Raw genomic sequence first — 113,620 nt, forward strand, 5'->3', positions numbered from 1 at the left:
GAACATCGAAGGACGTTCGAAGATGGGCAAGGACGAACTTGTCGAGGCGATCCGGAAGGCCAACGATGCCGCAACCCGGAAGGCGCGGGGGGACTGAACTTACCCTTCCCTGGGGCGAAAGTATGAGGATCCCGACGGCGTGCGCTCCAGCACGCCGAAGTCGATCATGTAGCGGCGCAGCAGCACCACATCGTCGGTGTAGCTCAGCAGCCGTTCATTGACCTTTCGTTCGGAGAGTTCCTCGCCCGGTTCGAAGGTCTCGCCGGCAATCCAGGCCAGAAGCTCCCGCCGTTCCGTCTGGTTGGCCGGATACCTGTCGATCCGGCCGAGGCGCATGAAGCGCGCCACTCCGGTTTTCGGTTGGCGTTTGGGCTGCTGTGTGAGGAGGTCGTGAAAGATGGACTCGGACGCCTCCAACCCATTGCCGGCACTCCGTTCGACCAGGCCGGCGTCGAGCAGGGCGGCGATGGCCCGGTCCCGCCGTTGGCCGGGCAGCCCGGAAGAAAGGTCGTCGGGCATGGTTCCGAGGACAATGTGTGCGTAGGCGGTACGCGCGTCGCGGTTGGCGAGGGCTGCTATGACCCGCCGCCAGTGAGGCCCGCTCTGCCTGGTCTCTCTGCTCACGGAACTTCTCCCTTGTGCTCTGGTGCTTGCAGATTGTGCTCTGGCGCTGCCGGGCCGGTGCCGGGTTAGCGTTGGCGGGTGCAACAGGCAAAATCGTAGTCCGGGGCGGTTCTGGCCGAAAGGCGCCGTCGACCCCGGAGCTGAAGTGGCGCCTAAAGCCTCTGGCGCCTGGCCGTCGTCGTGATGTGGAATGGTGCTGGGATAAACACCGTGAGGATAAATCTCAATGAGCGGGCCTGAAACGGCGGAGAACAACCTGGGCTATTGCGCTGGCCGTGTTGGGCGCATGGCTTTGCAGAAAGTCATACCAATGGTCCAGGTGGCCCGCTCACCCTGAGGGGTGCTCAGCCGCCCGGGTGGGAGGCATACTTGGGATTGCCTGCCCGAGCAACGGAAGATTCTGATGACGACACACCCAGCCATACCGAATGTCACCCTGAACAACGGCGTCAAGGTCCCGCAGCTCGGCTTCGGCGTCTTCCAAGTTCCGCCGGAGGAGACCCAGCGCATTGTCGAGGACGCCCTGGAAGCCGGCTACCGCCACATCGACACGGCCGCGGCGTACCGGAACGAGGCCGCCGTCGGCGCCGCCATCACTGCCTCGGGCATTCCGCGTGAGGACATCTTCCTCACCACCAAGCTGCGCAACGGCGAGCAGGGCGTGGCCCAGGAAGCCTTCCAGAACAGCCGCCAGGCCTTGGGCGTCGACTACATTGACCTGTACCTGATCCACTGGCCGGTGCCATCCCGAAACCTTTTTACCGACGCATGGAAGGCGATGGAGAAGCTGCACGCCAGCGGCGAGATCCGCGCGATCGGTGTGTCCAACTTCCTGGCGGACCATCTGGAAGCACTCCTCCAGAGCGCGGACGTCATTCCGGCGGTCAACCAGTTTGAGCTGCACCCGACGTTCCAGCAGTCTGAACTGGCGGCGAAGAGCCGTTCCCTGGGCATTGCCGTGGAGGCGTACAGCCCGCTGGGCCAGGGCGCTGATCTGGAGGCCGGGGCTGTGACATCCGTTGCCGGCAAGTACGGCGTCACCCCTGCCCAGGTGGTGCTGGCATGGCACCTCGTCCAAGGCACCATCGTCATTCCCAAGTCGGCCAACAGCGGCCGCATGCGGGACAACCTGGCCGCCGTCGGCGTCGTACTGACGCCTGAAGAGATAGCCGACATCACGGGGCTCGAAGCCGGTGCCCGCATCGGTTCTGATCCTGCCGTCGCCGCCCACAGCCAGATGTAAGCCGCCCACAGCCAGATGTAAGGGGACCCGATGAAATCCAATGAACTGTTGCTGGACGCCTTTGGCCGTGTGCGGGAAATCGTGGACGTCACACTCGACGGGCTCGACGACGGAACTCTGGTCCGCCGGTCCGCGGGCAACGGGAACTCCATCGCTTGGCTGATCTGGCACCTCAGCCGGGTAGAGGATACGCAGGTTGCGTCCGCTGCCGGTCTGCCCCAGGTCTGGACCTCGCAGGGCTTTGCCGGCCGTTTTGGGTTGCCGCTTCCCGAACATGACACCGGCTACGGCCATTCGTCAGACAACGTCGACGCCGTTCGGGCCCCGGCGGAGCTGCTCGCCGACTACTACGAGGCGGTCCACCGGCAGACAGTGGAGGTTCTTAACAGCCTTGGCGACGATGACCTTGACCGGGTCGTTGATACCCGCTGGGACCCGCCGGTCACTTTCGGCGTCCGGCTGGTCAGCACGGTTGCCGACTGCCTTCAGCACGTGGGGCAGGCCGCATACGCCAGGGGCCTGAAAGACGGCGGACGGGCCTAGCAGTCCGGGGTCCACGCGGTCCCCTTGCTTGGCGGTGCGGTTCAGAGGAGGATAAGCGGCAAAAACTCCAGGAGGCCGTGATGACCCAGCTTGGCAAGTTTGAGAAGTACCTGATCGAGGAATTTTTCGACGACTACCGTGCCGGGGCCATGAGCCAGCACACCTTCACCCGCCGGGTGGCGTTCATCACCGGCAGCATGGCTGCCGCCTCCGCCGCGATGCTCCTGGTCGGCTGCTCCCCGCAGGAAGTTCCGCGCAGCACCGATCCCATGCCCACTCCCAACCCGACGTCCGGCTCCGCGACAGGCACTGCCTCCGGAGGCGCCGTTCCGGGGGCGAAGAGCCCGCTGTCTGTTCCCGAGGGGACAGCCGGAATTACGACGTCGACAGTGAAGTTCCCGTCCGGCGGCACCGAGATCAGTGGTTACCTCGCCCGGCCCGAAGCCGGGAAGCCCGGCCCCGCCGTCCTGGTCTGCCATGAGAACCGCGGGCTGACTCCCCACATCCAGGACGTGGCCCGGCGCTTCGCTAAGGAAGGGTATGCGGCCCTGGCGATTGACCTGCTGAGCAGGGAAGGCGGCACGCCGAGCCTGGACCGGGATGCCGTTCCGGGAGCCTTGACGCAGGCCGGCGCGCAGCGGCACGTGGCGGACTTTTCGGCGGGATTCGACTACCTGCAGAAGCAGGCCTTCGTGGAACAGGGCCGGATCGCCATGACCGGCTACTGCTTCGGCGGGGGCATCACCTGGCAGTCGGCGGTGGAGATTACGGGACTCAAGGCGACGTCTGCCTTCTACGGTCCGGCGCCCGACCTGGATAAGGTGCCGTCCCTCAAGCCCGCGGTCTTCGGTGTCTACGCTGAACTCGACGACCGGATCACCGGACCCATGCCGCAACTCCGGGATGCCCTGGCGGCCACCAGCGTGCGCAACCAGCTCAAGGTTTATCCCGGCGTCGACCATGCCTTTCACAACGACACAGGCGACCGCTACAACGAGCAGCAGGCTACGGCCGCCTGGAACGACACGCTGGCATGGTTCAAGAAGTACGTCTAGCGGTCGCCTAGCCCACGTCCTGGCCCCCGGCGTCCTGGCCCGCGCTGTCCTGGCCCGCGGCGTTTCCGGCGTCCGGGCCGGAGGCGTCGCCGGCCAGGGTCTTTTGGCGCCGGTACACCTGGATCGCGATGGCTGTCGGAATGACGGCCAGGGCGACGGCCCGCATCCAGGGGCGGTCCAGGACGTGGCCGGTGACGGAGTCGAGGGAGACGCTGCCCGGCCCGCCAATCGTGAAGGATGCCGCCGCAAGTCCCAGGACGGCCGGGTATTCCAGGCCGCCTTCCGTGGCGAAGAAGCCGTTCGGGGCGTGCACGCTGGCCGCAACGCCCATCGTCGTGGCAGCAGCCGCCCCGGCAGCCGGAGTGCCGAGGCCCAGCGCGAGGGCAAGGCCGGCACCCGCTTCGCCGAGTCCGGCCATGACCGCGCTTGGCTTCGCCGGCCGGAACCCCATGGCGTGCATGCCCTTGCTGGTGCCCTCGATCCCGCCACCGCCGAACCAGCCGAATAGCTTCTGGGTGCCGTGGGCAACAAGGACGCTGCCCAGGCCCACGCGGAAAATGGTCTGTGCTGCAGTGGCGGCGACTGGGCTGATCGTGCGGCTCATGTGAATCCTCCTGTAAACGGTTCAGCCGTTCGGCTGCTCTTCAGGCGATCTTGTCCGACGATTCTACGTCCGGGGGAGATGCCCCTGGCGCCCGGCTTCACGCACTAACAGCCGGATGTTTGCGTACAGCACTGCCCGCACCGCGTCGGGCTCCAGCCGCTGCCCGCGCCGGACGCGGGATTCCAGTTCCTTGCAGCACCGCTCCAGCCGCAGGGCTCCGGCCATGGCGGACGTCGCCCTGAGGCTGACGACGGCGTCAGCGGCCATCCGCGCGTCGCCGCTGGCCAGGGCGCGGAGGATCTTTGATGCCCGGTCCGGCAACATCTGCAGGTAGTCATCGATGAAGGCCTCGGCGAAGGCCGGGCCCACCTCGGCGGCAAGGACCTGCAGCGGGCCGGCGTCCAGGACGGGGATGTCTTCTATGCCGGTCACATCGCACCGCCTGCTGTCCGTCGCATGTCAAGCCCATCCGTTCATGCCGCGACCTTGCTGCGCGGCTTACCGGACACTTTCCCGCGGGGACCTCAAGACAGGAGAAACTTTTGCCGATGTTCGGATCAAGAATGCGGGCCGGCTAGCGAGGCCCGCTCGAGCAGCACAATCACTTCGTAGTGCCTGGTTTGCGGGAACATGTCCAGCACCCTTGCCCGTCGTGCGGTGAACGAGGGGAGTGCCGCCAGGTCGCGGGCCAGTGACTGCGCATTGCAGCTGGAGTAGACCACGTGCTTCACAGAGGACGATTCCAGCCAGCCGCACAGTTCCTTGCCGATGCCGCGCCGTGGCGGATTGACGATAACCAGTTCGGGCGCCTGGGCCGCGGCGACGGCAAAGGCCGTGGCATCGCCCGCTTGGAAGTTCATGCGCTCCAGTCCTGCCTCGTCGCGGCTGAGCTTGGCTGACACAATGGCTTCACGGCTGGTTTCAATCCCGGTGACCTCGCGGGAGGGACCAGCGCAGTGCAGGGCAAAACCGCCCACGCCGCAGTACAGGTCCCAGACCGATGCGGGCGCCACTTCGTTGACCCAGTCGCGCCCCTGCCGGTACAGGGCCGCCGCCATGTCGCTGTTCGTCTGGAAGAAGCTCTGCGGCCGGAGGTGGAGGTCGAGGTCATTGACACGCATGCGCAGCGTGGACTGCTCGGTGAGCAGGATCTCGCGGTCGCCTTCCAGGACTGCCTTGTGTTCCGGGTGCAGGTTGACGGAGACAACCTTCACCTGCGGCAGGGAGGCCAGGAGGGTGGGGAGGTGCTCCCGGATGCGCGCCACCAGCTTTTCGGAACGCAGGACCAGGCGCAGCATGATCTCGCCCTCAGGGGACTCGGTGATGATCAGGTGCTTGAGCTCGCCGCTGCGCCGGGGGACATCGTAGGGCGTCAGGTGGGCCCGGCTGATGAACGCCGCCAGGACAGGGAAGCAGGCGAGAAGGCCGGGCGAGCAGACGCCGCACTCGCGCAGGTCCACGCCGCGGCCCTCGGCATCCAGGATCCCGATGGTGGGGTTTTTGGCCGTTCCGCCCACCACCATCTTGGCCTTGTTGCGGAACCCGGACTCACGGCTCCCGACAGGGGGCAGCCACTCTGCGGACGTGTGGTCGGAGAGAAGTGTCTGGCAGTGGAGCTGCTTGCCGGCCAGCTGCTCGTCATAGGGCCGGCCCATGTGGGTGCAGGAGAGGCAGCGGGCGGCATCGAAGTAGGAACATTGCATGTCTGGTTAATTCTACTTTTTCTGCAGGCCACTTCTGGCCGAGGGTCAGGACGGCGGCCGCAGCCGCTTGGGAAGGCTGATCCGGTCCAGATCATTGGCAGGTACGACGACGGTCCTTCCCGACCGTGCCCGGGCCTGCCCGGCCAGAATGTTCACGTCGCCGTACCGGGAGGAAAAGTGCGTGAGGACCAGCGTTCCGGCGCCGCCGTTGGCGGCCAGATCCCCGGCCTGCCCGGCCGTGAGGTGCGCGTACTGTGCCGCCAACGCGGCGTCGTCGTCGCTGAACGTGGACTCCGTGACGAGGAGATCGACGCCGTCGGCCAAGCCCTCGGCTCCCTCGCAAGGGGCGGTGTCCATAATGAAGGCGAAGCCCTGGCCGGCGCGTGGAATGCTGACGTCCGCAAGCCGCACACCCCTTAGGACTCCTTCCCGCTGGAGACGGCCTGCGTCCGGGCCCGTGATGCCCGCGGCTGCCAGCCGTTCCGGCAGCATGGTCCGGCCAGCCGGCTCGGTCAGCCGGTAGCCGTAAGTTTCAATGCGGTGGCGCAAGGGCCGGACTTCCAGCCCCGCGGCGATTTCGCCGGCAGCCGAGTGCGGTTGCAGGCGGAGGTCGATGCCGGGCGAGGCCACGGAGACGAGCGCCCGGACCACGTCCTCTCCGGACGCGGGATAGTGCAGGTGCACCGGGTGCTTTACACCGTCCAGGGCCATGCGGGACAGCACGCCGGGAAGTCCGTAGCAATGGTCACCGTGAACATGGGTCAGGCAGATGCGGGTGATCTGGTTGGCGGAAACACCCGCATGGATCATCTGCCGCTGCGTGCCCTCGCCGGGGTCGAAGAGGAGGCCCTCCCCGTCCCACCGCAGCAGGTATCCGTTGTGGTTGCGCGTCCGCGTCGGGACCTGCGATGCGGTTCCAAGGACGACGAGTTCGCGCATGACACCGAGTGTCTCACAGGCACGGCGGTCAGCAGGCGGGTCGCCGGGAACGGCTGCGCTTGCAGGCGGCAATATCCGGCAACGTTCCACCCATCCACCGGGACGGCGGCAACGAATACAGACTGAACCAAGTGTTCCGGTGCCCCGTGCTGGCCTCGGAATGCAGCCGCTGTAGCCGAACGGCGGTGCCATGCACACGTGCGAAAAGAGCCTACCTGTGGCTGATAAACAGTTTGACCAGTTCCTCATGGAGGCCACTACCTCCGACGACGGCTCCGGATTCACCCTCGGGCCGGACCCCCTGTACGGCTTGTACACGAGTTGGTGTCATGTCACCGGCACCGTGCCAGACCCGGAGGAGGCCTTCTGGGAGGGCATGCAAGGGCGCCTTAACCCCGAACCCAACGGCCTCCGCATGAAAGGGCCGGCAGCTGCGGATTACATCCTCGCCAGCTATCCGGCGTCGGTCTGAACACAGTTCCGGGTCCCTTGCGCCCCAAAACCTGAACGGCAGCAAGGCCAAGTGAGCACCGAGGGTGCCCGCTCACGCGGAAACCCTCGGTGCTCGATACCGATCACTGCGGGCTGTCTACTTGTAGACGCGAACCCAGTCGACCTGCATCCAGGAAGGCGTGGTGCTGGAACCGTCAGGGAACCAGTCGAGCTGCAGCGTCTGGTGCACGCTGCCGGAGGGCTGATGGGCCGGGATGGTGTCGGTGAAGGTCTTGACGCCGTCGATGTAACCGGTGATGCCCGTGGGAGTCCACTCCACCGCGTAGTTGTGCCACTGGGTGGTGTCAACGGCCTTACTGGCGTAGGTCTGCTTGGTGCCGCTGCATGCATAGTGCAGGAAGAACTTGACCAGGGTTGTATCGGCGGTGCTCTCGGCGTAATCAACCTCGTCGCAGGTCGAGGACTTGATGACCGGGTTGAGAATGAGGACCGGGTGGTATTCGGAATCCCGCCGGTTGGTCTTCATGCGGGTTTCCCAGCGGCCGTACTTCTGGTTGGCAAACTTTGCCGACATGCCGCCGGTGGTACCTGCGGAATCGCCGCTGACCGTTGCGACACCGCTTGCGACCGACCAGGCTTGGGGGCTGCGCACGCCCTTGCCGGCATGTCCGGGGCTGTTGTATACGCTCCACTTGGTCCGGTCCGGGGTGCCCGTGTAATTGAATTCGTCGCCTGCGACGACCGAGCCCCAGCCAAGGGTGCTGGCGGCCTGAGTGCCGCTTGCGGGCGTGGTGGCTGCCGCAGCGACAGGGGCCGGAGCAGGCTGGGCGGGAGCCGCCGGCGCCTTCTGCGCAGCGGCTGTGGCGGCAGAAGCGGCGGCAGGAGCGACGACGGCGGGCGCCGCCTTTGCAGGAACGGCAGCAGTAGCGGCTGCCGGCACAGCAACAGCTGCCGGCACAGCGGCGGTTGCCGTCTTGGCCGCTGCCGTCTTGGCTGCCGCTGCCTTTGCGACGGCGGCCGTCGCCGCTGCGGCCTTCGCCGCTGCTGCCTTAGTGGCCGCAGTCTTCGCAGCGGCAGCCTTGGCGGCGTGGGCCGATACGGTCTTGGCGGAAGCCGACTCGGAGGCCTGGCCCGTGGAAGCCGTTCCCACGGCGGCGCCGGCCTGGCCGGCAGCCTGTTCCGCGGAGGGAGCGAGGCCGCATCCGGTCAGCGAAAGTGCGCCGATGCTAATGGCAATGGCTATGTTCTTCTTAAGCAAAAGACCCCTCCGGGCAAACGGCTGCCGCGCAGGAGGCAGCCACAATCTAGGTGGTAAAGAAAAGCACGAAGCGATTCTGGGCCCCGATCGACGGGGCCGGCGCGGCCGAACTGCCGCCCTGCGCATTCGGAGCCCAGCGGGGGCCTCCGACGCCCCAAAAAGGGGCCGTTCCTTAGGGAACAGGGGTCAACGTTACTTGATCGTTACCAAGGCCCGCAAAACGCCGGGAAGGCCGCGGACGGGCCGCGCGTCCGTTTCCCCGAACTGACCTGCGGGAACACTTTTATGACGGGCGCCGGAAACGACGCGTCACCCCCGCAGTAATTAATGACGACCGGGGCCAGGAGACGGGAGGTGGACTGCCCGGCGCCCGGCGGAAAGAATGAGCGGATGAGTGCTGCCGGCGAGTTCGTGGATGACACCTTACAGCGCGAGGCTTCGTGGTACCGGGCCGAGGAATTGCGCCACCGGTTCGGCAGCGGGATGCAGTACTACGGCGCGACGGTGGGCGCGGTGCGCGGAACGGTCCGTGATGCCCTTCGCCGCCATGCCGGACTGACCCACGATGAGATCACCGCCCTCAGTTCCGAACTGTGGGAGGTGCCTGTTTACGAGCGGCGCCTGGCCGCCGTCGTGCTCCTGCAGTCCAAGCTGGAGCTGCTGACCAACTCCGACCTGACGCGCATGGAGGGCTTTGTGCGGGAGGCGCAATTGCCGACGCTCGTCGACCCTCTCACCGTCGACGTCGTTGGTCCGCTGGTGGAGAGGCTCGAGCGCCAGGCGCGCGTGCGTGCGAATGCGGTGCTGGACAGATGGGCGGGTGACCCGGACGTCTGGCTCCGCCGCGCAGCGCTGATGGCGCCCCTGCGGGCACTTCGGTCGGGTGGCGGTGACTGGGACGGATTCGTCCGCCGCGCCAGGATCGCTGCCGAGGCGCTACCGGCGCTGACGACGGCGGACAGGAGCCCTGAGCAAGAGGCCGTCGACGCCGTGCTGGACGCCGTGGCGGAGCGGCGGCCGGAGCTCCGGCTGGCCTTCCGCAGGTAGGACCCGGATCCCGCGGACAGTGGAAGTACTAAGCCGAAGCCGGTGCTGGCTGCAGCTCCTCTGCAGCCTCGGAGGGGTTGCCCGGTGTGGCCCCCGGGCGAACGGCCGGAGCCGCGGCAATGTGCTGGCGGAGCGGGTGGAACTGGCTGTGACCCATGCTGCCGAATTCGTAGGCGCTCTCGGCATGCTCGGAGCGGTCAACGCCGGCAACTTCGGCCTCATGGCTGACGCGGAAGCCGATGGTCTTGTGGATCGCGATACCAATAATTGCGGTCATCAGGCCGGAGAGCGCGAGCGTGATGAGTACGGCAACGGTCTGGGCGACGAGCTGCTGGACGCCACCGCCGTAGAAGAGCCCGCCACCTTCGCCATTGACGGGGAGGGCGATAAAGCCGAGCGCGAGGGTGCCGACCAGGCCGGAGCCCAGGTGCACGCCGACAACGTCCAGCGAGTCGTCAAAGCCATACTTGAACTTCAGTTCGACGAAGAGTGCAGACGCCACGCCCGAAACGAGTCCCAGGCCGATGGCGGCCACTGGGCTGATGTTGGCGCACGACGGCGTGATGGCCACGAGGCCGGCGACGGCACCGGACGCTGCGCCCAGGGAGGTGGGGTGCCCGTGGCGGACCTTCTCCGTGAGGAGCCAGCTCAGCATGGCGGCGCACGGCGTAACCAGGGTGTTGACCCAGATCAGTCCGGCCTGTTCTGCCGTGGTGGCGGCGCCGGCATTGAAGCCGAACCAGCCGAACCAGAGGAGGCCCGCGCCGAGCATGATGAACGGGACGTTGTGCGGGCGGTGCCCGGGGTCCTTTCCGAAACCGTGGCGCTTGCCGACGATCAGGGCCAGCACGAGGGCGGCAACGCCGGAACTGATTTCGACGACGGCGCCGCCGGCGAAGTCGATGACCTGACCGAAGATGGCGGTCACTGCGCCGCCCTGGCTCATGAGGCCGCCGCCCCAGATCATGAAGGCAAGCGGGCAGTAGACGGCCGTGATCCAGATCGGCACGAAAAGAACCCAGGCGGTGAACTTGGCGCGGTCGGCGATCGCGCCGCTGATGAGGGCCACAGTGATGATTGCGAAGGTTCCGGCGAAGCCGGCCTTGATGAGGTCGGGAGTGCCCATGAGGCCACTCAGGCCGAAGCTGGCGAACGGGTTGCCGAACAGGCCCAGGACGCCTTCGCCGGTGCTCATGGAGTAGCCCCACAACACCCAGACGACGCCCACGATGCCGGCTGACACAAAGCTCATCATGATCATGTTGAGGGAGGCCTTGGCGCGGGTCATGCCGCCATAGAAGAGCCCCAGTGCCGGGGTCATGAGCAGCACCAGTGCCGCCGACACCATCATCCAAACGTTCGCCGCAGTGATTTCCACGCGCTTTCCCTTCCCAGGAAACTCATCCTCTCCGCGGACCGCTGATGCCGGCGCCACGCCCCTCATCGATATTCGTGGATTTATGTTTCGGGTCTGGGCGTGGCAAGTTACACGGGCGTTTCAAAAATCGTGTCTACGTAAAGCCGGCGTGACTGTCGTGTTTCGAAATTGTTAACGGCACCTGATGGCCAGGGAGCTTTTTTGCTGACTCTGCCGTCATTTGGCCGGAACTGCGCGTAGAAGCGCGGGCGCCGCGGTGAGGGCTGCCGCTGTAATGCCGCGTTACCAGCACATGAATGAAACATATCCATCCCGGGGCCCGTTGCCGGGCGCCGGATGGTTTCCCTGCCGGACCTGTTGACCGGGTCTGGGCGGTGCAGCCACCATGGGATATGACTGAATCTGCAGCTACCGGCGATGACTACTTCACGGAGAATCCGCACGCGGATGTTGTGGCGGAAGCGGGTGATGCCGCGGCGGGAGCGGACAGCTCCGCTACGGTCGAAGACATCGCCGAGGACGTGCGGGACGAGATCCGGCTCGGCCATGTGGAGGACGAGGTGAGCCACGTGCTTGAGGAACGGCTGGACGAAGCCGGCATCAGCATGCGGCCTGAAGAAGTGGACGACCTCGCCGAAGATATCGAGCGGGACGTCTCCAGCTAGGAACCACCCCCATGAACGACCCGCATAACCTGGAACGGTTCGTCGCCGCCCAGAATGGCGGTGCCACCTACGCTTATGCTCTGGAGGAGCTCCGCGCAGGCAGCAAGCGCAGCCACTGGATGTGGTTCGTTTTTCCCCAAATTGCCGGCCTGGGGCAAAGCGCAACCTCCAGAAGGTACGCCATCGCATCCCTTGATGAAGCCCGGGCCTACCTGCAGCATCCGGTGCTGGGACCGCGGTTGATCGAGTGCGCCACCGCGGTGGACAACGTGGACAACCGCGGCGCAGCAGAGATTTTCGGCGGCATCGACGCCCGGAAGCTCCAGTCCTCCATGACGCTGTTCCTGCGTGCGGCACCGGACGAACCGGTGTTCCGGAGCGTTCTGGAGCACTACTTCGGCGGGAAAGCCGACGCCGCCACCGACGGGCTGCTGGCAAGCCCGCGCATGTAAGTGGTAGCTGCCCTTCACCGGGCTAGTTAGCCGACCTAGACTGGGGGGACGAGCCAGCCTGCAGCCAGCGGGCTGGGCAGACGGAAGGACAGTGACATGGGTCTGGACGACAAGATCGACAATGCAGCGGAAAAGCTTGGCGGCAAGGCCAAGGAAGGGGCCGGCAAGGCCAACGACGACCCGGGCCTGGAGGCTGAGGGTAAAACTGACCAGTCCAAGGCCGATCTGAAACAGGCCGGTGAAAAGGTCAAGGACGCCTTCAAGAAGGACTGACCAAACAGGATCACCACGTCTGGCTCTCCGTCTCCAGCGGAGATTCGAAGGGAGTCCCGCCCGGGAAACCGCGGCAGGACTCCCTTTCCTGTACAGCCACTTAGCGGGCGGCGCTGACCTCCACCAGTTGGACGTCGCCCAGCCTGCCGTTCACGACGACGGCGGTCATGTACGTGCACACAGGTTGCCGGCGGCGGTCGGTGGGAGAGCCGGGGTTGAGCAGGCGCAGGCCGCCGGGCGCCACCGTGTCCCAGGGAATGTGCGAGTGGCCGAAAACCAGCACGTCGGTATCCGGAAAGAGGGCCTCGCAGCGCTGCTCCCGGCCCCTGGCCTGACCGGTCTCGTGGATCATGCTGAACCGGACGCCGTCGAGCGTCACACTGGCCGTCTCGGGCAAACGCCGCCTAAGCTCGTCGCCGTCGTTGTTGCCGTAGACACCGATCAGGCGCCTGCTGCGCTGTTCGAACTCGTCGAGCAAGCCTGCGCTGATCCAGTCACCCGCGTGTAACACCACATCAGCAGCCTCGACGGCGGCCCACACCTGTTCAGGCAGAGCCCGGGCGCGCTTCGGGACGTGGGTGTCGGCAACAAGGACCAGGCGCAGGCTCATCGAAGCATCTTCCCATGAGGCAGACTGGGACGATGGAGAAAATCGTTCCGCCTTCACCCGGTGATCCCCGACGTCCCCTTGGCCCCCGTGACCCGGGCGATGCCTGGGTGGAGGGCGACCGCGGACGGTTCTGGGGGCGCTTCGGATCGGCCGGCCTCCTGGTCCATGATGCGGAGAAGGGCGTCCTGCTGCAGCACCGTGCCACCTGGAGCGACCACGGCGGAACCTGGGGGCTTCCCGGCGGCGCGCTGCACCAGGGCGAGGACGCCGTGACCGGCGCACTGCGTGAGGCCCACGAGGAGGCGGCGGTACCCGAACAGAGCGTCAAAGTGCTGTTCACGTCCGTGTTCGACGTCGGCTACTGGTCCTACACCACCGTGGCAGTGCGGGTGCTGGAGCCCTTCGAGCCGGCCATCAACGATCCCGAAAGCATCGAACTGCTGTGGATTCCCGTCGAAGAGGTCGCCGGCATCAACCTGCATCCTGCCTTTGCCGCCTCCTGGCCGGACCTGCGCGGCAGGCTGCTGGACGGCTCCGGTGTTGAACACTGAGAAGTTCCGGCTGCTGCTGGAAGAGGAACGGGCGAGGAAGCTCGCTCTCCTGCCAGCGCTCAGCGCAGACATCGCCTCTGCCAATGCCGCCCGGCAGAACTCCAACGTCGACGACGAACATGACCCCGAGGGTGCCACCATCGCCTTCGAACTCTCGCAGGCGTCGGCACTCCTGGACCAAAGCAGGTCCGGACTGGCGGACGTGGACAATGCCCTTGAGCGGATCGGCGCCGGCACTTACGGAATATGCACGGTGTGCGGAGAAGAGATCGCCGAAGGGCGGCTGGAGGCCCGGCCCTGGACCCCCTTCTGCATCCGCCACACGGGCGGCCGGGCCTAATCCCAGCCCGGCATCCCAGCCCGGCAGCGGAGGATGCCCCGGGGCTGTTCCGCCGGAGGGGAGAGCATCGTACTCTAGGGCTGGGAGGTGATTGCCATGCAGGCAACACAGGGAGACCGAATCATCATCCGGGGCAGGACAGTGGAGTCCTCGGACCGGCACGGTGAGATTCTGGAGGTCCGGGGCGCCGACGGAGCGCCGCCGTACCATGTCCGTTTTGACGATGGCCACGAGACCATCCTGTACCCGGGCGGCGACTTCACCGTCGAGCACCACACCACCTAGCTGCGCGGATGACCGCACCGCCTAGCGAGGGCACCGCTGCCGGCAGATGGGATCCGATCACGTTCACTTGTCTCGCGCCATCCGAGGAGCCACCGGTGCTAACGTGACGGTCTGGCTGCGGTCCGGCCAAGCGGCAGGGCCGGATCGGGGACAGTCGGATCCGGGACAGCCGGATGCCGGAATGCTTAGGGCGGCGCTGGAAGGTGTGAGCGCTGAGCGGGTGCTGGTCGTCGTCGGGCCCGGCGACCGGATCGATGTCATCCCCGTACAGGACCACACCGCCCCATGACGGAAGACTCCTGCAACCTCAGGAAACGGGCTGCCCCTTGATCGGTGACCGGTCGGCGCCGTATTCGGCCGTCACCAGGATGGGCAGGTGATCCGACTTCCCCCGGGGAAGGGTTTCCACGCTTTCGATGTCCAGGCCCAGTGACGTGGCAAAGTCGAAGTGGCCCTTGAAGACCTTGTAGCGGGTGTAGGTCCTGCGGTTGCTCAGGGACAGGGCGTAGCCGGAGTTCTTCATGTGCGTGTCAAGGCTCTTGGTGAAGAACGGGTAGTTGAAGTCGCCCACCATCAGGGTCATGAGCCCGGTGCCCATGCTCAGCAGCTCGGCATGCGCTGCGTGGATCTGCTTGCGCCGCAGCGAGTTCGACGCCGTGAGCGGGGCGGCGTGGAACGAACCCACCACCAGCTCATGGTCGGTTTCGTTGTCCACCATCCGGGTGCCGATCAGCCGCTCATGGGCCGGTGCCATCACGCGGTCGTGCATGGACTTCTTCAGGGCAAAGGTCTGGGTATCCAGGGCCGTGAACCGGTCAGTCCGGTAGTAGATGGCCAGGCCCAGCCTGTTGCCTTTTGTGTAGTCGGCCAGGTGGAGCGGGCCGAGGGTGTCAGGCAGATCGGATGAGTCACACTCCTGAAGGCAGAGGACGTCTATCCCGAAGTTGCGGGCCAGATTCATCAGTTCGCCGCTCGCCTTGTGCTTGCGGAGGTTGTAGCTAATAACTCGCATCGAACACCTCTTCCGAGGGCTGCTAGAAGGACCAGTCTCCGAGTCTACCCAGATCATCATATGAAGATCCGTACATTAAGCGCGCGTCCGGCGGGGCAAATATGCCGCGCTGGACGTATGCCGGATTCCACCTGGCGCTGTGGCCTCTGGCCTGGATTATCTTCCGCCGGGGCCGTGTCCCTGGGTGTTTTCTCCGGCCGTGAGCGTGCCGCGCTCCGTGGCGCCCTCGAGCGAGCCCTCGCCCAGTCCTGACACCACTTTTGCGGTACCGCCGGTGTACACCGTGTATTGCTTTCCTGCTTCGATGCCCGACTCGGAAAAAATTTGTATGGACCGGGCTTATGCCGGCCGTGAGCCGGGCATTTGAGGAAGCTGTGAAAGCCAACGCGCTCCCGCCACAGGGAATCAATGCGGACAGCCGGGTTGTTGTGGAAGAAGCGAACCTGTCCTGGAGGAGGAAGCACCATGGTCAAAGCGGTCTGGAACGGCGCCGTGATCGCGGAGAGCGAGGTCACCGTGAAGGTGGAGGGGAACCACTACTTCCCCAAGTCGTCAGTGCGCACCGAGTACCTGGAGGACAGCTCCCACTCCACGTACTGCCCCTGGAAGGGGGAGGCAAGCTACTACAGCCTGCGGGTTGACGGCCTGCGTAATGAGAATGCCGCCTGGTACTACCCCGATCCCTCCTCCGAGGCAGCCTGGATCAGGGATCATGTGGCGTTCTGGCACGGCGTGCGGATCGAGGCCTGAGACGGCTCGGCATACCGGAAGCGATAGAGTGAACGGGGATTAACCGATCACGCTTTGAAGGAGTCACCGTTGACTGCTGAACTCCCCGAACTCGCCGGCGGCGACTTCTACTACCAGGACCTGGGCGGCGGCCGTTTCTGCTCCACCATCCACGCCCAGGGGGCCTGGAACGCCCACGAACAGCACATGGCGCCGGCGTCGGGACTCCTGGCCGACCGGCTGGACCGGCACCAACCCCGGGGTGACATGCGGATGGCCAGGCTCAGCTATGAAATCCTGGGACTGATCCCCGGCGGCGAATTTGAAATCGTCACCACGACGCTGCGCCCGGGGCGCACCATCGAGCTGCTTCAGGCTGAGCTGGTGGCGGCCGGGCGTGTGGCTATCAGGGCGACGGCCTGGCGCATGGTCACCAGCGACACTTCCGCTGTGGCCGCCGTCGAGGATGGCACCATCCCCTCGCCGGAGGAATGCAAGCCGTACGACGGCGCGAGCGTGTGGCCGGGAGGATACATCCGCTCCCTCGAAATGCGGGTGGCGGAGGGTCACCGGCCCGGAGCCGGGAAAGTGTGGCTGCGCACGGACCATCCGCTGACGGACCGAAACGACAGCACGGACATGGCAAGGCTCATGGGGCTCGTGGACACCGCCAACGGCATCGCCGCACGGGTGCCTCCGGGCAAGGACAGCTACGCCTTCCCGAACCTGGACCTCCAGATCCACATGTACCGGCGACCGGAGGGCGAGTGGCTGGGACTGGACAACGCCGTGTCCTTCGGTGCTGACGGCATCGGCCTCACCTCGACGGTGCTCCACGACCGGTCCGGCCCGTTCGGCCGGGCGGAACAGATCCTCACCCTGCGGAAGAGCTGACCGCCGGGCTGCCTAGTGGAAGACCAGCCAGCCTGCCAGCGTGGCGAGGCCGGTCAGCAGGGCGCCCCACGCCATGTCCACAACAATGAGCTGCAGCGGCCAGGTCTTGAGCGTCGCGGCGTTGGTGAGGTCGTACGTTGCGTAGGCGAAGGCGCCCAGCGCCGCCCCGTGGCCGACGGCGGTCAGCCAGGTGCCGCCGTCGAGCGCCGGCCGCAGGGCAAAGAAGACGATGCCCGCAATGTAAATCACATAGAACGCCACGGCGTACCCTAGATGGGGCCTGTCGGCCAGCAATTCACCGATATGGCTGCGGTAGAACGGGTTCATGAGCTTGAGCCACACGGCGTCGATGACGGCGAAGGCAGCGGCGACGACCAGAAATTGCAGTACGACCATAAGGGAGCTTAGCAACATGCAGCAGGCCGGGGCTGATTCACGGACTCTGACCCTCGTCCGGCAGGAGCAGTCCCTGGGCGCCGTCCGCGACCTTGATTTCGGGATCGAGCTCCTCGGCAAGGCCAGGTCCGGGGACATTGGATCCACCCTTCGGCTGTACCGGCCCGCACCGACTGTTGCCTTCGGCCAGCGCGACACCCGCCTGCCCGGCTTCGGCGCCGCCGCCCAGGCCTGCCGCGACCTTGGGTTCGAGCCGCTGATCCGCAAGGCGGGAGGTCGCGCGGCCGCGTATCACGAAGGCACGCTGATCATTGACCACGTGGAGCCGCACAGCGATGCGATCGCCGGAGCCAAAGGCCGTTTCGCATTTTTCGGCGAAATGCTGGCGGGGGCGCTCCAGAGCGTTGGCGTGCACGCCGCCGTCGGCGAGATTCCCGGGGAGTACTGTCCGGGCGAATACAGCGTCCACGGCTTCGCACCCGCTGCCCCCGACCACCGGATCAAGCTGGTAGGCACAGCCCAGCGCGTGGTGTCCGGCGCCTGGCTGTTCAGCTCCGTCGTCGTGATTGAGAACTCGGCGCCCATCCGCGAGGTGCTAACGGCCAGCTACGAGGCACTGGGACTGGAGTGGGATCCCGCGACCGCCGGCGCGGCTAACGACCTTGTGCCTGCCCTCGACGTGCAGGCCATCGAGGACGCGGTGGTCCGCACCTACGCAGAGTACGCCACGCTGGGGCATGCGGACTTCAGCAGTCTTCGCGCCTAGCGTGCACCCGGCCGCTGGCTCATTCGGTGGCCGGGGGGATCTGGCAGATCATGAGGACGTTGCCGTCCGGGTCCCGGAAGTTGAACCACTGGTCATCGTTGACTTCGGTGAGTTCCACTCCCCGGGTTTTCATGAAGGCGTGGGCCGCATGGATGTCGGCGGTGTTGAAGTGGAACGCAGGAACCTGGAAGACGGCGCCGGGGGAGTAGATCTTGCTGTCCAGGACGAGGCCGGCCCCCTCCATGGGGAGGATGTACAGATGGTCCAGCAGGACCTTGTCATCGGCGGGCACGCCCAGCATGCCGCAATACCAGTCGCGGGCTTCCTCGATATCGCTGACGGGGACAAAGACGGTGCCGATCTGCGGGGAAACTGGATTCACAGCAATCCTTTGGAATGCGGGAAGGAACTCGAAAGGTAAGGCGCTGGAGTGACCGCCAGGGGCGGGGTTCGCCCGGATTTTTCGTACCCAGACCTGTCGATTTCAAACGCGCAGGAGAGGACGATTAAGGAACAGCCGCTGAAAAAGGAGGTCGGTGATGTGCTATTCATCGCGGGCGGATTTCGGCTGGGACACCCGGAAGGATGCCGTCCGAAAGCCCGAGGCGCACCGGGAACCGGCGCCGCCGGAAGCTGCGCCCGGGAAACCGTTGGACCGCCCGGAACTTCGGGCCCACGCGGACGACACCAGGCTGTGGGCCTTCCTGGCCCGCCGCAAGGAGCCGCGCCGGAAGGAAGCCCATGCTCCCAGGCCGATGCAGGACCGGATCGACGAAAAGGTCTGAATAAGACAGTAAAGGCACCGGAATCCGGTGCCTTTACTGTTGAATCTTGATCGTGGCGTCAGCCCTACGCGGCGAGCCTGCTCTTGACCTCGGCTGCGGACGGGTTCGTTGCAGCGGTGCCGTCCGGGAAGAGGACGGTGGGAACGGTGCGGTTGCCGCCGTTGATCTGCTCCACGAGCTCGGCCGTGCCGTCGACCTCTTCGATGTTGATCTCGGTGTAGCCGATGCCCTGGGCGTCCAGCTGCTTCTTCAGCCGGTTGCAGTAGCCGCACCATGTGGTCGAGAACATGGTGATGGTGCCGTCTTCGGGGGTAAAGTCCACGGGCTCTCCTCGGATTGATATGGTCCTGTCGGTTTCCTTCCCCACAACCGTAACCCGGGCACCGGTATTCCCCAGCCTCTGTTGCAATGGCATGCTGGTGCCATGTGTGGACGTTACGTCATGGCCCGGGCAGTGGGCGATCTGCTGGCCGAATTCGACGCCGAGCTTGAGAACGAAACTGAAATCGCGCCGTCGTGGAACGTTGCACCCACGGACGGCGCGCCCATCGTCCTGGAACGGCTTATCGACGGCGGCAAGGTCCGCCAGCTGCACGTCGCCCGCTGGGGCCTGGTGCCGTCGTGGGCGAAAAGCCCGGGCATCGGCGCGAAGATGATCAACGCCCGGAGCGAATCGGTCCTCGAGAAGCCGGCCTTCCGCAAGGCTGTGCAGTCGAGGCGCTGCGCCGTCCCGGCAGACGGCTACTACGAATGGAAACAGGGCGAGGGCCGAAGCAAACAGCCCTATTACGTCCACCCCCGTGACGAATCCGCCATGGCCTTCGCTGGACTGTACGAGTGGTGGAAGGACCCGTCCGTGCCGCCAGGTGAACCAGCCCAATGGATGCTCTCGATGTCCATCATGACGGCGGACTCGCCGCCGGCGGGATCTGAAGGCACAGTGTTCGCCGAACTGACAGCGCTCCACGACCGCGTCCCGCTGCCCATGAGCGGCGAGACCATGGCGGCCTGGCTTGACCCGCAGGTTGATGACGCTGCCGGCCTGGTGGACCTCGTCCGGTCCGGTGTGAAGGACGTCGCCGCGGGCTGGCGGGTGGATTCCGTGGGCAAGGCAGTGGGCAACGTCCGCAACAACTCCCCGGAGCTCATCGAGCCCGTGGAGGCACTTTTCTGAGCTGCCCTTCTGCGGCTGCAGGTCCCCGACTGGCGGAGCTGACCGGAATCAGAGCCGAGCGTGCAATCAGACGGTGACCTGGCCGCCGTCGTCCACTGTCCACGTGGGGTTGAAGGCAATCTCCCAGCGGAAGCCGTCCGGATCCGCGAAGTATCCGGTGTAGCCGCCCCACGGCTGGGTCTTGGGAGGGGCCACTACAGACGCGCCGGCCGACTCTGCCTGGGCCATCACCTGGGTTACCTGCTCGGCGCTGCCGACGTTGTGGCTGAGCGTAATGCAGGGGACCGCGGCGGGAGCATCAACGGCGGCCTCGGCCCGCATCTGACCGGCATCCCACAGGGAAAGAATCAGGCCGTGATTGGCCTGGATAAAGACCACCTCATCGGGAACCTCACGGTGGACCGGCCAACCCAGGCCCTCCACATAGAAGCGCCGGGAGGCGGCCACGCTGCGCACTCCCAATGAAATAAAATCGACTCTGGGCTGCATGGTTCGATACTGTCATGATCATGCCCACAAATCACGGAGACGAGAAAAACGCCCAGGCTGACCGGGAACAGCTCGCCGCCGTGCGAGTTGCGGTGGACGAGGTGGACGAGCAGATCGTCACGCTGATCGCCCGCCGCGAGCGCCTGATCCGCATCGCGGGAACCCTGAAGGGTGACGATGCCGAAGTGCGGGCGCCGGGACGCGTGGAGCGGGTCATCGAGCATGTGCGCTCGGCCGCCGAGAAAAAAGAAATAGACCCGGACATCGTGGAAAGCACGTACCGGGCCATGATCTCGAAGTTTATTGAGCTGGAGATGAAAATCCACAATGACAACAGCTGAGCTGTTGCTTCTGGCTGCGGACAGGTTCAGTCCGCCAACAGGCGCGCCGAGGTGCGGGGCCGGCTGATCCGGGCTGCTGCCCGGTGCCGCTCGCGGGGGCGCTGACCCTCTAGAGTTTCTCCTCGACAGGCACGCCGGACTGGAATTCCCGCCCGTCGGCCTCGCTGAACGCGGACATAAGGTGGCTCTTGTCCAGCCCCAGTACCGTGCTCATGGGGAAGTTGCCCGTGATGGTGTTGCCCGAGTGCTCGACGCTGCTGAGGTCGAAGTTCTCCTCCGTGCCGTCATGGCTGAAGGAGTAGATCGAGACCGCCTCGCCGTTCATGAACTCGATTCCCAGCCTCCGTTGATGTGAATAATCCGGAGTGGCAGCCACGAGCCCCACAACAAAGGCGCCCGATGCTGGAATGTTGCCGTCGATATCGAACCTGGCCACCAATGTGCTTTCTTTGGCGGCGATGCTTACCTGCTTCAGGAGCGCGTCGTTGGAACTCATGGGACCATCCTGCCCTGTGAGCCGCCGTCCGTCCACACCCATCTAGGTTTTGTCCCCGGCCCGGCGTAGACTGGATTTGTTCGAATACATATTCGAATGCCTGCGTATTTTCTGCAGGATGAGATTGGTATCCGGAGGCACCCATGGGAACGTTCAGCGAGTCTGTTGACGTCGTCTGCGCACCTACCGGTGAGCCGGCGGAGCTTCGCTGGGGCGGCAGGGAATACCGGGTCTGCGCTGAACCCATGCGCTGGTACGAACGCCGCCAGTGGTGGGCCGAAGAACGGCGCGCCCCGCTGGGAAGCGGCCCCGGGCTTGTGGACCATGAGATCTGGCGGGTGCAGGTCCTGCCTGCCGGCCGAAGCAGCCTTCCGGAAACTCCTGCTGCAGAACCCACTGAACCGCTCACCCTTGACCTGGTGCGGCATACCGGCAGCGGACGCTGGCGGCTGCTCCGCATCCACGACGCCCTCCAGCCCAAAGACGCACTCCGGCCCAAATCAGCATGAGCTTCACTCACCTGCACGTTTCCACCGCCTTCAGCGCCCACTACGGTGTCTCCTGGCCAGATGACCTTGCCCAGGCAGCAGCGGCCCAGGGGGCAACCGCCCTTGGGTGCACTGACCGGGACGGCCTCTACGGCACCGTAAAACACCTCAAGGCATGCATGGCTGCAGGGATTGACCCGGTGGTCGGCGTAGATCTGTCAGTGTTCGGCGACGAGGGGGACCACGATGCCATGGTGCCTGGCGAGCGGATGGCTGGCACCCGGGTTACCAAAACCCGGTTTTCGGCGGACCGCGTCACCGGGCGCGTCGTGGTCCTGGCGCATGGCCATAACAACGGTGCGGGGTACAAGGCACTGTGCCGGCTGATCTCCGACGCGCACGCCCGCACCACGGGCAAGGCCGGGGGAGCGGTGCCCGTTGCTGTCACCAGGGCTGAACTCGCCTCACGCGTCCTGGACCCGGAAACCCTGAAGCCTGTGCTTACCGTGCTGCTGGGACCGGATTCCGACGTCGGCCTCGCACTGGGCGGGAGGCGGTACCTCCGGCCCCGCACCCTTTTCAAAGGCTGGCTGGACGCCATGCCCGCCGGAAGCGTCGCGGCAGAGATTGTCACCCACCTCAGCGCACCGGGTGAACCCTTGAGCACTGCCCACGCCGTCCGCATGCTCAAGCTGGCGCAGGAGTACGGCGTGCCGGCCGTGCTCACCAACGCAGTCCGTTACTGCGAGGAGGACGGGGCGGCCACCGCCGACGTCCTGGATTCGGCCCGCACGCTCAAGTCGCTTCCCGAGCTCTCCGCCGAGCCGCTGCTCCAGCCCAATGGGCAGGGCTGGCTGAAAACCCCGGACCAAATGGTGGAGCTGGGCAAGGAAATCATCCATGCCGCCGGTTACGGGGCAGCCGATCTCCAGGTGCTGCTCGCGCAGACAGAGGCGCTCGCGGACCGGTGCCGCATGGATCCCGTGTCCGACATGGGCTGGAAGCAGCCGGTGGTGCCCGAGGCCGCCGTCATCGGCATTGCGGGGGATCCGCTGGCAGAGCTGGCCCAGCGCTGCGAGGCAGGAATTGCGCGGCGATTCCCTGGCATCTCCGGGAAGGCAGAGGCAGACATGCGCACCCGGCTGCAGCATGAGCTGAAGATCATCGCCCGCCTCGGCTTTGCCTCCTACTTCCTCACCGTGGCCGAGGTCTCCCGCATGATCCTGGACATGAATGTGCGGGCGGCAGCCCGGGGATCGGGCGCTTCCAGCCTGGTCAACTACCTGATCGACATCAGCCAGGTGAACCCCCTCCAGCATGACCTGATCTTCGAACGGTTCCTCTCCGGCGACCGGTCCACGCTGCCCGATATCGACATCGATGTGGAAAGCGCGGAGCGGCACAACGTCTACCGGAAGATCTTTGACCGGTTCGGCTCGCAGCGCGTCACACTCATGAGCATGCAGAACGGCTACCGCGCTCGCGGTGCGGTGCGGGACGCCGGGATGGCCTTGGGGATGGACGACGGCGATGTCGGTGAGATTGCCAAACAGCTGTGGCGCTTTTCGGCACGGAAGTTCCGGGAGGCCCTGGAGGAAAAACCGGAACTTCGCGAGTTCGCCGGACGGGTGGAACAGCGGAACTTTTCTGAGAACCAGCAGTTGGACCTGCTGGTGGACCTCACCGAACGGCTGGACCGCCTTCCGCGCCACATCTCCATGCACCCCTGCGGGGTGATCCTCGGTGATGCCACCCTGCTGGACCGGACCCCGGTCCAGCCCAGCGGCCTTGGCCTGCCCATGAGCCAGTTCGACAAACACGACATGGACCCGATGGGCATGCTGAAGCTGGATGTCCTGGGCGTCAGGATGCAAAGCGCCATGGCCTTTGCCGTGCGGGAGATCATCCGGATCCACCCCTCCAAGGCTGAAGTGGTGGCTGCCGGATCCCATCCCGCTGGACCTCGGGGCAACGGGCCGGACTACATCGCCGAGGACGGCCTGATCGACCTCAATGCCGTGCCCCTGGATGATGAGCCGACGTATGAGCTGATCAGAAGCACCCACACGCTGGGGTGCTTCCAGATCGAATCACCCGGCCAGCGGGAGCTGGTGGGCAAAATGGCCCCGCGCGAGTTCAATGACCTCATCATCGACATCTCCCTGTTCCGCCCGGGGCCCATGAAATCGGACATGGTCCGGCCCTTCCTTGAACACCGGCACGGCTTCGCCCCGGAGACCTACCCGCACCCTGACCTGAAGCCGGTACTGCAGGAAACCCATGGAGTGACGGTCTTCCATGAGCAGATCCTGAGGACCTTTGATGTGATGACCGGCTGCGGGCTGGCGAAAGCCGACGAGTTCCGCAGGGCGCTGAGCAACGAGGTCAAGGAAGGCCAGGTGGAGGAGTTTTTCCGCCGCGAGGCAAAGGCCAGGAAGTATTCGCCGGAGACAGTGGACAAGGTCTGGGGCACCGTGAAATCGTTCGCCAGTTTCGGGTTCTGCAAAGCCCACGGCGCCGCCTTTGCCGTACCCACCTACCAGTCCGCCTGGCTGAAGGCCCACCATCCGGAGGCGTTCCTCGCGGGCCTTTGGGAGCACGATCCCGGCATGTACCCCAAGCGTCTCCTTGTGGCCGAGGCACGGCGCATGGGCATCCCCATCCTTCCGCTGGACATCAACCGAAGCAGGGCGGAATACCGGGTGGAGCGTGTCGCTGAGGGCCCTGACCGGGGAAAGCTGGGCATCCGGCTGAGCCTCAATGGCATCTTCGGGCTGTCCGGTTCTGAACTTAAGCGGATCGTTGCAGGCCAGCCCTATGACTCACTGGCGGATCTGCGGGCACGCTCCAGGCTGAGCAAGCCCAGCATCAAGCGGCTCGCCCAACTCGGTGCCTTTGACACTCTGCACCGGGAATCCGGCGGGACAGCCAACCGGGCAGACCTTGTCCACCACCTGCAAAGCCTGCAGAGCAAGCCGGCAAAGAAGGGCGCCGAGGTCATTGAGGGACAACTGGCGCTGCCCCTGGGGGATGTCGAGCTGCGGAACGTCAAGCCCGGGCTGCCTGAGCCCACCACGGTGGAGAACGTCCGGGCGGAACTCGACCTGATGGCGGTCGATGTCAGCGAACACCTGATGTCCAGCCACCGGCCGCTCCTGGACAAGCTTGGTGTCATTACCGCGGACAAGCTGCTGGGGCTGCGCAATGGCACGGAGGTATTGGTGGCCGGGGTGAGGATCGCCACCCAGACCCCGCCCATGCGCGGTGGCAGGCGTGTGGTCTTCATCAGCATCGACGACGGCACCGGATGCGTGGATTCCGTGTTTTTCCACGAGGCCCAGGAGCACGCGGGCCCGCTGCTGTTCGGGACCCGGCTGCTGCTGATCCGGGGAACCACCCGACGGACCGGTCCGCGCGGCATCAGCCTCAGCGCCAGCATGGCCTGGGACCTCAGCCAGGTGGACGCCCTGCCGTTCCCCGAACGGGAAAACGGTGAACGGGGGAGCGCTGACCCGGGAAATCGAGTACCAGGGGACGTTGGACCAGATATACCCGAACAGGACTTCTGGCAGCCGGGGCCCCTGGAAGGCATCGGCAGAAACCTGGCCATCACCGGCCTGGGAAGCTGACCTGCCCCCGTCCTTTCCACTTTTCCGCCGCCTTGTTCCACTTGGCGCCACCGTGGCGCTTTGGCTCGCCACTTCCGCAACAGATAGCATTGACGAGGCTGGCTGTGGTCCCCGTACGCCACAAGCTACGAAGCCTGAACTTTGAATAGGAGACACCCGTGTCAGATGCCCAGCAGATCACCCTCATCGTCGATGGCGAAGAAATGAAGGTGACTACCGGGACCACCGGCGCGGAACTCTTCTTTGAGCGCCGCGACGTCGTTGTGGCCCGGGTCGACGGCGAGCTCAAGGACCTGGACCAGCCCCTTCCCGAGGGTGCCCAGGTTGAAGGCGTCACCATCGATTCCCCCGACGGGCTCAACGTGCTGCGCCACTCCACCGCCCACGTCATGGCCCAGGCCGTGCAGCAGCTGCGTCCGGACGCCAAGCTGGGCATCGGTCCCTACATCACGGACGGGTTCTACTTCGACTTCGACGTCGAGGAGCCCTTCACCCCGGAGGACCTGCGCCAGCTGGAAAAGATGATGCTCAAGATCGTCAACCAGAACCAGAAGTTCGTCCGCCGCGTCGTCTCCGAGGACGAGGCCCGTGAGGCCATGAAGAATGAGCCCTACAAGCTCGAACTGCTGGGCAAGAAGAACGACGCCGCCGACGCCGGCGAAGGCGTCAACGTCGAAGTGGGCGCCGGTGACATCACAATCTACGACAACGTCGACCGCAAGAGCGGGGACAGCGTCTGGTGCGACCTGTGCCGCGGCCCCCACCTGCCCAACACCAAGCTCATCTCGAACGCCTTCGCGCTGACCCGGTCCTCGGCGGCGTACTGGCTGGGCAACCAGAACAACCAGCAGCTGCAGCGAATCTACGGCACCGCGTGGCCCACCAAGGACGCCCTGAAGGCGTACCAGGAACGCATCGCCGAGGCCGAGCGCCGCGACCACCGGAAGCTTGGCGCCGAGCTGGATCTGTTCTCCTTTCCCGACGAGCTGGGATCGGGCCTGCCGGTCTTCCACCCCAAGGGCGGCATCATCCGCAAGGCCATGGAGGACTACTCCCGGCAGCGCCATGTGGACGCCGGCTACGAGTTCGTCTACACCCCGCACATCACCAAGGGGCACCTGTACGAGGTCTCCGGCCACCTGGACTGGTACCGGGACGGCATGTTCCCGGCGATGCACATCGACGCGGAGCACAACGAGGACGGCACCGTCCGCAAGCCCGGCCAGGACTACTACCTGAAGCCGATGAACTGCCCCATGCACAACCTCATCTTCCGCTCGCGCGGCCGGTCCTACCGCGAACTGCCGCTGCGGCTCTTCGAATTCGGCTCCGTCTACCGCTACGAGAAGTCCGGTGTGGTCCACGGCCTGACCCGCGTGCGGGGCATGACACAGGACGACGCCCACATCTACTGCACCCGCGAGCAGATGAAGGACGAGCTCACCACCACACTGAACTTCGTCCTTGGCCTGCTCAAGGACTACGGCCTGGACGACTTCTACCTCGAGCTGTCCACCAAGAACGAGGACAAGTTCGTCGGCGACGACGCCACCTGGGAGGAGGCAACCCGCACCTTGGCCGAAGTGGCCGAGGCGTCCGGGCTGGAGCTCGTTCCGGACCCGGGTGGAGCTGCGTTCTACGGGCCCAAGATTTCGGTTCAGGCGAAGGATGCCCTGGGCCGCACCTGGCAGATGTCCACGATCCAGCTCGACTTCAACCTGCCTGAGCGCTTCGAACTGGAATTCCAGGCCGCCGACGGCACCCGCCAGCGCCCCGTCATGATCCACCGGGCCCTGTTCGGATCGGTGGAGCGGTTCATGGGCGTCCTCACCGAGCACTATGCAGGTGCCTTCCCGGCATGGCTCGCTCCGGTGCAGGTGGTGGGCATCCCGGTGGCGGAGGCCTTCAACGACTACATGTTCGACGTCGTCGACAAGCTCAAGGCTGCCGGCATCCGCGCCGAGGTGGACATCTCCTCGGACCGCTTCCCGAAGAAGATCCGCACAGCCAGCAAGGACAAGATCCCGTTCGTGCTCATCGCCGGCGGTGAGGACGCCGAGGCGGGCGCCGTCTCCTTCCGGTTCCGGGACGGCAGCCAGGACAACGGCGTGCCCGTGGCCGAGGCTGTCCAGCGGATCGTGGACGCCGTCCGCGACCGGACAAGCTAGCCGCGGCGGAGGGGGTACACGTGCAGGAGAACACAGGGTCGGGCTATCCGGGGGACGCGGAGGTGACGGACGATTTTGGCCTCGCCGGCGTTCCGGATGCCTTCCAGCGGCTGTGGACTCCGCACCGCATGGCCTATATCAAGGGCGGGCAGCACCAGTTCAAGAACCAGGACGACTGCCCGTTCTGCATCGCGCCCGCGCGCACCGATGAGGAGTCGCTCATCGTGTACCGCGGACGCACGTGCTACGTGGTGCTCAACCTGTTCCCTTACAACCCCGGCCATCTGCTGGTGTGCCCCTACCGCCACCTCCCCGACTACACGGACCTGACGGTGGAGGAGACCGCCGAATTCGCCGACCTGACGCAGACCGCCATGCGGGTGCTGCGGAAGGTGGCGAATCCCGGCGGCTTCAACCTGGGCATGAACCAGGGTGTTGTGGGCGGGGCCGGCATCGCGGGGCACCTGCACCAGCACATCGTTCCGCGCTGGGGCGGGGACGGAAACTTCTTCCCCATCATCGCCCAAACCAAGGCGATCACGCAGACCCTCGACGAGGTCCGCCAGCAGGTTGCCGACGCCTGGCCTGGGGAGACGCATGCTGAATAGGCATGCCCGCGGGTTCTTCACCGCGCTGTTTACCCCGCTTGCACGCTGGCTTCTGAAAATTGGCGTCTCGCCGGACGCCATCACCATTGTGGGAACGGCCGGCGTGGTCGTCGGCGCCCTGGTGTTCTATCCGCTGGGCCAGCTCTGGTGGGGAACGATCTTTATCACCCTGTTCATCTTCTCCGACGTCATCGACGGCATCATGGCGCGGATGCAGAACCTCGGCGGGCGCTGGGGCAACTTCCTGGACTCCAGCCTGGACCGGCTGGCTGACGGTGCCCTCTTTGCCGGCCTGGCCATCTGGTTTTTCACCGGCGGTGCGGATGCCCCCATAGCCATTGCCGCCGTCGTCTGCCTTGTCCTTGGCATGGTGGTCTCCTATGTCCGGGCGAAGGCCGAATCCCTCGGCTTCCAGGCGAATGTGGGCATTGCCGAACGTGCTGAACGGCTGGTCTCCGTCCTGGTGATCACCGGCCTCACCGGCGTCGGACTGCCGCCCGTTGTGCTGCTGGCGACCCTGGTGCTGCTGGCGGCGGCGAGCCTCGTCACGGTGGTCCAGCGCGTCCTGGCCGTGCGCATCCAGTCGCTGGAAGACTCCGAACAAACCTGATTAAGCCCGGCTACCGCTGGGGGACTAGTATTAGAACTGCCCGGTCAATGGATCCGGTAATCCGGTGTGTGCAAAAACGGCATGTCCGTTCCGCCTGCACTGCCGGCGAAGGTCATCTAGCTACCCATAGGGGTTTTTGTGTCTACACCTGATGTAAGCAACGAAGCCGGCTCGTCCGCCAACAGCGTGACGGGCAGCAACCGCGTCAAGCGCGGCATGGCAGAGATGCTCAAGGGCGGCGTCATCATGGACGTCGTCAACGTCGAACAGGCCCGCATCGCCGAAGACGCCGGTGCCGTTGCCGTCATGGCGCTCGAGCGCGTCCCGGCTGACATCCGCGCCCAGGGCGGCGTGTCCCGTATGTCCGATCCGGACATGATCGACCAGATCATCGATGCCGTGTCCATCCCGGTCATGGCCAAGGCCAGGATCGGTCACTTCGTCGAGGCCCAGGTCCTGCAGTCCCTCGGTGTTGACTACATCGACGAGTCCGAGGTCCTGACCCCGGCCGACTACGTCAACCACATCGACAAGTGGAACTTCAAGGTTCCCTTCGTCTGCGGTTCCACCAACCTCGGTGAGGCGCTGCGCCGCATCAACGAGGGTGCGGCCATGATCCGCTCCAAGGGCGAGGCCGGCACCGGCGACGTCTCCAACGCCACCGGGCACATGCGCCAGATCCGTGCCGAGATCGCCAAGCTCGCGGCGCTGCCCGAGGACGAGCTCTACGTCGCGGCCAAGGAACTGCAGGCCCCGTACGAACTGGTCAAGGAAGTTGCCGCCACCGGCAAGCTCCCGGTGGTGCTTTTCACCGCCGGCGGCATCGCCACCCCGGCCGACGCCGCCATGATGATGCAGCTCGGAGCCGACGGCGTGTTTGTCGGCTCGGGCATCTTCAAGTCCGGCAACCCGGCCCAGCGCGCCGCCGCCGTCGTGAAGGCCACCACGTTCTTCGATGACCCGGACGTTATCGCCAAGGCCTCCCGCGGCCTGGGTGAGGCCATGGTCGGCATCAACGTGGACGAGATCCCGCAGCCGCACCGCCTCGCCGAGCGCGGCTGGTAACAGCACGTAATCATGTACGACGCCGGCCGGTCACCTACCAAGGTGACCGGCCGGCGTCGTTCGCTTTAATTTCCTTGGAGTTTTTGTCCACATAATGGGGGTTTAAGGCCCTCGAAGTCGCGACAAGTGGACAAAAACTCCAATATTACTCGAGGCCGCGGCGCTTGAGGAGGGGCTCGAGGGCGGCGTCGCGGCCGCGCAGGGTGCGGAACGACTCGAGCGGGTCCCGGCTGTTGCCGCGGGAGAGCAGCTCGGCGCGGAACCGGTCGCCGTTGGCCCTGCTGAGACCGCCGTTCTCGGTGAACCAGTCCACGGTCTCGGCGTCCAGCACCTCGCTCCAGATGTAGGAGTAGTAGCCCGCAGAGTAGCCGTCACCCGCGAAGATGTGCTGGAAATAGCCCGTCCGGTAGCGTGGCGGAATCAGCGGATGTGCCACGCCTGCAGCGGCCAGCGCCTTCGCCTCGAATTCCAGGGCGTCCTGCGGAACGCCGTCGGTGTCCAGGACGTGCCAGGCCAGATCCAGCAGCGCCGCACCGAGGTACTCCGTGGTGGCGAACCCCTCGCCCCACAGGCGGGACTCGTTGAGCCGGTCGACGACGTCCTGGGCCAGCGGCTCCCCGGTGGCATGGTGGCGGGCGTAGTTGGATAGCACCTCCGGCCACATGATCCACATTTCGTTGACCTGGGACGGGTACTCCACGAAGTCCCGAGGTACCGACGTCCCGGAGAAGCGGGGATAGGTGACGTTGGAGAACAGGCCGTGCAGGGCGTGGCCGAATTCGTGGAACGCGGTGCGCACCTCGTCGAGAGTGAGCAGGGTGGGCTCACCCGCGGGCGGCTTGGAGATGTTCAGGTTGTTGATGACCACCGGCTTGGTGCCCAGAAGTGCCGACTGGTCCACCAGCGAATTCATCCACGCGCCGCCCCGCTTGGTTTCTCGGGTGTAATAGTCGCCGAGGAACAGCCCCAGCTCTGTTCCGTCAGCGTCGCGGACCTCCCAGATCCGGACATCCTCGTGGTAGCCAGCGAGGTCCTTGCGCTCATGGAAGGTGATGCCGAAGAGCGAGGTCGCGGCGAAGAACACGCCATCGGTCAGTACCCGGTCCAGCTCGAAGTATGGCCTGAGGGCCTGCTCGTCCACGGTGTACCGTTCCTGCCGCACCTTCGTGGAGTAGTAGGCCCAGTCCCAGGCCTCCAGCGGGTGGCCTGCGCTCTCGGCCAGGGCCGCGGCCTCGGCGTCGGCGTTCCGGACGGCCGCGGGTGCCAGCCGGTTCAGCATGGACCGGACAGCTCCGAAATCCGGAGCCGTCTGCCGGTCCACCACCAGCTCGGCATAGTTGGCGAAGCCCAGCAGGGCGGCTTTTTCGGCGCGGAGCCGGACCAGTGATTTCACGAGGTCGAGGACGTCGAGGTCACCGCCGGTGCTGCCGCGGGCCACGGATGCTTCGAAGAGCCGCCGGCGCACGTCCCTGTTGTCCAGTGAGGCCAGGGCCGGCTGATTGCTTGGCTGGATGAGCGTCAGGAGGAACTTGCCGTCATGCCCGGCAACCCGGGCTGCTTCCGCGGCGCTGGCGATCTCATCCGTGGGAAGGCCGGTCAAGTCATCGGCACTGTCCAGCAGCAGGGCGGCAGACTTCATCGCCTCCTTGACGCGCTGCCCGAACTCCGTGCCCAGCCGGGACAGCTCGGCGTTCAGCGAACGGAGCCGGTCCTGGCCTGCGTCGTCCAGCTGGATCCCGGACTGGCGGAACTCCTTGAGGTACTCCTCGACGAGCCTTGCGGCTTCGGCGTCAAGGCCAGCGGTCTCCACGACGGCGAACCGCTCATAGAGTGCCCGGTTCAGGTACACGGCATCCTGATGTGCGGCGAAGCGGGGCGACAGTTCGGTCTCCAGCTTCCTGATGGCCTCGGAGGCGTCGGCCGAAACCAGGGTGAAGAACGAAGCGGCGGCGCGGTCCAGGAGGCGGCCGGACTTCTCCATCGCCAGCACGGTGTTGTCGAACGTGGCGGGCTCGGGGTTGTCCACGATGGCCTGGATCTCGGCCAGGTGGTCGGTGAGCCCGGCGTCAACCGCCTCGGCGTAGTGGTCGTCGCCGATGTCGGCAAACGGCGGCAGGCCGAAGGGCAGGGCGCTGGGGGACAGGAGGGGATTGGCCATGAAGCAACCCTTTCATGCAGCTCTGCGGCGCACAATGTTTTGGCGTGCTTCTACGGGCGGGTTGCCCGCCGTCGGCGTGCCGCGGACTTACGCTGGGGTCATGGGGAACAACAACGTCTTTGGCCGTGCGTTTCAGGCGGCCGCTGCTGCACTGCTGATGGCGGGGCTGGCGTCCTGCGGCGTGGCCGCCGAGCAGGCCCGGCCGCAGCCGGGCAGCCAGTCCGGCGGTGCGGCCGGCAGCCAGCCTGCCAGTGCGGCCGGGCAGCCTTCGAGCCCGGCAACGCAGTCCAGCGCCGGGAGCGCTGCACCCTCAACGCCGACGGCGGACCCCACACCAAGCGCCGCACCCACACCAACCCCGGGTGCCGGTCCCGCGTGCGCATCGGTCCGCTGCACGTCCGTCCTGCTCACGGGTGACATGCTGGTGCACACCCAACTGTGGCAACAGGCCCACGAAGATGCCGTCGCCGGCGGGGTCAAGGGGCTGGACTTCGGCCCGCTGCTGGAAGGGCAGCGGCGCTACATTGAACAGAGCGACCTCGCCATCTGCCACCAGGAAACGCCGGTGGCCCTCCCCGGGGGACCCTTCTCCGCGTATCCTTCCTTCAACGTTCCGCCGCAGATTGCCGCTGCCGCCAAGTCGGTCGGCTACCGCGCCTGCACCACCGCCAGCAACCACACCATCGACCAGGGCACCGAGGGCCTCGTCAGGACCCTGGATGTGCTGGATACAGCAGGGCTGGAGCATACCGGCTCGTACCGGACGCAGGCGGAGTCCAAGGGCATCCTCATCCTGCAGACCGACGCCGCCCGGATTGCCGTCATTGAGGGCACCTATGGACTCAACGGGCAGGTCCCGGAACAGCCGTGGCAGGTGGACATGCTCGACGCGCCCGCCATGATCGCCAAGGCCAAGGAGGCGAGAAAGCTGGGCGCGGACATCGTCCTGGGCGCCATGCACGCGGGGGACGAGTACGCGAGTGCCCCGAACGCCCAGCAGCTGGACGTGGCGCACGCGCTGGCGGACAGCGGCCAGTTCACCATGATCTACGGGCACCACACGCACTCGGTGCTGCCCGTCGAAAAGTACAAGGGAACCTGGATCGCCTACGGCCTGGGCAACGGCGTGACAGAACTGTCCCCGACGTACGTCGTCAACAACGAGGGCCTGCTGCTCCGGGCACAGTTCAGCCAGGACAGTGCCGGCAAGTGGACCGCATCTGACGTCGCCTGGGCACCGTCGGTCATCGTCAGCGCCCCCTACCGCTGGTGCTCTGTGGCCGCTGACGCCCCGCAGGGCGTCTGCGCCAGTCCCGCGGCGGACGCAGACACCCGGCTGCGGACCAAACAGGTGGTGGAGTCCATGGGCGCGGCCCAGGCCGGAGCCCGCGAGCTGCTGGTCACCAAGGAACGCTGAGACCCGTGTGCTGTCCTTGGGGCGGTTGCTCCTAACGCGGCCGGCGGGCCGCGTGCTCGCGGGCCAGGATGGCGTAGCGGTCATCCGCCTCGCCGGGTGCGAAGGTTCCGTACCTGCGTTCGACGGCGGTCCGGATCAGGAAGTCGGCGATGGCCGGGTTCTTGGGCAGCAGGGAACCGTGCAGGTAGCTGGCCACGATGTTGCGGTACCGGGCGCCCTCCTGGCCGTCGCTGCTGTTGTTCCCCGTGCCCTTCGCCACCGTCCCCAGAGGTGCGACGCCGGGGCCAAGGGTGGTCTGGCCGCTGTGGTTCTCGTAGCCCAGGACCTCGCCGAACTCCGCGGTGGTGACCTTGACGTTGCCGATCAGCCGCTCGTCGGTGCCGTGGGTCTCCACGTCCAGAACACCGATGCCGGGAATGACCGGGCCTGAGCGGGTCTTGAAGAAGCGGCCGAACAGCTGGTACAGCCCGCAGATGAGCAGCATGGGCGTGCCGTCCTCGGCCATCCCCTTCAGGAGGCTGGCCCGTGACTGGAGGTCGTCCTGGATGACGAGCTGGCCGCTGTCCTGCCCGCCGCCGCCAAGGATGATGTCCACGCCCTCCGGGAACTCGTCGCCCACGTTGTACTCGAGCAGCTCCGGGGTGTAGCCGTGCCACTTCAGGCGCTGCTGCAGCACCAGGGCATTGCCCCAGTCGCCGTAGATGTTCATCTCCCGCGGGTACAGCTGCAGGACCCGGATGGTTCCCTTTGACGCGGTAGTGCCGGCGGTCGATTCGGGGGTCAAGAGACCACCTCCACTGTGGTGATTTTGGACAGCTCACGGCGGATGGCGAGCATTGCGGTGTAGGTGCAGAAGACGCGCTTCGGCTTGCCTTTGCCCTTGCGGATGAAGTCGGCCAGTGCGGCCGGGATGTCAGTGTCCACCGACCCGATCTGCACTTCGTCGTACTGCAGGCGCAGGGCCATGTCGTACGCCCGGGAGCCGCTGACCTGGTCCACGCCTTCCGCGCGCAGCGAGTCGAAATCGACGTCCCACAGCCAGGACATGTCGCGGCCGTCAGCGTAGTTGTCGTTGATCGCGATCATGGTGGCGTAGCCACCCGAGGGGAACGACTTGAGGCCCAGCCTGAAGCCGCTCGGGTTCTTGACCAGGACCAGATCCAGGGGGAGCCCGTCCACCGTGAGGCTTTCGCCGCGCCCAAAGGCCGGGGCCACCTCGGACAGAGCCTTCAGCAGGGTGCCGTGGTCCGCCGTGGCGGCACCGCTGCCGCAGATGCTGCGGGCCAGGACCAGCGCAGCCGCGGCGTTAAAGATGTTGTACACACCGCGGAGCTTCATCCCGGTGGTGACCGTGACGCCGTCGTACTCAAAGTCTGCGTCATCGGCACCCACGCGGCGGAGAACGACGTCGGCCTGGGGCCTTTGCGGTACCGCAGGTACGGGGCTGCCCGGCCCGGCGCGAAGTTCATCGTCGCTGGGGAAGGTGCCCAGCAGCGAGTCGTCCAGGCCAAAGTAGAGGACCTCGGGGCCCTGCAGCGTACCGGCGATCCGGGCCACCCGCGGATCCTCGCGGTTCAGCACCACTGTCCCCGTTGTCTTGGAGGCGATGTGCTGGAGGAGCTGGGCTGTCTTGTCGATCTCACCGAAGCGGTCCAGCTGGTCGCGGAGCACGTTCAGCAGGAGGCTGTAGCGCGGCGGGACGCGGTTGACGAAGTGCACGGCGTGGGCCTCGTCCAGCTCCAGCACGGCAACATCGGCGTCGAGCCGTCCGCGCCAGTCGACGTCGCCGATCAGGGCGGCCGCCACGCCCCGGGTGAAATTGCTGCCCGTGCGGTTGGTGAACACCTTCAGGCCCTGGCTTTCCAGCAGCTCCACTACCATCTTGGTGGTGGTGGTCTTGCCGTTGGTACCGCTTACTACGGCCACGCCGTGGGGAAGGGTGGACAGGGTCCGCTGCATGAAACCGGGATCGATTTTTTCGACCACCAGGCCGGGGAATGCAGAGCCTCCGCCCCTGAGCCGGGAGACCCGGCGAACGAATTTACCGAGCGGAACGCTGAGGGAAAACATGCTCTGTAATATATCCCAGCAGCGGCATGCAATGTGGCGGGCGCCCGGCGGCCGGAACCGTTGTTTGTGCCCGGGACACTATGCTGTTTAGATGACCAACTCCCTTTCCAGCGCCCTTCCGCGCCCGGCCGGCATGCCCGAAAAGCCGGGATCTGGCTTGCGCATCGGCGTACTGGCGCTGCAGGGCGACTTCCGTGAGCACCTCCGGGCGGTCGAGACCGCGGGCGCCACCGGCGTCAGTGTCCGCCGCCCCGCGGAACTCGACGGACTTGACGGACTCATCATCCCCGGCGGCGAGTCGACGGCCATCGACAAGCTGGCCCGCGCCTTCGACCTCGCCGATCCCCTGCGCCAGCGGATCGCCGACGGACTCCCGGTCTACGGCTCCTGCGCCGGCATGATCCTGCTGGCGCACGACATCGCCGACCCCGCCGCAGACCTCGCCGGCAACCCCCAGCAGACGTTCGGCGGCCTGGACATCACGGTGCGCCGCAACGCATTCGGCCGGCAGCGCGAGTCCTTTGAGACCGACCTCGACTTCAAGGGCCTGGAGTTCAGCGCCACCGAGCAGGGCGTAGCTCCGGTTCACGCGGTGTTCATCCGCGGGCCCTGGGTGGAGCGCGTGGGCCCCGGCGTTGAAGTCCTGGCGCAGGTGGAACCGGCCGACCAGGAGCACGCCTCCCACGCGGCCGATCTGCGGGGGACGGCTAGAATTGTTGCAGTGCGTTCAGGCCAGCTGCTGGCCACCTCCTTCCATCCGGAAGTGACAGGGGAGAAGCGCGTGCATGAACTTTTTATTCGCATGATCAGAGGAGAAGCGTAAAGCATGTCAGGCCACTCCAAATGGGCAACGACCAAGCACAAGAAGGCCATCATTGATAGCCGCCGGGCAAAGTCGTTCGCCAAGCTGATCAAGAACATCGAAGTCGCGGCGCGCATGGGCGGCCCGGACCTCGCGGGCAACCCCGGACTCGAACTGGCCGTCACCAAGGCCAAGAAGACTTCCGTTCCGAACGACAACATCGACCGCGCCATCAAGCGCGGCGCCGGGCTTACCGGCGAGGTCGTGGACTACACCGAGATCATGTACGAATGCCGCGGCCCGCAGGGCTCCGCGCTGCTGATCGAGTGCCTTACCGACAACAAGAACCGCGCGGCATCCGAGGTCCGTCTGGCCATCTCCCGCAACGGCGGGACCATCGCCGACCCCGGCTCGGTCAGCTACCTGTTCACCCGCAAGGGCGTGGTCACCCTGCCCAAGAACGACCTGACCGAGGACGACGTCCTGATGGCCGTGCTGGACGCCGGCGCCGAGGAAGTCAAGGACAACGGGGACACCTTCGAGATCCATTCGGACCCGAAGGACCTGCAGGCTGTCCGCGACGCGCTCAAGGAAGCCGGCATCGACTACGACACCGACGAGGCCGAGTTCGTGCCCTCCATGGAGGTGCCGCTGGACCTTGACGCCGCCAAGAAGTTCATGAAGCTCGTTGACGCCCTCGAGGACCTCGACGACGTCCAGAACGTCTACAGCAACGCTGACCTCAGCGACGAAGTTCAGGCTGCCCTGGAAGCCGAGTGATTTTCCGCGTGGCGGACCGGGGCTGTTGCACGTGACGCTGCGCGTACTGGGCATCGACCCTGGGCTGACCCGCTGCGGCATCGGCGTGGTGGACGTCGAAAGGAACCGCCGGGCCACCATGGTGGCCGTCGGCGTGGTGGGGACGTCCCCCGAGGAAACGCTCGACCAACGGCTGCTGGTGATCGCCTTGGCCATCGACGACTGGCTCGACCGTTACGAGCCACATGTGCTGGCGGTGGAACGAGTTTTCTCGCAGCTCAACGTCAGCACGGTCATGGGCGTGGCCCAGGCCTCCGGCGTCGTCATCGCCGCCGCGGCCCGGCGCGGCATTCCCGTGGCTTTACATACGCCGTCGGAGGTCAAGGCGGCGGTGACGGGAAGCGGATCCTCGAACAAGGAGGCCGTGACCAAGCTGGTCACCAAGATTCTCCGGCTCGACGCTCCGCCGCGTCCCGCAGACGCGGCCGACGCCCTGGCCCTCGCTATCACGCACGCATGGCGAGCGGGCAGCGGCGCCAGCGTAGCCACCACCGGCCCCGGCAGCCAGTCGCTGACGCCCGCCCAGCGCGCCTGGGCCGAGGCGGAGGCCAAGGCGCGCCGTGCACGCTGAATGTCCCCGGCGCTTGCTAGGGTATTCGTAGATATGTTCGGATAGTCGGTTCTTTGCCGGCGCAAGTTCAGGAGCCCCGGCCTTGATTAGTTTTCTCCGCGGAACCGTGGCGCACGTCGGACTGTCCACCGCCGTCATCGACCTCAACGGTGCCGGCATGAGCGTCTACGCGACGCCGCAGACGCTCAGCAACCTGCGGGCCGGCGAGGAGGGGAAGCTTTTCACCTCCCTGATCGTCCGGGAGGATTCCCTGACCCTGTTCGGCTTCGCGAGCGACGACGAACGGGAAGTTTTCGACGTTCTGCTCAGTGTCAGCGGTGTGGGCCCGCGGCTCGCCCTCGCGGTCCTCGCCGTCCACGACCCCGAGGCCATCCGCGTGGCGGCCCACACCGGGGACAGCAAAACGTTCACCAAGGTCCCGGGCATCGGACCCAAGGTTGCCGGGCGCATCGTCCTGGAACTCGCCGGGAAACTGGTTCCGCACGGCACGGCGACGCCCGCGGGAGCGCCGGCCGCGTCATCTGAAGGCGTCTGGAAGCCGCAGGTTGTGGCCGCCATGACCAGCCTGGGCTGGTCCGAGAAGGACGCCACGGGCAGCATCGACAAGGCCCTCGCAGACGCGCCGGAACTTGCCGGCGAAGGCAACGTAGCCGAAATCCTGCGCACCACGCTGCGGTGGCTCGGCCAGGACGGAGCCCGGGCGGGCAACAGGGTAGGCAGCCGTGGCTGAGCCGTCCCTGGTCGCCGGGGGAGAGGAGCCGGAGGAGCGGGCCATCGAGGCGGCGCTCCGGCCCAAGAACCTCGACGACTTCGTGGGCCAGCACAGGGTCCGCAAGCAGCTCTCCCTCGTGTTGCAGGCATCACGGATGCGCGGGCGCAGTGCCGACCACGTCCTTTTTTCCGGTCCTCCCGGCCTCGGCAAGACTACGCTCGCCATGATTGTCGCGTCCGAGATGAATGCGCCGCTGCGGATCAGCAGCGGCCCGGCCATCCAGCACGCCGGCGACCTCGCCGCCATACTTTCCTCACTGTCAGAGGGCGAGGTCCTCTTCCTGGACGAAATCCACCGGATGTCCCGTCCGGCCGAGGAAATGCTCTACATGGCCATGGAAGACTTCCGGGTGGACATCGTGGTGGGCAAGGGGGCCGGTGCCACGGCCATTCCGCTGGAGTTGCCGCCCTTCACGCTTGTGGGTGCCACCACGCGCGCCGGCCTTCTTCCGGGTCCGCTCCGGGACCGGTTCGGGTTCACGGGCCACCTGGAGTTTTATTCGGTGGAGGAGCTTGAGCTAGTGCTGCGCAGGTCCGCCGGCCTCCTCGACCTGAAGGTGAACTCGGCCGGATTTACTGAGATCGCCGGACGGTCACGCGGGACCCCACGCATCGCCAACCGGCTGCTGCGGCGGGTCCGGGACTGGGCGCTGGTCCACGGGATCGAACAGATTGATGCCCGTTCGGCCTCTGCCGCACTGGACATGTATGAAGTGGATAAGCGCGGGCTGGACCGGCTGGACCGGTCAGTGCTGGAGGCGCTGATCACCAAATTCGGCGGCGGCCCGGTGGGCCTTTCAACCTTGGCCATCGCCGTGGGGGAGGAGCCGGAGACCGTGGAGACGGTCGCCGAGCCGTACCTGGTCCGGGAAGGGCTGCTGGGCAGGACGCCGAGGGGCCGGATCGCCATGGCACCGGCCTGGACCCACCTTGGGCTGGCAGTACCGGCAGGGGTCTTCGGGCAGGAAACCCTGGACCTTTTCGGGTCCGGCCCGGGCGATGAAGAATCGTCATCTGAATGGGTTTCCAGCACCCAATAGCAGCACCCTCCCAGCTTTTCCCTCTAGACTGGAAAGACGCTCGGCACGTCCGGGCTTTGTTTCCGTGTCCCGCTTCGGCGGGCCGCCCGCGCCGGTCTCCCGCGTCCGGGCGGGCAGCCCGGTGCAAAGCGGACGTCGCTGTCAACCAGCTACGCAAGTACAGAACGGAACTTCACTTGTTCGGACATATTAGTGCCCAGGCCCAGCCGCAGTCCGGCGGCGGCATCGACATCATGACCATTCTGCTGTTCGTCATGCTCGGCGTTTTCATCTTCATGATGTTCCGCCGCAACAAAAAGACCCAGAAGCAGCAGGCTGAGCTGCAGTCGCAGTTCTCTCCGGGCGTTGAGGTCATGACCAGTTTCGGACTGTTCGGCCGGATCGTGTCGATTGATGACGCAGAGAACAAGGTTGTCCTGGAACTGTCGCCTGGCCACCTGGCCACGGTCCACCGCCAGGCCGTGAACAAGATCGTGGAACCTGCCGCCGAAACCCAGGTTGTCCCGGACGATGCATCGGCACTGACCGCCGAGGACTCGCTGACCCCTGAAGCCAAGGCCGGCACGGCCGACGAAACCCCGGACGAAACCCTCAAGCGCCTCAACGACGAGGGCAAGAAGGACATCTAGTCCGCCGCTTACGCGCAGTACAGCTGTCTACGGCTGCGGAGCCGCCGGGTGCGAAAGGCGCGCTCCGGCGGCCCTCCGCAATTAATAGAAAGATAGGCAATGGCACGAACTGGCCGCAATAAACCATCCCTTCGGGTGCTGGTCTGGCTTGGCGTAATCCTGGCTGCCATGACGGCCGTCCTTGCGGGCGGCACTATGTCCGGGGTTGCCAGCTGGAGCCCGAAGCTGGCCCTGGACCTGGAGGGCGGCACCCAGATGATCCTGGCACCCAAGGTTGAGGGTGGCTCGGACATTAACGAGGAGCAGCTCAACCAGGCGGTGGCCATCATCCGTCAGCGTGTGGACGGCTCGGGTGTTGCCGAGGCTGAGATCAGCACGCAGTCCGGCCGCAACGTGGTGGTGAGCCTGCCCGGCACTCCGTCCTCGCAGACCCGCGCCCTCATCCAGGCCTCAGCTGACATGAACTTCCGCCCGGTCCTCGTCACGGGTGCGGGCGCAGCGGTTCCCGCTGCGCAGCGGACACCTGCCGCCCAGCTGCCGAAGCCGACGGCCAAGCCGACGAACGCCAGCGATACGAACTGGATTACCGCGGACGTCCAGAAGCAGTTCGAGGCCCTTGACTGTGACAACCCGGCCCAGGACAAGCAGCAACGTTCTGACCCGGCCAAGCCGCTGGTCACCTGCGAGCCTGCCACGGACCAGACACCGGCGATCAAGTACATCCTGGGTCCGGTCGAGGTCAAGGGTGTGGAGATCCAGGGCTCGACGTTCCAACTCCAGCAGGGCGCCCAGGGCGCCGTCACCAACGAATGGGCTGTGAATATCCAGTTCAACGCCGAGGGTACGTCCAAGTTCAAGACGGTCACCGAGCGTCTTAACCAGTTCTACGTTGCCGCTGGCGGTGAGACCGGCAGCGATCCCAAGTCGCAGTTCGCCATCGTCCTGGATGACCAGGTCATATCGGCCCCGCGGTCCCAGGCCGTGATCACCGATGGTCGCCCGCAGATCACCGGTGGGTTTACCGAGCAGTCCGCCAAGGCACTGTCCGACCAGCTCCGGTTCGGTGCCCTGCCCATCAGCTTCGACATCCAAAGCGAGCAGCAGATCTCTGCCACCCTCGGCGGTGAGCAGCTCCGGATGGGCCTCCTCGCTGGCCTGATCGGTTTGCTGCTGGTGGTTGTCTACTCGCTGTTCCAGTACCGTGCGCTGGGCTTCGTCACCATCGCGTCGCTGGTGGTGGCGGGTGCGCTCACGTACCTCGCCATTGCCATCCTTGGCTGGACCGAGAATTACCGGCTCTCCCTCGCCGGTGTGGCCGGCATCATCGTGTCTATCGGCCAGACCGCGGACTCATTCATCGTCTACTTCGAACGTATCCGTGATGAGCTCCGCGAAGGCCGCGGCTTGGTGTCGGCTGTGGAGAACGGCTGGAAGCGAGCCAAGCGGACCGTCCTGGCATCCAAGGCCGTCAACCTCCTGGCCGCGCTGGTGCTGTACTTCGTGGCCGTCGGCAACGTGCGGGGCTTTGCCTTCACCCTCGGCCTGACGGCCATCGCCGACCTCATCGTCGTGTTCATGTTCACGCATCCGACGCTGCAGCAGCTGGCCAGGACCCGGTTCTTTGGCGAGGGCCACAAGTTCTCCGGTCTTGACCCCGAGCGCCTCGGCGCGGTGCCGCTCTACCGCGGCGCCGGCAGGCTCCGCAGCCCCGAGGACAAGCCGTCAGTGGTGCGCGCCAAGAACACCGGTGCCGCGGCCGAGGCTGAGCGCCGGATGACCATCGCTGAACGCCGCCGCGCGGAGCAGCAGGAGCAGCTCGCCGGTTCCTCCAAGGGCCCGGCCAAGGAGGGCAAGTAATGTCCAGTTTCGCGAAATTCGGCAACGAGCTCTACACGGGCAAGCGTTCCTACGACTTCGTCGGGTCCAAGAAGATCTGGTTCCTCGTGGCCGCCGCGGCTGTCGCGCTGTCCATCCTTATCCCGTTGGCCAAGGGCGGCTTCAACCTGGGCATCGAGTTCCGTGGCGGTTCTGAATTCACGGTGTCCAACGTCAAGACCACCGAGGCATCCGTAGGCGAGAAGGCTGTCCACGACGTCGTTCCCGGCAGTGTGCCGCGCGTCGCGAACGTCGCCGGAACCACCATGCGGATCCAGACGGACAAACTCTCCGACAACGAGACCCTCAAGATCAAGGAGGGCCTCACCAAGGCCTACGGCGTGACTGACAACGAGGTGACCTCCACCTTCGTCGGCCCCACCTGGGGTGCTGACGTCACCAAGCAGGCCCTGATTGGCCTGGTGGTCTTCGTTGCCCTCGCGACGGTCCTGATGGCCCTTTACTTCCGTACCTGGAAGATGTCCCTCTCGGCGATCGCGGGCATGCTCGTCACGATGTTCATCACGGCCGGCGTGTACGCCCTCAGCGACTTCGAGGTCACGCCGTCGGCGATCATCGGGTTCCTGACGGTGCTCAGCTATTCGCTCTACGACACGGTCGTGGTGTTCGACAAGATCCGTGAAAACACGGCCGACATCGATTCCTCCACGCGCCGGACCTTCGGCGAGGAAGTCAATTTGGCCGTCAACCAGACCCTGGTCCGCTCCATCAACACGATGATGGTCGCCATCCTCCCGGTCGGGGCGATCCTGTTCATCGGGGCCGGCCTGCTCGGTGCCGGAACCCTGCGCGACCTTTCGCTCGCACTGTTCGTCGGGATCCTGATCGGCACCGCCGCGACGATCTTCATCTCCGCGCCGATGTACGCCTGGCTGCGCCAGGGCGAGGCGCCGCTGGTCAAGCAGGCCCAGCGTGTCAAGCAGCGCCGCGCGGACGCCGCTGCCAAGGCTGCAGCCGCCGAGCCCGCAAAAGCCTAGGGCGCCCGCAAGAAACCTGGGGCGCCTGCCACAGGCCTGGAGTACCTGCCCTTAGGCCGGATGTCGTCACCCCGACGGCGTCCGGTCTTTGCGTTATGCGACTCTCTCTAAGCCGCATCGGGCCGGCTGCGTACTCGACTGCGTGCCCGGCTGCGCCGCTGGTGACGGACGCGGTTATCGGTCGGGCCCGGAGCGGGAATACACTGGGATAATTAAACGGGTCGTGAGGGGTACTTCATTGGAAGAAGGTTCGACGTCGGCGCCAACGGCAGCCGGAGGCAACGGTCCGGGCCAGGGACAGCAGACTGGGCTGGTGGCTGCCGGGCGCCCGGCGCCGGGTGTGCCCGTGGACAACTCTGGCGTCCGGCCAACGTTCCCGGGCCGGCGTGAGCGCACAAGGTCCCGCCTGGCACGGCTGACGGGCCGAAGCACCGCGACGTACTCACCCATCCTGGAACCGCTGCTGCGGACCGTCAGGGCGAACAACCCCAAGGAAGACTTCGACCTCATTCAGCGGGCGTTCGTGGTGGCGGAGCAAAGCCACCGCGGGCAGAAGCGCAAGAGCGGCGACCCCTACATCACCCATCCCGTCGCCGTCGCGACGATCCTCGCCGAGCTGGGGCTCAGCGGCACCACCCTTGCGGCTGCGCTGCTCCACGACACGGTGGAGGACACGCCCTACACCCTTGAGGACCTCCGGGCGGACTTCGGCCCCGAAGTCGCCATGCTGGTTGACGGCGTCACCAAGCTGGACAAGGTCAGTTTCGGCGAGGCAGCCCAGTCCGAGACAGTCCGCAAGATGGTCGTGGCCATGGCCAAGGACATCCGCGTCCTGATGATCAAACTTGCGGACAGGCTGCACAACGCGCGTACCTGGCGGTTCGTCTCCGCCGAGTCGTCGGCCCGCAAAGCCCGGGAAACCCTGGAAATCTTTGCGCCGCTGGCGCACCGGCTCGGTATGAACACGATCAAGTGGGAGCTCGAGGACCTGTCCTTCGCGGCGCTTTATCCCAAGGTGTACGAGGAAATCGTCCGCATGGTGGGCGACCGCACGCCGGAGCGCGAAAAGAGCCTCAGCGTGATCCGGAACCAGATCGCGGACGATCTGCGCACCGCCAGGATCAAGGCCACGATCACCGGCCGGCCCAAGCACTATTACTCGATCTACCAAAAGATGATCGTCCGGGACAAGGACTTCGACGACATCAACGACCTCATGGGCGTCCGGGTCCTGGTGGACTCGGTCCGCGACTGTTACGCCGCCCTGGGGACCCTGCATTCGCGCTGGAACCCGCTGCCTGGCCGGTTCAAGGACTACATCGCGATGCCGAAGTTCAACATGTACCAGTCCCTCCACACCACGGTGATCGGACCGGGCGGCAAGCCGGTTGAAATTCAGATCCGGACGCACGAGATGCACCGCCGCGCCGAGTACGGTGTGGCCGCGCACTGGAAGTACAAGGACCAGCCGAACCGGACCGCCACCGGACCCGGCAGCCCGCGAGACGGCGACATGGGCTGGCTCCGCTCCCTCGTGGACTGGCAGCAGGAGACCTCCGACCCCGGCGAATTCCTCGACTCGCTGCGGTTCGAGATCAACGCCCGCGAAGTGTTCGTGTTCACCCCCAAGGGCGAGGTCATGGCGCTGCCCGCCGGGTCCACGCCGGTGGACTTTGCCTATGCCGTGCACACCGAGGTGGGCCACCGCACCATCGGAGCCCGGGTCAACGGCAAACTCGTGCCGCTCAACAGTGAGCTGAACCATGGCGACTGGGTGGAGATCTTCACCTCGAAGGCCGAAGGCGCAGGCCCCAGCCAGGACTGGCAGCACTTCGTCAAGAGCGCCCGGGCACGCAACAAGATCCGGCAGTGGTTCAGCAAGGAACGCCGCGAAGAGGCGATCGACCGCGGCAAGGAGCTGCTGACCCGCGCCATGCGGAAGCAGAACCTTCCCCTGCAGCGCCTCATGACGCACGACGCGCTGGCCGCCGTGGCCGAGGACTTCAAGTACGTCGACATTTCAGGGCTGTACGCCGGAGTTGGCGACGGCCACACCTCCGCGCAGTCCGTCATGGAAAAGCTCGTCGAGAGCCTTGGCGGCAATGAAACACCCGATGACGACCTCACCGAAGTCAGCATTCCCACCCAGGTCAGCAAGGCCCGGTTCTCGGATTCCGGCGTGGTGGTCCGCGGCGTGGGCGACGTCTGGGTGAAACTGGCCCGCTGTTGCACCCCCGTGCCTCCGGATCCGATTCTCGGCTTCGTCACGCGCGGCTCGGGCGTGTCGGTGCACCGCACGGACTGCACCAACGTCGCCGGCCTCAAGGACCAGCCTGACCGGATCGTGGACGTGGACTGGGCGCCGACGCAGTCAAGCGTCTTCCTGGTGGAGATCCAGGTGGAGGCGCTGGACCGGAAGTCGCTCCTCTCCGACGTGACGCGCATACTTTCGGAGAATCACGTGAACATCTTGGCTGCCAGTGTCCACACGTCCACGGACCGCGTGGCCATCTCAAAGTTTGCCTTCGAGATGGGCGACCCGAAGTACCTTAGCCACGTGCTCAGTGCTGTGCGGAGGATCGACGGGGTGTTCGACGTCTACCGGACCACGGGCAACCGCCGGAGAAGCTAACAGCGACAGCTTCTCCAGAGCTGCGTTCTTGTGCGGCAGCCGTGGCATCGCCTCGACCGCCAGGACCAGGAGCCGGAGCCGGACATCAAGTTCCGGCTTCTCCAGGAGCAGCCGCAGGGCAGGAACTGCCCTCTCGGGTTCCACATGCAAGGCGATGTCCAGTGCCGTCCGGAGCGGGCTTGAGACCATCAGGCCGCCCAGGCTGACGACGTCGAACGGTCCGAGACGGACTTCGTGAAGCGTGCAGCCGCGGGTCGAGCGGAGGCTGGAGATGCGGCGTTTGGCGTCCACGAGTAAGGCCAACCGGTCCGGTTCGCGGGCGCACCCGTAGATCCAGGCCGCCGTCATCCGCCCCGCCACCACGCGCCGCCGCACCGGCGCCGGCACCCCGTGGGCAGCGGCACGTGCCCGCAGCTGCGGTGAGGCCGCAGTCCCGGGAACTGTGTAGCCGTGCTGATAGAGCTGCGTGAGCACGCCGTCGGACGCCATGGACTGGAGCTCCGGCCAGGTGAACGGCAGCCCCGGCGAATAGAGCTCCAGCAGCTGTGCGGGGGAGTCCCTGGGCGGGGAATCACCCCGTGTCTGCGAATCAGGGGGCTGGGAGAACTGTGCCATTCCGTTATCCTGCCGGACGGGGCCTTAACGGGTAAGGCCCCGCCCCGGTTATGTGGATAACCGGGGCGGGGCCTGCAATGGCTGTTGCCTAGGAGAGCTCGCTAGCCGAACGCTGAATCTGGTCAAGCCATGCCTGGCGGGCTTCCAAGGCTTCCCGGGCGGCTTTGATCTTGCGCTGGTCGCCCTTCTTCTCTGCCTCGGCCAGGTCATCCTTCAGGCCGGCGATCGCGGATTCGAGCTGGCTCAAGGCGCTGTTGGTGCGGGCCTTGGTCTCCGGGTTGGAGCGCTGCCACTTCTCGTCCTCGGCCTGGCGCACTGCATCCTCGATCCGGCGCAGCCCGGCTTCGATCCGGCCCATGTCCGCACGCGGGACTTTGCCTGCCTCTTCCCAGCGGTCGTGAATGGACTGCAGGGCCTTCTTGGCGGCGGCGATGTCCTTGACCGGAACGATGCCGGATGCCTCCTCGAGGAGCGCCTCCTTGACCGACAGGTTCGCAGCGTATTCCTGGTCGATCTCGTCGTTGGCAGCCTGGCGGGAGCTGAAGAAGACGTCCTGCGCGGCTCGGAACCGGGCCCACAGTGCGTCGTCATCCTTGCGGCTGGCACGCGGCGATGCTTTCCACTCGTCCATCAGCCGGCGGTATTCTCCGGCGGCGAAGCCCCAGTCAGTGGACGTCGAGAGTGCCTCGGCCTCGGCAATCAGCTTCTCCTTGGCCGACTTCGCAGCCGAGTTGTTGCTGTCCAGCTGGGAGAAGTAGGCGCGGCGGTGCCGGTCGAAAACGGTCCTGGCGGCGCGGAAACGCTTCCACAGGGCGTCCTCATTGCTGCGGCCCAGCCGTACCCCGTTCTTCTGCGCGGTCTTCCAGCTTTCGAACAGCTCGTTCATGCGTGCGCTGGACGTCTTCCACTGAACCTGGGCCGGGTCGGTTCCGGAGATGGCCTCGGCCTCGGCCACAATGGCCTCACGGGCGGCCAGCTCGGCGGCGCGGACGGCGTCGTGCTGCGCCTTTTCCGCCTTCTCCAGCTCGGTGATCTGGGTGGACAGGGTGTCCAGCCGGCTCTCAGCGGACCGGATGTCGCCCACCATGTTGCGTTCAGCGAGCTGCTCCCGCAGGTGCGTCACGGTCTTCTGCATGTCAGTGGTGGGGGCCTTCGAGGCCACGCGCTGTTCCAGCAGGACAACCTGGGCGACGATGTCGTCATACTTCCGCGCAAAGTAGGCAAGTGCCTCGTCGTTGCTGACGTCCGGGTACTGACCGACCGGGTGCTCTTCGCCGTCGATGGTCAGGAAGACGTGGCCGTCGCCCTCCACCCGGCCCCAGCGGGCAGCTTCGGCCAGCGACGTGGAAGGCGGTGCCTGCACCGGAGCCGCTGTGGCGGCCGGACCTGTTTTGGGGCGAGCAGCAAACGCGGCGGGCGTCGGCGCGGGCCGGGGTGCCGGCGTCGGACGCGGTGATGGTGCCGGGCTGGCTGCCGGATTTTCCTGCACAGCCTCCGGCTGTGGGCTGGCGGCGTCCTCCGTTGTGGCAGTGGCCTCGGCCGGGGCGGCGTCCTCCGCCGGAGCAGAGGCCTCGGCCGGGGCGGCGTACTCCGCCGGAGCGGTGTCCTCCTGCACAGCCTCGGGCTGCGGGCTTTCCTGCGTGGCGTCGGGCTGTGCCGCATCCCCGGGCTGTACTGCCTCGTCGGCCTGCGTCGCCTGCACGGGCTCGGCCGCTTCCACGGACTGTGCTCCATCCACGGTCTCGGGGGAAGCCTGGACCTCGGTCACTTCGGCTGCTGTTTCGTCGGATTTCTGACTGTCTGTCACCGCTAAAAGTCTTTCGCTTGGAGGAAAATACTCATTCACAAGTCGCCGGTGGCCACTGGCGCCACAAGGTTCCTACTTCAGAGAAAATGAGTCTATCGTGACTGGTTCCGCCGGTGCGCCGTCCGTGTCACTTTCGCCCGTCTTAAGACCTGCCGCCGCAATCTTGGTGACGGTGTCCAGGCCAGAGGTCACCTTGCCCACGATGGTGTAGCCGCCGGCGGAGTCGGCGGGAATGGCCGTGTCCTTGTAGACGATGAAGAACTGAGTGCCGTTGCCGTAGGCGTTGTTGCCCGTACGGGCCACCGCGATGGTGCCGGCGGGATACTGGTTGTCTGCCGGCGTGTTCTCCAGTGGGCCCCAGACGTAGTTGGGGTCGCCCTTGCCATCGCCGGTCTTGGAGCCGCACTGCAGGACGCCGAAGTTGTCGCCAGTGGTGAGGCGGTGGCAGCTGACGCCCTTGTAGTAGCCCTGGTCGGCCAGGGACTTGAATACCGCGGCTGCTTGTGGGGCTTTGGTGCCGTCCAGTTGCACGCCCAGTGTGCCCCTGTTCAGCTTCAGTTCGCCGGTGAACGTCTTGCCGGCCGCCGTCGCGGGCTTGGGGATGTTCGCCGCATTGGTCTGGGACGCCGACGGAGCGGGGGAAGCGGATGCGGACGACGTCGCCAGGTCCGCCTCGGCGGCGGCGAATTCCGCTTCGGTCGGGTTCCCGGCAAACACCGTCAGTTGAAGCACGACGGCGAGTATCACCGCTGCCGCTCCCGCACCTCCCGCTATCAGGTTGTCCCGCTTGCGGCGCTTCTCCTGATCACGGCGAAGCTCGCGTTTGGCCTCCATCTGCTGGATGCGCCTCTTGGCTTCGCGTGTTTCGCGTGGACTGGCCGCCACGGGTCCTCCTCATTGATCGTCACCGCCGGACCGGGCTGCCCCTGAAGGCATCCCCGGCTGCAGATTGCGCTGCAGCAGCCCGCCAATGCCCGGCCCCCGCATTAGAGATGCAGGCGCCGAAAGCATAAACTGACTGCCGCACATAAGTTTATGCAGAACAGGCTGGACTCCCGCCGCTGCCGCCGCCGTTTGGTTCACATGTCGAGCGGAACAAGGCGCAGCGGCTCCGCCTTCGTTACCTGAGGAGAAACTCCACCATGGCACGCACCGCCTCCCTGTCCGGATTCCCCGAGTGGCTTCCTGAGGAGCGGCTGGTGGAGCAGCATGTCCTGGACTCGCTGCGCCGCACCTTTGAACTGCACGGCTTTTCTTCCATTGAGACCCGCGCCGTCGAAACCGTGGGCCAGCTGCTCCGCAAGGGCGAGATCGACAAAGAGGTATACGGGCTGAGCCGGCTCCAGGACGACGAGGGGGAGGAATCGGGGAAGGGCAAGCACGATCCGCACGCCCTGGCACTGCACTTTGACCTCACAGTGCCCTTCGCCCGGTACGTCGTGGAAAACGCCGGCTATTTGGCCTTCCCGTTCCGCCGCTACCAGATCCAGAAGGTCTGGCGCGGGGAACGCCCGCAGGAAGGGCGCGCCCGCGAATTCACCCAGGCGGACATTGACGTGGTGGGCGACGGCGAGCTGCCTTTCCGCTACGACGTCGAGATCGCCCTGGTCATTGCGGAGGCGCTTGGTGCGCTACCGATTCCGGAGTTCCGGCTGCGCATCAACAACAGGAAGCTCGCGGAGGGCTTCTACCGCGGCATCGGCCTGACCGACACCGCCGGAGTGCTGCGCAGCATTGACAAGCTGGAGAAGATCGGCCCGGACAAGGTGGCCGGGCTGCTCAAGTCCGAGCTCGGTGCCACCGACGAACAGGCACAGGCGGCGCTGAATCTTGCCGGCATCAAGACCGAGGACACGTCCTTCGTGGCGCAGGTCCGTTCGCTCGGGGTCAGCAACGACCTCCTTGAGGAGGGCCTGAACGAACTCGAACAGGTGATCGAGGCCGCCGTGAAGCGGGTTCCGGGCAAGGTGGTAGCGGACCTGAGCATCGCCCGCGGACTGGACTACTACACCGGAACCGTTGTGGAGACCGTCCTGGTCGGCCACGAGCAGCTCGGATCGATCTGCTCCGGCGGCCGCTACGACGCCCTGGCGAGCAAGGGAAACCGGAAGTTCCCCGGCGTCGGGCTGTCCATCGGCGTGACCCGGCTCGTCTCACGCATCCTCAGCCAGGACCTGGCCAAGGCCTCCCGTTCCGTGCCCACGGCAGTGTTCGTGGCGCTTACCTCGGACGAGAGCTGGGGCGAAGCGCAGGACGTGGCCACGGAGCTGCGCAGCCGCGGCATCGCTGCCGAGGTTGCCGCCAAGGCCGAGAAGTTCGGCAAGCAGATCAAGTTCGCGGACCGCCGCGGCATCCCCTTCGTCTGGTTCACGGACGAGGACGGCAAGCACCAGGTGAAGGACATCCGGTCCGGCGAGCAGGTTGACGCTGATCCCGCGACGTGGACGCCGTCGGACGAGGACATCCGCGTCCAGGTCGCGGCCGCACCGGCAAGCTGATCACCGCCGCGCCGTCTTCTTGAGCTAGCGTTTCCCGAATCAGCGCAACCGCCGCTTCCGGAACCCTCGCTTCCGGAACGCAAGCACGACGGCGCGCCCGGCGAGTCCGGCGGCCATGACTGCCGCCATGCCAAGCACCGATGCCGCCGGCAGGGTGAAGGCGAGGACGAGGCAGCCGGCCAGCCCTGCGGCGTTGAGCCACTTGGGCGCGTGCCGGGGCCGGTCCCGAAGCGTGAATGCGGCGGCATTCGCCACGGCGTAATACAGCAGGACGCCGAAGCTGGAAAAGCCGACCACCGTCAGCACGTCCATGGTCAACAACAAGAGGACGACGACGGCGGCCACCGCCAGTTCGGCGGTTGCCGGCACCGGATGGCGTCCGCCGACCCTGGCCAGGGGACCGGGGAGGTCGCGTTCGCGGGCCATCGCCATGGCCGTGCGTCCCACGCCGGTGATGAGGGCCAGCAGAGCGCCGAGCGAGGCTGCGGCGGCACCTGCCTGGACCACGGGTGCCCCGGCGGCCAGCCGGGACTGTTCCACGGCGTCGAGCAGCGGCGCCGTCGAGGCGGCAAGTATCTGCACCGGAAGATGCGCCAGGAGCAGGACACCCAACAGCAGGTAGATGGCCAGGGCGGCCGCCAGGGCGCCGAGGACGGCGCGCGGAATGACGCGCTCCGGGTCCTTGACCTCCTCGCCGAGCGTGGCGATGCGGGCGTACCCGGCAAAGGCGAAGAACACCAGGCCAGCGGCGGGCAGAATGCCCCAGCCGTTGCCGGCCTGTCCGGAGACCGCGCCGGAAGCTGTCCCGCCGTCGGCAACATGCGGCCCCACGATGCTCGCCGCGGCCACGAACGCCAGCGTGGCCAGGACGATGGCGAGCAAAATGCGGGTCAGGAGGGCCGTCCGGGTGATGCCCAGCAGGTTTACCCCGGTCAGTGCGGCGACCGCTGCGATGGCCACGGCGGTGGCGTAACCGGGTGCAACGTACTGGCCGAAGGTCAGGGCCATGGCCGCGCAGGAAGCCGACTTGCCCGTCACGAAACCCCAGCCGGCGAGGAAACCGGGCCACTCGCCAAGCTGCTTGCGGCCGTAGATGTAGGTCCCGCCGCTTTGCGGATACCTTGCGGCGAGCTGGGCCGAGGCGACCGCGTTGCAGTACGCCACGGCACCGGCCAGCGCTATGGCCACGAGCAGCAGCCCTCCGGCCAGGCGGGCCGCCGGTGCGAAGACGACAAAAACGCCGGCGCCGAGCATGGATCCGAGCCCGATGGCTGTTGCGTCGGCCACACCCAGTCTTCGTTGCAGCTGCTGGTGCTTGGTCATGGCGGGGCAGGAACCTTTCAAACGGGTAAACTCGGACGGGATCGTTTCCGCAACGATCGTCTTTAAACTTCATTCTGTCTTCCTTCTGAAAGGAATGCTGTGCTGCGCACACATGACCTCGGATCCCTTCGTTCCGAGCACATTGGACAAACCGTAACCCTGGCTGGCTGGGTTGGCCGCCGTCGTGATCACGGTGGTGTCGCATTCGTCGATCTGCGTGACGCCTCCGGCGTGGCGCAGGTGGTGGTCCGTGAGGAAGAGGTCTTCCACGGGCTGCGCAACGAATACGTGCTCCAGGTGACCGGCACGGTCTCCAAGCGCCCGGAAGGCAACGAGAACGCCGCCCTGGCTACGGGCGAGGTGGAGGTCATGGCGGACAAGGTGGTCATCCTCAACACCGCCGACGCGCTGCCCTTCCAGATCGACGAGCACGTGGAAGTGGGGGAGGAGGCCCGGCTCAAGCACCGCTACCTGGACCTGCGCCGCCCCGGTCCCAGCCGCAACATCCGACTCCGGTCCGAGGCCAACCGCGTGGCCCGCGACCTGCTGCACGACGAAGGCTTCGTCGAAATCGAGACGCCCACCCTGACGCGTTCGACGCCGGAAGGCGCCCGTGACTTCCTGGTCCCGGCCCGCCTGGCGCCGGGTTCCTGGTACGCGCTGCCGCAGTCGCCGCAGCTGTTCAAGCAGCTCCTGCAGGTGGGCGGCTTCGAGAAGTACTACCAGATCGCCCGCTGCTACCGCGATGAGGACTTCCGCGCCGACCGCCAGCCCGAGTTCACCCAGCTCGACATCGAGGCCAGCTTCGTCGAGCAGGACGACATCATCCGGCTCGGCGAGAACATCGTGAAGGCCGTCTGGAACCTGATCGACGTCGAGATCCCCACGCCGATCCAGCGCATCACCTACGCGGATGCCATGGCCCGGTTCGGGTCGGACAAGCCCGACCTGCGGTTCGGCCAGGAGCTGACCGAGCTGACCGAGTTCTTCAAGGACACCAACTTCGGCGTCTTCAAGGCTCCCTACGTCGGCGCCGTCGTTATGCCCGGCGGTGCCTCGCAGGCTCGCCGTGCACTCGATGCCTGGCAGGAGTGGGCCAAGCAGCGCGGCGCCAAGGGCCTGGCCTACGTCCTCTACAAGGAGGACGGCGAGCTCGCAGGTCCCGTCGCCAAGAACCTCACGGAGACCGAACGCGCCGGCCTGGCCGACGCCGTTGGCGCCAAGCCCGGCGACTGCATCTTCTTCGCCGCCGGCGAGAAGACGCCGTCCCGTGCGCTGCTGGGCGCTGCCCGCGTTGAAATCGGGCACCGCACCGGCCTGATCGACCCCAGCGCGTGGGCTTTCTGCTGGGTGGTCGACGCTCCCATGTTCGAACCCGCCGCTGCCGCGGTGGCGTCGGGCGATGTGGCCGTCGGTACAGGCAAGTGGACCGCAGTGCACCACGCCTTCACCTCGCCGAAGCCGGAGTTCCTGGACAGCTTTGACCAGGACCCGGAGTCCGCGCTGTCCTACGCCTACGACATCGTGTGCAACGGCAACGAGATCGGCGGCGGATCCATCCGTATCCACGAACGCGAAGTGCAGGAGCGCGTCTTTGAGCTGATGGGCCTGGACAAGGCCGATGCCCAGACGAAGTTCGGCTTCCTGCTGGAGGGCTTCAAGTACGGTGCCCCGCCCCACGGCGGCATCGCCTTTGGCTGGGACCGCGTGGTGGCGCTCCTGGCAGGCGTGGACTCGATCCGCGACGTCATCGCCTTCCCGAAGTCCGGCGGCGGCCACGATCCTTTGACCGACGCCCCGGCGCCCATCACCGGGCAGCAGCGCAAGGAGGCCGGCGTCGACTTCAAGCCCGAGGCCAAGAAGCCCGAAGAGAAGAAGGCCGACTAGCCTCAACAAGCTGGTTGGCTGAACGCAGCAAGAGCTCCCCGGAAACGGGGAGCTCTTGCTCTTTACCGCACAGCTGCTCTTTACTGCACGGTTGCGGCGGATGGAGGATACCCGCGTGGAAGTGTTATCCGGTCTGGAAGCGTTGATGGATGCCGCCTGGCCCGCGCCCGAACGTCACGACACCGGCGAGTGGGTTCTCCGCGCCGCCGGTGGTGTAACGCAGCGGGCGAACTCAGTCTGGCCGCGGCTGGCTGCCGCAGACGACGCCGCCGCTGTCCGGGACGCCGCTTACTGGTACCGGCAGCGGCGGCTACCGGTGATCTACCAGATCTTCGACCACGACGGCGCCGCCCCGCTGAATGCCGTGCTGGACAGCCTGGGCTACACCAGGCAGTCGGAAACACTGGTCATGTCCCGGCCTGCGGAGCCGCAGGACAGTCTTTCGGTTAGTGCCGGCGTCGAAATCTCGGAGCATCCCTCGGCGGAATGGCTGGACCTGTGGTGGTCCGTGGACGGCCGCGGCGGCGCCGCGGAGATGGAGATTGCCCGTGAGATTCTCACCGGCTGCCCGGCGCTGTACGCCCTGGTGAGGGACGACGACGGCGGGCCGGCCGCCGTCGGACGCCTTGCCGTTGTTCACGGCTGGACTGCTGATCCCGGCGGGGCTGCTGGTCCTGGCGCGGCGGGCAGCTGGGGCGGGCTGTACTGCATGGCCACGAAGCCCGACTCCCGGCGCCGCGGCTACGCCACCCGGATCCAGCAGGCCCTGGTCCGTGCGGGTGCGGAGCGGGGACTGGCCGGCTACTGGCTGCTGGTGATGGCCTCGAACACCGCTGCCCGGGAGCTCTACACCCGGGCAGGTTTCCGTGAAGTGTCCCGCTATTACTACCGGCAGGAGCGGCCGCGGCGGGCCCTGACCGGCTGCTGAGCTGCCTCTACCCGCCGATACGACGGTGCCCTGCCCACACGACGTTGCACAACGTCTTGCGGGCAGGGAACCGTCGAAACGGAGCGGACGCTGTGGGCTGTTAGGGGGCTTCGGGCAGGTAGTGCAGGCCCATCCACGGGGCGGTGACCAGTTCGCCGGCCTCGACCGCTTGTGAGGGTGCCGCATGCGCCAGCTCGGAGGCGGACTCATCGGCGCCTTCGTTGTCGTGGGCGTTCATGCCGCGCAGGTTAGCGCACATCGACGGACGGCTGCCGCGGCGGTATTTGCCCTGCTGCTTCGGCCTGCCGCCGGCGAGTGATGCCCGCAAGGTACGGGCCGCCGAGTTCCCCGATGGGCGTGGCGGCAGTCTCCCGGGACCAGAACGCGGATCCGGCGGCAATGAGCATGCAGACGGTGCCGAACACGGCCACGGGCACCCAGCCCCATGCCCCGGGAGCCAGCAGCATCCCGGCGATCATCGGGCCAAAGCCGGCGAGGACCAGGCCGAACTGGTTCCCCAGTGCCATCCCGGAGTACCGGACAGGCGCTGCGAACTGTTCGGCGAAGAACGCCGGCCAGACGCCGTTGAAGCCCGAGTACAGCACCGTCATGTTCAGGAATGCGGCCAGGAACACCAGCACGATGTTGCCGGAGGAGAGCGCAAGGAAGTACAGGAAGATCGTGACGGAGCAGCCGATGGCGGCGGTGAGCAGGAGGGGGCGGCGGCCGATCCGGTCGGACAGCCTGGCCGCCAGCGGCATGGCGAACATGGACAGGCCGATGGCCACGGCGTTGACGGTCAGGATGGACGCCCGGTCGAACCCGGCGCCGGACGTGGCGTAGGCCAGTCCGAAGACCGTGAAGATGGTCTGCATCACGGACATGATGGACATTCCCGCCACGCGCAGCACATCGGGGGCCTGGAAGCGGAGCACTTCCTTGATGGGCATCGGGGCCACCTGGCGGCGTTCCTGGGCCTCCTCGAAGACCGGTGTTTCATCCAGGTGCGTGCGGACCCAGTAGGCGATGGCTAGGACCACGATGGAGAGCCAGAACGGGATGCGCCAGCCCCAGCTCATCATGGCCTCCCGGGGCAGTGACGTGACCGGGATGAAGACCAGGGTGGCCAGCACCATGCCGGACGCGTACCCGGTCATCACGAAGCTGGTGAAGAACCCGCGCCTGCCTTCGGGTGAGTGTTCCAGCGTCAGCGTGGAGGCACCGGCTGATTCCGCACCGGCGGAGAAGCCCTGTGCCAGCCGGCCCGCCACCAGCAGGATGGGGGCCCAGACACCGAGCTGTTCGTAGGTGGGCAGGAAACCGATGCCGAGGGACGCCAGGCCCATGATGCCGAGGGTCAGCAGCAGGATTTTCTTGCGGCCCAGTTTGTCGCCGAAGTGACCCATCACCAGTCCGCCGACTGGCCGCGCCACATATGCGACGCCGAAGGTGGCGAAGGCGCCGATCAGCCCGATGGCCGGGTCCGCGGACGGGAAGAACAGGTGGGGGAACACCAGGGCTGCCGCGGTGCCGTAGATGAAGAAGTCGTAGTACTCGAGGGTGCTGCCGAGGAAGGACGCCAGGGCGGCTTTGCGGGGCGTTTTCCGCGGGGCCTGCAGGGGAACCTGGAGCGGTGCCTGCGGTGCCTGCGGTGATGGGGTGGTGGTCACGGGAATCTCCTTAAGACTGCGTTGTCTCAGTGGGTGCCGGCGGGGTGTCCGGGAGGTGGAAATCCACCGCGAGGATCTGCCGGCTGTTGGGGAACGAGTACGCCTTCAGCGGCTCGTGGAGGGGGTGCGTGTTGTACACGGCGATGTCCTCGACACGTTCAAAGTCGGCCACGATGGCGTAGTCGAAGGAGCGTTCGGTGTTGAGGACGTCCGGCCCGTGGCTGAGGCTGAGCATGCCGGGGATCTTTCCGGCCATGTTGTTGAGCCCGTCAATCCAGGCCTGCCGGTCGGCTGGCGGGAAGTCGGACTTGAACTGGAAGAGCACCGTGTGCCGGATCATCTCAGGCACCCACCAGTTGCGTAGCAGGCTGGTCAGCCGAGCCGTCCTGATCCGTGCTGTCCTCGGGGGACCGGTACTCGGGGGACTGGCCGGCAAGGTTCCGCCCGGCGAGGTAGCCCATGGTCATGATGGGTCCAAGGGTGGCACCGGCTCCGGGGTAACCTGCCGCGTAGGCATTCTCGGTGGTGTTGCCGGCGGCGAACAGGCCCGGGATGGGGCGGTTGTCGACGTCGAGCACGCGGGCTGACCCGTCGGTGGCCACACCGCCATTGGTGCCGAAGGCGCCGTTCACCACCTCCAGTGCGTAGAAGGGCCCGGCCTCGAGCGGACCCAGCGAGGGGTTCGGCCACGGGCAGTCGGCGTCGCCCCAGTACTTGTCGTAGGCGCTTTCGCCGCGGCCGAAGTCGGGGTCCTCGCCCCTGGCCGCGAACCCGTTGAACCGGGCCACGGTGGCTTCCAGGTTTTCGGCCGGAACGTTGATCTTGGCGGCGAGGTCCGCCAAGGTGGGCGCCTCGACCAGGTAGTCCGGCGTCGGCTGGCCGGCGCGGTGGGCCAGGATTCCGTAGCGCTCCAGGTAGCCGTGGTCCACGATCACGTGCGCCGGGGTGTTCAGTGCGCGGTTGGCGGCGGAGTCCCAGGACTGCAGGCTGCGGGCGAGGTCGTTGTAGTTCTGCGACTCGTTGGCGAAGCGGCAGCCGTGCCGGTTCACCATGATGGATCCCGGGCCCTGCCGTTCGAACCGGAGCAGGGTGCCCACCGGCTGGCCGTCACGGGTGTCGCCGGTGACGGACATCGGCGCCCACCAGGCCTCCCGCGTGCCGCGGGTCTGGCCGCCGATGCGCTGCGACATGCGCAGCCCGTCGCCGGTGTTCGAGGGCGGGGAGCACATCGTGTAGAGCCGGGACGCGAGCATGGAGTCGGCCAGGGCCTTGTCCCATTCGAAGCCGCCGGTCGCGAGCACCACGCCGTCGCGGGCATGGAACCTTTCGCCTGTTTCGAGTTCGACGCCAGTCACCCGGCCTGCGTCGCTGAGCAGGCGGTGCCCGCGCGCCCAGGTGGCCAGCGTGGCGTTGTCGCGGACCAGGCTGGCGAGCAACATGGAAACGAGGGCCTGTCCCTTGGCCACGAGGCCGTCGTCCTGTCGGCGAGCCAGGTCGTCCCACGGGAACTTGGTGAAGGCGCCCCACTCCTCGTATTCCTGCATGGTGAACGGCGCACGTCCGTCACTGCGAACATGCTTCCGGAGGCCGCCCAGCGCTTCGGTGCTGTTGAACAGCTCGGGTTCCACGGTGCGGCCGCCTGTCACGGCGCCGGGGAGATCCTGCCGGTAATCGGGAAAGTTGTCGAGGAAGATGAAGCGGACGCCGCACTGCTCCTCGACGAAGCGGAGCATCTGGTCGCCATAGTTCAGCGCCGCGTCCAGCAGTTCCTCCCGGCCCCGGCCGCGGGCCACGGCGCGGACATACTGCGCGGCCGCAGCCTTGGAATCGGTGATTCCGGCCTTCCGTGCGTGGTGGTTATCCGCCACCCAGAGCATGCCGCCGGACACGGCGGAGGTACCGCCCAGGAGGTCACTCTTTTCGAGGACGACGACGGACTTGCCGGCCCGGGCGGCGGTGGCCGCCGCGGTGAGTGCTCCCGCACCGGAACCGACGACGACGACGTCGTAAGTGTCCGCGGAGGTGCCGTTGACGAATTTCATGGGGTGTTGCCTTTCAAAAGGAAGATGATGGGTGCTGCTGCAGTTATGGTGATGCTTAGTGGGGGGGCCGCGTCAGACGGCCGTGTAGCCGCCGTCGATGACGAGCTCTGAACCTGTGGTGAAGCGCGACTCGTCCGAGGCCAGGTAGAGCACGCCGTACGCGATCTCATCCGGTTCGCCCTGGCGGGGCAACGGGTTGGAGCCCACGAGCTGCTTGTAGTAGGCCTCGGGACCGATGTCCGACTGCTCGGCGGAGCGGCGGCTCATCCTGGTGTTCATGGACCCGGGATGAATGGAGTTCACGCGGATGCCGTAGCCGCCATAGGCCGCGGCGTCCGACTTGCTCAGGAGCCGCACGGCCCCCTTGGTGGCGTGGTACAGCGGAACGTTCCGGCCACCGGTGAGGCCGTGGATGGAGGAGAAGTTGACGATGCTGCCGGTGCCTTGTTCGATCATGCCGGGGACCACGTGCTTGGTCATCAGCCAGACGCCCTTGACGTTGACGTTGAAGATCGTGTCGAAGTCGGCCGTCGAAGCAGTGTGGGAGGCTCCTGCCGGGCCGATGATGCCGGCGGCGTTGACCAGGATGTCAGGGGTGCCCAGTTCGTCGCGGACCCGGCCGATAGCTTCGGTAACGCTGGCCTCGCTGGTGACGTCGACGTCGTAGTCTGTGATGTTTGCGTGGGCCGCGGCGGCGGGTATGCCGGCAACGTCCAGGCTGGCAACCTTCGCGCCGTGTTCGGCAAGGAGGGCGGCAGTGGCGCTGCCCAGGTCTCCGCGGCCGCCGGTGACAATGGCGGTCTTTCCGGCCACGCGCTTCTGGATGGGATTCATGTGGTGCTCCTCGTGGTCCTGCAGCCTCGTCGCTGCTTTCCAGCCAGCGTGGCAGGGGACCTGTGAGCGGAACCACACGATTACCGATGAACGGCAAAGACGGCTTTCAGTGGCTTTGCCGGAGCGTCCCCTTCAGTTCGCCCCGCCAGCCCAGGGCGCGGGAGATCCCGCGCGCGGCGGCCATCAGGACGGGCACCCGGGCAGACGCGTTCTCCTCGTTGCGCGGCACCACCACGCTGAGCGCGGCACGGACGGTGTTGTCCGGGCCGAACACCGGTACGGCGATGCCGCTGGATTCCGGCACGATCACCCCGGGCATGGCGGCGAAGCCGCGCTGCCGGATCTCGGCCAGGTGGCGCCGGAGCGCGGCCGGCTCGGTCAGTGTCGTCTCGGTGAACTTCGTCAGTGGCCGGGCCAGAAATGAGTCCTGGTACGCAGCGGGGGAGTGTGCCAGCAGCACCAGTCCCGAGGACGTGGCGTGGACCGGCAGCCTGCCGGCGATCTTGGTGATGTCCACGATGGTCCTGTCCGAGCCGAGCCGCTCGATGTACAGCACCTCGTCGGAGTCGAGGATGCCCAGCGTGGTGGAGTGCTGCACTACGGCCTGGACGTCCTCCATGAAGGGCAGGGCAGCCTCGCGCAGGCCCAGCATCTTGGAGCCCCGGGAAGCCAGTTCCCACATCCGCGTGCCGATGTGGATGTCCCCGCCGGGCTCGCGTTCCAGCAGCCGCTCGAGCAACAGGTCGTTGACCAGCCGGTAGGTGGTCGTCACCGGCAGGCCGGTGCGGCGCCCGAGCTCGGCAACGCTCATGGCGGGGTGCCGGTCATCGAAGGCGCTCACGATCTTGACGAAGCGGCCGATGATCGACTCGCCGGATGCGGAGTTGGCCACGGTACCTCCTGTCGATTCCCGCTCAATGGTAATCCTCCTCCCGGGCGTGCGTGCGCCCGGGTCTACTGGGGGTTTGTCAGTCAACGCCTGCCGCCGCAAAGGAGTGGCCTGCAGGCAGAACGGAGCAGGAACCATGACAGAAACTGCAACTACGGCGGTCTGTGACGTCCTCGTCATTGGATCGGGTGTGGCCGGGATGGCCGCGGCACTGAAGGCCGCTTCGCAGGGATTGAGCGTGATCGTCGCGGAAAAGGAACAGTACTTCGGCGGGACCACCGCCATTTCCGCGGGCTGGGCCTGGGTCCCCGGCAACGAGCACGGCGTTGCGCAGGGCGATACCCGCGAGGACGCCGAGACATATCTGAAGAACCTGGCACCGGAGACGTTCAACGAAGCGGGAGTCCGGAACTTCCTGGACACCGTTCCCGAGGCCATCTCCTTTTTCGAAAACGAAACCGATGTGAAGTTCACCTACCCGGAGAAAGCCCCGGACTACCAGATGGACCTGCCCGGGGCGAGGCTGTCCGGCCGGGCCATCCTGCCGCAGGACGTGGACGCGCGGGTGCTCGGGGACAAGCGGCTCCTGATGCAGCCGTACATGAGCTCCTATACAGTCTTCGGCTACATGCCGCAGGTGGGGCCGGACATCAACGAGTTCTTCCACGTGAACCAGTCGGTCAGGTCCTTCATCTACGTCGCCAAGAAACTGCTGCGCACCTGGGCCGATGCGGCCCGCTACAAACGTCCGGTCCTGCGCTCCAACGGCAACGCCCTGATGACCCGCATGGTCAAGAGTGCGGACGACCTGGGCGTCCGGCTGTGGAAGGGCTCACCGGCACTGTCCCTCACCAGGGACGACGCCGGATCCGTCACCGGCGCGGTTATCGGGGGAGAGCACGCCGTCACCGTCACAGCACGCGCCGGCGTCATCCTCGCCGCCGGCGGATTCTCCGGGAACAGGGAACTGCGGCGGCGCTATTTCCCGCATGACGCCGGCGGCGACGACCACTTCACCCCCACGGTGGGCCACGGCGGGGACGCCGCCACCCTGGCGATGGGCGCCGGCGGCTACATCGACGATTCCGTGTTCAGTGTCGGCTCCTGGGCTCCGGTGACCGTGTTCAGGTACCTCAGCGGCGAACAGCGGCTCTTTCCGCATCTGCGGGCCATCGGCCTGCCCGGGCTGATCGCCGTCGACCGCCACGGCAGGCGCTTCGGCAATGAGGCCCTGAGCTACCACGACTTCGGCGGGGCCATGATCGAGCACAACAAGGACGAGGACAGGACCTTCGGCTACGTGATCGGCGACGCGAAGACGATGCATAAATACGGCATCGGCTATGCCAAGCCCTGGCCGATGCCGCGTGGCTACTTCTACCGGACCGGCTACCTGGTCAAGGGGAACACCCTTGCTGAGCTGGCCGGCAAGCTCGGCATCGATGCCGCGGGCCTTGAAGCCACCGTCGGTGAATTCAACCCGGCGGCTGAGCGCGGCGAGGACCCCGCCTTCGGCCGCGGCTCCACCCAGTACAACCACTTCCGGGGCGACCTCGAGCACAGGCCGAACCCGAACCTCGCGCCTGTGGGCAAGGGCCCGTACTACGCGGCGAAGATCCAAATGGGCGATCTGGGCACCTTCGCCGGCCTCGGCGTCAACGAACACTCCGAAGTGGTCACGGCTGAGGGATCGGTGGTTCCAGGGCTCCTGGCCGTGGGCGCCGCTGCGGTGAGCGTCTTCGGCGGCGGTTACCCGGGCTACGGCTCCCATATCGGCCCGGCTTTGGTGTTCGGTTACCGTGCCGGCCGGGACGTCACCAGGCTTGCCGGGGAGCGGAACGCGTCGCGGCCGGCCAACGTGGCGGGCCGCTAGGCGCCGGGCCGGAGACCGCCATGGCCAACTCTTCTTCGGGGGAATCGGTGATCAGCCGCGTGGTGCGGCTCATGAGCGCCTTCGACCGGGACCTGCCGGCCATGACGCTCTCCGGCCTCGCCCGCCGCGCAGGCCTGCCGCTGACCACCGCGCACCGGCTCGTCGATGACCTGGTCCTCCACGGCCTCATTGAGCGGCTGCCGGACGGGAACCTGTGCTCCGGGATGCGCATGTGGGAGCTCGCTGCCCGGGGCTCCCGTGCACTGAACCTCCGTGAGCTGGCGCTGCCCTTCATGGAGGACGTCCAGGCAGCCGTCCACCAGCACACCACCCTCGCCGTGCTGGACCACGGCACCGTGCTATACGTGGAGCGCCTCTCCTCGCCGCACTCCAGCCTGGATGCCGCCCACATTGCGCAGCGGATGCCCATCCACGCAGCCTCGTCCGGCCTGGTACTGCTGGCATTCTCGCCGCCCGCAGTCCAGGCCGGGGTGCTCGCAAAGCGCCTGAAGGCCGTGACCTCCGAAACCATCACCGATCCTGCCCTCATCCGCAAGCACCTGGCCGAGATCAGGCAGCGCGGCTACGTGGCCCTGCCAGGCATTGGCGTCACCGAGTGGACGGGCATCGCAGTGCCCGTCTTCGGGCCCGGCAACACGATAGCTGCGGCGCTCAACGTCATCGTGCCGAGGCGGGAAGCGGCTGTTCCGCTGATCCTCCCCGCCCTGCTGACCGCTGCGCACGGGATCTCCCGCGCGCTGAAATCCGCCCAGTCGGAAGGGCAGGCGGACTTTCGCAACCGATGAACGGAAGACCTGTGGGGGCGGCCACGGCGCATCCCGCAAGGTGGAGTGAGAGGCGGATCACACCGGATTACGCCGAAGCCAACCGGAAAGAAGGACGATGATGTCTTGCCCGATGACAGCAACACCCCCGGTCTCCACGCACGTCAGCACCGGCGGAAGCGCAGGCGAAGGCACCGCACTGCCTCCCTACTCGCATGAACTGGACTGGCCCGAGGGCATGGCGCCCTTCAAGGTGGTGGACGACGGGACCCAGGGTGATCCCTACCGCCACTACCAGTGGATGCGCGAGAACGCGCCGGTGCTCCGCGCGCATTCACCCGTATCTGATGTCTGGTTCATCTCCCGGTACGACGACGTCCGCCGGGCCATGCGGGCACCGAAAGTCTTCTCCTCGCAGGTAGTGGACCCGGTCCCGCTGACCTTTCTGACGCTGTTCGACGCCCCCAACCACACCCGTCTCCGTCAGGTGGTGGCGCAGGCCTTCATCCCCAAGGCCATCGCCCGCTTCGAGGACCGGGTGCGGGAGAATGCCGAAAAGTATCTGGCACCGATGCTCGCCGCGGGCGGCGGGGACGCCGTGGACGACTACGCCATCCCGCTCAGCATGTCCACCATCAGCGCGCTGCTCGACGTTCCGGCCGAGGACTTCGAGAAGATGAAATTCTGGTCCGACGAGACCTTCAGCTACTTCGGCCGGCTCGCCCGCAATGCCCAGGGCACAGGAACCGACGAGCAGAGCACCCTCGAGTTTTTCGCCTACCTGAAAGACACCATGGAGCGCCTGTACCGCGAGGAGAGCGACAGCGTCGGCGGACACATTGCACGGATGTGGAAGGAAGGCCTGCTCAGCGAGAAGGAAGCCAAGGAACTCTGCGCCTTTGTCTTCGTCGCAGGCCATGACACCACCACCATCCTGCTGGCCAACGCGTTCCGGATCTTCAGCGAACAGCCGGACCTGCTGGAACGGATCCGCCTGAATCCGGACGATGCGGACCTCTTCGTTGAGGAACTGGCCCGCTACCGCGGCACCGTCCAGCGGGCCAGCCGGATCACCACGGAGCAGGTGGAGGTTGCCGGCGTGACGATTCCCGCCGGCGCCATCGTCCGCCTGCTGCCCGCCGCAGCCAACCGGGACAGCAGCAAGTATTCCGACGGCGAGCGCTTCGACATTGACCGCAACACCGACGGCCACCTGGGCTTCGGGCACGGCGTCCACAGCTGCCTCGGCGCGCCCCTTGCCAGGCTTGAGGTCCAGGTCACGGTGAAGCTCCTGGCGGAGAAGCTCGCGTCGCTCACGCTGGACCCGGACAAACCCATCGAATATGTGCGCGGCAACAACCTGACGAACTCGGGCCCGGAGCATCTCCACGTGCTGCTGCAGCAGGTCAGCGCAGGGCAGACCAATGCATAGCGGGACAGGCACCGCTGCACCGGTATCGGCCCAGGACCCGGTGATGATTCAGGACCCGGTGGTCATCGTCGGCTCGGGACACTCCGGCGTCGCTGTCGCCGCAGGGCTCCGCACCCGCGGCTGGGAAGGCGGCATTCTGCTCGTCGACGCGGAGAACGAACTGCCCTATGAGCGGCCGCCGCTGTCCAAGGAACTCCTGAAGGACGGCGCCCCGGATGAGTCAGCCGTGCTCCGCAAGGAGAAGTTCTATGCGGACAAGGGCATCGGCCGGCTCGCCGGGGTCACCGTGGAATCCATCGACAGGAACGGGCGGACAGTGCTGCTGTCCGACGGGACGCGGCAGGCCTACCACCGGCTGGTTATCGCCACAGGCTCACGGGCGCGGCCCCTCACCGTGCCAGGTGCCGGTCTTGTGGGAGTCAGATCCCTGCGGACCCGGGGCGACGCCCTCGAACTCAAGCGGCTGCTGGTTCCGGGAGCCCGCGTGGCCATCATCGGTGCCGGGTACATCGGACTGGAAGTGGCCGCAGCTGCGGCCGCGAAGGGCTGCGAGGTCACAGTGCTCGAATTCCAGGACCGCGTGATGAGCCGGGTAACGTCGGCCCCCGTCTCGCGCCACTTCGAGCAGCTTCACGAGCGGCACGGGGTGCGGTTTGTCTTCGGCGCCGCGGTAACGTCGATCGACGGCAGACAACGGGCCGAACGCGTGACCGTCGCCGACGGCACCGTCTTTCCTGCCGACGTCGTACTCGCCGGCATCGGCGTCCTGCCCAACCAGGAGCTGGCTCAGGATGCCGGCATCGACTGCCGGGACGGCATCCTCGTGGACGGGGACGGCCGGACTTCCGATCCCGCGGTCTACGCCAGCGGGGACGTCACGCGCTTCATTAGTCCCACCGACGGCGTCAGCCGGCGGCTCGAGTGCATCCAGAACGCGCTGGCACAGGCGGACCGGGTCGCCGCGCACATCACCGGCCAGGCGGCCGGTGAACCGGAAATCCCCTGGTTTTGGACCGTCCAGCACGGTGTCCGGCTGCAGACAGCGGGCGTCCGCCAACCGGAGGACCAGGTGATAGTCCGCGGCGAACCCTCCTGCGGCAAATTCTCCGTGGTCTACCTCCGCGACGGGCGTCTCGCCGCCGTCGACACCATCGCCAACCTGGCCGACTTCCGCACGGCCAAACGGCTGATCGCCCAGGGAGCCCGGATCGACCCGGTGCTGGCCGCGGACCCCGGCAGTCCCCTCGCCGAAGCCATTTCCGGCACACCCAACCACTCCGACGCTGACCTTGCAGCAGCACGATCCTAAGGAAACGACATGAGTAACACCAGCATGAGCAGCAATGCACTAACCGTCGTCGACCGCGAAGGCGCCACCCATGACCTTGAATGGGAGCCGGACCAGAGCATGATGGAGGCCCTCCGGGACAACGACCTGCCCGTGCTGGCATCGTGCGGCGGCACCGCCTCCTGCGCCACCTGCCACGTGTTTTTGGAGCAGGAGGTCTTCGACACCCTGGAGGAACGCAGCGAGGACGAACTCGAGCTCCTCGTGGAGGCCGAGGGGTACCGGGAGTGCGGCTCGCGACTCTCCTGCCAGGTGGGCTTTAGCCGCGACCTAAACGGGGTCACCGTGACGCTGGCACCCGAGGAGTAAAGGCAGTCCGCGGCCAGGGTCGGGGGCTAGCTCCCGGGCGGGTCCGTCACTGTTACCCGCACCGCGCAGGCGTCCGCCGCGGCCTTCTTCAGGACGGCGGCGCGGGGATCGGGAACATCAAGGTAGGCCAGGCGCGGCAGGCCGGCCCAAGGCTTCAGGGCAGGCAGTGCCAGGACTTCATCAGCCAGTCCTCGGTCACCGCCGGGGAGGATGTACTCGAAGGCCTGGCCGCCAAAGATCAGCCGCGCCTGTTCCGCCACCGCCTCCAGCATTGCCTCCGCCTGGTTCGCGCGGCGGCGGGCGAACCGCTGCTGGGACTGGCCGCCGGCGGCGGTGCGGGACTGCACATACTTGGTGCCGGTTTTGGCGGCAAGGATGGTCCCCTCGCTGGCCACGGCCACGCCGTATCCTCCGCGGCGTACCAGGACCAGACCGACCGTGCGCGGCTGGGAAGCCAGTGTAGCCAGTCGTTCCACGAGGCCGGATCCCCGCCCCGGCCGCCCGTCGTCGGGCCACGGCGCCACCAGCAGTGCGGTGGCGCCGTCCGCGGCAGCCAGCCGTACGCCGTCGTCGTGGTCCTCATATCCAAGGTCACCGTGGCTGGCGGCGAACCGTTCAACCCAGCCGGCCAACCGCGGACCGGGGACGAACGCGGTCCTGGTGGACGCCGCACGTCCCTGGGTCGGACGGCTGCCTGGCATTCCGAATTCCCTGCTTTCGTGGCCGGATTTTTCCTGCTGATTCTAGAAGTAGCCTATCTATGTGGATGATCTCTTTGATTCGGCGGCACAGGACAGCGACGACGGCGACAACGACGACGCCGCCGAATCGGCCCAGTCCCGTTCCGCCCAGTCCCGGTCCGCGCAGTCCCGGTCCGCGCAGTCCCGTTCAGCCCAGCCGCGCGGCCCGCTGGCTGTCCGGATGCGTCCCCGCACGGTAGACGAGGTGGTGGGCCAGCAGCATCTGCTGGGCCAGGGTTCCCCGTTGCGTCAGTTGGCGGCCGGTGCTGATGCCGCCGGTCCGGCCGGCCCCAGTTCGCTGATCCTGTGGGGGCCGCCGGGCACCGGGAAGACCACGCTTGCCCACGTGATCGCGCGGGGTCCCGGGCGAAAGTTCGTGGAACTGTCCGCCATCACCGCCGGCGTCAAGGATGTCCGCCGCGTCATGGACGACGCCCTGACCGCCCGTGACCTCTACAAGACCACCACCGTCCTGTTCCTCGATGAGATCCACCGCTTCAACAAGGCACAGCAGGATGCGCTGCTGCCCGGCGTCGAAAAGGGCTGGGTGGTGCTGGTAGCGGCAACCACGGAGAACCCGTCGTTTTCGGTGGTGTCGCCGCTGCTGTCCCGCTCCCTGCTCCTGACCCTCAAGCCGCTCACCGACGCGGACATCGAGGGCCTGCTGGTGCGGGCCGTTGAGGATCCCCGCGGGTTGAACAATGACGTCCGGCTCAGCGACCAGGCTTTGGAACACCTCGTCCGGCTTTCCGGCGGGGACGCCCGCCGGGCGCTGACGGCGCTGGAGGCCGCCGCCGGGGTCGCGTTCGGTGACGCGGACGACGTCGGAAGTTCCGGTGCGGGGGAAGGTGACACTGAGCAACCGGTAACCGTTGAACTGCGGCACACCGAGCGTGCCCTGGACGCCGCAGCCGTCCGCTACGACCGCGCCGGGGACCAGCACTATGACGTGGCCAGCGCGTTCATCAAGTCCATCCGCGGGTCCGACGTGGACGCGGCACTGCACTACCTCGCGCGGATGCTGGAGGCGGGGGAGGACCCGCGCTTCGTGGCCCGGCGGATCGTGATCTCGGCCGCGGAGGACGTGGGCATGGCGGATCCGACCGCCCTGCAGACTGCGGTGGCCGCGGCGCAGGCCGTACAGCTCATCGGAATGCCCGAGGGGCGCATCGTCCTCGCCGAGGCGGTCGTCCACCTGGCGACGGCGCCAAAGTCGAACGCGGCTTACATGGGCATCAACAAGGCCATCGCGGACGTGCGGGCGGGACTGGGCAACGGGATCCCGGCGCACCTGCGCGACGCGCACTATCCCGGGTCTAAGCAGCTCGGCCACGGGGTGGGCTACAAGTACGCCCACGATGCGCCGCATTCGGTGGCCGCCCAGCAGTATCCGCCGGACGACCTCGTGGGCCGCGACTACTACGAGCCCACGGCCAACGGCGCGGAGCGGGACATCGCCGTCCGGCTGGAGCGCCTCCGGAAGATCGTCCGGGGCCAGTGAGGTTCTGGTAAGCTTGATCTTTGTCTGGCAAGGCGCGGACGCACAATCCCACCAATTCACGTTGATGGGGTTATGCCCTGCGCCCAGTAGCAAAAGGCAGCGGTTGGCCGATGCTCTCCATCTTGGAGGCCAGTAACACTGACACACCGCAGATATTGGAAGGACACAAGTGGCTAACAACACTCGTGCTCGCCGTACCGCACGCCTCTCGCGTGCACTCGGCATCGCTCTGACCCCCAAGGCCGCCAAGTACATGGAGCGCCGTCCGTACGGCCCCGGCGAGCATGGTCGTGCCCGCAAGAAGCAGGACTCCGACTACGCCGTACGTCTGCGCGAAAAGCAGCGTCTGCGCGCCCAGTACGGCATCCGCGAAGCCCAGATGACCCGTGCCTTCGAAGAAGCACGCCGCACCAAGGGCCTGACCGGTGAAAACCTGATCGAACTGCTCGAAATGCGTCTCGACGCCCTCGTGCTGCGTGCTGGCTTCGCCCGCACCATCGCCCAGGCCCGCCAGCTGGTTGTGCACCGCCACATCCTGGTTGACGGCATCCGCGTTGACCGCCCGTCGTTCCGCGTCGGCGAAGGCCAGCTCATCCACGTGCACAGCCGCAGCGAGACCATGGTCCCGCTTCAGGTTGCAGCAGCCGGCGCACACCGCGACGTCCTGCCCGCCGTTCCGGCTTACCTGGACGTCAAGCTGGACGCCCTGCAGGCCCGCCTGGTTCGCCGCCCGAAGCGCTCCGAGGTCCCCGTGACCTGCGAAGAGCAGCTCGTCGTCGAATTCTACGCACGCTAAATTCCGGCAGCGTATACAAAGAAGCCCGTGGCAAGCGCCGCGGGCTTCTTTGTATGTAAGGTACTTGGGGGACATTTGCGGCTGCAGCAGTTCGGGCGCCGCGCCCCGGTACGGTTCCACGGAGTTTCAAGGAGATGAACGTCTATGTCTGGTGGCGATATTGCCGGCCTGATCGCGGCCGGGGTATTTGCGCTCCTGGTCCTGTTGCTAGCTGTGCCCATCCTCAAGCTGGGGCGGGTGTTCGACGAGGTCCGGACATCCATCCGCTCCATCAGCGATGGCGCCACCCCGCTCATGGACGAGGTCACCGCAACGGTCTCCACCACCAACCAGCAGCTGCAGAAAGTGGACGGCATTGCCTCCAACGTTTCGGACGCCTCGGCCAACATCTCTGCGCTGTCCTCCCTCGTGGCCGCGACCGTCGGTTCGCCGCTGATCAAGGTGGCCGCGTTCAGCTACGGCGTCCGCTCCGCGTTCGCCGCCCGCAAGAAGCCCGCCACCGGCCGCCGCAGCCGCTAAGCCCACCCGGAGAACTGAAATGAAACGACTTGTCTGGATGGGAATCGGCGTGGCCATCGGGGTCATCGCGTTTCGCAAGGTCACTGAGGCGCAGTCCGCGCTCGGTCCCGAAGGCCTGAACCGGGCCGTGGGCCGGCTTGCGGACGGCGTCTACGACTTCGCCGACGCCGTCCGCGCCGGCATGCGCGAACGGGAAACGGACCTGCGCGCCGCGTTGGGTGTTGAATCCCAGGACCTCGTCCGCCGCTAAACGCGCGAGAATTAAAACCTGCAGTGCCGTCCAACACCGGGACTGCCTTTGAATCAAACTGTCACGCGCCAGCATGCGTGAACCAAGAAGGGTAAGTAATCAGCTCATGAAGTCGCAGGAGATCACAAAGCGCTGGGTGGATTTTTTCGTCAGCAAAGGCCACACGGCGGTTTCCTCCGCATCGCTGGTCTCCAGCGACCCCTCCCTGCTGTTCACGGTTGCCGGCATGGTTCCGTTCATCCCGTACCTGACCGCGCGCGAGGAACCGCCCTACTCCCGGGCCACCAGCGTCCAGAAGTGCATCCGCACCGGTGACATTGAGGAAGTGGGCAAGACCGCCCGCCACGGCACCTTCTTCCAGATGTGCGGCAACTTCTCCTTCGGGGACTACTTCAAGGAAGACGCCATCAAGTTCGCCTGGGAGCTGCTCACCACGAGCGTTGCCGACGGCGGGTACGGACTTCCGCCTGAGCTGCTCTGGGTGACCGTCTATGAAGAGGACGACGAAGCCGAGGAACTCTGGCTCAAGAACACGGGAGTCCCCGCCGAGCGCATCCAGCGCATGGGCAAGTCGGACAACTACTGGTCCACCGGCCAGCCGGGCCCGGCCGGGCCCTGCTCGGAGATCTACTACGACCGCGGCCCGGCCTACGGCGCCGAGGGCGGACCCATCGCCGACGAGAACCGCTACGTGGAGATCTGGAACCTCGTGTTCATGCAGTACCAGATCGACAACGTCCGCTCGAAGGTCGAGTTCGACATCATGGGCGAACTGCCCAAGAAGAACATCGACACCGGCCTGGGCATGGAACGCCTCGCCATGATCCTGCAGGACGTCGAGAACATGTACGAGACCGACCAGGTGCGCCCGGTCATTGACATGGCCGCCAAGCTCTCGGGCAGGGAATACACCTCCGCCGAGACCGAGGATGACCCGCACCACACCGATGACGTCCGCATGCGCGTTGTTGCTGACCACATCCGGTCCTCCCTGATGCTCATCGCCGACGGCGTCACGCCCTCCAACGAAGGCCGCGGCTATGTGCTGCGACGCCTCATCCGCCGCGCGGTCCGCTCCATGCGCCTGCTGGGCGTGGAACAGGCCTGCCTGCCGGACCTGCTGCCCGCCTCGCGCGACGCCATGAAGGGCGTGTACCCCATCGTGGACACGGACTTCGACCGCATCAGCCGGATCGCCTACGCCGAAGAGAAGGCGTTCCTGCGCACCATCGCCTCCGGCACCGCCCGCCTTGAGGATGCCGTCAACGTATCCAAGGCTGCCGGGCGTCCCCTCTCCGGCGCCGACGCGTTCGCGCTGCACGACACCTACGGCTTCCCGATCGACCTGACGCTGGAAATGGCCGAGGAAGCCGGCCTGAAGGTGGACGAGCCCGAGTTCCGCAAGCTCATGCTCGAGCAGCGCCAGCGCGCCCAGGCCGACGCCAAGGGCAAGAAGGGCGGCCACGCCGACCTTTCCGCCTTCCAGGAGCTGCTGGCAGAAGGCGAAACCGTCTTCACCGGCTACACCGACCTCGAGGGCGAGTCCCGGGTTCGCGGCATACTCAGCCGCGGCAGCAAGGTGTCCCAGGCAGCCACCGGCGATGAAATCGAACTCGTGCTCGCCGAGACCCCGTTCTACGCCGAGGCCGGCGGCCAGGCAGCCGACACCGGGCTGATCACCGGCGACGGCTTCGTCGTCGAGGTCCTGGACGTCCAGCGTCCGATCAAGGGCCTGAGCGTGCACAAGGCCATCGTCCGCGAGGGCGAGATCGCCTCCGACGCACTGGTCCGTGCCGCGGTGGACCGCGAACGGCGCCACGCTGCAGAGCAGGCACACACCGGAACGCACATCGTGCACGCGGCGCTGCACCAGATCCTCGGCCCGCAGGCCACCCAGCGCGGTTCGTTCAACAAGGCCGGATACCTCCGGTTCGACTTCGCCTGGGGCGAAGGGCTGAGCGCCGCCACCAAGTCCGAGGTCGAGGAAGTCTCCAACCTCGCCATCCGCAACAACTTCCAGGTGGACACCAAGGTCATGGGCCTCGCCGAGGCCAAGGCCCTCGGCGCCATGGCGCTGTTCGGCGAGAACTACGGCAGCGAGGTCCGGGTTGTGGAGATCGACGGCGCGTGGTCCCGCGAGCTGTGCGGCGGCACCCACGTGTCCAACACCTCCCTGATCGGCAGCCTGTCCCTGCTAGGCGAGCAGTCCGTCGGATCCGGAAACCGCCGGGTCGAGGCGTTCGTCGGCATGGACGCCTTCCGGCACCTGGCCGCCGAACGCGCGCTCGTGACCGAACTCACCGAGATGCTCAAGGTGCCCTCCGGGCAGCTGGCGGACCGCATCTCCGCGACCCTTACCAAGCTGAAGGCCACCGAAAAGGAACTCGAGCGGCTCCGCAAGGAACAGCTCGCGGCCGCTGCGGCCCAGCTCGCCGGAACCGCCGTGGACGCCGCCGGCGTCCGGGTCATCGCGCACGACGCCGGCCAGGTCAGCGGTGCCGACGATATCCGCGGCCTCGCCCTGGACCTGCGCAACCGGCTCGGATCCGTTGCCTCCACAGTTGCCGTTGCCGGCGTCAGCAACGACCGCCCGGTCATCCTGGTGGCCACCAACGAAGCCGCCCGTGAAGCCGGAGTCAAGGCCGGCGCGCTGGTCCGGCTCGCTGCCGGGATCCTCGGCGGCGGCGGTGGCGGCAAGGACGACGTGGCCCAAGGCGGCGGCACCGACGCCTCCAAGGTCGGTGCCGCACTGTCCGCCGTCGTCGATGCCATCACCAGGCGCTAACGAACCGTGACTTCTTCTGCTCAGCCGCACGACCACCCCCGGGGCATCAAACTGGGGGTGGACGTGGGGACCGTCCGCGTTGGCGTCGCCATCTGCGACCGGGACGAGATCCTGGCCACACCGCTGAAGACGCTGGACCGCAATCCCAAGAAGAATTTGGACGTCCGGATCATTGCCGCCCTGGCCGCGGACCGGGGAGCCGTGCAGATATTTGTGGGCCTGCCGCGGACCATGAAAGGCGAGGAACACGCCTCAGCCCGCATGGCCACGGAGTACGCACAGTTGCTGGCTGACGCGCTGGAGCGGGCCGGTTCGGACGTCCCGGTACACCTGGTTGACGAGCGGCTCAGCACTGTCACGGCCCATCGCAGCCTTCACGAAGCTGGCATGAGCAGCAAAAATCACCGTAAAGTGGTGGATCAGGTTGCGGCTGCAGGAATCTTGCAGCACGCCATCGACATGCAAAAAGCCAGGGGAACGGATGTGGGGAGCCGTGTGCGCGCGCTTCCCCGTACGGGGCTGCCCGGACACGCCGCCGCAACAGAAACTGCTGCACGGCCGTCTCCGGAAAAGGAAACACGATCTTCAGAGGATGGAAAGCTACAGTGAGCCCGGTCAACAGCGACGACTCCTCCGGCGACCCCTTCGCGGACGCCGGACTGCCCCTGACACGCAAGGAGATCCGCGCCCGCGAGAAGGCCGTCACCGCCGAGTCCGGCGATGCCGTGCCCGAGCAGGCCTACGAGTCCGGTGAAGAGGTGCACGTTGGAGCGGGTTCCGCGCAGCGGACCGGGGCTTCGGCTTCTGACTCTGCTTCCGGTTCGGACGGTGCCCGGACTGCGGCAACAGCGACACCCGTGGCTGTTCCCGCCGCATCCCCTGTCCCGGAAGCCCACATTCCTGACGCACAGGTTCCCCCCGCCCACGCTGTACCGGCCGCCGAGGTTCCCGACGCTCCGCCGGTTCCGCCGACCATCCACGACCCCGCCGAACATGGGGAAGCAGCCGTGCCCACGGGCACTGCCACACATGAAGAAGCGGCATCCGGGGTTCACGGCGTCCAGTCCGAAGACGCGCCGCACTTTGCGGAATTCGCGGATGGCCACCATGGGCCTGAGGAAGGCGTCCATCATGAGGATGGCCACCACTATGACATCCATCATGACGCAGTAGGCCATGACACCTACGAGGACCATGAGCACTACGAGCAACAGGCCGTGGGGCACCAGCTCCTGGCCGGCGCCGAAGACGTAGCCACGGTGGCCCGGCCATCCAAGAAAGTCCGGCGCCGGCGCCGCCTCGTGGCGCTGCTGCTGTCGCTCGCGCTGTTCGTCACCGCCACTGTCGTCGGCGCGCAGTTCCTGAAACCGCTGCTGGGGAACGACAAGCCTGGCGACTTCCCCGGCCCCGGCACCGGCCAGGTCAAGGTGTCGGTCGATCCGGGCGAAGGTCCGGTGTCCGTTGCTGCCAAGCTCGAAGACGCGAAGGTGGTGGCCAACGCCGACACCTTCATGGCAGCCCTGACCGCCTCCGGCGGCACCCTGTCGCCGGGGGAGTACGACTTCAAACAGGAAATGAAGAACTCCGATGCCGTCTCCGTACTTCTCAACGAGGGACAGGCAAAGGTCATGTACTTCGCCCTCAATGCAGGCCTGCGGATCGATGAATCCCTGCAGGCGATCTCTGAGGGCTCCGGTCTTTCGCTGGCGCAGCTGAAGGCGCTCAGCGACGCGCCCAAGCAGTTCGGACTGACGGCGAAGGCAAAGAACCTGGAGGGGTTCCTGGCACCGGGGGAGTACCGTTTCCCGCTGGGAACCACCGCCAGGGAGATCCTCACCAAACTGGTGAAGACCACCCAGGATGAACTGAAGGCACAGGGCGTCACTGACGCCGCCAAGCAGTATGACGCCGTGACCGTTGCCAGCATCGTGCAGGCAGAGGGCGGCCAGGCCGAGTACAAGGACGTGGCCGGCGCCATCTACAACCGGCTGAAGCCCACCAACACTGAAACGAATGGCCTCATCCAGTCGGACGCCACAGTCACGTACGGCCTGGGTAAGAAGACCTTCCACATCGACGAGGCCGAGAAGGCAGACAAGTCCAACCCGTACAACACGTACGCCATCCAGGGCCTGCCCGCCGGGCCCATCGGATCGCCGGGCAAGAATGCCATCGACGCGGCGGCCAAGCCAAACGACAACGATTACCTGTACTGGGTGACCATCAACCTCGACACCAAGGAGACGAAGTTCTCCAAGACGCTGGCCGAGCACAACGGCTACGTCGAGCAGTACAATGCCTGGTGCGAGGCCAACCCGGGCCGCTGCGTATGAGCCTGCGGGCAGCCGTCCTGGGGCACCCCATCGGCCATTCGAAGTCACCGGCGCTCCACCTTGCCGCCTACGCGCGGCTCGGAGCAGACATCGGCTACAGCGCCATCGATGTGACTGAAGAGTCACTGCCGGCGTTCATGGACTCCGTCCGTGCCGAAGCCGGCTGGCGGGGACTGTCCGTCACCATGCCGCTGAAGAAGGCCATGGTCTCCGAGGTGGACGAGGTCCGCGGCGTGGCCCGGGTCCTTGGCGTCATCAACACCGTGGTGTTCGAAGGTGCGGGGGAGGCCGCCCGGCGCATCGGATATAACACCGACGTCGCGGGGATCGTCAACGCCCTCCGCAACGCCGGAGCCAGTGACGCCCCCGCGGGCGTCATTCTAGGCGGCGGCGGAACCGCAGCCGCGGCAGTGGCAGCCCTGCGGGAGCTGGGCGCCGTGTCCGTGGACCTGTACGTCCGGAACACCGCCCGGGCCGAAGAAGCCAAGGCCGCAGCCGCCGGACTCGGCATGGACATCACCGTCCATGCCCTCGAAGGTGCGGTCGAAGCGATGGCCGGTGCCGGCGTCGTAATCTCAACGCTGCCGCCGCGGGCTGCTGACGGGATGGCGGCAGAGTTGGAAGCACTGGGACGGCGCACTGACGGCGTCCTGCTGGACGTCGCCTACGATCCCTGGCCCAGCCGGATTGCCGCCGCCTGGCACGCCGGCGGCGGAACAGTGGTTCCCGGCCTTGAGATGCTGCTCTACCAGGCGGTGGAGCAGGTCCGGCATTTCACCGGCCTGGCAGAGGCCGGCAGTGCCGACGTCATAGATGTGATGTGCGACGCAGTCGGGGCACCCCGGCGGGTGTCCTGACCGCCAGACATGGCAGGATGGTTTTTATGTTGCGTTGGTTGACCGCCGGTGAATCCCATGGCCCGGCACTGGTCGGAATTATTGAAGGCGTCCCCGCAGGTGTTGAACTCACCAGCGGGCAGATCGCCGATGCCCTTGCCCGCCGGCGGCTCGGCTACGGCCGCGGGGCACGGATGAAGTTTGAGCAGGACGTCGTCACGATCCTCGGCGGTGTCCGCCACGGCATCACCCAGGGCGGCCCCGTCGCCATCCAGGTGGGCAACACCGAATGGCCCAAGTGGGAACAGATCATGTCAGCCGATCCCGTGGCTCCCGAGGAACTCGAGGGTCAGGCCCGCAACGCCCCGCTGACCCGGCCGCGCCCGGGACACGCCGACTTCACCGGCATGCAGAAGTACGGCTTCGACGAGGCCCGTCCCGTGCTTGAGCGCGCCAGCGCCCGGGAAACTGCTACGCGTGTTGCCATGGGCACCGTTGCCGCCCAGTTCCTCAAGCACCTCGGCATTGAGCTTGTCAGCCACACTGTCTCCATCGCCAGCGTGACCGTCCCCGAGGGCCGGCCGCTGCCGGTGCCGGGCAACGTGATCGCGCTCGATGCCGATCCGCTGCGCTGCTTCGACCGGGAAACGTCTGACGCCATGGTTGCGGAGGTGGACGCCGCCCACAAGGAAGGCGAAACCCTCGGCGGCGTAGTGGAGGTGCTTGCCTATGGCCTCCCCCCGGGACTCGGCAGCTACGTCCACTGGGACCGCCGCCTCGATTCCCGTCTGGCCGCTGCCCTGATGGGCATCCAGGCCATCAAGGGCGTTGAGGTGGGCGACGGTTTCCTCACCGCCGCGCGCCGCGGGTCCGCCGCCCACGACGAGATCGTCAAGGAAGCTGACGGCAGGATCATCCGCACCAGCAACCGCGCCGGCGGCATCGAAGGCGGCATGAGCATCGGCGACGTCCTGCGCGTCCGCGCGGCCATGAAGCCCATCGCCACCGTGCCGCGCGCCCTGAAAACCATCGACATCAGCACCGGCGAGGCGGCCAAGGCACACCACCAGCGCTCGGACGTCTGTGCGGTTCCGGCTGCCGGCGTGGTGGCGGAGGCCATGGTTGCGCTGGTCCTGGCTGAGGCCGTGACCGAAAAGTTCGGCGGCGACTCCGTGGCCGAGACCGCCCGCAACATCAGGGGCTACCTCGAGAGCATTCCGGCGTCGCTGGATACGATCGGACTCTAGTGCCCCGGAGCAAGACACCCTGCGCCGCAGGGGACCGGCCCATTGTGCTCATTGGGCCCATGGCGGTCGGCAAATCTGCGATCGGACAGCAGCTGGCGCAACAGCTGGACACCCCGTTCGTGGACACCGACGCGGTCATCGTGGAGGGCCACGGTTCCATTGCGGATATCTTCGCCAGCCGCGGCGAGCGAGCCTTCCGGGAGATTGAGGCCCGGACCGTTGCCCGCATCATCGAAGCCGCTGCCGGCACCCCCACGGTGGTTTCCCTCGGCGGCGGCTCGGTCCTGGACTCCGGCACCCAGCAGCTGCTGGACCGGTGCACGGTCGTCTACCTGGAGTGCGATGCCGATACCGTCGCCGCACGGATCGCCAAGAATTCCGGGCGGCCGCTGCTGGCCGGTGACGGCATCCGGCGCTGGAAGGCGCTGTTCGCCACCCGGAAGCCGGTCTATGAACGCCTCGCGGACATCGTTCTGGATGTCCGGCAGGGAACCGTGCCGCAACTGGGCCTGAAGCTGGAGGCGGCCCTGTGCGACTTCGCCGCCGGCAAGTCACCCGGATCCACCACCCGCGAGATCAACAAAACCGCGACGACGGCAGCCAAAGGATGCGCCGCCGCGAAACAGGAAGTTGAAAAGTGAGCGAATCAACCGTCATCAAGGTCACCGGCCAGTCGGCCGGGGACAACTACGACGTCGTAGTTGGCCGCGGCCTGCTCGGCACGCTGCCGGGACTGCTGGGCGAGCGCGTCCGCCGCGTCCTCGTCATCCACCCGCGGGCCCTCCGGCTCACCGGCGACACAGTCCGCGATGAACTGGCCGCTGCCGGCTTCACCGCCGTCACCGCGGAAATCCCGGACGCCGAGGAAGGCAAACACATCCAGGTGGCTGCCTTCTGCTGGCAGGTGCTGGGACAGAACGATTTCACCCGCTCCGATGCCGTGGTCTCCGTCGGCGGCGGCGCCGTCACCGACCTCGCAGGCTTCGTGGCAGCCACCTGGCTGCGCGGCGTCAAGGTCATCCACATGCCCACCAGCCTCCTCGGCATGGTCGATGCGGCCGTGGGCGGCAAGACCGGGATCAACACGGCCGAAGGCAAGAACCTCGTGGGTTCCTTCCACCCGCCCGCCGCCGTCCTCACCGACCTTGACACGCTGAAGACCCTGCCGCGGAACGAGATTATCTCCGGCATGGCCGAGGTCATCAAATGCGGCTTCATCGCCGATCCCGCCATCCTTGACCTCGTAGAAAACGATCCCGAGGCCGTCACGGATCCCGGCTCCGACGCCCTGCGTGAACTCATCGAGCGCGCCATCGCCGTCAAGGCCCGCGTCGTTTCTGAAGACCTCAAGGAGTCCGGGCTCCGCGAAATCCTGAACTACGGCCACACCCTGGGCCACGCGATCGAACTCGTGGAACGCTACTCGTGGCGGCACGGCGCTGCCGTCTCGGTGGGCATGATGTTCGCGGCCGAGCTGTCCCGCAGCGTGGGCCGGCTGAGCGACGCTGACGCCGACCGGCACCGCAGCATCCTCGAATCCCTCGGGCTGCCCGTCACGTACCGCCGGGACCGCTGGCAGGGGCTTCTCGACGGCATGCGCCGCGACAAGAAGTCCCGCGGCGACTTGCTCCGTTTCGTGGTCCTCGACGGGATCGCGAAGCCGGGAATCCTGGACGTGCCCGATACCTCCCTGCTCTTCGCTGCCTACCAGGAGATTGCCTCCTGATGCGCGACGACCAGGGCGGAACGATCGAGTGGCCCGACGGCGGGTTCCCGGGGATCCGGGTCAACCCGGAAACGCTGCTTCCTGAAATCGTCAACGAAGAGGCGTGCGCCGCCGCGTTCGAGGCGTCCACCGACCCCGCCGAAAGGGTCCTGGTGCTGCTCGTGGAGGGGCACGCGGCCGACGCCGCCGAACTGCTGGCAGAGGCCCGCTACAAGGACCCGGAGTCGTTCCGGCTCCGGGCCTACGAGGCGGATGTCCTGCGCGTGGCCCACCGTTACGACCGAGCCATTGAACTCTTCCGGCAGCTCCTCGGAGAGGCGCACGGCACGGCCAACGAGGCCCTTGTCCACCAGTACCTGGGACGGACGCACTTCGTTGCAGGGAACATCGGTGCCGCGGTGGAATCCTTCGCCCGGGCGCTGGACCTGCGCGTTGCCCAGTCCGCCGATGCGGCCCTGATTTATTCCTCAACCGTAGCGCTGCAGCGGGCGCGGGACGTCCTCGAACTGGCCTCCTGACAGGGTCTTCCGGCTGGGCCCGCAGCGGTCCTCCGGCCGTGCCGCCAGGCGGCGCCGAAAACCGTGCCTGCCTTTTCCGCTAGAATAGTTTCTGGATTTTTGATAACTACACGCTGGCGCGCCGTTCGGCATGCCTGCTTGACATAACCAGCTGGCAGCCAGAACCAGTCAGACACAACCAGAGGAAACCAGTGGCAACCACAAACGACATCAAGAACGGAACTGTCCTGAAGCTTGAGGGCCAGCTCTGGAACGTCATCGAGTTCCAGCACGTCAAGCCGGGCAAGGGTGGTGCGTTCGTGCGCACCAAGATGCGGAACGTCATGTCCGGCAAGGTCGTCGACAAGACCTTCAACGCCGGCCTCAAGATCGAGACCGCCACCGTTGACCGCCGCGACTACCAGTACCTGTACCAGGACGGCGCCGACTTCGTCTTCATGGACACCTCGGACTACGACCAGATCACTGTTTCCGGTGCCACGGTGGGCGATGCCACCAACTTCATGCTGGAAAACCAGATGGTCAACATCGCCATCCACGAAGGCAACCCGCTGTACATCGAACTGCCGCCGAGCGTTGTCCTTGAAATCACCTACACCGAGCCGGGCCTGCAGGGCGACCGCTCCTCCGCCGGCACCAAGCCCGCCACCCTGGAGACGGGCTACGAAATCCAGGTGCCCCTGTTCGTCGAGAACAACACCAAGGTCAAGGTCGACACCCGCGACGGCAGCTACCTGGGCCGGGTCAACGACTAGTGAGCGCCCGCGGTAAAGCCCGCAACAGGGCTCTCGAGGTCCTCTTCGAAGCCGAGCAGCGCTCCGTCTCGGCCTTCGACGTGCTGCGTGCACGCCGCGAGAGGACCGACCAGATCGTCAACCCGTACACCCTTGAGATCGTTGAAGGTGTGGTGTCGATGCAGGCCACCATCGACGAATTCCTGGAGACCTACTCGCAGGGCTGGACCCTTGAGCGGATGCCGTCCGTAGACCGAATCATCCTGCGGATTGGCACCTGGGAGCTGCTCTACAACGACGACGTTCCCGACGGCGTCGCCGTCAGCGAAGCTGTCGCTCTGGCCAAGACGCTCTCCACCGACGAGTCGCCGTCGTTCATCAACGGCCTCCTGGGGCGCCTTCAGCAGCTGAAGCCGTCCCTGCTCGCCTGAGCTGAGCTTGAGCTGAGTACTACGCAGAAAGCCCCTGCCGGGTTCCCGGCAGGGGCTTCCTGCGTCCCCGATGCTGTTGGCCCGGACCTTACTGCTGGACTGCGGCCCGAAGTTCGGTCAGGTGGCGCAGCTGCTGCACCTCGTCCTGCTGGTGGGACGGCACATCCCTGCCGCTGAGGATCCGCTGCCGGATGAATGCCAGGCGCGTCGCCGCCTTGACGAACTCCTTCATCTGATCGCCCCGGTTGTAGGACGCCGCCCAGCGCACAGCCTGCCGGCGGCCTCCGGGAGTGGACAGCAGCTCCACCTCGGCCGGCGCGAACCACCCCGCGGCGGCGTATTCCTGGAGGCGCTGCCGGGTGAGGCGTGTTTCCGCCACCCGCAGCACCACGATGCAGGCCACGGCGAGCAGGAAGATTGGGACCTGCACCAACACGTACTGGGCGAGGAAATCCTGTCCCATGCTGTTCCACCTGTTGTGCAGGATCATGGCGGAAACCAGGCCCACGAAGAATGCGAGCAAGGAAACACCGGAATGCCAGCGCCGCGCGGCCAGGCCCATGATCAGGCCCGTGGTCCCGGTGAAGATGGCGTGCGCGAACGGCGACATCACCCCGCGCAGGAAGAAGATCTGGGCAAGGTCGCTGCCGGGCGTGCTGGACTCGGCGATCGCCCGGCCGAAGTACAGGATGTTCTCGGTGAAGGCGAAGCCGCCCGCGATGGTGAAGGCAAACACCACCCCGTCCACAGGGCCGTCAAAGTTGCGGCGGGCGAACAGGAGAAGCAGCAGCAGGCCCAGGGACTTCGCGAATTCCTCCACCACCGGCGCCTGCACGGTGGTCATGAAATCGCGGAAGGACGCCTCATCGGTGGCCGGGGCCGCGAGGGCGAAGACCGGCTGAATGAGCAGTGTCACGGCAATGGACACGGCCGCGCCCCAGGTGAAGGCAAACAGCAGCAGGCGCTTTGGCTCGGGTTCCCAGCGGTCAATGACGGCGACGGCAAACAGCACAGCCGCCAGCGGGATCAGGGAGGCAACAAAACCGATGACGAAGCCGGTGACGCCGGTGCTGGACAGGAGGAACGGCACCACAAGGAAAAGGCTGACGAAGGCAAGGATCCCGCCACCCACCACGAGCCCCAGCGTCCCTGCCCCCGGGCGGGCGGCCACGGTGGACGCGGCCTCCGGGATGACCTGGTACACCGCACCGCCGCGGTGCCCCGGCGCCGGCCGGTAGTTCTGCGGCTGGACGTGGCCCATCCAGCTCGGATTCGCGGGCTCTTCCTGGAACTGCCTCTGCTGCGGGTTCATCGACATAGACAGAGCCTATGTGCCCCGCTGTGGGCAACAAAGCACAGCGCCCCTCGGTGTGACGGACGACGCCTTCTGGCGGGGCAGGGCGCAGGCGCCCGTGTGGTAATTTTGGAAGGCAAATGTTCCTTTTTTAATTCCGTCCCGTGAGGCGGGGAAAGGGGAGACGAGCGATGACTCCTGTCACGCAGGCACCGGTTCCGGCCAGGGTTGTTCTCAACCAGGCGGACATTGACCGTGCCCTCACTCGTATCGCCCATGAAATCCTCGAGGCCAACAAAGGCTCCCAGGATCTGGTGCTGCTGGGCATTCCCCGCCGCGGCTACCCGCTTGCGGTCCGGCTCGCCCAAAAAATCGCCGCCGCCGATCCCGCCGTGGACGCCGCCGCCATCGTCGGCCAGCTTGATGTCACCATGTTCCGGGACGATCTCTCCTCCCAGCCCACCAGGCCGCCGCACCACACGCAGCTGCCGCTGACGGGCATCGACAACAAGGTGGTCGTGCTGATCGACGACGTCCTGTACTCCGGCCGGACCATCCGCGCCGCCCTGGACGCGCTCGTGGACCTCGGCCGGCCGCGCATTGTGCGCCTTGCTGTCCTGATTGACCGGGGCCACCGCGAACTTCCCATCCGCGCGGACCATGTGGGCAAGAACCTGCCCACATCCTCCGCTGAAAAGGTCCGGGTCCGGCTTGAGGAGACCGACGCCGTCGACGGCCAGACGGTCAACGAAGTGGTAATCGAGGGCGGCGCATGAAGCACCTGCTTTCCACCGAAGACCTCAGCCTGGCCAACGCCGTCCGCATCCTCGACACCGCCGAAGAAATGTCGAGCGTGGGGGAGCGCGAGGTCAAGAAGCTCCCCGCCCTGCGCGGACGGACTGTCGTGAACCTCTTCTTCGAGGATTCCACCAGGACCCGCATTTCCTTCGAAGCCGCGGCCAAGCGGCTCTCCGCCGACGTCATCAACTTCGCCGCCAAGGGATCGTCGGTCTCCAAGGGCGAGTCCCTCAAGGACACCGCCCAGACGCTGTCCGCCATGGGGGCTGACGCCGTCGTGATCCGCCACTGGGCCTCCGGCGCACCGCACCGGCTGGCGGCCACGGACTGGATCGACGCCGCAGTCATCAACGCCGGCGACGGCACCCACGAACACCCCACCCAGGCGCTGCTGGACGCGTTCACCATGCGGCGGCACTGGACCAAGCTCTCCGGACTGCCCTCCACAGGGGCGGACCTGCGCGGCATGCGCGTCGCCATTGCCGGCGACGTCCTGCACTCCCGCGTGGCGCGGTCCAACGTCTGGCTCCTGCGCACGCTCGGCGCCGACGTCACCTTGGTGGCGCCGCCCACCCTGCTGCCCATCGGCGTCGAACGCTGGCCCTGCAGCATCAGCTACGACATGGACGAGACCCTCGAAAAGGGCGTAGACGCTGTCATGATGCTCCGCGTCCAGGGCGAGCGGATGAACGCGTCGTTCTTCCCGTCCACCCGTGAATACTCGCGCCGCTGGGGCTTTGACGACAACAGGCTCCGCGCGCTGGACACCCTGGGCTTGAAGGACACCATCATCATGCACCCCGGCCCCATGAACCGGGGCCTGGAAATTTCCGCGGCCGCCGCCGATTCGCCCCGTTCCACCGTGCTCGCGCAGGTGAAGAACGGCGTGTCGATCCGCATGGCCGCCCTGTATTTGCTGCTCTCCGGGGATACCCGTGAACCAGCCGCCACCCTGAAGGAGAGCAACTGATGGCTGAAGAAACCACGTACCTTATCCGCGGCGCCGCGATCCTTGGCGGCGACGCCGAAGACCTGCTCATCCGCGACGGCGTCATCGCGGCACGCGGCACCAACCTGTCGGAGACAGGCACGGAGACAGGCACAGCGGACGGAGCCACGGTTATCGACGCCGAGGGTCTCGTCGCCCTGCCGGGCATGGTGGACGTCCACACGCACCTCCGTGAACCGGGCCGTGAAGACGCCGAAACGGTGGAAACCGGCACGCGCGCCGCAGCGCTCGGCGGCTTCACCGCCGTGCACGCCATGGCCAACAGCACCCCTGTGGCGGACACAGCCGGTGTGGTGGAACAGGTCTACAGCCTGGGCCGGTCCGCCGGCTGGGTGGACGTGCGCCCGGTGGGTGCCGTCACCGTTGGGCTGGCCGGTGAGCAGCTCGCCGAGCTCGGCGCGATGGCCGACTCCCGCGCCCGGGTCCGCATGTTCTCCGACGACGGCATCTGCGTCCACGATCCCGTCCTGATGCGCCGCGCCCTCGAGTACGTCAAGGCGTTCGACGGCGTCGTGGCCCAGCACGCGCAGGAACCGCGCCTCACCGCTGGTGCCCAGATGAACGAAGGCGAAGTGTCCGCTGTCCTCGGCCTGACCGGCTGGCCGGCAGTGGCGGAGGAAAGCATCATCGCCCGCGACGTCCTGCTGGCCCAGCACGTGGGCTCCCGGCTCCACGTCTGCCACGTGTCCACCGCGGGTTCGGTGGAGATCATCCGCTGGGCCAAGAGCCGCGGCATCAACGTCACTGCTGAAGTGACGCCGCACCACCTGCTGCTCACCGATGACCTGGTCCGCAGCTACGACCCCGTCTACAAGGTCAACCCGCCGCTGCGCACCAACGACGACGTCCAGGCCCTGCGCGCGGCCCTCGCCGACGGCACCATCGACGTCGTCGGCACGGACCACGCCCCGCACCCGAGCGAGCACAAGGAATGTGAGTGGGCGCAGGCGGCCATGGGCATGACGGGGCTGGAAACCGCGCTGTCCGTGGTCCAGCACGCCATGATCGAGACCGGCCTGATGACCTGGGCCGACTTTGCCCGGGTCACCTCCACTGCGCCGGCCGGCATCGGGCGCCTCACGGACCAGGGCCGGCCGCTCGAAAAGGGCGAACCTGCCAACATTGTCCTCGTCGATCCCTCCGCACGCTGGACCGTGGATCCTTCCGCCATGGCAACCATGGGACGCAACTCGCCGTTCCGCGGCATGGAACTCCCCGGCAAGGTGGTGGCCACGTTCTTCAAGGGCCACCCCACGGTCCTGGACGGCAAGCTCAACACGCCCTACCGCTATCCCTCGGAAGCGCCGGTTGCCGGCGCAGCAGGTGCCAACTGATGGAAAAAGTCCTTCCCGGACTTGCGATGCTGGCGGTGGTCGCCGTCGTTTTTGTCCTGATCTGGATCGGCTGGCGCAACCGGCTCCGGCGGCAGTCAGACATCGAACAGCTGCCGGCGGTCCCTGCCGGGCTGGGCGAGCCACTGGTTTCGGCGGACGGCCAGTACGTGGCCTCCACCACGGCGGGGGACTGGCTGGACAGGATTGCCGTGCACGGCCTCGGCATCCGCACCAACGCGCAGATCTCCATCCACCCGGAGGGCGTGCTTCTGGACCGCTCCGGCACACGGCCGCTGTTCATCCCGGCGTCCTCGCTGGCCGGTGTTCGGCAGGACAGCGGGATGGCCGGTAAATTCGTGGAAAAGGACGGGCTGCTGATCCTCAGCTGGACGCTCGGAACCCACGCCCTGGACACCGGCTTCCGCACCCGCCGCGCCGCGGACAAGCCGGCCGTCCTCCAACAACTTCAGGAAATGATCTCCCCAGGCCCCCAGGCAGGTCCCCATAGTGGAAAGTAATAAAGTGACGGAAACCGAACTGACAGTAAACGCAGGAACTGCGCCGCAGGCCGCAGCATCCGCCCCCGCCGTCCTGGTGCTCGAAGACGGCCGCATCTTCCGCGGACGCAGCTACGGCGCGCAGGGCACCGCCCTGGGGGAAGCGGTCTTCGCCACCGGCATGACCGGCTACCAGGAGACCATTACCGACCCGTCCTACGCACGCCAGCTGGTGGTGCAGACGGCCCCGCACATCGGCAACACCGGTGTAAACAGTGAGGACGCGGAGTCGCGCCGCATCTGGGTGGCCGGCTACATTGTCCGTGACGCCGCCCGCCGCCCGTCCAACTGGCGGTCTGAGCGATCCCTCGACTCAGAACTCGTCGAGCAGGGCATCGTCGGCATCCAGGGCGTGGACACCCGGGCCATCACCCGCCACCTGCGCGAGCACAAGACCATGCGCGCCGGCATCTTCTCCGGCGAGGCAGCCAACGCCACGGACAAGGAACTCGTCGACGCCGTGCTCGCCAGCGAGCCCATGGAAGGCGCCCGGCTTGCCGAGGAAGTCAGCATCGACGAAGCCTATGTGGTGGAGCCGAAGGACCACGGCTGGGACGGCGACGCACGCTTCAGCATCGCGGCGATCGACCTCGGCATCAAGGCCATGACGCCGGTGCGCTTCGCCGAGCGCGGCGTCCGCGTGCACGTGCTGCCCGCCACCGCCACCATCGACGACGTCAAGGCCGTCAGCCCCGACGGTTTCTTCATGTCCAACGGCCCCGGCGACCCCGCCACCGCCGACAACCAGGTCAAGCTGCTCCGCACCGTCCTGGACGAGAAACTGCCGTACTTCGGCATCTGCTTCGGCAACCAGATCCTGGGCCGCGCCCTCGGCTTCGGCACCTACAAGCTGCGCTACGGCCACCGCGGCATCAACCAGCCCGTCATGGACCGCCGCACGGGCAAGGTGGAAATCACCTCGCAGAACCACGGCTTCGCCGTCGACGCCCCGCTGGACGGCCCCACCAACGCGCCGGAAGAGCGCTACGGACGGGTCGAGGTCAGCCACGTCAGCCTGAACGACGAGGTCGTGGAAGGCCTGGCCTGCCTGGACATCCCGGCTTTCTCTGTCCAGTACCACCCCGAAGCCGCCGCCGGCCCGCACGACGCCGCCTACCTGTTCGACCGTTTCATCGAGCTGATGGAAGGCGCCCGGGACGGCCGCACCGCCAACCTGTCCAAGGAACCGGTGGACGCCCGGCACCCCGCAGAAGCCCAGCAGAACGGTGCCCTCCAGAACCAGGCCGCTGAGCCGACCACGACTGACAACAAGACTGAGGACAAGAAGTAATGCCCAAGAGAACTGACCTTAAGAGCGTCCTGGTCATCGGTTCCGGCCCGATCGTCATCGGCCAGGCCGCCGAATTCGACTACTCCGGCACGCAGGCCCTTCGCGTCCTCAAGGAGGAAGGCCTGCGCGTCATCCTCGTCAACTCCAACCCGGCCACCATCATGACCGACCCGGAGTTCGCCGATGCCACCTACATCGAGCCCATCACCCCCGAGGTGGTGGAGAAGATCATCGCCAAGGAGCGCCCGGACGCCGTGCTGCCCACCCTGGGCGGACAGACGGCACTGAACACCGCCATCGCGCTGGACAAGAACGGTGTGCTGGAGAAGTACAACGTGGAACTGATCGGCGCGAACATCGCCGCGATCGAGCTCGGCGAAGACCGCGAGAAGTTCAAGGGCGTCGTGGAGCGCTGCGGCGCCGAATCCGCCCGCAGCCACATCATCCACACCATGGACGAGGCACTGACGGCAGCCGAGGACCTCGGCTACCCCATGGTGGTCCGCCCCTCCTTCACCATGGGCGGCCTCGGTTCCGGCCTGGCGTACAACGAAGAGGACCTCCGCCGCATCGTCGGCCAGGGCCTGCAGTACAGCCCCACCAGCGAGGTGCTGCTCGAAGAGAGCATCCTGGGCTGGAAGGAATACGAGCTCGAAATGATGCGGGACAAGAACGACAACGTGGTTGTCGTCTGTTCCATCGAGAACTTCGATCCCGTGGGTGTGCACACCGGTGACTCCATCACCGTGGCCCCGGCACTGACCCTCACGGACCGCGAATACCAGCGGCTCCGCGACATCTCCATCGCTGTCATCCGTGAAGTCGGCGTGGACACCGGCGGCTGCAACATCCAGTTCGCCATCGACCCCGCGACCGGCCGCGTGGTGGTCATCGAAATGAACCCGCGCGTGTCCCGCTCCTCGGCGCTGGCGTCCAAGGCCACGGGCTTCGCCATCGCAAAGATCGCCACCAAGCTCTCGCTCGGCTACACCCTGGACGAGATCCCGAACGACATCACGCAGAAGACCCCCGCCTCCTTCGAGCCCACCCTCGACTACGTGGTTGTCAAGGTCCCGCGGTTCGCATTCGAGAAGTTCCCCGCCGCCGACAACACCCTCACCACCACCATGAAGTCGGTGGGCGAGGCCATGGCCATGGGCCGCAACTTCACCGAAGCCCTCCAGAAGGCCCTGCGCTCCCTCGAGCAGAAGGGCTCGCAGCTGGACTTCAGCTCCGTCCCCGAATGGGAAGTCCCGGAGCTCATCGAAAAGGCCAAGCGCCCCACGACGGAACGCCTGCACCAGGTGCAGCGCGCCCTGCTCGGCGGCGCCAGCGTGGAGGACCTCTTCGAGGCCACCAAGATCGACCCCTGGTTCCTTGACCAGCTCCAGCTGCTCAACGAGATCTCCCAGGAGATCCGCCGCTCCGGCGCCCTGACTCAGGACATGCTCCGCAACGCCAAGCGCCACGGCTTCTCCGACGAACAGATCGGCTCACTGACCCACAACTCCGAGGCCGTTGTCCGCGGCGTCCGCCAGGCACTGGGCATCCGCCCGGTCTACAAGACCGTGGACACCTGCGCCGCCGAGTTCGCCGCCTACACGCCGTACCACTACTCGGCCTACGACGAGGAGGACGAGGTTGCGCTGCACTCCAAGCCGTCCATCCTCATCCTCGGCTCCGGACCCAACCGCATCGGCCAGGGCATCGAGTTCGACTACTCCTGCGTCCACGCCTCCATGGCGCTGCGCAAGGCCGGCTACGAGACCGTCATGGTCAACTGCAACCCGGAAACCGTCTCAACCGACTACGACATCTCCACCCGGCTGTACTTCGAGCCGCTGACCCTCGAGGACGTCCTCGAGGTCATCGCGGCCGAGGAACGCACCGGCGGCGTGATGGGCGTCTTCGTGCAGCTCGGCGGGCAGACCCCGCTGAAGCTGGCCCAGCAGCTGGCCGACGCCGGCGTGCCCATCCTGGGTACCTCGCCCGAGGCGATCGACCTCGCCGAGCACCGCGGCGCCTTCGCCCGCGTGCTGGACGAAGCCGGCCTGGTCTCCCCGAAGAACGGCACCGCCGTCTCCTTCGAGGACGCCAAAAAAATCGCCGACGAGATCGGTTACCCGGTCCTGGTCCGCCCGTCCTACGTGCTGGGCGGCCGCGGCATGGAGATCGTCTACGACGAGCCGAACCTGTCCCGGTACATCGCCAACGCCACCGAAATCACCCCCGAGCACCCGGTCCTGATCGACCGCTTCCTCGAGGACGCCGTCGAAATCGACGTCGACGCCCTCTTCGACGGCACCGACATGTACCTGGGCGGCATCATGGAGCACATCGAGGAGGCCGGCATCCACTCCGGGGACTCCGCGTGCGTCCTGCCGCCCATCACCCTGGGCAACAACGTGCTGGAACGCGTCCGCACCGCCACCCGGGCCATTGCCGAGGGCGTGGGCGTCCGCGGCCTCATCAACATCCAGTTCGCGCTGGCCTCCGACGTCCTGTACGTCCTGGAAGCCAACCCCCGCGCGTCCCGGACCGTGCCGTTCGTGTCCAAGGCCACCGGCGTGCAGATGGCCAAGGCCGCAGCCCTGATCGGCACCGGCGTGACCATCAACCAGCTGCGCAGCGCCTACAAGATGCTGCCCGAGACCGGTGACGGCTCCACGCTGCCGCTGGACGCTCCTGTCTCGGTCAAGGAAGCCGTCCTGCCGTTCAGCCGCTTCCGCACGCTCGAAGGCAAGGTAGTGGACTCATTGCTCGGCCCGGAGATGCGTTCCACCGGCGAGGTCATGGGCATCGACAAGCACTTCGACACGGCTTTCGCCAAGAGCCAGGCGGCCGCCAACAACGCGCTGCCCACGGAGGGCAAGATCTTCGTCTCGGTGGCCAACCGCGACAAGCGCTCGGTGATCATGGGCGTCAAGCGGCTCTCCGACCTCGGCTTCGAGATTGTCTCCACCGGCGGCACCGCGGACGTGCTGCGCCGCAACGGCATCCAGGCCACTCCGGTGCGCAAGGTGGCCGAGGGCAGCAGCGCCGAAGGTGAAGGCACCATCGCCGACCTCGTAATCGCCGGCGAAATCGACATGGTGTTCAACACGCCGTCCGGCGGCGAGGCCCGCAGCGACGGGTACGAACTCCGTGCCGCTGCTACGTCCATCGGCATCCCCTGCATCACCACGGTGGCCGAGTTCAACGCAGCCGTCCAGGCCATCGAGGCCCTGCGCACCTACGCCTGGTCGGTGACCAGCCTGCAGGAGCACGCCGCAGCTCTCGCTGCGTCGCAGGAGGCCGCCCTGCAGAAGGCAGCAGCGCAGACCCCGGCAGCGCAGAATGCCTGAGGCGACTCCAGGTACCGGCCGGGAGTCGTTCGGCTCCCGGCTGGGCCGGGCCATGGCGGACCGCGGCCCGCTGTGTGTCGGGATTGATCCCCACCCTGCGCTTCTGGCCAGTTGGGGCCTGAACGACGACGTCGCCGGCCTGAGGCGCTTTTCGCTCACCGCCCTGGAGGCCGTGGCTTCGCTCGCTGCCGCGGTCAAGCCGCAGGTGGCGCTGTACGAACGGCACGGGTCGGCCGGAATGGCAGTCCTCGAAGAGGTGCTCGCCACCGCCCGGGATGAGGGCGTGCTGACCATCGCAGACGCGAAGCGCGGCGACATCGGGTCTACTATGGCCGCGTACGCCGACGCCTGGCTCCGTGACGGCTCTGCCCTCGCCGCGGATTCCGTGACGCTGAGCCCGTACCTGGGTTTTGAATCGCTCCGGCCGGCACTGGATCTCGCTGCCGAGTACGGCCGCGGCGTGTTTGTGCTGGCGCTGACCTCCAACCCGGAGGGAGCTTCGGTGCAGCACGTGGGCGGAAGCGATTCCGTGGCACGCCGGATTGTCCAGGCCGCCGCGGAGGAGAACGATCGCTACTCGGGCGCCATGGGCTCGGTGGGACTCGTGGTGGGAGCCACTGTGGGAACGGCTCTGGCAGATCTGCAGCTTGATCTGGGTACGGTCCGCGGGCCGATCCTGGCCCCGGGCCTGGGCGCGCAGGGGGCCACACCCGCAGATCTGCGAAGGACCTTCGGCTCCGCCTATCCCCAGGTTTTGGGAACGTCCAGCCGGGACATCCTCAAGGCCGGCCCGGGCGTCCGGGAGCTGACCAACGCGGCGGAGCGAACCCTCGCCGGACTCCGCTCCGAATAGTCCATTGATTTCACCGGCCGGCAGGGAGTAGGTTCAGGACAAATCCGTGGCTGCTCCAACGCCGCCGGCCGCGGATCCGTTGGCTGACCCCAGGGGAATTGACCGTGAGCTTGCGACCCTTGTCTCCGCAGGAACGTTCCGACGCACTCAAAAAGGCCGCGGCGGCAAGGGCTGCCAGGGCCTCGGCCAAGGAACGGCTCAAATCCGGAGAGCTGACCGTGGCCCAGATCCTGGACTCCGGCGGCACCGAGGAGGCCATAGCGCGGATGCGCGTTTCGGAACTCCTCGAGGCCCTGCCGGGGATCGGGAAGGTCCGGGCCGCAGCCATCATGGACAGCCTCGGCATCGCCGCGTCCCGCAGGGTCCGGGGCCTGGGCATCCACCAGCGCCGGGCGCTGGTAGATTTTATGAACGAGAAATAGCTTTATCCGAACAGAGTCATCTGTAGACCGTCCAAAGGAATACGTGAGCAACAAACCCGGACTGACAGTCCTCGCTGGTCCTACGGCTGTTGGCAAAGGCACCGTGTCCACCTATATCCGCGACACTTACCCCGAGGTCTGGCTGTCCGTCTCGGCCACCACCCGGGCCCCGCGGCCCGGTGAGATCGACGGCGTGCACTATTACTTCAAGTCCAAGGAAGAGTTCGAGTCCCTCGTGGCCGCCGGCGAATTCCTTGAATGGGCAGTGGTGCACGGCCAGAACACCTACGGGACGCTGAAGAGCACCGTGAACCAGGCCATCGCCGAAGGCCGCTCCGTGCTGCTGGAGATCGACCTGCAGGGCGCACGCCAGGTCAAGCAGGCGCTTCCGGATGCCCAGTTCGTGTTCCTGGCACCGCCCAGCTGGGAAGAACTCGTCCGCCGGCTGGTGGGCCGGGGCACTGAATCGGCCGAAGAACAGCAGCGCCGGCTGGAAACCGGTAAAGTAGAACTTGCTGCTGAACCGGAGTTCGACCACACCGTCATTAATGACGACGTCCGCCGGGCAGCGGACGAGCTTGTTTCACTCATGGGGCTGACCCCGCACCCGCGCCAGACGCAGACGCCGTCAGCCCGTTAGAAATTTGGAGAATTCGTGTCCACGAACCTTGAAGGCATCATCAACCCGCCGATCGATTCGCTGCTCGAGGCGGCTGATTCCAAGTACGGCCTGGTGATCTTCGGTGCCAAGCGTGCACGCCAGATCAACGCGTACTACGCACAGCTGCACGAGGGCCTGTTCGAGTATGTCGGCCCGCTGGTCGACACCAAGCTGAACGAGAAGTCGCTGTCCATCGCACTGCGCGAGATCAACGAGGGCAAGCTGGTTTCCACGCCGATCGAAGCTGCAGAGTAATCTCCGCAGAGTAAACAGACTGCCTGCTGACGGAGTTCACGTGCGCATAGTCCTCGGAGTCGGGGGAGGGATCGCCGCCTACAAGGTGGCATCGCTCCTCCGGCTTTTTACTGAAGCCGGCCATGACGTCACCGTCATCCCCACGGAAGCAGCCACCCGCTTTGTCGGCGTGGCCACCTGGGAGGCGTTGTCCGGGAACCCGGTGACCAACAGCGTCTTCGATGACGTCGACCAGGTGAAGCACGTCCGGCTGGGCCACGAGGCAGACCTGATCGTGGTTGCACCGGCCACGGCCGACCTCCTGGCCCGGGCCGCCACCGGACAGGCCAGTGACCTGCTCACCAACACGCTCCTGATGGCAAGCGGCCCAGTGCTGTTCGCCCCGGCCATGCACACCGAAATGTGGCAGCATGCGGCCACCCAGGCCAATGTCGAAACGCTGCGGAGCCGCGGCGTGACGGTCCTGGAACCCGCCAGCGGGCGGCTGACCGGCAGCGATTCAGGCCCCGGCCGGCTGCCCGAGCCTGAGGCCATTTTCGAAGCCGCCATCGCCCTGATGCAGGACACGGGCGTTCCGGCGCATCTCCCGCTGGCCGGCCGCACCGTGACCATCAGCGCCGGCGGCACCCGGGAGCCCCTGGACCCCGTCCGGTTCCTGGGCAACCGCTCCTCCGGCAAGCAGGGCGTGGCGCTGGCCGCCGCCGCCCGCGACGCCGGAGCCACCGTGCGGCTCGTGGCCGCCCACATGGAGGTGCCCGCCCCGGCGGGCGTCGAACTGATCGCCGTCGAGACTGCCCTGCAGCTCCGCGAAGTCATGCTGGCAGCGGCAGCCGAGTCCGACGTCGTCATCATGGCTGCGGCCGTGGCCGATTTCCGGCCAGCCGAGGTGTCCGGAAGCAAAATCAAGAAGCGGGATGACACCGCCGACCCCGTCATCACGCTGGTCCGCAACCCCGACATCCTGCACGAGCTCGTCGGAGTCCGCGACGCCGCGGGCAGCAGCCAGCTCGTGGTGGGCTTCGCCGCCGAGACAGGGGACGAACAGGGTGATGTGCTGTCCTACGCCGAGGCGAAGCTGAAGCGCAAGGGCTGCGACCTGCTGGTAGTGAACCACGTGGGCGCTGACAAGGTGTTCGGCCAGGACAACAACTCCGTGGTCATCCTCTCGCGGGCCGGTGCCGAGCCCCAGTCGGCCTCCGGCTCCAAGCAGGACGTCGCCGCCATTGTCATCGACCGCGTCGCCTCCGAACTAAGCCGGGTCTTTCCGCGAACCTGACCGGCGTAAGCAACGTCTCCTTAGCATGGGGACACACGCTGCCGCCCCTCCGTTTGCCAACCAGTAAGGTAGTTGAGTGACTTTACCGCTGCACATTCCAGAATCCCACGGGTCCACACCCGCCGCGCTTCGGCTCTTCACCTCGGAGTCGGTCACTGAAGGGCACCCGGATAAGATCTGTGACCAGATCAGTGATGCGATCCTGGACGCCCTGCTGGACAAGGATCCCGAGTCCCGCGTCGCCGTGGAAACCATGGCCACCACCGGCCTGGTCCACGTGGCCGGCGAAGTGACCACCGACGCGTATGTCGAAATTCCACAGATCGTCCGCGAGACCATCCTGGGCATCGGCTATGACTCCTCTGCCAACGGCTTCGACGGCGCCCGCTGCGGCGTTTCCGTGTCCATCGGGCAGCAGTCCAACGACATCGCCGGCGGCGTCTTCAACTCCCTCGAGGCCCGCGAAGGCCGCCAGGAGGACGATTACGACCTGCAGGGCGCCGGTGACCAGGGCCTGATGTTCGGCTACGCCAGCGATGAGACCCCGTCGTACATGCCGACGCCGATCTGGATCGCGCACCGACTCTCGGAGCGCCTCACCGAAGTCCGCAAGAACGGTGAACTTGCGTACCTCCGCCCCGACGGCAAAACCCAGGCCACCATTGGCTACGACGGTGACCGCCCGGTTTCCGTCGAGACCATCGTGATCTCCAGCCAGCACGCCGATGGATTCAGCCTCGACCAGCTCCGGGCCGACCTTGCGTCGCACGTGATTGATCCGGTGCTTGCCCTTGCGGACCTGGACATTTCCCGCACGGTCAACATCCTCAACCCTGCTGGCGCCTTCGTGATCGGCGGCCCCGTCGGCGACGCCGGACTCACCGGCCGCAAGATCATCGTGGACACGTACGGCGGCATGGCCCGCCACGGCGGCGGCGCCTTCTCCGGCAAGGACCCGTCAAAGGTGGACCGCTCCGCGGCGTACGCCATGCGCTGGGTTGCCAAGAACGTGGTGGCCGCGGGGCTCGCCAAGCGCGCCGAGATCCAGATCGCCTACGCGATCGGCCAGGCCCGCCCGGTGGGAACCTACGTCGAAACGTTCGGGACCGAGACCGTGGACCCGGCAAAGATCAGCGCCGCGATTGCCGAGATTTTCGATCTGCGCCCCCGCGCCATCATCGACGCCCTCGACCTCAAGCGTCCCATCTACGCGAAGACGGCCGCCCACGGCCACTTCGGCCGCGATGACCCGGACTTCACCTGGGAGCGTCTGGACCGCGTGGACGACCTGAAGGCGTACTTCAACGCCTGAGCCGGTCCGCCCGCGCCTGAGCCGGTCCGCCCGCGCCCGTGCGGGAGGAATGTCAGACCCGTGTGGTTGGCTGATATTCAACCCAGGACGGAGGTGAGGCGCCATGTCTCCTAACGGCATGTCTTCAAGCGGCACGTCTTCGAACGGCATGGCTTCGCAGCCCATGTCTTCGCACCCCACGCCGGAGCCTCTGCAGCTGTCACTGCTGCAGGGGTTCCCGGCCACGGCCAGGACAGCCGGCGGCCCGCCGCTGGCTGCCGCCCGTCCGGTGGCCCGCGTGCTCATTGAATCCCCGCTGCCGCACCTGGACCGGCCGTTCGACTACAGCGTGCCCGAGGAACTGGATGATGACGCCCAGCCGGGCGTCCGCGTCCGGGTCAAGTTCAGCGGTCAGGAACTCGGCGGCTACATCCTGGACCGGGTTGAGGAGTCCGACGCCGGCCAGCCCCTCGTCCCGCTGCACAAGGTCGTCTCACCGGTCGCCGTCCTGACCCCCGCCATGCAGGAACTCACCGGGCGAGTGGCCGCACGCTACGCAGGCACCGTCAGCGACGTGCTCCGCGTGGCCATCCCGCCGCGGGTGGTCAAGGTGGAGAAGGAACTTGCCGACGTCGAACCGGCCGCTCATGCTGGACCGGCAACTCAGGCCGCGGCGGACCATGACCTGTCCGGCTCAGCCTGGACCAGGTATCGGAACGGCGCCGCCTACCTCCGCCATCTCGCGTCCGGAGGCGCACCCCGGGCTGCCCTCAGTGCGCTGCAGGGTTTCGGCGCGGACGGCTGGCCGCGGCTCATCGCGGACGCTGTGGCCGCGGTCCGGCAATCCGGACGTGGCGCCGTCGTCGTCGTTCCCGACTACCGCGACCTGGACCGTGTACAGGCTGCCCTCGAGGACATCCTGCCCGCCGATGACGTTGCGCGGCTGACGGCCGATGACGGCCAGACACCCCGGTACCGCAACTACCTCAGGATCCTCAAGGGCACGGCGGGCGTCGCCGTGGGCACCCGCTCCGCGGCCTACGCCCCTGTGCGGAACCTGGGACTCGTCGTGTGCTGGGACGACGGCGACGACCTCCACGTGGAGCAGCGCTCCCCGTACGCGCATACCCGCGAGGTGCTGCTGCTGCGTGCAGAGCAGGAGAGTGCAGCCTGCCTGCTGGCGGGGCACGCGCGCAGCACGGAAGTGCAGCGGCTGGTGGACGCCGGCTGGGCGATGCCCGTGGAGGCCGAACGCACGGTGCTCCGCCGCACGGTTCCCCGGGTCCTGAACACGGCGGACAGCTTTGAGCAGGAGCGCGACCCGCTCGCCCGGCTGGCGAGGCTGCCGGGCGCGGCATGGCGCACCGCCAAGGAGGCACTCGAACGCGGCCCGGTCCTGGTGCAGGTTGCCCGTGCCGGCTATGCGCCGTCGCTGGCGTGCGAAACCTGCCGGGAACCCGCACGGTGCCCGTCCTGCCAGGGGCCGCTCGCCATCGCAGGCAGCGCAGCTGTGCCCCAATGCCGCTGGTGTTCGACGCCGGCACCTGCCTGGCGCTGCGCGCACTGCCAGGGCACCCGGCTGCGCCGCGGTGCGGCCGGTGTACTCCGCACGGCGGAGGAATTGGGCAGGGCGTTTCCCGGCAAGGCCGTGGTGACGTCCTCCGGCCAGAACGTCAAGGCCACGGTGCCGGATGCGGGTGCGCTGGTGGTGGCCACAGTGGGTGCCGAGCCCGTGGCGCCGGGCGGATACGCCGCGGCCCTGCTGCTCGACGGCGATTCACTGCTGCGCCGGGAGAACCTCCGCGCGGGCGAAGACGCCGTGCGGCGCTGGTTTAATGCCGCTGCCCTCGTCCGGCCGGCCACCGAGGGCGGAATCGTCGTCATCACCGCAGACGACACTGCAGCCGTCGGAGCAATGCTGCGTTGGGACCCGGCGGGGTATGCCCAGCGGGAGCTGGGACTGCGCACTGAGCTGCAGCTGCCCCCGGCGGTGAGGGTGGCCGCCGTCACCGGCGGCAGCACCGCCGTCGGCCATTTCACGGCCTCAGCAACAAAGCTGCTGGCCGCCGAGGGCGTGGAGCTGCGGGTTGCCGGCCCGGCGCCGCTGCTCCAGACGGCAAGCATCCATACTCCGAGCACCCAGACCCCTGGCGTTCAGGCAGCAGGCACGGAAAGCGTGGACGTGCGCACGCTGCTGTTCATCCCGTACCCGCAGGCCGCCACGGTAACCAGGGTACTTCGGGCTGCGAAAGCCGCAGGCGCGGCCAAGCGCACCGAGGACCCGGTGCAGCTGCGGCTCGACGGCGTTGACGTGCTCTGAAAGTTCGACGTCGGCCGGGTCGGGGCTGCCCGGTCACCGGCGGCGGAGTGCCATGACCTCTGCCGCCACGTCCACCAGTTGGCGGGCCGATTCGTCCCAGCTGAACTGCTCTGCCCGCGTCACGGACCGCCGCGAGACCTCCTGCCAGTGCTGCCCGTCGCCGAGGTTCCGGACGGCGGCGGCGAACTCCGTCGCCGACTCCGGATCGACGTAGGTGGCGGTGTCCGCCCCTACCTCGCGGAAGATCGGAATGTCGCTGGCAATCACCGGTGTGCCCAGCGCCATCGCCTCAACCAGCGGCAGGCCATAGCCCTCGGCCTTCGACAGGGTGACCAGCGCGGTGGTGCGGTTCAGGAGCGCCGTGTATTCGTCGTCGGTCACGCCGTTATGGAACACAACGTGGGCTCCGGAGGGGATCTGCGCTTCAAGCTCGGCGCGGCGGTGCGGGGTGATCCGGCTGAGCAGGTGCAGCGTGTAGCCAGGCAGTTCGGCCATCCCGGCGAGCATGGTTTCGACGTTCTTGTAGGGCATGAACGAACCCATGTAGAGCAGCGTCTTTTCCGGCGCGGCTGCCGGGTCGCGGGGCTGCTGGGCAGGCTGCGGAGCGTTGCTGACGATGCGCACCGGACGGCTGGTCAGGCGGTACTTGGACATCAGCGCCTCCGTGGTCCTGCTGATGGTGGCGACGACGTCGGCGCGGTTAAGCAGCAGCCGCTGGGGCCAGAACGCCTTGTGGTAGAGGCGCCACAGGATCCGGACCGGGGCCGGCAGGAAGCCCGGAGGTGCCGGGTGTTCGTAATAGATGAGATCGTGCAGGGTGAGCACCAGGCCGTACTTGCGTCCCCACGTGCCCATCGTCTGCATCGGGCAGACCACCACGTCCGCGCCGAGCTGATTGACCTTCCGGGCCACGAAAAGCTCGGCGGGGGAGAGCGGGCTGCTGATCAGCGTGTACGGAACGTCGGGAAGCAGGGCCAACTGCCGGAGATCACTGATGAGCATGGACACATCGGCGATCTTTGAGGCGGCGGCAATAAGGCTGGAACCGTAACGGCTGATCCCGTCGTGGTGGTCGGTCCGGGTGAAACGGGCATCGATGACTATCTTCACGCGGGGTGGTCCTTAAGGAAGCGGCGGATGAATCCTGCGGCAGGTTCTGGCGTTTCGTAGTGGATCAGGTGGCCGACGCCCGGGATGACGTCCAGTGTTGAGTCGGGGAGCAGCCCGGCCAGGCGGTGCTGGTCCCGCAGCAGGGCGATTTCATCCTTTTCGCCGGCGACGAGCAGGACGGGCAGGGTGAGCCTGGGCGCGACTTCGGCCACGTTGCTGCTGACGGACGCGGTGAACGATTCCAGCAGGGTGTCCCGGGTGGCGAACGCACTGAAGTACGCGTGGTGCTGCCCGTGGATGAACCGCAGCAAGTCCTTGTCCTTGGTTTTAGCCATGGCCATGCTCATCACCCGTACGATGAGCGGACTGCGGAGCAAGGCCAGGCCAAGAGGGCGGGGGAGGCGTGCGGAGAGGCGGTAGTACAGCACGGCCAGCCGGGTCATGAGGCCCTTGGGGCCTTCCAGCGCGGGCGCGGCGATGGGGTTGACCAGGATCAGCGGGCGGACGGCGTCCGGATGGGCCGCGACGAAATGGGCGGCCACGATGGAGCCGAACGAGTGTCCCAGCAGGACGGTGTCGGGCCGGAGTCCGAGGGCCGCCATGAAGTCACTGATGAACAGGCCGTAGCGCTCCACGCTGTGGGCGGCGTCGGTGAATGCCCCGGAGCTGCCAAACCCGGGGAGGTCGGGCATGATCAGGCGCATCTCGGGCAGCTGGTCGGCCACCCGCAGCAGCCCGTGGTGGTCGCCGCGGAAGCCATGGATGACCAGGATGGTCCGGGTGTCAGCCGTGGTTTTTTCCGGTTCGTAGACCCAGTAGGCAACGTTGCTGCCCGCCAGCTGCACCGTGGATGCGCGGGTGCGGGCGGCGAGTCCGCTGCTGACGAAGGACGGTGCTGTAGCGGGCTCGGAGTCGGCTGTTCTCATGTGCTGGGGAGTCCTAGTTGACGTTGTCGGGGTGGGAGCCGGTGCGGTGGCCGCGCTCCAGGGCTTCGATGTCCGCCATGTCCAGGGCTGAGAGCTCGAAGCCGAAGACGTCGAGGTTCTCGCGGATCCTGGCGGCGGAGCTTGCCTTCGGGATGGTGACGTTGCCGAGCTGCAGGTGCCAGCGCAGGACAATCTGGGCGGGGCTCACCTTGTGCTCGGCTGCCAGGGCGCCGATGACTGGATCCTCCAGCACTTGCCCGCGGCCCAGCGGGCTCCACGCCTCGGTAAGGATTCCCAGCCCGGAGTGCTTTTCCCGGAGCTCGGCCTGCTGCAGCCACGGATGCAGTTCGATCTGGTTCACGGCCGGCACCACCTCGGCTGTTTCCAGCAGCTGATCCAGGTGCTGGGGCTGGAAGTTGGACACGCCGATGGCACGGACCTTGCCCTCGCGGTAGAGGGTCTCCATGGCCCGGTACGTTTCCTGAAACAGTCCCTGCTTTGCGCACGGCCAGTGGATCAGGTACATGTCGACGTATTCCAGCCCGAGGTTGATCATGGACCTGTCGAAGGCCCTCAGCGTCGCGTCGTAGCCGTGGTCGTCGTTCCACACCTTGGTGGTGATGAAGAGGTCCTCGCGCGAGGTGCCAGCGGCCTCGCCGGAACCGCCGGTGGTGGCTTCCGCGGCGAACACTTCGACCAGGCCCCGCGCCACCCCGGATTCATTCCCGTACATGGCCGCTGTATCGAAATGGCGGTACCCGGCTTCCAGCGCAGTGGCCACCAGGTTGGCCGTGTCGTTCGCCGGAACCTTGTAAAGCCCGAAACCCAACTGGTCGATCAGCACGCCGTTGTTCAGGCTGAGCCGGGGTGAGGTAGTCATGGTTACGACTCTACCGATACCGCGGCGCGCCACGTGTGACCGGCAGGCGCAGTTCAGTTCCGCCGCAGGCCCGCCACAAGAGGTTCGTCAGCCCCAGCAGAGGCAGAACGGGTGGCCGGCGGGGTCCGCGTAGACCTGGAAGCCCGCGGCGGAATTGATGTCCTTGGCGGGCTTCAGCAGGCGTGCACCGAGGGACAGGGCCTCATCGTGGGCGGACGCGACGTCCTCAACATATAGGTCCAGATGGATCTGCTGTGGGTTCCCGTCCGGCCATTCCGGCGGCACGTGGTTGGGTGCGAGCTGAAAGCCCAGGCGCGGGTTCCCGTCGACACTGACGGTGTGCCAGTCATGCTCCGCGTCCACGGTGCCGCCCAGCAAGCCGGCCCAGAAGGCGCTCTCGGCAGGAAGGTCGGCGGCGTCGAACACAACGATCTCTCTGGTGATTTTCATGCGGTCATCCTTGCACGGCGGCCGCGATTTTCCGAGAGCCGCACACCAGTTTTCGGCGGGTGGTCCTGGCCGGCAGGGCGTCGCTCAGTTCCCATTTTTAAAGCTGACCAGCCGCCGGGCGGAGGCCTCATCGAGGATCAGATCCGTGGCCAGCCCGGCCACCAGTGCCCCTCGGAGCCCGTTGATCTTGGACGCGCCGGACACCACGCAGATCCGCCGGCGCACCTGGCGGAGCTGGTCCAGCGAAGGTCCGGTGGAACGTTCATTCAGGGTGATGCCGTCAGAGGACCCGTCGCCGCGGAAGAAGACCGTGGCCACGTCCCCGACGACGTCAGACTTCGCCAGGGTGACCAGGTCATCCTCGTCGAGGTAGCCGCCGGCGTACACGTGGCTGGGATAATCGGCATCCACCGAACCCACGCCGAAGATCGCAATGCTCATGCGGGACTGCAGGTCCAGGATGCGCTGCACGCTCCGCTCATTCCACATCGCGGTCTTCGTGGCGGCATGGTCGAAGAAGGCCGGCACGGGAAACTGTTCAACCCGTGCCCCGTACGCGCTGCCGAAGCGCCGCATGATGTCGCTGGCGTAGGTGATGCCGGTGGTTTGCATGTTGCCCGCCCCGTTCAGCTGCACCACGACGCTGTCGTGCGTGATCTTGCGGGTCAGGTGCCGGCTCACCGCGCTGAGGGTCGAGCCCCAAGCCACGCCGATGATCGCGTTCGAGTCCACGAGCGGTCCGATGGTGCGCGCAGCCTGCATGGCCACGCGGTCCAGCGTCTCCGCCTCATTCAGGGTGTCCAGGACGGGTACCACGTGCACATCCACCTTGTACTGCGCCCGGATCAACCGCTCCAATTCCGGCCCCGTGTCCAGGGGGCTGCGGATCTGGATCTGCACCAGACCCGACTCCCGCGCCGTTGAAAGCAGCCGGGAAACCGTGGAGCGGGAGGTCCGCAATTCCCGGGCGATGGCGTCCATGGTGAGGTCCTGCATGTAGTACAGCTGTGCGGCGCGAAGCGCGTCGGAATGTCGGGGCCGGGGCATGCATCTGTCCGTTCTGCACGTTTGTGCATAGTGCTTGACGTTATTTTCCATTAGTCCAAACAATAGTGGTGAACGGCCCCGCACCTTTCGGTGCGCCGTCTGCAACAAACCCTTTCTAACCAAACCCAAAGGAGCAGATTTGGGATCCCAGGATTCATCCGGCCATACCAACAGCGCTACCGCCGGCGGCGAGCGCGAGTCCGTCTCCCGGCTGCGCCGGCGGCCCAACGCCCGGGCCCTTGTCATCGGCGGCGGCATCAACGGTGTCGGAACATTCCGCGACCTCGCCCTGCAGGGCATCGACGTGGCACTGGTGGAGCGCGGCGATTACTGCCAGGGCGCCAGCGGCGCCTCGTCGCATATGATCCACGGCGGCATCCGTTATCTGGAAAACGGAGAATTCCGGCTGGTCCGGGAATCCGTGGTTGAGCGCAACCGGCTCCTGCGGATCGCACCCCACTACGTCAAGCCGCTGCAGACCACCATTCCGATCTTCAGCACATTCTCCGGCGTCCTGGCTGCACCACTGCGGTTCCTGACCCATAAGCAACAGGGCAAGCCCAAGGAGCGCGGCGCGTTCCTGATCAAGCTGGGGCTCAGCCTTTACGACTCCTTTTCCCGCGACGGCGGCAGCGTCCCGCGCCACCAGTTCCGCACCCGGCACAAGGCGCTGGCCGAACTCCCAATGCTGCACCCTGGCGTCAAATACACGGCCACATACTTCGACGCGTCCGTGCACAACCCGGAGCGGCTCACCCTGGACGTCCTGCAGGACGGCGAGAAGGCGGGCGGCCGGGCCAGCAACTACCTCTCCCTGATGTCCGTCAGCCCCAACGCAGATGGTTCCAGCACCGCGGTTCTCCGGGACCAACTGACCGGCGAGGAATTCGGCTTCACTGCGGACGTCATCGTTAACACCACCGGTGCGTGGGTGGACTTCACCAACCAGGCCATGGGTTCGCCCACCACCTTCATGGGCGGGACGAAGGGCTCCCACATCGTGCTTGACCACCCCGGCCTGCTCGCTGCCTGCGACGGACGCGAGATCTTCTTCGAACACACAGACGGCCGGATAGTCCTGATCTATCCCATGGGTGACCGCGTGCTGGTAGGAACCACCGACGTCGACGCTGACATGTCGGAAGACGCCGTCTGCTCAGAGGATGAAATTGACTACTTTTTCGACCTCATCGGCCACGTATTTCCTGACATTGCCGTAGACCGCGGTCAGATCGTCTACACGTTCTCGGGCGTGCGTCCGCTGCCGCGGCACGACGCCACCCAGCCGGGCTTCGTGTCCCGGGATTACCGCATCGAACGCCGCGGCCCGGAAGCAGGCTCCCAGGAGGGCGGCGCCGTCGTGCTCAGCCTGGTGGGCGGCAAGTGGACCACCTTCCGCGCTCTGGCCGAACACCTCGCCGACGACGTCCTCGCTGAACTGCGAACGGAACGGAGAATTTCGACGGCGAAGCTCGCCATCGGCGGCGGCTCGGGGTTCCCGGACAGCGAAGCCGGGATCCAGAATTGGATCAAGGCGCACATGAGCCCCACGCGCGACGCCGACCGGACAGCCGGTCTCCTCACCAGGTACGGCACCCGCGCGGGGGAAGTCATCAGCTATCTCGACGCCGGCCACGACCGCTTGCTGCGCTCTACCCGGGAGCTGAGCGTCAGGGAACTGCAGTTCATGGCCGCCCAGGAACAGGTCGGGCACCTCGTGGACGTCCTGATCCGCCGCACCTCCCTCGCCTTCCGCGGCCTGGTTACCGGTGAGTTGCTGAACGAAGTTGCCGAGGCCCTGGCCGAACCGCTCGGCTGGGATGCGGCAGGGGTTGCCGCGGAGATCAACCATGCGCAGGAGGTGCTGAAGCGGTACCACGGCGTCGAGGTTCACAGCCTCGTCGCATAGCGGGAAACAGTCCTTCAAACACGCGAAGGACTGACAACAGAAAATAGAGGAGTCAAAGATGTCTCTTGGATTGGTTTTTCTTTCCGAAGTTTGCGGAACCGGCATGCTCACGCTGCTGGGTTGCGGGGTGGTGGCCAACGTTGCGCTCAAAGGCACGAAGGGCAACAACGGGGGTTTCCTGATGGTCACCTGGGGTTGGGGCATCGCCGTCTTCGCCGGCGTCTACGTCGCCGCCGGATCCGGTGCCCACCTCAACCCCGCCGTTACCCTTGGCTTCCTGGCAAAGGGCAATGCGGAGTACGCCCCCGGTGTTGCCGTTGACTTCGCCTCCACCCTGACCTACTTGGGCGGTGAACTGACAGGCGCCTTTCTCGGCGCCGTGCTGACCTGGCTCGCGCACAAGCAGCACTTCGACGCCGAACCGGAGCCCGCCAACAAACTCGGCGTCTTCTCCACCGGTCCGGCGATCCGCTCCACCCCCTGGAACCTGATCACGGAAATCATCGGCACGTTTGTGCTTGTCTTCGTGATCCTCGCCTTCGGCGGAACGCCGTCGGGACTTGGCCCGCTGGCCGTGGCGCTGCTCGTCGTCGGCATCGGCGTGTCACTGGGCGGTCCCACCGGCTACGCCATCAATCCCGCCCGTGACCTCGGACCCCGCATCGCGCACGCCGTCCTGCCCATCAAGGGCAAGGGATCCAGCGACTGGAGCTACTCATGGATCCCGGTGGTAGGCCCGCTGGTCGGCGGCATCCTGGCCGGCCTGGTGGGGCATCTACCCATCGTGTTCACGGCGGCCACCTGAACCGCGGAAATTTCTTTCTAAGGCGCTGTGCCACGGCACCCATTTTCCGAAACCATATCCATAACCACATCTGTTCGATTCAAAGCACAACGACAAGGACGTCATCATGAGCCAATACGTAATCGCCGTCGACCAGGGCACCACCAGCACCCGCGCCATCATTTTCGACCACAGCGGCAGCATTGTGTCCTCCGGCCAGATGGAACATGAGCAGATCTTCCCGCAGGCCGGCTGGGTGGAGCACGATCCCGCGGAAATCTGGGACAACACCCGCGAGGTCATCGGTTCCGCACTGTCCAAGGCGAACCTGACCCGGCACGACATTGCCGCCGTCGGCATCACCAACCAGCGCGAAACGGCGGTGGTCTGGGACAAGACCACCGGCAAGCCGATCTACAACGCGATCGTGTGGCAGGACACCCGGACCCAGCCCATCGTCGACGAACTGGCGAAGGACGGGGGAGCGGACCGGTTCAAGCAGAAGGTCGGGCTGCCGCTGGCCACCTACTTCTCCGGGACCAAGATCAAGTGGATCCTGGACAACGTCGACGGCGCCCGTGATAAGGCCGAGGCGGGGGACCTCGTCTTCGGCAACACCGACTGCTGGGTGCTGTGGAACCTCACCGGAGGCGTGGACGGCGGAGTCCACGTCACCGACGTCACCAACGCCTCGAGGACCATGTTCATGGATCTCGACACGCTGCAGTGGGACGAGGAGATCCTTGGCATCTTCGGTGTTCCGGCGTCCATGATGCCCGCCATTAAGTCCTCCTCCGAGGTCTACGGTACTGTCCACACCTCGCAGCTGCTGCGGGAGGTCCCCGTGGCCGGCATCCTCGGCGACCAGCAGGCGGCCACCTTCGGCCAGGCGGCGTTCGAGACCGGCGAGGCCAAGAACACGTACGGCACCGGGTGCTTCCTCATCTTCAACACGGGCGAGGAGATTGTGCACTCCAAGAACGGGCTGCTCACCACTGTCGGCTACAAGCTGGGCGACGCGGCCCCGCACTATGCGCTGGAAGGGTCGATCGCCGTCACGGGTTCGCTCATCCAGTGGCTGCGCGACAACCTGAACATGATCAGCAGCGCCCCCGAGGTAGAGTCCCTCGCGGCTTCGGTGAAGGACAACGGCGGCGTGTACATCGTGCCGGCATTTTCCGGACTCTTCGCGCCCTACTGGCGCTCGGATGCGCGCGGCGCCATCGTGGGCCTGACCCGGTTCGTCAACAAGAGCCACATTGCCAGGGCCGCGCTTGAGGCCACCGCCTTCCAGACCCGCGAGGTTTTGGATGCGGTTAACGCCGACTCGGGCGTCCCGCTCACGGAACTGAAGGTCGACGGCGGCATGGTCGCCAACGATGCCCTCATGCAGTTCCAGGCGGACATCCTCGGCGTCCCGGTTATCCGCCCGAAGGTCGTGGAAACCACCGCGCTGGGCGCAGCGTACGCGGCGGGCCTCGCCGTCGGTTTCTGGAAGGACCTTGGCGAGTTGTCCGCCAACTGGTCCGAGGACAAGCGCTGGGAGCCGAACCTGGATCCCGGGGAGCGGGAACGGCAGCTGCGGCTCTGGAAGAAGGCGGTCACCAAGTCCATGGACTGGGTCGACGAGGACGTGAGGTGACGGCTGTGCCATGCGATCCGTGCTTGGAGTCCCGGGAACTCCCTGCCGGCACCTGAACTCCCGGACAGTTCGGACAAGCAGGACGGCCCGGACGCCGTGAACGCCACGCGTTCCGGGCCGTTGCCTGCTCAGGCGACCTTAGTCGCCGTCGGCGTCACCCGGCACGGCGACTTCGGCGCGCGGAGTCTTGGCATAGACGGACTTGCTGACCGAGTACGCATGTTTGTCGATCATTAGGGCCTGCCGGTTGATCGCCCTCAGCTGGTCTGTGCTGAGTTTCTTGATCCTGACGAGGTCCATGGTCTCCTGCTCAGGCCCGCCCACAGCCGTCACTTTCACCAGCCCCGTGCCCGGTGAATAGAACTTCCGCTGATGGCCCGCGCTGGCCGGTTCCAGGGGATTGTATTCGTCAACAACCAGCACGTTCTTGTAATTGCCGGTGGGCACCCGCACCTGCTGGTCCCTTTTGATGACGTCTCCGCAATCCAGGAAATCGACTTTCGGGGCGTACGCCTGGATGTAGTGGGGACCGCTGATCCGGGGCTTGGCCTTCATGGCTATGCCCGCCTTCGCCTTGTCCAGCCCGCTGATGAAAGTGCTGGGGGCGCCCGTGAACTTTCCGTTCTCAAACTCTTCCGGGTACTCCCCAAACAGCCATACGTCGCCCTTAGCGGTTTGGGCGAAGAACGCAAGCTCGGACTCGACCAGTTCGCCGTCGTTGTAGTCTCTGTCCCACATCACCACAGTTTTCACGCCGTCCACTACCTTGGTCAGTCCCGTTATGGTGTGGACCACCGTCCGTTTGGTGGTTTCGGTGGCTGTCTTGGCAGTACCGGTGGTCGTATATTGCATGCCCGGCTTCAGCGGGAACCACATGTTGGTGACCTTCGGCTTCTTTGGGAAGTCCGCCCTGTGGAACTCGGTGGCGGAGCCGGGCCCGCACAGGTCCCGGGGCACCCTGGACGCCGCAGCTGCCCCGGACGTCGACGTGAACGTGGCCAGAAACAGCATGAGCACAGAACCCAGCGCCGTCAGGTGTTTTTTGTGTGTGAGCATCTTGTTGCCTTTCTCTGACGTGTGTTCGGCTGATGCCGCACTCAGAGCAGCGCGTGGCCAGGCGAGGCAGGCTGGATGCGCTGCACACGCTGTTGATGCGGGACCTGGCGTTGGGCCTGACATGCCGGGGGACATTCCGTCCTGGGCAGGTAACCGGTCCACTGCAGGCTCCTCAAGCCGAGACCGTCGCCCTGCCCCCAAGCGCCTGGGCACGATCCCATGCGCTTGGTGTAAATGGTGTACCTGCTTCTACGGTTTGGCAATGGTGATTTCCTGCAAAGCCGCCGCGCCTTCTGCCTGCGCTCTCCGCCCCTTTCCCGGTGGACCGGGGCGGTGCCTGTTTCAGCATGGACCGGCAGAGACGCTAAAGTAGTTTTATGCGTGCGATCCTTCTGCTTAGCTAGCCGCTTGGTATCCCTAACAAATACGGATTATCGAGCGGCCGCCCCTCCATGTCGAGGGGCTTTTGTGTGTCCGGGGAGACCTTCCCGGCGGGCGGCGGGGATCAGACCGTTGTGACAGGACAGAGGTCATGACAGAACAGAAGAGGGCAGCAGTGAGCGTTCAGCCGGAGACCGAAACCGGAACAGCAGCAGGTGGAGCGGAGACACCCGAAGAGGGCGCGTACAGCTTCGCGGCGATGGAGGCCCGGTGGCCCCAGGTGTGGGAAGAACTGAAGGTTTTCACCCCCGCCGACGACGGTTCCCGGGAGCGCCGTTACGTCCTGGACATGTTCCCCTACCCGTCCGGTGACCTTCACATGGGCCACGCAGAAGCCTTCGCCATGGGCGACGTGGTGGCGCGGTACCTGCGCCAGCAGGGATACGACGTGCTGCACCCGATCGGCTGGGACTCGTTCGGGCTGCCCGCGGAAAACGCGGCGATCAAGCGCAACGCCCACCCGAGCGAGTGGACCTACGCCAACATCGACACCCAGGCCGCGTCCTTCAAACGCTACGCCATCTCCGCTGACTGGTCCCGCAGGCTCCACACTTCCGATCCCGAGTACTACCGCTGGACGCAGTGGCTGTTCAAGCGCTTCTACGAACGCGGCCTGGCCTACCGGAAGGACCACCCGGTCAACTGGTGCCCCAAGGACCAGACCGTGCTGGCCAACGAACAGGTTGTTAACGGCGCCTGCGAACGCTGCGGCACCGCCGTGACCAAGAAGTCGCTGAACCAGTGGTACTTCAAGATCACCGAGTACGCCGACCGGCTGCTGGATGACATGGAGCAGCTCCGCGGCCACTGGCCCGAGCGCGTGCTGGCAATGCAGAAGAACTGGATCGGCCGCTCCGAGGGCGCCCACGTCAACTTCGTCATCGAGGCCGACGGCAGCAAGCCCGCCAAGGACGTCACCGTCTTCACCACGCGCCCGGACACGCTGTACGGCGCCACGTTCTTCGTCGTCGCCGCCGACGCCCCGCTGGCCCTGGACCTGGTCACCGAGGAGCACGCCGCCGCCCTGGACGAATACCTTGACAAGGTCAAGGCGCTGTCGGAGATCGAACGCCAGTCCACCGAGCGCGAAAAGACCGGCGTCTTCACCGGCAGGTACGCGGTCAACCCGCTCAACGGCGAGAAGCTGCCCGTCTGGGCTGCCGACTACGTGCTGGCCGACTACGGCACGGGCGCCATCATGGCCGTGCCCGCACACGACCAGCGCGACCTCGACTTCGCCAAGGAATTCGGCCTCCCTGTGCGCGCGGTCCTGGACACCGGCGAAGAGGACCCTGCTGTGTCCGGCACGGCGACGGCGGGCGAAGGCACCCTGATCAACTCGGGCTCACTGAACGGCCTGCCCAAGAGCGAGGCCATCCCGGCAGCCATTCGGATCCTCGAAGGGCAGGGCACGGGCGAAAAGTTCGTCAACTTCCGCCTGCGCGACTGGCTGCTGAGCCGGCAGCGCTTCTGGGGCACACCCATCCCGATCATCCACTGCCCCGCCTGCGGCGAGGTGCCGGTTCCGGACGAGCAGCTGCCCGTCGAACTGCCGGCCGACCTGCGCGGCGAGGACCTGGCACCGAAGGGCACCTCTCCCTTGGCCGCGGCCGAAGCCTGGGTCAACGTCGAGTGCCCCACCTGCCACGGACCGGCGCGCCGGGACACGGACACCATGGACACCTTCGTGGATTCGTCCTGGTACTTTCTGCGCTTCGTTTCACCCCACTACACCGAAGGCCCGTTCGATCCCGAAAAGATCAACGACTGGATGCCGGTGGGACAGTACGTGGGCGGCGTGGAGCATGCCATCCTGCACCTGCTGTACGCCCGGTTCTTCACCAAGGTCATCAATGACCTGGGCCTGATCGAGGCGAACGAACCGTTCAGCGCCCTGCTCAACCAGGGCCAGGTGCTGAACGGCGGCAAGGCCATGAGCAAGTCGCTGGGCAACGGCGTTGACCTGGGTGAACAGCTGGACAAGTTCGGCGTCGACGCCGTCCGGCTCACGATGATCTTCGCGTCCCCGCCCGAGGACGACGTCGACTGGGCGGACGTTTCGCCGTCGGGCTCCGCGAAGTTCCTGGCCCGCGCCTGGCGGCTCGGGCAGGACGTTTCGAGCGCCCCCGGGGTTGACTTCAGCACCGGTGACCGCGCGCTGCGATCGGTCACTCACAGGACCATCGCGGACGCCGCAGAGCTGCTGGACAACAACAAGTTCAACGTCGTCGTGGCCAAGCTGATGGAGCTGGTCAACGCCACCCGCAAGACCATTGACTCCGGTGCCGGCGGCGCCGATCCGGCCGTGCGCGAAGCCGCCGAGGCGGTGGCCGTCATCCTCAGCCTCTTTGCGCCCTACACGGCGGAAGACCTGTGGAACGTCCTGGGCCACCCGGCGTCGGTGGCCAACGCCGGTTGGCCTACGCACGACGAGGCCCTTCTGGTGCAGGAGACCATCACCGCGGTGGTCCAGGTCCAGGGCAAGGTCAGGGACCGGCTCGAGGTGTCACCGGCCATCTCCGAGGACGACCTGCGTGAGCTTGCGCTGGCCTCCGAGAACGTCCAGCGTGCCCTCGACGGCCGGGGCATCCGGACGGTGATCGTGCGGGCACCTAAACTGGTGAACATCGTCCCGGCCTAGCAGCGATATTTTTGTAGCCCGGGAGCGACTGACCGGGCTCCGGCCGCCGGCACAGCCGGCGGCCGGAAACAACTGCAGGAGGTGTGCCGTGAAAGACCGCGAACCGGCAGCCTGGCTGTGGTTAAAGGAGCATCTGGTCCGTCTCCGCTTGGCCACCAGGCCCGGCCAGGTCCCGCCCACGGGCGAGCCCGCCGTCGTTGTCCGTACTGCCGTGGTGACGGATTCCGCTGCCGCACTGCCCGCCGACTGGGTGCGGGCCTTCTCCATCAACGGCCGGTTGGCCGTCATTCCAATGCCCGTCATGGTGGGCGAGGAGATCTACGGCGAGGGCGAGGACGACATCACGGGGACCATCGCTGTGGCCCTGGCCGCCGCGACGCCGGTTAAGACCTCCCGCCCGTCGCCGGGACAGTTTGAGCAGGCCTACCTTGCCGCCGAACGGCAGGGCTTCGAGTCCGTCGTATCCATCCACATCTCCGGTGGTCTATCCGGCACCGCTGATGCCGCCCGCCTCGCGGCCGGCCGGGTCAGGATCCCTGTCGAGGTGCTGGACACCCGCACCGTCGGAATGGCACAGGGACTGGCCGTGCAGAGTGCGGTGGTGGCGGCGGCGGACGGCCGCGGCGCCGGCGAGGTGCGCCGGCTCGCCGAGGAACGCGCGGCAAGGACCAAGGTCTACTTCTATGTGCCCAGCCTGGAGCAGTTGCGGCGCGGTGGACGCATCGGCGCCGCAGCCTCACTGGTCGGAGCCATGCTGTCCATCAAGCCGATCCTCGCGGTCGACGGCGGCAAGATCGTTCCGCTGGAAAAGGTCCGTTCGGCAGCGAGAGCCATTGCCCGGCTTGAGGAGATCGTGGTGGCGGATGCCGTGGGCCGGCCACCGGGGGAGGCGAGGCTGGCCATCCACCATTTCGGTAACCGGCCCGAGGCCGAGATGCTCGCGGCACGTCTGGCGGCGAAGCTTCCGGCCTGCCCGCCGGTCCAGATCAGCTCACTGCCAGCCGTGCTGGCAGCCCACGCAGGGCTTGGCGTCCTCGCCGTGATCGTGGGGGAGAGCAGCTCGTCCGTGGCCGGTTGCCTCGCCTCCCCGTCCAAGGCAGCCGGCACCAGCGGTACTGAGCCCGCCACCTAGGCCGTCGCAGGCAGCCTCCCCGCGGCCGTCGGGGAACCACACCACTGCCCACTTGTCACGGCTAGCAGCGCCTGCCCGGTGGTAGTACAGTCTCCCCACCGAGCAAGGAGGCTCCCATGTCCATGCAAGTCCACCACGTCGCCCAGTTGGACCGGGATGTGGCCGAGGAAGTCACGAAATGGATGAAGTACCTGAAAGGGCAGGTGACCAGCGTCCAGTTCCTCACCACCACAATCCCTGATCCGAAGGAACCGGAGAAGTGGCGCGTGCAATACGAGGCCTACATCACCTACCAGCGGTAGTGGCGCTATCCACATGGCGCAATCCACATAGGGCATGACGGGACTGTCGGGAAGGTTGACCGTTTCCTACCGTGGTGGATATGTCACGCCGGACCGCTGGAGCCTCTGCCAGCGCTCAGGCGCGCGTTGGTGAGGGGCGCCCAGGCGCAGGGCGCTCCGCAGGACGTGGCTCCGTGGGGGAGAGGACAACAGATGGGCGGACGGCCAGAAGGCTGGCAGCCACGCTCGGCCCGCCTGCCAGGCCCGGCCTTCCCTGCGATGAAGAGAAGGATCCGGCGCCGGGCGGTGGCCCCGCGGGGCTGCTGGAGACGGAAACGGGATCCGGCTTCGCTTACGGCCGGCAGGCCGGTTCCGCCAGGTCTGCGGTGTCCGGCGAAGTGGCCGAACCGCGGTTCCGGTGGCGCTTGGGCATACGTGCTGCAGTATTGGTGGGCGTGCTGTCGCTGATTGCCGGAGCCTTGCTCTGGTGGCAGGTGGCTGCCAACGGTCCTGTTGTCCTTCCGCTCAGCTCAGTCACCCACGACGCGGCGGGAAAATCAGCGGCCAGCACAGAAGGCCCGGACGGCAACGGCCAGGAGAGCAAGGACCGGGACGGCAGCGGCCCGGACCATGACAGCACCGTTAGCAGTGGGCCAGACAGTGACCGGCAGGCCGCTGACGGCAAAGACAGCGATGGAACGGCGGCCGGGAACGTCGTGGTGCACGTCGCCGGAGCGGTGAAGAAGGCCGGAGTGCTCCGGCTCCCGCGGGGAAGCAGGGTACATGAGGCCATCGCCGCCGCCGGGGGCGCCAGCCCTGAGGCCGATCTCGACCGCCTCAACCTCGCCTCCCCGCTGGAAGACGGCCAGAAAATCTATGTGCCGCGCCGCGGTGAGGCGGCACCGGCCGGCACATCCGGTGCCGCGCAAACGGACAAATCCGGCGCGGCCGGCACGTCAGGAGCGGACGCCGCAGAAGCAGCTGGAAGCGGCGGGCCTGCGGGCGACGGTGCCGATGCGGGCGGCAAAATTAATCTCAACACCGCCACCGTGGCAGAACTCGGCGAGCTGCCGAGGGTTGGCCCGGTGTTGGCCCAGCGCATCGTCGACTGGCGCACGCAGCAGGGCCCGTTCAAGTCACCCGAGGAACTTGACGCCATCGACGGAGTCGGCCCCAAAATGCTGGAAACGTTGCTTCCGCTGGTGACCGTCTGACATGGATCACGGGAACGAACGCGTGCCCAGCCGGTGGCACCGCTATGTCCAGGCGGCCGTGGATTTCCCAAGGCTCGACTCTACACAGGGCGAAAATTCTTCCGGCGATTCCGCCACTGCTGAGTCCTTGCCCTCACAGCCTCCGTCCCGGCCCGGTGCCGCGAGTGCCCTCAGCCGGAAGATCCGCGCTGACATCCGCGGTCGTCTGTTGCCGGAAGGACAGGACGTGGCCGCAACCGAACCGAACCGGCGCCGGACCGACCTTCGCCTTGCCCCGGCCGCACTGCTGGTGTGGGCAGCCACCGTAGGCGGGCCGTGGCTGACACCGGGCATCCTTCTGTTTGTGTGGGGCAGTCTCGCCGCGTGCGCCGGAACGCTCCTCGTCATCCTTCTGCGGAGGAAGAAAGCCGAAGGACGCTGGCGGCGCAGTTTCCTGACCACCCTGACGGCAGCACTCATGCTTGCCGCGGCATCGACCGCCCACTCGGCAGTGTCGTCGGCCCAGCGCCACGACGAGCAGGTGGCAGGACTCATCGCCGCGCATTCATCAGCGGTGGCGGAAGCCGAGATCACCGGGGCGCCCCGGGCCCTCAAGACACCCGGCCCCTCCGGGCGCGCAGAACGCTGGGCAGTGGCTGCGGTGCTCCGGTCCTTGACGTCGGGCGGCCAGGTAATGCACGCGCATCTGCCGGTGGTCATCATCGGAGGGCAGGAGTGGCAGCGCACCGGCACCGGCCAGTTGCTTCGGGTCACCGGAAGGCTCCGGCCTCCGGACCCGGGCCGGGTGGAGGCGGCGATCGTGACCGCGTCATCACCGCCGGTCCGGCTCGCAGCATCGCAGGATTGGCAGCAGGTGCCGGCCGGTCTGGGCAAGCGGTTCGCCTCAGCCGCCGCCTGGCTGGCCCCCGACGCGAGGGGCCTCCTCCCGGGCATGGTCACGGGCGATACCGGGGGCCTGAGCGAGGAGCTCGAAACAGCCATGAAAACCGTGGGCCTGACTCACCTGACGGCGGTGTCCGGCGCCAACTGCAGCCTAATACTCGGCGCTCTGCTGTTGGCGGCACGCTCGCTGCGCCTAGCCAGGATTCCGGCCGCAGCCGTCGCCCTCGCGGGCCTCGGCTTGTTCGTCCTCATGGTTGGTCCCGATGCGAGCGTGCTTAGGGCATCGCTGATGGGTGCGATTGCTTTGGCATCTCTGGCAGGCGGCCGGGCCGGCCGCGGACTGAGCTTCCTTTGCCTGGCCGTGATTGCCTTGCTGCTCGTGGAGCCGGAACTGGGGGTCAGCTTTGGC

General features: G+C 66.6%; 113 protein-coding genes (2 of these 113 running past the window's edge). 78 read left to right on the forward strand and 35 right to left on the reverse strand.

Going from position 1 to position 113,620, the window contains the following annotated elements; genetic code table 11:
• On the forward strand, positions 1 to 97 hold the 3' end of the coding sequence (locus CXZ05_RS09245) for a ChaB family protein (RefSeq protein ID WP_102972309.1). It extends 329 nt beyond the left edge of the window; the window shows 97 of its 426 coding nt (coding positions 330-426); its start codon lies beyond the left edge, outside the window; the stop codon is at positions 95 to 97.
• Positions 98 to 99: 2 nt separating this feature from the next.
• Here CXZ05_RS09245 and CXZ05_RS09250 read toward each other — a convergent pair whose 3' ends face one another.
• On the reverse strand, positions 100 to 624 hold the full coding sequence (locus CXZ05_RS09250) for a DUF2087 domain-containing protein (protein WP_102972310.1): 525 nt from the start codon (positions 622 to 624) through the stop codon (positions 100 to 102).
• A gap of 403 nt (positions 625 to 1,027) precedes the next feature.
• On the opposite strand from CXZ05_RS09250, the gene CXZ05_RS09255 reads away from it, so the two are divergent.
• The 3 genes from CXZ05_RS09255 (at position 1,028) to CXZ05_RS09265 (ending at position 3,465) form a co-directional block, all read left to right on the forward strand.
• Positions 1,028 to 1,867, forward strand: a complete 840-nt coding sequence (locus CXZ05_RS09255) for an aldo/keto reductase (RefSeq protein ID WP_180987336.1) — start codon at positions 1,028 to 1,030, stop codon at positions 1,865 to 1,867.
• Between the two features lie 30 nt (positions 1,868 to 1,897).
• On the forward strand, positions 1,898 to 2,410 hold the full coding sequence (locus tag CXZ05_RS09260) for a DUF664 domain-containing protein (RefSeq protein WP_102972311.1): 513 nt from the start codon (positions 1,898 to 1,900) through the stop codon (positions 2,408 to 2,410).
• 80 nt (positions 2,411 to 2,490) lie between these two features.
• Positions 2,491 to 3,465, forward strand: a complete 975-nt coding sequence (locus CXZ05_RS09265; RefSeq protein ID WP_102972312.1) for a dienelactone hydrolase family protein — start codon at positions 2,491 to 2,493, stop codon at positions 3,463 to 3,465.
• A 7-nt stretch (positions 3,466 to 3,472) separates the two neighbouring features.
• Here the strand turns inward: CXZ05_RS09265 and CXZ05_RS09270 are convergent, their stop codons facing one another.
• The 4 genes from CXZ05_RS09270 to CXZ05_RS09285 all read right to left on the reverse strand — a co-directional run bounded on the left by CXZ05_RS09270 (position 3,473) and on the right by CXZ05_RS09285 (position 6,711).
• Entirely contained in the window at positions 3,473 to 4,069 is a 597-nt protein-coding gene (locus tag CXZ05_RS09270; RefSeq protein WP_102972313.1) for a DoxX family protein, read from the reverse strand.
• Between the two features lie 63 nt (positions 4,070 to 4,132).
• Complete coding sequence (locus CXZ05_RS09275; RefSeq protein ID WP_102972314.1) at positions 4,133 to 4,501, reverse strand: Hpt domain-containing protein; 369 nt, start codon at positions 4,499 to 4,501, stop codon at positions 4,133 to 4,135.
• 125 nt (positions 4,502 to 4,626) lie between these two features.
• On the reverse strand, positions 4,627 to 5,772 hold the full coding sequence (gene rlmC, locus CXZ05_RS09280; protein ID WP_102972315.1) for a 23S rRNA (uracil(747)-C(5))-methyltransferase RlmC: 1,146 nt from the start codon (positions 5,770 to 5,772) through the stop codon (positions 4,627 to 4,629).
• A gap of 45 nt (positions 5,773 to 5,817) precedes the next feature.
• The gene (locus CXZ05_RS09285; RefSeq protein ID WP_102972316.1) at positions 5,818 to 6,711 is read right to left on the reverse strand and encodes a ribonuclease Z; all 894 of its coding nucleotides are present in this window, start codon (positions 6,709 to 6,711) and stop codon (positions 5,818 to 5,820) included.
• Between the two features lie 217 nt (positions 6,712 to 6,928).
• On the opposite strand from CXZ05_RS09285, the gene CXZ05_RS09290 reads away from it, so the two are divergent.
• The gene (locus tag CXZ05_RS09290) at positions 6,929 to 7,183 is read left to right on the forward strand and encodes a hypothetical protein (protein ID WP_180987337.1); all 255 of its coding nucleotides are present in this window, start codon (positions 6,929 to 6,931) and stop codon (positions 7,181 to 7,183) included.
• A 117-nt stretch (positions 7,184 to 7,300) separates the two neighbouring features.
• Here the strand turns inward: CXZ05_RS09290 and CXZ05_RS09295 are convergent, their stop codons facing one another.
• Positions 7,301 to 8,422: a glycoside hydrolase family 16 protein gene (locus tag CXZ05_RS09295; RefSeq protein WP_258006517.1), complete on the reverse strand. Its 1,122-nt coding sequence runs from the start codon at positions 8,420 to 8,422 to the stop codon at positions 7,301 to 7,303.
• 390 nt (positions 8,423 to 8,812) lie between these two features.
• Here CXZ05_RS09295 and CXZ05_RS09300 point away from each other — a divergent pair, with 390 nt between their 5' ends.
• Positions 8,813 to 9,469: a DNA alkylation repair protein gene (locus tag CXZ05_RS09300; RefSeq protein WP_102972319.1), complete on the forward strand. Its 657-nt coding sequence runs from the start codon at positions 8,813 to 8,815 to the stop codon at positions 9,467 to 9,469.
• 28 nt (positions 9,470 to 9,497) lie between these two features.
• Here CXZ05_RS09300 and CXZ05_RS09305 read toward each other — a convergent pair whose 3' ends face one another.
• Entirely contained in the window at positions 9,498 to 10,847 is a 1,350-nt protein-coding gene (locus tag CXZ05_RS09305) for an ammonium transporter (RefSeq protein ID WP_102972418.1), read from the reverse strand.
• 392 nt (positions 10,848 to 11,239) lie between these two features.
• Here CXZ05_RS09305 and CXZ05_RS09310 point away from each other — a divergent pair, with 392 nt between their 5' ends.
• From CXZ05_RS09310 to CXZ05_RS09320, 3 genes are all read left to right on the forward strand, one after another.
• On the forward strand, positions 11,240 to 11,512 hold the full coding sequence (locus CXZ05_RS09310) for a hypothetical protein (protein WP_102972320.1): 273 nt from the start codon (positions 11,240 to 11,242) through the stop codon (positions 11,510 to 11,512).
• An 11-nt stretch (positions 11,513 to 11,523) separates the two neighbouring features.
• Positions 11,524 to 11,964, forward strand: coding sequence for a DUF1810 domain-containing protein (locus CXZ05_RS09315; RefSeq protein WP_102972321.1), 441 nt, complete (start codon positions 11,524 to 11,526; stop codon positions 11,962 to 11,964).
• Positions 11,965 to 12,060: 96 nt separating this feature from the next.
• Entirely contained in the window at positions 12,061 to 12,237 is a 177-nt protein-coding gene (locus tag CXZ05_RS09320) for a CsbD family protein (RefSeq protein WP_102972322.1), read from the forward strand.
• Positions 12,238 to 12,337: 100 nt separating this feature from the next.
• On the opposite strand, the gene CXZ05_RS09325 is transcribed toward CXZ05_RS09320, so the two are convergent.
• Entirely contained in the window at positions 12,338 to 12,847 is a 510-nt protein-coding gene (locus tag CXZ05_RS09325) for a metallophosphoesterase (protein WP_102972323.1), read from the reverse strand.
• A gap of 32 nt (positions 12,848 to 12,879) precedes the next feature.
• Between CXZ05_RS09325 and CXZ05_RS09330 the strand changes: the two genes are divergently transcribed.
• The 4 genes from CXZ05_RS09330 (at position 12,880) to CXZ05_RS23260 (ending at position 14,312) form a co-directional block, all read left to right on the forward strand.
• Complete coding sequence (locus CXZ05_RS09330) at positions 12,880 to 13,398, forward strand: NUDIX domain-containing protein (RefSeq protein WP_102972324.1); 519 nt, start codon at positions 12,880 to 12,882, stop codon at positions 13,396 to 13,398.
• Entirely contained in the window at positions 13,388 to 13,738 is a 351-nt protein-coding gene (locus CXZ05_RS09335; RefSeq protein WP_374754640.1) for a TraR/DksA family transcriptional regulator, read from the forward strand. Before CXZ05_RS09330 ends, CXZ05_RS09335 begins: the two co-directional genes overlap by 11 nt.
• Positions 13,739 to 13,834: 96 nt before the next feature.
• Entirely contained in the window at positions 13,835 to 14,023 is a 189-nt protein-coding gene (locus CXZ05_RS09340) for a DUF1918 domain-containing protein (RefSeq protein WP_102972420.1), read from the forward strand.
• Between the two features lie 103 nt (positions 14,024 to 14,126).
• Complete coding sequence (locus tag CXZ05_RS23260) at positions 14,127 to 14,312, forward strand: hypothetical protein (RefSeq protein ID WP_146033079.1); 186 nt, start codon at positions 14,127 to 14,129, stop codon at positions 14,310 to 14,312.
• An 18-nt stretch (positions 14,313 to 14,330) separates the two neighbouring features.
• Here the strand turns inward: CXZ05_RS23260 and CXZ05_RS09345 are convergent, their stop codons facing one another.
• Entirely contained in the window at positions 14,331 to 15,035 is a 705-nt protein-coding gene (locus CXZ05_RS09345; RefSeq protein WP_102972325.1) for an endonuclease/exonuclease/phosphatase family protein, read from the reverse strand.
• A 465-nt stretch (positions 15,036 to 15,500) separates the two neighbouring features.
• On the opposite strand from CXZ05_RS09345, the gene CXZ05_RS09350 reads away from it, so the two are divergent.
• Positions 15,501 to 15,785, forward strand: a complete 285-nt coding sequence (locus tag CXZ05_RS09350; protein WP_102972326.1) for a DUF427 domain-containing protein — start codon at positions 15,501 to 15,503, stop codon at positions 15,783 to 15,785.
• A 69-nt stretch (positions 15,786 to 15,854) separates the two neighbouring features.
• Positions 15,855 to 16,658 carry a thioesterase family protein gene (locus tag CXZ05_RS09355; RefSeq protein ID WP_102972327.1) on the forward strand — a complete coding sequence of 268 codons (804 nt, stop codon included), beginning with the start codon at positions 15,855 to 15,857 and terminating at the stop codon, positions 16,656 to 16,658.
• 12 nt (positions 16,659 to 16,670) lie between these two features.
• Here the strand turns inward: CXZ05_RS09355 and CXZ05_RS09360 are convergent, their stop codons facing one another.
• Complete coding sequence (locus CXZ05_RS09360) at positions 16,671 to 17,054, reverse strand: DUF2177 family protein (RefSeq protein WP_102972328.1); 384 nt, start codon at positions 17,052 to 17,054, stop codon at positions 16,671 to 16,673.
• Positions 17,055 to 17,070: 16 nt separating this feature from the next.
• Here CXZ05_RS09360 and CXZ05_RS09365 point away from each other — a divergent pair, with 16 nt between their 5' ends.
• Complete coding sequence (locus CXZ05_RS09365; protein ID WP_102972329.1) at positions 17,071 to 17,820, forward strand: lipoate--protein ligase family protein; 750 nt, start codon at positions 17,071 to 17,073, stop codon at positions 17,818 to 17,820.
• Between the two features lie 19 nt (positions 17,821 to 17,839).
• On the opposite strand, the gene CXZ05_RS09370 is transcribed toward CXZ05_RS09365, so the two are convergent.
• A complete protein-coding gene (locus CXZ05_RS09370; RefSeq protein WP_102972330.1) occupies positions 17,840 to 18,202 on the reverse strand; it encodes a VOC family protein in 363 nt (120 codons plus the stop codon).
• Between the two features lie 157 nt (positions 18,203 to 18,359).
• Here CXZ05_RS09370 and CXZ05_RS09375 point away from each other — a divergent pair, with 157 nt between their 5' ends.
• Positions 18,360 to 18,605, forward strand: a complete 246-nt coding sequence (locus CXZ05_RS09375; protein ID WP_102972331.1) for a hypothetical protein — start codon at positions 18,360 to 18,362, stop codon at positions 18,603 to 18,605.
• A gap of 64 nt (positions 18,606 to 18,669) precedes the next feature.
• Here CXZ05_RS09375 and CXZ05_RS09380 read toward each other — a convergent pair whose 3' ends face one another.
• The gene (locus CXZ05_RS09380) at positions 18,670 to 18,927 is read right to left on the reverse strand and encodes a mycoredoxin (RefSeq protein WP_078028863.1); all 258 of its coding nucleotides are present in this window, start codon (positions 18,925 to 18,927) and stop codon (positions 18,670 to 18,672) included.
• Between the two features lie 102 nt (positions 18,928 to 19,029).
• Here CXZ05_RS09380 and CXZ05_RS09385 point away from each other — a divergent pair, with 102 nt between their 5' ends.
• Positions 19,030 to 19,779 (forward strand): SOS response-associated peptidase, encoded by a 750-nt coding sequence (locus tag CXZ05_RS09385; protein WP_102972332.1) that lies wholly within the window; start codon positions 19,030 to 19,032, stop codon positions 19,777 to 19,779.
• 66 nt (positions 19,780 to 19,845) lie between these two features.
• On the opposite strand, the gene CXZ05_RS09390 is transcribed toward CXZ05_RS09385, so the two are convergent.
• The gene (locus CXZ05_RS09390) at positions 19,846 to 20,268 is read right to left on the reverse strand and encodes a VOC family protein (RefSeq protein ID WP_102972333.1); all 423 of its coding nucleotides are present in this window, start codon (positions 20,266 to 20,268) and stop codon (positions 19,846 to 19,848) included.
• Positions 20,269 to 20,282: 14 nt separating this feature from the next.
• Here CXZ05_RS09390 and CXZ05_RS09395 point away from each other — a divergent pair, with 14 nt between their 5' ends.
• Positions 20,283 to 20,609: a chorismate mutase gene (locus tag CXZ05_RS09395; RefSeq protein ID WP_102972334.1), complete on the forward strand. Its 327-nt coding sequence runs from the start codon at positions 20,283 to 20,285 to the stop codon at positions 20,607 to 20,609.
• Between the two features lie 109 nt (positions 20,610 to 20,718).
• Here the strand turns inward: CXZ05_RS09395 and CXZ05_RS09400 are convergent, their stop codons facing one another.
• Positions 20,719 to 21,105, reverse strand: a complete 387-nt coding sequence (locus CXZ05_RS09400; RefSeq protein ID WP_102972335.1) for a hypothetical protein — start codon at positions 21,103 to 21,105, stop codon at positions 20,719 to 20,721.
• 143 nt (positions 21,106 to 21,248) lie between these two features.
• Here CXZ05_RS09400 and CXZ05_RS09405 point away from each other — a divergent pair, with 143 nt between their 5' ends.
• The 6 genes from CXZ05_RS09405 (at position 21,249) to pdxS (ending at position 29,673) form a co-directional block, all read left to right on the forward strand.
• Complete coding sequence (locus tag CXZ05_RS09405) at positions 21,249 to 21,614, forward strand: DUF6504 family protein (RefSeq protein WP_102972336.1); 366 nt, start codon at positions 21,249 to 21,251, stop codon at positions 21,612 to 21,614.
• The gene (locus tag CXZ05_RS09410; protein ID WP_102972337.1) at positions 21,611 to 25,222 is read left to right on the forward strand and encodes a DNA polymerase III subunit alpha; all 3,612 of its coding nucleotides are present in this window, start codon (positions 21,611 to 21,613) and stop codon (positions 25,220 to 25,222) included. Before CXZ05_RS09405 ends, CXZ05_RS09410 begins: the two co-directional genes overlap by 4 nt.
• A gap of 203 nt (positions 25,223 to 25,425) precedes the next feature.
• Positions 25,426 to 27,390 (forward strand): threonine--tRNA ligase, encoded by a 1,965-nt coding sequence (thrS, locus tag CXZ05_RS09415; RefSeq protein WP_374754644.1) that lies wholly within the window; start codon positions 25,426 to 25,428, stop codon positions 27,388 to 27,390.
• Positions 27,391 to 27,410: 20 nt separating this feature from the next.
• Entirely contained in the window at positions 27,411 to 27,998 is a 588-nt protein-coding gene (locus tag CXZ05_RS09420) for an HIT domain-containing protein (RefSeq protein WP_102972421.1), read from the forward strand.
• On the forward strand, positions 27,988 to 28,608 hold the full coding sequence (gene pgsA, locus CXZ05_RS09425) for a phosphatidylinositol phosphate synthase (RefSeq protein WP_102972339.1): 621 nt from the start codon (positions 27,988 to 27,990) through the stop codon (positions 28,606 to 28,608). The genes CXZ05_RS09420 and pgsA overlap by 11 nt, the downstream gene beginning before the upstream one ends.
• 138 nt (positions 28,609 to 28,746) lie before the next feature.
• The gene (gene pdxS, locus CXZ05_RS09430) at positions 28,747 to 29,673 is read left to right on the forward strand and encodes a pyridoxal 5'-phosphate synthase lyase subunit PdxS (RefSeq protein WP_102972340.1); all 927 of its coding nucleotides are present in this window, start codon (positions 28,747 to 28,749) and stop codon (positions 29,671 to 29,673) included.
• Positions 29,674 to 29,818: 145 nt separating this feature from the next.
• Here the strand turns inward: pdxS and CXZ05_RS09435 are convergent, their stop codons facing one another.
• Entirely contained in the window at positions 29,819 to 31,831 is a 2,013-nt protein-coding gene (locus CXZ05_RS09435; RefSeq protein ID WP_102972341.1) for a M3 family metallopeptidase, read from the reverse strand.
• A 100-nt stretch (positions 31,832 to 31,931) separates the two neighbouring features.
• Between CXZ05_RS09435 and CXZ05_RS09440 the strand changes: the two genes are divergently transcribed.
• Positions 31,932 to 33,248: a CapA family protein gene (locus tag CXZ05_RS09440; protein WP_258006518.1), complete on the forward strand. Its 1,317-nt coding sequence runs from the start codon at positions 31,932 to 31,934 to the stop codon at positions 33,246 to 33,248.
• A gap of 31 nt (positions 33,249 to 33,279) precedes the next feature.
• On the opposite strand, the gene CXZ05_RS09445 is transcribed toward CXZ05_RS09440, so the two are convergent.
• Both CXZ05_RS09445 and CXZ05_RS09450 read right to left on the reverse strand, forming a co-directional pair.
• A complete protein-coding gene (locus CXZ05_RS09445; protein WP_102972342.1) occupies positions 33,280 to 34,032 on the reverse strand; it encodes a type 1 glutamine amidotransferase in 753 nt (250 codons plus the stop codon).
• Entirely contained in the window at positions 34,029 to 35,318 is a 1,290-nt protein-coding gene (locus CXZ05_RS09450) for a Mur ligase family protein (RefSeq protein WP_102972343.1), read from the reverse strand. Before CXZ05_RS09450 ends, CXZ05_RS09445 begins: the two co-directional genes overlap by 4 nt.
• Positions 35,319 to 35,409: 91 nt before the next feature.
• Between CXZ05_RS09450 and pdxT the strand changes: the two genes are divergently transcribed.
• From pdxT to CXZ05_RS09495, 9 genes are all read left to right on the forward strand, one after another.
• Entirely contained in the window at positions 35,410 to 36,141 is a 732-nt protein-coding gene (gene pdxT / locus CXZ05_RS09455) for a pyridoxal 5'-phosphate synthase glutaminase subunit PdxT (RefSeq protein ID WP_102972344.1), read from the forward strand.
• Positions 36,142 to 36,144: 3 nt separating this feature from the next.
• The gene (locus tag CXZ05_RS09460) at positions 36,145 to 36,900 is read left to right on the forward strand and encodes a YebC/PmpR family DNA-binding transcriptional regulator (RefSeq protein WP_003800675.1); all 756 of its coding nucleotides are present in this window, start codon (positions 36,145 to 36,147) and stop codon (positions 36,898 to 36,900) included.
• 31 nt (positions 36,901 to 36,931) lie between these two features.
• Positions 36,932 to 37,510: a crossover junction endodeoxyribonuclease RuvC gene (ruvC, locus tag CXZ05_RS09465; protein ID WP_102972423.1), complete on the forward strand. Its 579-nt coding sequence runs from the start codon at positions 36,932 to 36,934 to the stop codon at positions 37,508 to 37,510.
• A gap of 82 nt (positions 37,511 to 37,592) precedes the next feature.
• A complete protein-coding gene (ruvA, locus tag CXZ05_RS09470) occupies positions 37,593 to 38,240 on the forward strand; it encodes a Holliday junction branch migration protein RuvA (protein WP_102972345.1) in 648 nt (215 codons plus the stop codon).
• Positions 38,233 to 39,321, forward strand: a complete 1,089-nt coding sequence (gene ruvB, locus CXZ05_RS09475) for a Holliday junction branch migration DNA helicase RuvB (RefSeq protein ID WP_102972346.1) — start codon at positions 38,233 to 38,235, stop codon at positions 39,319 to 39,321. Before ruvA ends, ruvB begins: the two co-directional genes overlap by 8 nt.
• Positions 39,322 to 39,554: 233 nt before the next feature.
• Positions 39,555 to 39,950 (forward strand): preprotein translocase subunit YajC, encoded by a 396-nt coding sequence (yajC, locus tag CXZ05_RS09480; protein WP_102972424.1) that lies wholly within the window; start codon positions 39,555 to 39,557, stop codon positions 39,948 to 39,950.
• A gap of 99 nt (positions 39,951 to 40,049) precedes the next feature.
• Entirely contained in the window at positions 40,050 to 41,807 is a 1,758-nt protein-coding gene (secD, locus tag CXZ05_RS09485) for a protein translocase subunit SecD (protein WP_102972347.1), read from the forward strand.
• Entirely contained in the window at positions 41,807 to 42,823 is a 1,017-nt protein-coding gene (gene secF / locus CXZ05_RS09490; protein WP_102972348.1) for a protein translocase subunit SecF, read from the forward strand. Before secD ends, secF begins: the two co-directional genes overlap by 1 nt.
• A gap of 238 nt (positions 42,824 to 43,061) precedes the next feature.
• The gene (locus tag CXZ05_RS09495; RefSeq protein ID WP_102972349.1) at positions 43,062 to 45,455 is read left to right on the forward strand and encodes a bifunctional (p)ppGpp synthetase/guanosine-3',5'-bis(diphosphate) 3'-pyrophosphohydrolase; all 2,394 of its coding nucleotides are present in this window, start codon (positions 43,062 to 43,064) and stop codon (positions 45,453 to 45,455) included.
• Here CXZ05_RS09495 and CXZ05_RS09500 read toward each other — a convergent pair.
• The 3 genes from CXZ05_RS09500 to CXZ05_RS09510 form a co-directional block, all read right to left on the reverse strand.
• Positions 45,336 to 46,070, reverse strand: a complete 735-nt coding sequence (locus CXZ05_RS09500) for a type IV toxin-antitoxin system AbiEi family antitoxin (protein ID WP_146033080.1) — start codon at positions 46,068 to 46,070, stop codon at positions 45,336 to 45,338. The two genes, CXZ05_RS09495 and CXZ05_RS09500, sit on opposite strands and share 120 nt — an antisense overlap.
• Before the next feature lie 88 nt (positions 46,071 to 46,158).
• Complete coding sequence (locus CXZ05_RS09505; RefSeq protein ID WP_102972350.1) at positions 46,159 to 47,877, reverse strand: DUF349 domain-containing protein; 1,719 nt, start codon at positions 47,875 to 47,877, stop codon at positions 46,159 to 46,161.
• A gap of 72 nt (positions 47,878 to 47,949) precedes the next feature.
• Complete coding sequence (locus tag CXZ05_RS09510; protein ID WP_102972351.1) at positions 47,950 to 48,762, reverse strand: peptidylprolyl isomerase; 813 nt, start codon at positions 48,760 to 48,762, stop codon at positions 47,950 to 47,952.
• A 257-nt stretch (positions 48,763 to 49,019) separates the two neighbouring features.
• On the opposite strand from CXZ05_RS09510, the gene hisS reads away from it, so the two are divergent.
• Positions 49,020 to 50,375 carry a histidine--tRNA ligase gene (hisS, locus tag CXZ05_RS09515; RefSeq protein ID WP_102972352.1) on the forward strand — a complete coding sequence of 452 codons (1,356 nt, stop codon included), beginning with the start codon at positions 49,020 to 49,022 and terminating at the stop codon, positions 50,373 to 50,375.
• Between the two features lie 39 nt (positions 50,376 to 50,414).
• Here hisS and CXZ05_RS09520 read toward each other — a convergent pair whose 3' ends face one another.
• Complete coding sequence (locus tag CXZ05_RS09520) at positions 50,415 to 51,698, reverse strand: APC family permease (RefSeq protein ID WP_102972353.1); 1,284 nt, start codon at positions 51,696 to 51,698, stop codon at positions 50,415 to 50,417.
• A 99-nt stretch (positions 51,699 to 51,797) separates the two neighbouring features.
• On the opposite strand from CXZ05_RS09520, the gene aspS reads away from it, so the two are divergent.
• Together aspS and CXZ05_RS09530 are read left to right on the forward strand one after the other, a co-directional pair.
• A complete protein-coding gene (gene aspS / locus CXZ05_RS09525) occupies positions 51,798 to 53,585 on the forward strand; it encodes an aspartate--tRNA ligase (protein ID WP_102972354.1) in 1,788 nt (595 codons plus the stop codon).
• 145 nt (positions 53,586 to 53,730) lie between these two features.
• Positions 53,731 to 54,513 (forward strand): GNAT family N-acetyltransferase, encoded by a 783-nt coding sequence (locus tag CXZ05_RS09530; protein ID WP_374754645.1) that lies wholly within the window; start codon positions 53,731 to 53,733, stop codon positions 54,511 to 54,513.
• 100 nt (positions 54,514 to 54,613) lie between these two features.
• Here the strand turns inward: CXZ05_RS09530 and CXZ05_RS23090 are convergent, their stop codons facing one another.
• From CXZ05_RS23090 to CXZ05_RS09555, 6 genes are all read right to left on the reverse strand, one after another.
• Entirely contained in the window at positions 54,614 to 54,751 is a 138-nt protein-coding gene (locus tag CXZ05_RS23090) for a hypothetical protein (RefSeq protein ID WP_180987339.1), read from the reverse strand.
• A 10-nt stretch (positions 54,752 to 54,761) separates the two neighbouring features.
• Entirely contained in the window at positions 54,762 to 56,183 is a 1,422-nt protein-coding gene (locus tag CXZ05_RS09535) for an MFS transporter (protein WP_102972356.1), read from the reverse strand.
• Between the two features lie 10 nt (positions 56,184 to 56,193).
• The gene (locus CXZ05_RS09540; protein ID WP_102972425.1) at positions 56,194 to 56,523 is read right to left on the reverse strand and encodes a Dabb family protein; all 330 of its coding nucleotides are present in this window, start codon (positions 56,521 to 56,523) and stop codon (positions 56,194 to 56,196) included.
• A 1-nt stretch (position 56,524) separates the two neighbouring features.
• Positions 56,525 to 58,225: an FAD-dependent oxidoreductase gene (locus CXZ05_RS09545; RefSeq protein WP_258006519.1), complete on the reverse strand. Its 1,701-nt coding sequence runs from the start codon at positions 58,223 to 58,225 to the stop codon at positions 56,525 to 56,527.
• A 72-nt stretch (positions 58,226 to 58,297) separates the two neighbouring features.
• Complete coding sequence (locus CXZ05_RS09550) at positions 58,298 to 59,059, reverse strand: SDR family NAD(P)-dependent oxidoreductase (protein ID WP_219726542.1); 762 nt, start codon at positions 59,057 to 59,059, stop codon at positions 58,298 to 58,300.
• A gap of 106 nt (positions 59,060 to 59,165) precedes the next feature.
• Positions 59,166 to 59,951 carry an IclR family transcriptional regulator gene (locus CXZ05_RS09555; RefSeq protein ID WP_102972357.1) on the reverse strand — a complete coding sequence of 262 codons (786 nt, stop codon included), beginning with the start codon at positions 59,949 to 59,951 and terminating at the stop codon, positions 59,166 to 59,168.
• Positions 59,952 to 60,084: 133 nt separating this feature from the next.
• On the opposite strand from CXZ05_RS09555, the gene CXZ05_RS09560 reads away from it, so the two are divergent.
• The 5 genes from CXZ05_RS09560 (at position 60,085) to CXZ05_RS09580 (ending at position 65,695) form a co-directional block, all read left to right on the forward strand.
• Positions 60,085 to 61,821, forward strand: a complete 1,737-nt coding sequence (locus CXZ05_RS09560) for an FAD-dependent oxidoreductase (RefSeq protein ID WP_102972358.1) — start codon at positions 60,085 to 60,087, stop codon at positions 61,819 to 61,821.
• 20 nt (positions 61,822 to 61,841) lie between these two features.
• Positions 61,842 to 62,627, forward strand: coding sequence for an IclR family transcriptional regulator (locus CXZ05_RS09565; RefSeq protein ID WP_102972359.1), 786 nt, complete (start codon positions 61,842 to 61,844; stop codon positions 62,625 to 62,627).
• A 112-nt stretch (positions 62,628 to 62,739) separates the two neighbouring features.
• Complete coding sequence (locus tag CXZ05_RS09570) at positions 62,740 to 64,038, forward strand: cytochrome P450 (protein WP_219726543.1); 1,299 nt, start codon at positions 62,740 to 62,742, stop codon at positions 64,036 to 64,038.
• Between the two features lie 43 nt (positions 64,039 to 64,081).
• Positions 64,082 to 65,347, forward strand: coding sequence for an NAD(P)/FAD-dependent oxidoreductase (locus CXZ05_RS09575; protein WP_180987340.1), 1,266 nt, complete (start codon positions 64,082 to 64,084; stop codon positions 65,345 to 65,347).
• Between the two features lie 9 nt (positions 65,348 to 65,356).
• A complete protein-coding gene (locus CXZ05_RS09580) occupies positions 65,357 to 65,695 on the forward strand; it encodes a 2Fe-2S iron-sulfur cluster-binding protein (RefSeq protein WP_258006520.1) in 339 nt (112 codons plus the stop codon).
• 26 nt (positions 65,696 to 65,721) lie between these two features.
• Here the strand turns inward: CXZ05_RS09580 and CXZ05_RS09585 are convergent, their stop codons facing one another.
• Positions 65,722 to 66,396, reverse strand: a complete 675-nt coding sequence (locus CXZ05_RS09585; RefSeq protein ID WP_102972362.1) for an acVLRF1 family peptidyl-tRNA hydrolase — start codon at positions 66,394 to 66,396, stop codon at positions 65,722 to 65,724.
• 61 nt (positions 66,397 to 66,457) lie between these two features.
• Here CXZ05_RS09585 and CXZ05_RS09590 point away from each other — a divergent pair, with 61 nt between their 5' ends.
• From CXZ05_RS09590 to nusB, 14 genes are all read left to right on the forward strand, one after another.
• Positions 66,458 to 67,936: a replication-associated recombination protein A gene (locus CXZ05_RS09590; RefSeq protein ID WP_102972363.1), complete on the forward strand. Its 1,479-nt coding sequence runs from the start codon at positions 66,458 to 66,460 to the stop codon at positions 67,934 to 67,936.
• A gap of 169 nt (positions 67,937 to 68,105) precedes the next feature.
• A complete protein-coding gene (gene rpsD, locus CXZ05_RS09595) occupies positions 68,106 to 68,732 on the forward strand; it encodes a 30S ribosomal protein S4 (protein ID WP_102972364.1) in 627 nt (208 codons plus the stop codon).
• 144 nt (positions 68,733 to 68,876) lie between these two features.
• Entirely contained in the window at positions 68,877 to 69,251 is a 375-nt protein-coding gene (locus CXZ05_RS09600) for a DUF948 domain-containing protein (RefSeq protein WP_102972365.1), read from the forward strand.
• Positions 69,252 to 69,270: 19 nt separating this feature from the next.
• A complete protein-coding gene (locus CXZ05_RS09605; RefSeq protein WP_180987341.1) occupies positions 69,271 to 69,501 on the forward strand; it encodes a DUF6167 family protein in 231 nt (76 codons plus the stop codon).
• A 106-nt stretch (positions 69,502 to 69,607) separates the two neighbouring features.
• A complete protein-coding gene (gene alaS / locus CXZ05_RS09610; protein WP_102972367.1) occupies positions 69,608 to 72,286 on the forward strand; it encodes an alanine--tRNA ligase in 2,679 nt (892 codons plus the stop codon).
• 6 nt (positions 72,287 to 72,292) lie between these two features.
• Entirely contained in the window at positions 72,293 to 72,895 is a 603-nt protein-coding gene (gene ruvX / locus CXZ05_RS09615) for a Holliday junction resolvase RuvX (RefSeq protein WP_102972368.1), read from the forward strand.
• The gene (gene mltG / locus CXZ05_RS09620) at positions 72,892 to 74,619 is read left to right on the forward strand and encodes an endolytic transglycosylase MltG (protein WP_102972369.1); all 1,728 of its coding nucleotides are present in this window, start codon (positions 72,892 to 72,894) and stop codon (positions 74,617 to 74,619) included. Before ruvX ends, mltG begins: the two co-directional genes overlap by 4 nt.
• The gene (locus CXZ05_RS09625; protein WP_102972370.1) at positions 74,616 to 75,476 is read left to right on the forward strand and encodes a shikimate dehydrogenase; all 861 of its coding nucleotides are present in this window, start codon (positions 74,616 to 74,618) and stop codon (positions 75,474 to 75,476) included. The genes mltG and CXZ05_RS09625 overlap by 4 nt, the downstream gene beginning before the upstream one ends.
• Positions 75,477 to 75,502: 26 nt before the next feature.
• The gene (gene aroC / locus CXZ05_RS09630; RefSeq protein ID WP_102972371.1) at positions 75,503 to 76,702 is read left to right on the forward strand and encodes a chorismate synthase; all 1,200 of its coding nucleotides are present in this window, start codon (positions 75,503 to 75,505) and stop codon (positions 76,700 to 76,702) included.
• On the forward strand, positions 76,702 to 77,343 hold the full coding sequence (locus CXZ05_RS09635; protein WP_102972372.1) for a shikimate kinase: 642 nt from the start codon (positions 76,702 to 76,704) through the stop codon (positions 77,341 to 77,343). Before aroC ends, CXZ05_RS09635 begins: the two co-directional genes overlap by 1 nt.
• Positions 77,340 to 78,428: a 3-dehydroquinate synthase gene (gene aroB / locus CXZ05_RS09640; RefSeq protein ID WP_102972373.1), complete on the forward strand. Its 1,089-nt coding sequence runs from the start codon at positions 77,340 to 77,342 to the stop codon at positions 78,426 to 78,428. The genes CXZ05_RS09635 and aroB overlap by 4 nt, the downstream gene beginning before the upstream one ends.
• A complete protein-coding gene (locus CXZ05_RS09645; RefSeq protein WP_102972374.1) occupies positions 78,428 to 78,946 on the forward strand; it encodes a tetratricopeptide repeat protein in 519 nt (172 codons plus the stop codon). Before aroB ends, CXZ05_RS09645 begins: the two co-directional genes overlap by 1 nt.
• Positions 78,947 to 79,137: 191 nt before the next feature.
• Positions 79,138 to 79,701 (forward strand): elongation factor P, encoded by a 564-nt coding sequence (gene efp / locus CXZ05_RS09650; RefSeq protein WP_102972375.1) that lies wholly within the window; start codon positions 79,138 to 79,140, stop codon positions 79,699 to 79,701.
• Positions 79,701 to 80,111, forward strand: coding sequence for a transcription antitermination factor NusB (nusB, locus tag CXZ05_RS09655; protein WP_003800750.1), 411 nt, complete (start codon positions 79,701 to 79,703; stop codon positions 80,109 to 80,111). Before efp ends, nusB begins: the two co-directional genes overlap by 1 nt.
• A gap of 88 nt (positions 80,112 to 80,199) precedes the next feature.
• Here the strand turns inward: nusB and CXZ05_RS09660 are convergent, their stop codons facing one another.
• Complete coding sequence (locus tag CXZ05_RS09660) at positions 80,200 to 81,429, reverse strand: PrsW family intramembrane metalloprotease (RefSeq protein ID WP_258006522.1); 1,230 nt, start codon at positions 81,427 to 81,429, stop codon at positions 80,200 to 80,202.
• A gap of 167 nt (positions 81,430 to 81,596) precedes the next feature.
• On the opposite strand from CXZ05_RS09660, the gene pyrR reads away from it, so the two are divergent.
• The 13 genes from pyrR (at position 81,597) to CXZ05_RS09725 (ending at position 96,816) form a co-directional block, all read left to right on the forward strand.
• Positions 81,597 to 82,181, forward strand: coding sequence for a bifunctional pyr operon transcriptional regulator/uracil phosphoribosyltransferase PyrR (pyrR, locus tag CXZ05_RS09665; protein WP_102972376.1), 585 nt, complete (start codon positions 81,597 to 81,599; stop codon positions 82,179 to 82,181).
• Entirely contained in the window at positions 82,178 to 83,173 is a 996-nt protein-coding gene (locus CXZ05_RS09670; RefSeq protein ID WP_102972377.1) for an aspartate carbamoyltransferase catalytic subunit, read from the forward strand. The genes pyrR and CXZ05_RS09670 overlap by 4 nt, the downstream gene beginning before the upstream one ends.
• Entirely contained in the window at positions 83,173 to 84,546 is a 1,374-nt protein-coding gene (locus CXZ05_RS09675) for a dihydroorotase (protein ID WP_102972378.1), read from the forward strand. Before CXZ05_RS09670 ends, CXZ05_RS09675 begins: the two co-directional genes overlap by 1 nt.
• Positions 84,546 to 85,064, forward strand: coding sequence for a hypothetical protein (locus CXZ05_RS09680; protein ID WP_102972379.1), 519 nt, complete (start codon positions 84,546 to 84,548; stop codon positions 85,062 to 85,064). The genes CXZ05_RS09675 and CXZ05_RS09680 overlap by 1 nt, the downstream gene beginning before the upstream one ends.
• 4 nt (positions 85,065 to 85,068) lie before the next feature.
• Entirely contained in the window at positions 85,069 to 86,394 is a 1,326-nt protein-coding gene (carA, locus tag CXZ05_RS09685) for a glutamine-hydrolyzing carbamoyl-phosphate synthase small subunit (protein WP_102972380.1), read from the forward strand.
• On the forward strand, positions 86,394 to 89,738 hold the full coding sequence (carB, locus tag CXZ05_RS09690) for a carbamoyl-phosphate synthase large subunit (RefSeq protein ID WP_102972381.1): 3,345 nt from the start codon (positions 86,394 to 86,396) through the stop codon (positions 89,736 to 89,738). The genes carA and carB overlap by 1 nt, the downstream gene beginning before the upstream one ends.
• Positions 89,731 to 90,591, forward strand: coding sequence for an orotidine-5'-phosphate decarboxylase (gene pyrF, locus CXZ05_RS09695; RefSeq protein WP_102972382.1), 861 nt, complete (start codon positions 89,731 to 89,733; stop codon positions 90,589 to 90,591). The genes carB and pyrF overlap by 8 nt, the downstream gene beginning before the upstream one ends.
• A 104-nt stretch (positions 90,592 to 90,695) precedes the next feature.
• Positions 90,696 to 91,013, forward strand: a complete 318-nt coding sequence (gene mihF, locus CXZ05_RS09700) for an integration host factor, actinobacterial type (protein ID WP_102972383.1) — start codon at positions 90,696 to 90,698, stop codon at positions 91,011 to 91,013.
• A 43-nt stretch (positions 91,014 to 91,056) separates the two neighbouring features.
• The gene (gene gmk / locus CXZ05_RS09705) at positions 91,057 to 91,653 is read left to right on the forward strand and encodes a guanylate kinase (RefSeq protein ID WP_102972384.1); all 597 of its coding nucleotides are present in this window, start codon (positions 91,057 to 91,059) and stop codon (positions 91,651 to 91,653) included.
• 15 nt (positions 91,654 to 91,668) lie between these two features.
• Complete coding sequence (gene rpoZ, locus CXZ05_RS09710; RefSeq protein ID WP_003800778.1) at positions 91,669 to 91,929, forward strand: DNA-directed RNA polymerase subunit omega; 261 nt, start codon at positions 91,669 to 91,671, stop codon at positions 91,927 to 91,929.
• Between the two features lie 40 nt (positions 91,930 to 91,969).
• Positions 91,970 to 93,205: a bifunctional phosphopantothenoylcysteine decarboxylase/phosphopantothenate--cysteine ligase CoaBC gene (coaBC, locus tag CXZ05_RS09715; RefSeq protein ID WP_102972385.1), complete on the forward strand. Its 1,236-nt coding sequence runs from the start codon at positions 91,970 to 91,972 to the stop codon at positions 93,203 to 93,205.
• 76 nt (positions 93,206 to 93,281) lie between these two features.
• The gene (gene metK, locus CXZ05_RS09720; protein ID WP_102972386.1) at positions 93,282 to 94,517 is read left to right on the forward strand and encodes a methionine adenosyltransferase; all 1,236 of its coding nucleotides are present in this window, start codon (positions 93,282 to 93,284) and stop codon (positions 94,515 to 94,517) included.
• Positions 94,518 to 94,680: 163 nt separating this feature from the next.
• Complete coding sequence (locus CXZ05_RS09725; protein WP_102972429.1) at positions 94,681 to 96,816, forward strand: primosomal protein N'; 2,136 nt, start codon at positions 94,681 to 94,683, stop codon at positions 96,814 to 96,816.
• A gap of 33 nt (positions 96,817 to 96,849) precedes the next feature.
• Here the strand turns inward: CXZ05_RS09725 and CXZ05_RS09730 are convergent, their stop codons facing one another.
• The 5 genes from CXZ05_RS09730 to CXZ05_RS09750 form a co-directional block, all read right to left on the reverse strand.
• A complete protein-coding gene (locus CXZ05_RS09730) occupies positions 96,850 to 97,926 on the reverse strand; it encodes a glycosyltransferase family 1 protein (protein ID WP_102972387.1) in 1,077 nt (358 codons plus the stop codon).
• Complete coding sequence (locus tag CXZ05_RS09735; protein WP_102972388.1) at positions 97,923 to 98,852, reverse strand: alpha/beta fold hydrolase; 930 nt, start codon at positions 98,850 to 98,852, stop codon at positions 97,923 to 97,925. Before CXZ05_RS09735 ends, CXZ05_RS09730 begins: the two co-directional genes overlap by 4 nt.
• 13 nt (positions 98,853 to 98,865) lie before the next feature.
• A complete protein-coding gene (locus tag CXZ05_RS09740; RefSeq protein WP_102972389.1) occupies positions 98,866 to 99,732 on the reverse strand; it encodes an aldo/keto reductase in 867 nt (288 codons plus the stop codon).
• An 87-nt stretch (positions 99,733 to 99,819) separates the two neighbouring features.
• Positions 99,820 to 100,182 carry a VOC family protein gene (locus CXZ05_RS09745; RefSeq protein WP_102972390.1) on the reverse strand — a complete coding sequence of 121 codons (363 nt, stop codon included), beginning with the start codon at positions 100,180 to 100,182 and terminating at the stop codon, positions 99,820 to 99,822.
• 84 nt (positions 100,183 to 100,266) lie between these two features.
• Entirely contained in the window at positions 100,267 to 101,229 is a 963-nt protein-coding gene (locus CXZ05_RS09750; protein WP_102972391.1) for a sugar-binding transcriptional regulator, read from the reverse strand.
• Positions 101,230 to 101,368: 139 nt separating this feature from the next.
• Between CXZ05_RS09750 and CXZ05_RS09755 the strand changes: the two genes are divergently transcribed.
• From CXZ05_RS09755 to glpK, 3 genes are all read left to right on the forward strand, one after another.
• The gene (locus CXZ05_RS09755) at positions 101,369 to 103,138 is read left to right on the forward strand and encodes a glycerol-3-phosphate dehydrogenase/oxidase (RefSeq protein WP_102972392.1); all 1,770 of its coding nucleotides are present in this window, start codon (positions 101,369 to 101,371) and stop codon (positions 103,136 to 103,138) included.
• Positions 103,139 to 103,196: 58 nt separating this feature from the next.
• Entirely contained in the window at positions 103,197 to 103,943 is a 747-nt protein-coding gene (locus CXZ05_RS09760) for an MIP/aquaporin family protein (protein ID WP_102972393.1), read from the forward strand.
• Between the two features lie 106 nt (positions 103,944 to 104,049).
• Positions 104,050 to 105,564: a glycerol kinase GlpK gene (glpK, locus tag CXZ05_RS09765; protein ID WP_102972394.1), complete on the forward strand. Its 1,515-nt coding sequence runs from the start codon at positions 104,050 to 104,052 to the stop codon at positions 105,562 to 105,564.
• A 138-nt stretch (positions 105,565 to 105,702) separates the two neighbouring features.
• Here the strand turns inward: glpK and CXZ05_RS09770 are convergent, their stop codons facing one another.
• Positions 105,703 to 106,620: a hypothetical protein gene (locus tag CXZ05_RS09770; RefSeq protein WP_102972395.1), complete on the reverse strand. Its 918-nt coding sequence runs from the start codon at positions 106,618 to 106,620 to the stop codon at positions 105,703 to 105,705.
• Between the two features lie 556 nt (positions 106,621 to 107,176).
• On the opposite strand from CXZ05_RS09770, the gene leuS reads away from it, so the two are divergent.
• The 5 genes from leuS to CXZ05_RS09795 form a co-directional block, all read left to right on the forward strand.
• Positions 107,177 to 109,702 carry a leucine--tRNA ligase gene (gene leuS, locus CXZ05_RS09775; RefSeq protein ID WP_102972430.1) on the forward strand — a complete coding sequence of 842 codons (2,526 nt, stop codon included), beginning with the start codon at positions 107,177 to 107,179 and terminating at the stop codon, positions 109,700 to 109,702.
• An 88-nt stretch (positions 109,703 to 109,790) separates the two neighbouring features.
• Positions 109,791 to 110,834 (forward strand): DegV family protein, encoded by a 1,044-nt coding sequence (locus tag CXZ05_RS09780; protein WP_102972396.1) that lies wholly within the window; start codon positions 109,791 to 109,793, stop codon positions 110,832 to 110,834.
• A gap of 116 nt (positions 110,835 to 110,950) precedes the next feature.
• Positions 110,951 to 111,136, forward strand: coding sequence for a hypothetical protein (locus CXZ05_RS09785; protein ID WP_102972397.1), 186 nt, complete (start codon positions 110,951 to 110,953; stop codon positions 111,134 to 111,136).
• Positions 111,137 to 111,309: 173 nt separating this feature from the next.
• The gene (locus CXZ05_RS09790) at positions 111,310 to 112,329 is read left to right on the forward strand and encodes a helix-hairpin-helix domain-containing protein (RefSeq protein ID WP_258006523.1); all 1,020 of its coding nucleotides are present in this window, start codon (positions 111,310 to 111,312) and stop codon (positions 112,327 to 112,329) included.
• 226 nt (positions 112,330 to 112,555) lie between these two features.
• Positions 112,556 to 113,620 carry the 5' portion of a ComEC/Rec2 family competence protein gene (locus CXZ05_RS09795; RefSeq protein ID WP_258006524.1) on the forward strand. The gene runs 657 nt beyond the window's last position, so 1,065 of the gene's 1,722 nt are visible here — the first part of the coding sequence; the start codon lies at positions 112,556 to 112,558; the stop codon falls past the right edge of the window.

Origin of the sequence: Arthrobacter sp. AFG20, assembly GCF_002892795.1 — a bacterium.
In the GTDB taxonomy this organism is placed as follows: domain Bacteria; phylum Actinomycetota; class Actinomycetes; order Actinomycetales; family Micrococcaceae; genus Arthrobacter.

Bases quoted from the DNA above. Each gene is read 5' to 3' on its own strand.
- CXZ05_RS09255 (WP_180987336.1), top strand. From the start codon at position 1,028: ATGACGACACACCCAGCCATACCGAATGTCACCCTGAACAACGGCGTC.
- CXZ05_RS09260 (WP_102972311.1), top strand. From the start codon at position 1,898: ATGAAATCCAATGAACTGTTGCTGGACGCCTTTGGCCGTGTGCGGGAA.
- CXZ05_RS09265 (WP_102972312.1), top strand. From the start codon at position 2,491: ATGACCCAGCTTGGCAAGTTTGAGAAGTACCTGATCGAGGAATTTTTC.
- CXZ05_RS09270 (WP_102972313.1), bottom strand. From the start codon at position 4,069: ATGAGCCGCACGATCAGCCCAGTCGCCGCCACTGCAGCACAGACCATT.
- rlmC (WP_102972315.1), bottom strand. From the start codon at position 5,772: ATGCAATGTTCCTACTTCGATGCCGCCCGCTGCCTCTCCTGCACCCAC.
- CXZ05_RS09285 (WP_102972316.1), bottom strand. From the start codon at position 6,711: ATGCGCGAACTCGTCGTCCTTGGAACCGCATCGCAGGTCCCGACGCGG.
- CXZ05_RS09300 (WP_102972319.1), top strand. From the start codon at position 8,813: ATGAGTGCTGCCGGCGAGTTCGTGGATGACACCTTACAGCGCGAGGCT.
- CXZ05_RS09310 (WP_102972320.1), top strand. From the start codon at position 11,240: ATGACTGAATCTGCAGCTACCGGCGATGACTACTTCACGGAGAATCCG.
- CXZ05_RS09315 (WP_102972321.1), top strand. From the start codon at position 11,524: ATGAACGACCCGCATAACCTGGAACGGTTCGTCGCCGCCCAGAATGGC.
- CXZ05_RS09320 (WP_102972322.1), top strand. From the start codon at position 12,061: ATGGGTCTGGACGACAAGATCGACAATGCAGCGGAAAAGCTTGGCGGC.
- CXZ05_RS09325 (WP_102972323.1), bottom strand. From the start codon at position 12,847: ATGAGCCTGCGCCTGGTCCTTGTTGCCGACACCCACGTCCCGAAGCGC.
- CXZ05_RS09330 (WP_102972324.1), top strand. From the start codon at position 12,880: ATGGAGAAAATCGTTCCGCCTTCACCCGGTGATCCCCGACGTCCCCTT.
- CXZ05_RS09340 (WP_102972420.1), top strand. From the start codon at position 13,835: ATGCAGGCAACACAGGGAGACCGAATCATCATCCGGGGCAGGACAGTG.
- CXZ05_RS09345 (WP_102972325.1), bottom strand. From the start codon at position 15,035: ATGCGAGTTATTAGCTACAACCTCCGCAAGCACAAGGCGAGCGGCGAA.
- CXZ05_RS09350 (WP_102972326.1), top strand. From the start codon at position 15,501: ATGGTCAAAGCGGTCTGGAACGGCGCCGTGATCGCGGAGAGCGAGGTC.
- CXZ05_RS09360 (WP_102972328.1), bottom strand. From the start codon at position 17,054: ATGGTCGTACTGCAATTTCTGGTCGTCGCCGCTGCCTTCGCCGTCATC.
- CXZ05_RS09365 (WP_102972329.1), top strand. From the start codon at position 17,071: ATGCAGCAGGCCGGGGCTGATTCACGGACTCTGACCCTCGTCCGGCAG.
- CXZ05_RS09375 (WP_102972331.1), top strand. From the start codon at position 18,360: ATGTGCTATTCATCGCGGGCGGATTTCGGCTGGGACACCCGGAAGGAT.
- CXZ05_RS09385 (WP_102972332.1), top strand. From the start codon at position 19,030: ATGTGTGGACGTTACGTCATGGCCCGGGCAGTGGGCGATCTGCTGGCC.
- CXZ05_RS09390 (WP_102972333.1), bottom strand. From the start codon at position 20,268: ATGCAGCCCAGAGTCGATTTTATTTCATTGGGAGTGCGCAGCGTGGCC.
- CXZ05_RS09395 (WP_102972334.1), top strand. From the start codon at position 20,283: ATGATCATGCCCACAAATCACGGAGACGAGAAAAACGCCCAGGCTGAC.
- CXZ05_RS09400 (WP_102972335.1), bottom strand. From the start codon at position 21,105: ATGAGTTCCAACGACGCGCTCCTGAAGCAGGTAAGCATCGCCGCCAAA.
- CXZ05_RS09405 (WP_102972336.1), top strand. From the start codon at position 21,249: ATGGGAACGTTCAGCGAGTCTGTTGACGTCGTCTGCGCACCTACCGGT.
- CXZ05_RS09410 (WP_102972337.1), top strand. From the start codon at position 21,611: ATGAGCTTCACTCACCTGCACGTTTCCACCGCCTTCAGCGCCCACTAC.
- thrS (WP_374754644.1), top strand. From the start codon at position 25,426: ATGAAGGTGACTACCGGGACCACCGGCGCGGAACTCTTCTTTGAGCGC.
- pgsA (WP_102972339.1), top strand. From the start codon at position 27,988: ATGCTGAATAGGCATGCCCGCGGGTTCTTCACCGCGCTGTTTACCCCG.
- CXZ05_RS09435 (WP_102972341.1), bottom strand. From the start codon at position 31,831: ATGGCCAATCCCCTCCTGTCCCCCAGCGCCCTGCCCTTCGGCCTGCCG.
- CXZ05_RS09440 (WP_258006518.1), top strand. From the start codon at position 31,932: ATGGGGAACAACAACGTCTTTGGCCGTGCGTTTCAGGCGGCCGCTGCT.
- CXZ05_RS09450 (WP_102972343.1), bottom strand. From the start codon at position 35,318: ATGTTTTCCCTCAGCGTTCCGCTCGGTAAATTCGTTCGCCGGGTCTCC.
- pdxT (WP_102972344.1), top strand. From the start codon at position 35,410: ATGACCAACTCCCTTTCCAGCGCCCTTCCGCGCCCGGCCGGCATGCCC.
- CXZ05_RS09460 (WP_003800675.1), top strand. From the start codon at position 36,145: ATGTCAGGCCACTCCAAATGGGCAACGACCAAGCACAAGAAGGCCATC.
- yajC (WP_102972424.1), top strand. From the start codon at position 39,555: ATGACCATTCTGCTGTTCGTCATGCTCGGCGTTTTCATCTTCATGATG.
- secD (WP_102972347.1), top strand. From the start codon at position 40,050: ATGGCACGAACTGGCCGCAATAAACCATCCCTTCGGGTGCTGGTCTGG.
- secF (WP_102972348.1), top strand. From the start codon at position 41,807: ATGTCCAGTTTCGCGAAATTCGGCAACGAGCTCTACACGGGCAAGCGT.
- CXZ05_RS09500 (WP_146033080.1), bottom strand. From the start codon at position 46,070: ATGGCACAGTTCTCCCAGCCCCCTGATTCGCAGACACGGGGTGATTCC.
- hisS (WP_102972352.1), top strand. From the start codon at position 49,020: ATGGCACGCACCGCCTCCCTGTCCGGATTCCCCGAGTGGCTTCCTGAG.
- CXZ05_RS09520 (WP_102972353.1), bottom strand. From the start codon at position 51,698: ATGACCAAGCACCAGCAGCTGCAACGAAGACTGGGTGTGGCCGACGCA.
- CXZ05_RS09530 (WP_374754645.1), top strand. From the start codon at position 53,731: ATGGATGCCGCCTGGCCCGCGCCCGAACGTCACGACACCGGCGAGTGG.
- CXZ05_RS23090 (WP_180987339.1), bottom strand. From the start codon at position 54,751: ATGAACGCCCACGACAACGAAGGCGCCGATGAGTCCGCCTCCGAGCTG.
- CXZ05_RS09540 (WP_102972425.1), bottom strand. From the start codon at position 56,523: ATGATCCGGCACACGGTGCTCTTCCAGTTCAAGTCCGACTTCCCGCCA.
- CXZ05_RS09545 (WP_258006519.1), bottom strand. From the start codon at position 58,225: ATGAAATTCGTCAACGGCACCTCCGCGGACACTTACGACGTCGTCGTC.
- CXZ05_RS09550 (WP_219726542.1), bottom strand. From the start codon at position 59,059: ATGAATCCCATCCAGAAGCGCGTGGCCGGAAAGACCGCCATTGTCACC.
- CXZ05_RS09560 (WP_102972358.1), top strand. From the start codon at position 60,085: ATGACAGAAACTGCAACTACGGCGGTCTGTGACGTCCTCGTCATTGGA.
- CXZ05_RS09565 (WP_102972359.1), top strand. From the start codon at position 61,842: ATGGCCAACTCTTCTTCGGGGGAATCGGTGATCAGCCGCGTGGTGCGG.
- CXZ05_RS09570 (WP_219726543.1), top strand. From the start codon at position 62,740: ATGACAGCAACACCCCCGGTCTCCACGCACGTCAGCACCGGCGGAAGC.
- CXZ05_RS09575 (WP_180987340.1), top strand. From the start codon at position 64,082: ATGATTCAGGACCCGGTGGTCATCGTCGGCTCGGGACACTCCGGCGTC.
- CXZ05_RS09580 (WP_258006520.1), top strand. From the start codon at position 65,357: ATGAGTAACACCAGCATGAGCAGCAATGCACTAACCGTCGTCGACCGC.
- CXZ05_RS09585 (WP_102972362.1), bottom strand. From the start codon at position 66,396: ATGCCAGGCAGCCGTCCGACCCAGGGACGTGCGGCGTCCACCAGGACC.
- CXZ05_RS09600 (WP_102972365.1), top strand. From the start codon at position 68,877: ATGTCTGGTGGCGATATTGCCGGCCTGATCGCGGCCGGGGTATTTGCG.
- CXZ05_RS09605 (WP_180987341.1), top strand. From the start codon at position 69,271: ATGAAACGACTTGTCTGGATGGGAATCGGCGTGGCCATCGGGGTCATC.
- alaS (WP_102972367.1), top strand. From the start codon at position 69,608: ATGAAGTCGCAGGAGATCACAAAGCGCTGGGTGGATTTTTTCGTCAGC.
- CXZ05_RS09625 (WP_102972370.1), top strand. From the start codon at position 74,616: ATGAGCCTGCGGGCAGCCGTCCTGGGGCACCCCATCGGCCATTCGAAG.
- aroC (WP_102972371.1), top strand. From the start codon at position 75,503: ATGTTGCGTTGGTTGACCGCCGGTGAATCCCATGGCCCGGCACTGGTC.
- CXZ05_RS09645 (WP_102972374.1), top strand. From the start codon at position 78,428: ATGCGCGACGACCAGGGCGGAACGATCGAGTGGCCCGACGGCGGGTTC.
- CXZ05_RS09660 (WP_258006522.1), bottom strand. From the start codon at position 81,429: ATGTCGATGAACCCGCAGCAGAGGCAGTTCCAGGAAGAGCCCGCGAAT.
- pyrR (WP_102972376.1), top strand. From the start codon at position 81,597: ATGACTCCTGTCACGCAGGCACCGGTTCCGGCCAGGGTTGTTCTCAAC.
- CXZ05_RS09670 (WP_102972377.1), top strand. From the start codon at position 82,178: ATGAAGCACCTGCTTTCCACCGAAGACCTCAGCCTGGCCAACGCCGTC.
- CXZ05_RS09675 (WP_102972378.1), top strand. From the start codon at position 83,173: ATGGCTGAAGAAACCACGTACCTTATCCGCGGCGCCGCGATCCTTGGC.
- CXZ05_RS09680 (WP_102972379.1), top strand. From the start codon at position 84,546: ATGGAAAAAGTCCTTCCCGGACTTGCGATGCTGGCGGTGGTCGCCGTC.
- carB (WP_102972381.1), top strand. From the start codon at position 86,394: ATGCCCAAGAGAACTGACCTTAAGAGCGTCCTGGTCATCGGTTCCGGC.
- pyrF (WP_102972382.1), top strand. From the start codon at position 89,731: ATGCCTGAGGCGACTCCAGGTACCGGCCGGGAGTCGTTCGGCTCCCGG.
- CXZ05_RS09725 (WP_102972429.1), top strand. From the start codon at position 94,681: ATGTCTTCGCACCCCACGCCGGAGCCTCTGCAGCTGTCACTGCTGCAG.
- CXZ05_RS09735 (WP_102972388.1), bottom strand. From the start codon at position 98,852: ATGAGAACAGCCGACTCCGAGCCCGCTACAGCACCGTCCTTCGTCAGC.
- CXZ05_RS09740 (WP_102972389.1), bottom strand. From the start codon at position 99,732: ATGACTACCTCACCCCGGCTCAGCCTGAACAACGGCGTGCTGATCGAC.
- CXZ05_RS09745 (WP_102972390.1), bottom strand. From the start codon at position 100,182: ATGAAAATCACCAGAGAGATCGTTGTGTTCGACGCCGCCGACCTTCCT.
- CXZ05_RS09750 (WP_102972391.1), bottom strand. From the start codon at position 101,229: ATGCCCCGGCCCCGACATTCCGACGCGCTTCGCGCCGCACAGCTGTAC.
- CXZ05_RS09760 (WP_102972393.1), top strand. From the start codon at position 103,197: ATGTCTCTTGGATTGGTTTTTCTTTCCGAAGTTTGCGGAACCGGCATG.
- glpK (WP_102972394.1), top strand. From the start codon at position 104,050: ATGAGCCAATACGTAATCGCCGTCGACCAGGGCACCACCAGCACCCGC.
- CXZ05_RS09770 (WP_102972395.1), bottom strand. From the start codon at position 106,620: ATGCTCACACACAAAAAACACCTGACGGCGCTGGGTTCTGTGCTCATG.
- CXZ05_RS09785 (WP_102972397.1), top strand. From the start codon at position 110,951: ATGTCCATGCAAGTCCACCACGTCGCCCAGTTGGACCGGGATGTGGCC.